Raw genomic sequence first — 114,518 nt, 5'->3', positions numbered from 1 at the left:
TCGTCGGCGTCGAGCAGGGCCTGGTCCAGACCCGTCTTGAGCACGAAGGGGCGCACCAGCTCTGCCAGGGCCGCGTCGTCCAGCGCCTTCAGGTGCTGGGCATTGACCCAGCGCAGCTTGGCCTCGTCGAACTGGCCAGCGCTGCGACCCAGGTGGTCGAGGTTGAACCACTCCAGGAACTGGGCGCGGCTGAAGATTTCGTCGTCGCCATGGCTCCAGCCCAGGCGGGCCAGGTAGTTGACCATGGCGTCGGGCAGGTAGCCTTCGTCGCGGTACTGGGTGACGGCCTTGGCGCCGTTGCGCTTGCTCATCTTCTCGCCCTGCTCGTTGAGCACGGTGGGCAGGTGGGCGAACACAGGCACGCTGGCGCCCAGCGCCTCGAAGATGTGGATCTGGCGCGGCGTGTTGTTGACGTGGTCGTCGCCACGGATGACATGGGTGATGGCCATGTCCATATCGTCCACGCAGACGCAGAAGTTGTAGGTAGGCGTGCCATCGGGGCGCGCGATCACCAGGTCGTCCAGCTCGCTGTTCTGGAACTCGATGCGGCCCTTGCACTTGTCTTCCCAGGCCACGACGCCGCCCTGAGGCGTCTTGAAGCGCAGCACGGGGCGCACGCCTTCGGGCACGGGCGGCAGCACCTTGCCTTCTTCAGGGCGCCACGTGCCGTCATAGCGCGGCTTTTCCTTGTTGGCCATCTGGCGCTCGCGCAGGGCGTCGAGTTCTTCCACGCTCATGTAGCAGGGGTAGACATGGCCCGAGGCCTGCAGGCCGGCCAGTACCTCCTTGTAGCGGTCCATGCGCTGCATTTGATAGAACGGACCTTCGTCATGGTCCAGCTGCAGCCAGGCCATGCCTTCGATGATCACGTCCACCGAGGCCTGGGTGGAACGCTCCACGTCGGTGTCTTCGATGCGCAGGATGAAATCACCACCCGTGGCGCGCGCGAAGGCCCAGGGATACAGGGCCGAGCGGATGTTGCCCAGGTGGATGAAGCCCGTGGGAGACGGGGCAAAACGGGTTCGTACTTTTTGTGTCATTGCAGGGTATCCAGTCCGCGGGACAGATCGTTCTTGATGTCGCCCAGGTATTCCAGTCCGACGGAGATGCGCAGCAGGCCCTGGCCGATGCCGGCGACGCGGCGCTGCTCTTCGCTCAGGCGGCCATGCGAGGTGCTGGCCGGGTGGGTGATGGTGGTCTTGACGTCGCCCAGGTTGGCCGTGATCGAGCACACCAGGGTGCTGTCGGCCACATGGAAGGCATTGGCGCGCAGTTGCTCTGCGCCCTCGCCCACCACGTCGAAGGACAGCACGCCGCCGCCCATGCCGTTTTGCTGGCGCATGGCCAGCTCGTGCTGCGGGTGGCTGGCCAGGCCCGGGTAGTAGACACGGGCGACCTTGGGATGGGCCTCCAGCCAGGTGGCCAGCTCCAGCGCGGCGGCGCTTTGCGCCTTGACGCGCAGGGACAGCGTCTCCAGACCCTTGAGCACCACCCAGGCGTTGAACGGCGCCAGGTTCAGGCCGCCGCTGCGCAGGAAGGTGCCCATGACCTTGTCCACCAGCGCCGTCGTGCCACAGACCGCGCCCGACATGACGCGGCCCTGGCCGTCCAGCAGCTTGGTGCCGGAGTGCACGACCAGGTCGGCACCGAACTGGGCGGGCCGCTGCAGCGCGGGCGAGGCAAAGCTGTTGTCCACCGCCAGCAGCGCGCCATGGGCGTGCGCCAGTTCGGCCAGCGCGGCGATGTCGCACAGGTCGGTCAGCGGATTGGTCGGCGTCTCGGCGAACAGCAATCGCGTGTTGGGACGGATGGCGGCCTTCCAGGCCTGCACATCGGTCTGCGAGACAAAGCTGGTCTCGATGCCGAAGCGCGCCATCTCGCCGCCCAGCAGCTTGATGGTGGAGCCGAACATGGACTGCGAGCAGATCACATGGTCGCCCGCCTTGAGCGTGGTCAGCGCCACCAGCAAGATGGCCGACATGCCGGTGGACGTGGCCACGGCGCATTCCGTGCCTTCCATGGCGGCCAGGCGCTGCTCGAAGCTGGTCACCGTGGGATTGGAGGTGCGGCTGTAGGTGTAGCCAGGCTCTTCGTTGGCGAAGCGGCGCGCTGCCGTTGCGCAGTCGGGCTGCACGAAGCTGCTGGTCATGTACAGGGCTTCGCTGTGCTCGCCCCACTGGCTTCGTTCCACGGCCACGCGCAGGGCCAGCGTATCGGGATGCAGGCCTTCGGGAAGTGTCTTGTTCGTCACGTTGATGGTCCTTGGGGTCGGGCGCGGCCCGCCGATGGCGGCGGTGCCCGGAAAAAAGGAGCTAGAAACACTTGTCACCTGGGGACTTCCGGGGCGTTGCAGCCTGCAGTCCTCCAGCACCAGCGCTTTTAGCTCATTTGTCAAAAAAGGGCGGGCCTCAGGCCCGCCCCCGTATTGTCACTGAAGCCTAATCGCTCGGACTCAGGCTCGGGCTCAGGCTTCCTGGGCGTTGGGCAGGGACAGGCGCGAGGCGTCGCTGGACTCTTCCTCGCCGCCGCGGTTGCGGCCTTCATTGAGTGCCGTGACTTCGTCCTCGGAGATGTCGCCCGTGATGTAGACGCCATCGAAGCACGAGGCCTCGAAGCCCTGCACCTGCGGGTTGATCTTGCCCACGGTCTGCTTCATGGCGGCCACGTCCTGGTAGATCAGCGCGTCGGCACCGATGACCTGGCGGATTTCCTCGACCGTGCGGCCATGCGCCACCAGTTCGGCGCGCGTGGGCATGTCGATGCCGTAGACGTTGGGATGGCGCACCGGAGGCGCTGCCGAGGCCAGGTAGACCTTGACGGCACCGGCATCACGCGCCATCTGCACGATTTCCTTGGAGGTGGTGCCGCGCACGATGGAGTCATCCACCAGCAGCACCTTGCGGCCCTTGAACTCGCTGCCGATGGCGTTGAGCTTCTGGCGCACCGATTTCTTGCGCGAGGACTGGCCCGGCATGATGAAGGTCCGGCCCACGTAGCGGTTCTTGACGAAGCCTTCGCGGTACGGAATGCCCAGCAGCTGGGCCAGCTGCATGGCGCTGGGGCGGCTGGATTCGGGAATCGGGATGATGGCGTCGATCTCGTTGGGGGGCACGGTGGAGACCACGCGCTTGGCCAGCGTCTCGCCCATGTTCAGGCGGGCCTGGTAGACGGAGATGCCATCCAGCACGGAGTCCGGGCGGGCCAGGTACACGTACTCGAACACGCAGGGGTGCAGCTCGCTCTTTTCAGCGCACTGGCGGGTTTCGACCTGGCCGTCGCTGTGCACGAACACCGCCTCGCCCGGGGCGACATCGCGCTCGAGCTGGTGCAGCGTGCCTTCCAGGGCCACGGACTCGCTGGCCAGCATCACCGAGCCGTCGGCACCGCGGCCCATGCACAGGGGGCGGATGCCGAACGGGTCGCGGAAGGCCAGCAGGCCGTAGCCGGCGATCAGCGCGATCACCGCATACGAGCCCTTGATGCGCTTGTGCACGGCGCTGACGGCCTGGAACACGTCTTCGCTCTTGAGCGGCGCGCCACTGCTGGCGCGGGCCAGCTCGTGGGCCAGCACGTTGAGCAGGACTTCGGAGTCGCTCTCGGTGTTGGTGTGGCGGTGGTCGGTGTCCGACAGCTCCTCGCGCAGCTGCTTGGCATTGGTGAGGTTGCCGTTGTGCACCATGACGATGCCGAAGGGCGCGTTCACGTAGAAGGGCTGGGCCTCTTCCTCGCTGGTCGCGTTGCCGGCCGTCGGGTAGCGCACCTGACCCAGGCCCACCGTGCCCGGAAGGGCACGCATGTTGCGGGTGCGGAACACGTCGCGCACCATGCCCTTGGCCTTGTGCATGAAGAACTTGCGCTCCTGCTGGGTCACGATGCCTGCGGCATCCTGGCCACGGTGCTGCAGCAGCAGCAGGGCGTCATAGATCAGTTGATTCACGGGCGCGGTGCTGACTACACCAACGATTCCACACATAGTTGCGTTCCATCCGTTTGCGAAGGTCGCCCTTCGCTGTCTGGGCCGTAGCAGCCACCCATTGGCCACGCCTGCGCCCGATTTCTCTATCCAAACTGTTTCTGCCAGCCGACTCCTGCGCTGCAGCGCCTTGTCATGCAGCCGGCAGATAGCGTCCCCATTCCTGCGGCAGCTGTGGCAAAACCACAGCCAGCGCCTGCATCAGCCATGGCGCCAGGGCTGAATCCTGCCACCACTGCCCCTGGTGCAGCGGCGTGTAGCTGATCACCATCGTTGCCACCAGGGCCAGCAGCGCCCCGCGCAGCACGCCGAACAGCGCGCCCAGCGTGCGGTCCACGGGCCTCAGGCCCACCGCCTCGATCAGCCGGCGCGACAGCCAGGACACCAGGCCCCAGCCGAACAGCGCCAGCACGAACAACAGCACAAAGCCTGCGGCGTAGCGCAGCTGCATGTCCCAGTCCTGCATGGGCAGCCAAAGCGCCACGTCGGCCGCCCAGATGCGGGCCACGACAAAGGCCACCAGCCAGCCCAGCAGAGACAGCACCTCGTACACCAGCCCGCGCCAGGCGCCAAGCAGCATCGAGGCCAGCACGCAGGCCAGCAAAACCCAGTCCACCGTGGACATACGCTATTTCTGTGCGCCCGTGCTGCTTTGCAAGATGTACGTCACCGCGTCAGAGCTTGATCACCGACGCCGGCAGGCCCTGGCCCTTGACGCGCGCCGCCGCCTTGTCGGCTTCGGCACGGCCGTTGAACGGGCCCACACGCACCCGCGTGCGCTTGCCGTCCTTGGTGTCCACCACCTGCGTGAATGTCTTCAGGCCCGCCAGCTCCAGCTTGGCGCGAATTTCCTGGGCCTTGCCGGCGTCGGAGAAGGCACCGACCTGCACGATGAAGCGTTCGTCCGTCGCTGCGGCCGCCGTTGAAGCGGCGGGCGCGCTGCGTCCTTCCAGCAGGGCCCGGGCACGCGCGGCATCGTCGCTCCTGGACGGCTCGGGCTTGGGTTCGGGCTTTGGCTTGGGCTCGGGTTTCGGCTCGGGCTTGGGCTCCGGCTTGTGCTCGGGTTTGGCCGGCTCAGGCTTGGGCTTGGGTTCCGGCTTGGGCTCGGGTTTGGTCTCAGGCTTGGCGGCGGGCTTGGGCTCCGGCTTTGCCTCGGGCTTCGCTTCAGGCTTGACCGGAGCCACCTGGGAAACGGGAGGGGCCACAGGCACGGACGGCACGGACGGCGCCGAAGGCCTGCCCATGGGAACCTCTTCCTCATCGGCACCCAGCGAGGCCTGGGCCGACACGCGGCCCGTCGGCGCAGTCGCGCCATGCGAATGGGCGTCCACGGCATTGGCGCCGGGCACGACCAGGGGCGCAACCTTGTCGCGGTCAGGAATCTCGATGGGGATGTCTACGGGAATCGGACGCGGCTGGGTGTCGAACAGCAGGGGGAAACCCACCACGCCCGCCAGGACCAGCACGGCAGCGCCGATGAGGCGGTGGCGCGCCCGACGGCGCATGACATCGACGCTTTCCGCCTGTCCCAGCCGTGTGGGCCGCCTCGATGCGGACGACGAATCACCGTCGTCTTTTTTGCCGGGCCAACGAAAATTGAAAAATGCCATGGAGTGCGGACTCGTTCAGATCGGCCACCACAGCGGCCACGATGGCCGCCTGCGGTGCGGATCACTGGATTCAGGTGCCCAGATGCTTGGCGTTCAGCCGGGGCGGGCCGTCCTGCAGCACGCCGCCCACCGTGAAGAACGAGCCAAAGACCACGATTCTATCAGTGGGACCTGCGGCCAGAACCGCTGCATCCAGCGCCAGCTGCGGGTTTGCGAAGGTGGCCACCGACAGCTCGCGGGGCACGCCGGGTGCGGGCGGCAAGGCTTCGATCTTCTGGCGCAGCACTTCGGCGCTTTCGGCACGCGGCGTGGGCAGGTCGGTCAGGTACCAGCGGTCGATCAGCGGTGCGATCCTGCCCAGCATGGGCGCCAGGTCCTTGTCGTGCATGGCGCCGAACACCGCATGCGTGCAGGGAAAGTAGCCCATTGCGTCGAGGTTGGCCGTCAGCGCCGCCACCGAATGCGGGTTGTGCGCCACGTCCAGCACCAGCGTTGGCTGGCCCGGAATGATCTGGAAACGCCCCGGCAGCTCGACCATGGCCAGCCCCGTGCGCACGGCCTGGGCCGTGACCGGAAGGCGGCTGCGGATGGCTTCGAGCGCGGCCAGCGCACCCGATGCATTGACCAGCTGGTTGGCGCCGCGCAGCGCCGGATAGGCCAGGCCCGCATAGCGCCGCCCGCGCCCGGCCCAGCCCCACTGCTGCTTGTCGCCCGAGAAATTGAAGTCCTGGCCCAGGCGCCAAAGATCGGCGCCAATGGCCTGTGCATGGTCCAGCACGCTTTGCGGCGGCATGGGATCGCTGACCACCACCGGCCGGCCGGCGCGCATGATGCCGGCCTTCTCGCGGCCGATGCTCTCGCGGTCCGGGCCCAGGAATTCCACATGGTCGATGTCGATGCTGGTGATGACGGCGCAATCGGCGTCGATCACATTGGTCGCATCCAGCCGTCCGCCCAGCCCCACTTCGAGAATCGCCACATCCAGCCTGGACTGGCTCATCAGCCGCAGGATGGCCAGCGTGGTGAATTCGAAATAGGTGAGCGCCACTTCCGTGCCCTGCACGCGCGCCTGCTCCACGGCCTCGAACTGCGGCAGCAGTTCGGCAGCCTTCACGATCTCGCCGCCCACGCGGCAGCGTTCCTCGAAATGCACCAGATGCGGCGATGTGTAGACGCCGGGACGAAAGCCCGACTGCAGCGCCACGGCCTCCAGCATGGCGCAGGTCGAGCCCTTGCCATTGGTGCCTGCCACCGTGATCACGGGGCAGTCGAAACGCAGGTCCAGGCGCTGGGCGACTTCGCGCACGCGATCCAGGCCCAGCGCGATATTCTTGGGGTGCAGGCGCTCGCAATATGCGAGCCATGCATCCAATGTGGGAAATGAGGTGTGCATACTGCGCGCTATTGTTACCCAGGGACAGTGTCCTTATGGGGTCCTCGCCATCCGCGGACTGCGGCAACTGCAACCAATCATGACCACCTCAAACACTGTGACGCTCTACGGCATTCCCAACTGCGACACCGTCAAGAAGGCCCGCGCCTGGCTTGCCGACCAGGGCATCGCCTACGAATTCCACGACTTCAAGAAACAGGGCGTCCCTGCCGCACAACTGCCTGCCTGGATGCAGGCCGTGGGCTGGGAAAAGCTGCTCAACCGCCAGGGCACGACCTGGCGCAAGCTCGACGCCGACACCCAGGCCGGCGCCCAGGATGCGGCCGGTGCCGCAGCCCTCATGCAGCAGCAGCCCAGCGTCATCAAGCGCCCGGTCGTCCAATGGCCGCAGGGACGCATCACCGTGGGTTTTGCGCCCGACGCCTGGGCAGAGCTGGCCCACGAGGGCAAGCGCTAACACTGCCGTCAAGCCTGGAACAGCTTATTACGTGGATTTACGCGGCCGCAAACTGCTTTTCGGGCCCGAGGAATACACTTGCATGGAGCCTGGCAGGAAATACCGCCAGCGCAACAGGAGTGCAATCATGAAATCCCTGGTTCTTTTGACGCTGGCGGCCACGACCGCCACCGTAGCCCTGGCCCAGGAGCAAGGCCGGGTACTTTCCGTGACCCCGGTGACGCAACAGGTGGCCGTGCCCCAGCAGGTCTGCCGCGATGAGAACGTCTACTCGGGGCAGCGCAGCACCTCGGGCGCGGGCGCCGTGCTGGGTGCGCTGGCGGGCGGCGTGGTGGGCAACGCCATTGGCCACGGCGGCGGACGCGCTGCGGCCACGGCAGCCGGCGTGATTGGCGGCGCCATGCTGGGCAACCAGGCTGAAGCCTCGGGACAGCAGCCCCAATACCAGACGGTGCGCAACTGCACCACCCAGACCTACTACCAGAACCGCGCCGTGGCCTACGACGTGGTCTATGAGTACGCGGGCCGCAACTACACGACGCGGACCGCCACGCCGCCTGGCGACTGGATCGCACTGAGCGTGCAGCCCGCAGCCAACAGCGGCGCCTATGGCAGCAATGGTTACTACAGCACCAACCAGCCGCCCCAGGCCGCGTACTCCACCACGCCCGTGCCGCCGCCCGTGGTCTATGAAAACAATTACTACGACGGTGGTTACTACCCGGCCCAGCCGGTGCAACCGGTGTATTCGGCCGGTGACTATGTGGCGCCCGTGGTGATTGGTGCAGCCCTTGCTGCCGGCGTGTACTACGCCTCGCGCCCCAGCTATCACGGCTGGCGCGGCGGCTACCGCCATGGCTGGCGCCGCTGAGGCCGCCATGCGCTCGCCCCGCAAGCCCCGACAAGGGGCTTTTTGCATGGCGGCGGCCAGCACGTACGGGCAGCGGCCGGGTGCTGGCCTAAAATGGGCGGTTTAGTCCACCCTCTGCCCAGCTTCCATGACCACCGAAACCATCTCTGGCATCACCCTGACCACCAAGGCCAATGTCTATTTCGACGGCAAATGCATCAGCCACGGCTTCACGCTGGCCGATGGCACGAAGAAGTCTGCCGGCGTGGTGCTGCCCAGCCAGCTGACTTTCGGCACGGCCGCTGCCGAGATCATGGAATGCGTGGCCGGCTCCTGCGAGTACAAACTCGACGGCTCGGACCAGTGGCTGACCTCCAAGGCCGGCGAGTCCTTCCAGGTGCCTGCGAACTCCAAGTTCGACATCCGCGTGACCGAGGCCTACCACTACATCTGCCACTACGCCTAAGCGCCTGAGCGCCTGAGCAGACCGACGCATTCGACCTGACGGCGCCCAGGCGCCTTCCGTGTTTTCCGGCAGCCGCGTCCCGCACGCCAGCCGCCATCGTTATTGAGAGAAGCATCGTATGGAAACCATCCTGCAAAACGTTCCCGTCGGCCAGAAGGTCGGCATCGCCTTCTCGGGCGGCCTGGACACCAGCGCTGCCCTGCGCTGGATGAAGAACAAGGGCGCCCTGCCCTACGCCTACACGGCCAACCTGGGCCAGCCCGACGAGGCCGACTACGACGAAATCCCCCGCAAGGCCATGGAGTACGGCGCCGAGCAGGCCCGCCTGATCGACTGCCGCTCGCAGCTGGCCGGCGAAGGCATTGCCGCCATCCAGGCCGGCGCCTTCCACATCTCCACGGGCGGCATCACCTACTTCAACACCACGCCCCTGGGCCGTGCCGTGACCGGCACCATGCTGGTGGCCGCCATGAAGGAAGACGACGTCAACATCTGGGGTGACGGCTCGACCTTCAAGGGCAACGACATCGAGCGCTTCTACCGCTACGGCCTGCTGACCAACCCCGCGCTGAAGATCTACAAGCCCTGGCTGGACCAGACCTTCATCGACGAGCTGGGCGGTCGCGCCGAGATGTCGGCCTTCATGACCAAGGAAGGCTTCGGCTACAAGATGAGCGCCGAGAAGGCCTACTCCACCGACAGCAACATGCTGGGCGCCACGCACGAGGCCAAGGACCTGGAGTTCCTGAACAGCGGCATCCGCATCGTCAACCCCATCATGGGCGTGGCGTTCTGGAAGCCCGAAGTCGAGGTCAAGGCCGAGGAAGTGTCGGTGACCTTTGACGAAGGCCGCCCCGTGGCCATCAACGGCAAGGAAATCGCCGACCCCGTGGAGCTGTTCCTGGAAGCCAACCGCATCGGCGGCCGCCACGGCCTGGGCATGAGCGACCAGATCGAGAACCGCATCATCGAAGCCAAGAGCCGCGGCATCTACGAAGCCCCCGGCATGGCCCTGCTGCACATCGCCTACGAGCGCCTGGTGACCGGCATCCACAACGAGGACACCATCGAGCAGTACCGCATCAACGGCCTGCGCCTGGGCCGCCTGCTGTACCAGGGCCGCTGGTTCGACCCGCAGGCCATCATGCTGCGCGAAACCGCCCAGCGCTGGGTGGCCCGCGCCGTGACCGGCACCGTGACGCTGGAACTGCGCCGCGGCAACGACTACTCCATCCTGAACACCGAATCGCCCAACCTGACCTACGCTCCCGAGCGCCTGTCGATGGAAAAGGTCGAGGACGCGCCCTTCAGCCCCGCCGACCGCATTGGCCAGCTGACCATGCGCAACCTGGACCTGATGGACACGCGCGACAAGCTGGCCATCTACTCCAAGGCCGGCCTGCTGTCGCTGGGCACCAGCACCGCCCTGCCCCAATTGGGCGGCAAGGAATAAGCCACTCTGCGGCGCCCTGCCGCAGATTGCCAAGAGCCGCCGCAAGGCGGCTTTTTTTACGCCCCTGCTACCAGCGCGCGCCCTCGAAGCGCTGCACGAGAAAATCCAGCAGCGCGCGCACCGCCACCGGCAGGTGGCGGCGCGAGCTGTACAGCGCATGCACGGTCAGCGGCTGCGGGCGCCAGTCGGGCAGCACCAGCTCCAGCTGGCCGGCCTGCAGCATGGGCTGGACCAGGTAGGTGGGCTGGAAGGCGATGCCAGCACCCTCGACGGCAGCGGCGGCCAGCACGGTGGCTTCGTTGGCGTTGAACCAGGTGGTGACGGCGATCTGCTGCTCATCGCTTTCATCGTCACGCCGCGCCAATTGCCAGACACTGCGGCCCACGCGCATGTGGCCCAGGCAGCGGTGGGCCTGCAACTGGGCCGGTGTCTGCGGCCGCCCTGCCGCGTCCAGGTAGGCGGGCGAGGCCACCAGCACCGATTCGCACACGGCCAGCGGCCGGCCGATGAGTGCGGCGCCCGGATCGGCGCTGATGCGTATGGCCAGGTCGATGCGCTGCTGCACCAGGTCCAGCGCACCGTCGTCCACCAGCAGGTCGATCTTGAGGTGCGGGTGCAGCCGCATGAACTGCGCAATGGCCGGCGCCATCTGCGCATGGCCGAAGGACATGCTGCAGGTCACGCGCAGCAGGCCGCGCAACTGGCTGTCGCCCGTGCGCATTTCACTTTGCACCTCATCGGCCAGGGCCAGCATCTGCTGGCTGTAGCGCAGGCACTGTGCACCGGCATCGGTGAGCGAGACGCGGCGCGTGGTGCGGTGCAGCAGGCGTGCGCCCAGCCACTGCTCCAGCGACTCCACATGGCGCGTGGCCATGGCACGCGACAGGTCCAGCCGCTCGGCCGCCGCCGTGAAGCTGCCGCATTCGGCCACCGTCGCAAACACCTGCATCGCCAGCAATCGGTCCATGGATCTGCTCGATTTCTGCAACAAACAAGCGCATATTCTGCGGTTTATCTGCTCGATTTCAAAAACTAAAGTACGACACATGGCAGCACGGCGCTGCCACCCGTTTTCTGTCTTGTGCTTTTTTCAAAGGAAATCGACATGCTTCGCACCACCGTGCTTTCGCTCACCCTGGCCCTGTCGGCCGGCCTGTCCCATGCCCAGGCGCCCGCCCCGCTGCAGATGAAGGTCTACCAGGCAGACGAACACAGCTTTGCCGTGACCTCCACCCTGATCACCGGCGCCAAGGAGGCCGTGGTCGTGGACAGCGGCTTCACCCGCGCCGACGGCCTGCGCATTGCCGCCAATGTGCTGGACAGCGGCAAGCAGCTGACCACCATCCTCATCAGCAATGCCGATCCCGACTACTACTTCGGCGCCGAGGTGCTCAAGAACCTGTTCCCGCAGGCCAAGGTCGTGGCCACGCCCGCCGTGCGCGAGAAGATCGAGTCCAAGCTGCAGGGCAAGCTGGCCTTCTGGGGCCCCAAGATGGGCGCCAACGCCCCCAGCCATCCCGTGCTGCCCGAAGCCCTGCAGGGCAATACGGTGACCGTGGACGGCCAGACGCTGGAGCTGCGCGGCACCACCGGCCCGCTGGCTCACCGCCCCTATGTCTGGGTGCCTGCGCTGCAGGCCATCGTCGGCAACGTGGGCGTGTTCGGCAACCTGCATGTCTGGACGGCGGACACGCAAAAGAGCGCCGAGCGCAAGGCCTGGCTGGCGCAGCTGGACGAGATGCAGGCCCTCAAGCCCGCCGTCGTCGTGCCCGGCCACATGCAGGCCGGCACCGCCATGGACGCCAGCGCCATCGCCTATACACGCGACTATCTCCAGCGTTTCGAGGCCGCCGCCGCCAAGGCCGCAAACAGCGCCGAGCTGATCGGCGCCATGAAGCAGGCCTACCCGCAGGCCGGCATGGCGCTGTCGCTGGACATTGGCGCCAAGGTGAACAAGGGCGAGATGCCCTGGTAAGCAGGCACTTTCACAAAAATCCTCATGGAACCTGCATGCTGCAGCCTTGATCCAACGAGTTGCCGCCCTCATTCGTCGTGGCGGCAGGAGGTGCAGCCATGAAATACATGAAGCATTGGCAGGACCCGATCAATGTCCTGCTGGGAGCCTGGTTGGCGGTCTCGCCCTGGGTGCTCGGGTTCCAGGACCAGATGGCGCCCACGGCCAATGGCGTGGTCATCGGCCTGGCGCTGATTGCCGCTGCGCTGGGGGCCATCTTCATGCCCCGCGCGTGGGAGGAATGGACCGAAGGCCTGCTGGGGCTGTGGATGGTGATCTCGCCCTGGGCGTTGGGCTTTGCCGGCCAGATGGATGCCATGCGCAATGCCGTGGTGTCCGGCGTGGTGGTCATGGTGCTGGCGCTGTGGGTGCTGATGACCGACAAGGACTACATGAGCTGGCGCAGCAGCCACTCCGCCCACTGATGCGCTGAAGCACTGAAGCACTGATACAAGGCAAGCAAAGCGGCCCGCGGGCCTCCATGGTCTGCGGGCCGCTGTTTTCTTGAGGCCGTCGATCGATCAGACCACGACGGGCTCGGGCTCCAGGCGGATGCCGAATCGCTCGTAGACGCTGGTCTGTATCGCGCCGGCCAGCGTCATGACCTCGCCGCCGGTGACGCTGCGGTCCACGCTGTGCCGGTCGCCCCGGTTGACCAGCACCAGGGCCTGCTTGTCATACACCCCGGCGCGGCCCATGGATTTGCCCTTCCAGCCGCAGGCATCGATCAGCCAGCCGGCGGCCAGCTTGATGGAGCCGTCGTCCATGGGGTAGTGCACGATCTTGGGCTCGCGCGCAATGATGTCGGCGCACTGCTCGGGCGTCACCGTCGGGTTCTTGAAGAAGCTGCCGGCGTTGCCGATCTGATCCGGGTCCGGCAGCTTGGCGCGGCGGATCTCGCAGACCCAGTCGAAGATCTGGCGTGCCGTGGGCTCGGCCACGCCGGCCTCGGCCTGGCGGCGCTGCAGGTCCAGGTAGCCCAGGCCGGGCTTCCAGTCCTTGGGCAGGGCCAGGCGCACGCGCGTGATCACGGCGCGGCCCTTGAGGCCCATGCCGCGCGGCGGCACGCCGCTCATGCGCGCCCGCGCCACGGGCGTGGGTTCGGCCGGGGCGTGCTTGAACACCGAGTCGCGGTAGCCGAAGGCGCATTGCGCGGCATCCAGCGTGAAGGATTCACCCGTGGCCAGGTCGATGGCATCCAGCGACTCGAACCGGTCCTGCAGCTCCAGCCCGTAGGCGCCGATGTTCTGCACCGGCGATGCGCCCACGGTGCCGGGAATCAGCGCCATGTTCTCCAGGCCGCCATAGCCCTGCGACAGGGTCCAGGCCACCAGGTCGTGCCAGCGCTCGCCGGCTCCGGCCTCCACGATCCAGTGGCGATCGGTCTCGCGCAGCAGGCGCATGCCCGCTATCTCCATCTTGAGGACCACGGGATCGACATCGCCCGTGATCACCACGTTGCTGCCGCCGCCCAGCACGAACACGGGCTGGCGGCCCCACAGCGGATCGGCCAGGAAATGGCGAATATCCTCATCGCTGCGCACACGCACCAGGGTGTGGGCACGGGCGGCGATGCCGAAGCTGTTGCAATGCTGCAGCGGAACATTTTTCTCGACTAACATCAGCCGGATTGTCGCACCGCGTCCCCACGCCTTCGGCACCGTGCCCGCATCGCCCGGTCCCGCGCTGCGATACTTTTTCAGAACATTTACAGGAAATATTTGCCATGCCTTCTTTTGACACCGTGTGCGAAGCCGACTTCGTCGAAGTGAAGAACGCCGTGGAGAACACCGCCAAGGAAATCGGCACGCGCTTCGACTTCAAGGGCACCTCGGCCGCCATCGAACTCAAGGACAAGGAAATCACGCTGTTCGGCGATGCCGACTTCCAGCTGCAGCAGGTCGAGGACATCCTGCGCAACAAGCTGACCAAGCGCAGCGTGGACGTGCGCTTCCTGGACATCCAGAAGGCCCAGAAGATCGGCGGCGACAAGCTCAAGCAGACCATCAAGGTCAAGAACGGCATCGAGGCCGAGCTGGGCAAGAAGCTGCAAAAGCTGATCAAGGACAGCAAGCTCAAGGTGCAGGCCGCCATCCAGGGCGACGCCGTGCGCGTCACGGGCGCCAAGCGCGACGACCTGCAGGCGGCCATGGCCCTGATCCGCAAGGACCTGGCTGACCATCCCCTGTCATTCAACAACTTCCGCGACTGATCGGCTGACACTCGCCTCTGCGCCACAAGCCACCCCATGCGCCACATACGTGCCGTACTTCTGAGCCTGGCCGGCGTGGCCGTGCTGGCTCCGCCACCGGCGACAGCGCAGTCCGTGGCACTCCGCGGCGTGCTGGGCAGCAAGGCCCTGCTGGTCATCGACGGCGGCACGCCGCGCGCGCTGGCGGCCGGCGACAGCCTGCAGGACGTGCGCGTGCTGCAGGTATCGGGCGACACCGCCGAGGTGGAAATCAAGGGCCGCCGCCAGACATTGCGCCTGGGCGAGGCGCCCATCAGCCTGGGCGGCCGGGGCGCGGCAGCGGGCGATCCCGCGCTTGGCCGGCGCGTGGTGCTCAAGGCCGACAACCGGGGCCATTTCATCGAACGCGGCCAGATCAATGGCAAGACCATGGTCTACATGGTGGACACGGGCGCCAGCTCGGTCGCCATAGGCCGGTCCGACGCCGAACGCATGGGCCTGCCCTTTCTCAAGGGCCAGCCCGTGATGATGCGCACCGCCAACGGCGACGCCCAAGGCTGGAGCCTGCGGCTGGACTCGGTGCGCGTGGGCGATGTCGAGGTCTTTGGCGTGGACGCCGTGGTCGCCCCTCTTGCCATGCCCTATGTGCTGCTGGGAAACAGCTTTCTGGCCCACGTCCAGATGACCCGCCAGGGCAGCGAGATGGTGCTGGAGCGGCGCTGATGCGGCCTGCACTCGCCCCGCTTTCCGCACCCCGCCACCGATGAGCCGACGCCCCGACGATTCCTACGAAGACCTGCTGGGCCTGTGGTCCGACCTGGAGGCCGCGCTGTCCGTGCTGCTGTCCGCGCCGCTGCAGGTGCAGGGCTTCCTGGTCAAGCTGCAGCAGATCGACCTGTGGCTGCAGGAGTTGATCGCCCACGACAGCGATGCCGCGCTGTACCTGATGTTCCAGCGTGCCTGCTCCTCCACCGTGGGCTACAGCGCCTCCCATGCCCTGGTCTGCGCCTGCCTGTGCCATGTGCTGGCGCGCGAGCTGCGCCTGAACGAGACCGAGCACCGCACCCTGGTACGCGGCGCGCTGACCATGAACATTGGCATGAACGCGCTGCAGGACGAACTGGCGCTGCAGCGCGAGCCGCTGACCCCCGCCCAGCAGCAGGCCGTGCAGCGCCATCCGCTGCAAAGCCAGGCACTGCTGGCGCGTCTGTTCGTCAACGACGCGCTGTGGCTGGAACTGGTGGCCCGCCACCATGAAGCCGTACCCCAGCAGCCCTTGGCCACACTGCCCCCGGTGCAGCGCCTGGTGCGCATCCTGGGCACGGTGGACCGCTACGCGGCCCTGATCAGCCCGCGCAAGTCACGCGAAGGCCGCAGCGCCGCCGAGTCGCTGCGCGCACTCACCCAGCAGCAGCGCTACTCCGACGAGGTGGGCTTTGCGCTGGTGCGCGCCGTGGGCCTGTGCCCGCCGGGCACCTATGTGCGGCTGGACAACGGCGACATCGCCGTGGTGCTGCGCCGTGGCGAGCCGCCGCAGCCGCCGCTGGTGGCCAGCGTGATCGGCGCCGATGGCGCCAGCCTCTACCCGCCCGTCATCCATGAAGGCGAGGACGGCCCCCGCATCCGCTCGGCACTGGCGCGCGCCGCCATCACGCTGGAGCTGGACCCGCGCACGCTGGCGCAGCTGGGCGTGCTGGCCGCACGCGGCAGCCAGTCGCTGTACCGCATGGTGCAGGTGCCGGGTCCGCTGTAGCGCGTCCTGCCGACCGGCCATCGGCCTTAAATCGGTCGTCAATCGGCCTTGATGCCCGCCTGCCGGATCACGGCACTCCAGCGCTGTATCTCGTTCTGCACCCATCGCGTGGCCTGCTCGGGCGTGTTCGCCACCACGGACAGCCCCATCTCTGCCATCTTCCGGCTGGCCTGCGGCTGGGCAAGTGCCGCGTTGAATTCCTTGTTCAACCGGGCGACGGCGGCCGCAGGCGTGCCGGCCGGGGCACCTATGCCAATCCAGTAGTCGATGTCCATGGCGGGGATGCCGGCCTCTTTGGCACAAGGCACATCAGGCAGCGTTGCATTGCGCTCCGAGCCCGTCACCATCAGTGCCCTGAGCTTGCCGCTTCGGATGTAGGGCAGCGCCGTGGGGACCGAAGTGATCAGGGCCTGCACCTGGTTGCCCATCAGGTCGGCCAGCACGGCGCCCGCGCCCTTGTACGGCACATGGACCAGATCCGCGCCCGTTGCGCTTTTGAACAGCTCGCCGGCCAGGTGGGTGTTGGTGCCGTTGCCGCCAGAGCCGTAGTTGAGCTTGCCGGGCTGCGCCCTGGCCAGCGCAATGAACTCGCCCACGCTGCGCGCCTGCACCTGGGGGTTGACCACCAGCACATGGGGCACCTTCACCGCCGTGGTGACCTGGGTGAACGCCTTGCGCGGATCGAAGGGCAGGTTCGGCATCAGGCCGGCTGCAATGGCATAGGACAGCTCCACGGTCAGCAGCGTCTGGCCGTCGGGCGCGGCACGTGCGGCCGCGCTCCAGCCCACCACGCCGCCACCGCCGGTGCGGTTGTCCACCACCAAGGCAGAGCCCAGTCCCGGCGCGGCGAACTGCGCGATCACGCGCGTCACCAGATCGGCGCTGCCGCCCGGCGCATACGGCACGATGATGGTCACGGGCTTGCCCTGGGCCGCCGCCCAGGTGGGGCCGAGGCAGGCTGTGCCGGCCAGCGCCAGCATGGCGCGACGAGAGATGAGGGATGGCATGGCGGTCTCCTTGGAATGATGGCTTGGACGAATAAGTCGGGTGAATCGGGTGAGTCGGGTGAGATGGGATCGATGGGGCAGGCGAGGCAGATGGCTCCGGTGATGCAGCGTCATTCGGGCTGCGCCTGGCCCAGCCGGTACACGCGGCTTGCCGTTCCTTCGAAAAGGGCCTGGCGCTCGGCGGCACTTGCGCCCGCCGCCAGCCGCTTGAAGGCGTTCCAGCAGGTGGCGTAGCTGAAGGAGCCCTTGTCCACCGGGAAATTGCTCTCGAACATGCAGCGGTCGGCGCCGAATGCCTCGATGCAGGTCTCCATCCACGGTCTCCAGGCCGCAGCCAGTTGCTCCGAGGCCGCAGGCCTGTCAGCTTTCTCGAAGCCGAATCCGTTGATGCGCATGCCCAGCCCGCCGAGCTTCACGTACACATTGGGCAGCCGGGCCAGGGCCTGCATGGAGGCCTTCCAGCGCTCGAACACCTCGGCATGCCGGCCTTCATAGGCGCCGATGCGCGCCACGCCCCCGCAGTGGTTGATGATCACGGCCGTCTGCGGAAAGGCCAGTGCCAGGTCCAGCAGCTCCGGCAGCTGCGGAAAAAGCAGCCAGGCATCGAAGGAAAGCCCCAGCGGCGCCAACTGCGCCACGCCCTGCCGGTAGGCCTGGTCCAGCAGCAGGCCCTGCGGCGCGGCGGTCAGGGGATTGACCAGGGAACTGTCCGCGTCCCAGGTCGCCAGGTGCCGGATGCCGCGAAAGCGCCCCTTGCCGGCCTCCAGATGGGCCAGCAGCACCTCGCGCACCGCCGCACCGGCGCGCAGGTCCGCATATCCGACGATGCCCTGCGCCAGGACACAGGCCGCATGGCCTTGCCTGTGCTCTTGCACGTCCTGCACGCGCTCCGCCGCCTGCACCACGAACTCGGTCTCGCCCACCGGCTGCATCGCCTGCGGGCCGGTAGTGCGGTAGCGCGTCAGTGCCTGCATGTAGACCGAGGCACGGACCCTGTGGCCCGAGCCCGCGTCGGCCAGGTACTCGTCCGCCAGGTAGCGCCAGCCCGGTCGATCGTAGAAATGGTGGTGGGCATCGACGATGGCCAGCGATGGCTCAAGGATCTCCTCCTCGTGCAGGCCCAGCCAATCCGGCCTCACCGGTAGATAGTTGCCCATGTGCGTTTCGTAGCCTTTTTCAAAGTTCTATCTGACAGAATCAAGATCTATCAAATAGAACTATAGCCAGGCATCTACGGCACACGGACAAGGGCAAACCCGCTGGCGGACGCGGCCAGCGACGAACCGGCAGCAGCTTGCCCGGCGATCAGGAATCCACGAAAGAGGTCGGTATGGAGATCAGGCGCCGGCCCACAGGCCCGCATGGTGGCCGCGCGTGAAGGCCTCTTCCAGCACCGAGTAGCCGGCCCAGTCGGAATGCGCGAACCACAGGCGGCGCGTGCCCGGCGTGGGCAGCAGGGCCACGCGCTCGCCGGCGCACTGCGCGCTGCGGCCCCGGTGGTGCGACTGCAGCGCCACTTGGCTGAGCAGTTGCTGGTCGCCAGGCCGGGGAATGGCCATGGCGTGGCCGTAGCGCGTGATCTCCATGCGCGTGGCCTTGTGCAGCAGGTCGGGATGGGGGACGAGCAGGCTGCCGACGATGCGGTCCCGCCAGAAGCCGAAGGGCTGGCCCAGCAGTTGCGCGCGCCCGTCAGGCCAGTCGCCCAGCGCCTGGTAATAACTGAGCACCGTGGGCCGGGGCGTGAGCCGGTCCAGGCCCTGGTGGCCCGCGTCCACGTAACCCAGACCGCCCGCATTCGGATCGGCAAACAGCACGTTGTCCCAGGCAGGATCGGCGCCGGGCCGGTCGGCCAGCGGCCGCTGCAGATGGATGTTGGCCACCAGCCAGGGCGCCCAGTCCAGCCGGCCCGCCACCGCGCGCAGGAAATCCGGCGCATCGCGCACCACGCGTGCCGCGATGAAGCTGGGCAGGGCCACGACGCAGCGCGCGGCCAGCCAGCGCTCGTGCTGCTGGCGGCCATGGTGGTAGACGTCGATCTCCACACCGTCGGCACCTTCGGCGATGGATAGCACGCTGCAATCCGTCTGCAGGTCGGTGGAGCCCAGCCCTGCCACCAGCTGCTGTGACAGCCAGCCATTGCCCTGGGGCCAGGTCAGCACGGCGTCGCCGGCCTCTTCTGCCGTGCGCTCGTCCTGGCGGCGCGGGGCCGAGAAGCCATGGCGGCTGGCGAAATAGTGAATGCCTGCCCAGGCCGATACGCGCGCCAGGCCCGCGCCAAAGTCGTCGCGGCAGCAGTACTCCAGATACCAGATCAGCTGCGCATCATCGATGCCCTGGCTGGTCAGCCAGGCCTGCATGGTCTGGCTGTCCAGCGCGGCATGGGCGGCGGGCAGCCGGCCCTCGCGCTGCCAGACACGGATGGACGGCATGGCAAAGGCCGCCCTGTCCATCTCCTGGGCCACGCTGCGCGCAAAGAGTTCGTACTGCTCCAGCGTGCGCGACGCCACGCCATCGACGGGCAGCAGGCCCTCATGCCAGGCGCCCTGCCAGAACAGGCGCTCCTGCGGGCTGTGGCACAGATGGCGCTCGTCGTACTGCCAGCGGCCTGCGCGGCGCTGGCGCAAGCCCAGGGCCTCCAGCCAGTCCTGCACCTCGGCCGCATCGTCGCCGGGCAGGGGCAGATAGTGGGCACCCAGCGGACAGGGCAGGCCCGCAATGCTGCCGCCCTGGCTGTTGCCGCCCATGGCCTGCTGCGTGTCCAGCAGGGCCACGCCCTGCACTCCCGCCAGCTCCAGTGCGCGCGCGGCGGCCAGGCCTGCCATGCCGCCGCCGGCAATCACCACCTTGGCACGGTGCACCACGGCCGGTGCCGGCAGCGCCAGGCCCTGGGCCAGGCGCTGCCAGAACGCGCGCAAGGCATGGCCGCGCTCCAGCGCCACGCCGCTGAATCCGCCGGGCAGGTCTTCAAGCCGCGGTGGCGTTGGCGTACAGCCGGACAGGCCTAGGCCCAGGGCCGCGCCGCCGGCCAGGCCCTGCAGCCATTGGCGCCGGCTCCACAGGGGCAAGAGGCCGGTGCTCAACGCTCCACCCTGCCCCATTCGCGCTCGTAGGTGTTGACCAGCACCTGGTTGGACAGGCGGTTGACTTCGGCCGGCACGCGCGCCATGTCCAGCGGGAAGTCGAACATCAGCGCCATGGTCTGCGCGCTCAGAAAGCGCAGGCCCGCAGGCAGGGCATCGGGCTCGCGCCAAGGCCGGTGGCTGGCGATGACGAAGCCCCATTCGCCAAAGCTGGGCACATGCGCGTGGTAGGGCGTGGCCTGCAGGCCGATGGATTCGATGGTCTGCACCACGGTCCAGTAGCTCTTGCGTGCGATCAGGGGCGAGGTGGTCTGCACCACGGCGTAGCCGCTGGCCGCCAGGCGCTTGTCCAGCAAGGCATAGAAGCTGTTGGTGAACAGCTTGCCGATGGCGAAATTGGTCGGGTCGGGGAAATCGACGATGACCACGTCGAAGGTATCGCCGCCCTGCTGCAGCCAGTGGAAGGCGTCGGTATTGAGGATGTGCACGCGCGCATCGCTGAGCGCTTCGCCGTTGAGCCGGCGCAGCATGGCGTTGTCCTTGAACAGGTCGGTCATGGCCGGGTCCAGCTCCACCAGGGTGACCGACTCCACCGAGGGGTACTTGAGCACCTCGCGCACGGCCATGCCGTCGCCGCCGCCCAGCACGGCCACGCGCTTGGGCGCGCCATGCGCGGCCATCACGGGGTGGACCAGGGCCTCGTGGTAGCGGTACTCGTCGCTTTGGGCGAACTGCAGGTTGCCGTTGAGGTACAGCCGCGCGCCCTGGCGCCCCTGCGTCACCACGATGCGCTGGTAGGGCGAGCTGCTGGAGAGCACGATGCGGTCCTGGTAGAAATGGTCGTCGGCCAGGCGCGTCAGATGGTCGGCGCCCCAGATGCCCGTGCCCAGCAGGGCCAGCACGGCCGCGCAGGCCAGGGCATGGGCACGCGGGCGCCGCAGTTCATGGCGAAACAGCAGCAGTGCCCAGACCGCCACCGCCGCATTCATGAAGCCGAACAGCAGCCCTGTGCGCACCAGGCCCAGCTTGGGCACCAGCAGCAGCGGAAATGCCAGCGACACGGCCAGCGCGCCCAGGTAGTCGAAGGTCAGCACCTGGGACACCAGGTCCTTGAGCGTCACATTGCGCTTGAGGATGCGCATCACCAGCGGAATCTCCAGCCCCACCAGCGTGCCCACCACCAGCACCATGCCGTACAGCAGGAACCGGAACGCGCCGGGCGCGTAGGCGTTGGCAATGAACAGCGTGGCCGGCAGCGCGCCGCCGACCAGGGCCACCATCAGCTCGATGCGCAGAAAGTGCGCGGGCAGATGGTCCTCGAAATAGCGCGAAAGCCATGAGCCGATGCCCATGGCGAACAGATAGCTGCCGATGATGGTGGAGAACTGCAGGACCGAATCGCCCAGCAGATAGGAAGCCAGCGCACCCGCAGCCAGTTCGTAAAGCAGGCCGCAGGCCGCGATCACGAAGACGCTGACCAGCAGGGCGATGTCGATGGGACGCGCCGGCTGCGCGCCGGCAAGAGGGGCTGAGGTTTGCACGGCCGGTATTGTGCGCGATGCGCCCCTTCCCGCGTGCAACGGACACCGTGCAAAGCGGGAAGGAGCGCAGCGCCTCGGGCGCCGCCGTCAGAACTGGTAGTTGGCGCTGACCAGAACGCTGCGCGGTGCGCCTGGCATGGAGCTGGAGCGCCAGTACTGCTTGTCGAACAGGTTGGACAGCGCCACGGTCACGGTCCAGGCGTCCTGGCGCCAGCCCACCAGCGCATCCCAGCGCGTGTAGCCGGGCAGGAGAGCCGTGTTGGCGGCGTTGGTGAAGCGGCTGCCCGTGTAGGTCACGCCGACTTCGCCATACCAGGGGCCCTTGGGCGCATAGCGCAGGAACAGGTTGCCGTTGCGCTTGGCCGTGTCACGCAGGTACAGGCCCACGTTGGCGGGGTTTTGCGCGTCTTCAGCCACCTTGGCCTCCATGAAGGCCACGCCGCCTCGCACATACCAGGAACTGGCCACGCGGCCGGCCGCGCTGAACTCGATGCCGCGCGAACGGTCCTTGCCCCGGATGGCCCAGGTGTAGGGATCGTTCTCGGGATCGGGGCGGTAGCGGATGTTGTACTTCTCCAGCTGGTAGACGGAGACCTGGGTGGACAGCGCACCGCCCAGCCAGTCGCTCTTGACGCCGACCTCGGACTGGCGCGAGTACTGGGGCTCGTCGTCCGGCACCGCGCCCACGGCGGTTTCCACGGTCAGGATGCCGCGGCCGCCATAGGGCGAGTAGCTCTTGTTCCAGGACGCATAGAAGCTGTGCTCACGCACCGGCTGCCACACCACGCCCACGCGCGGGCTGAAGCCGTTGCCGTCGGTCTTGCGCGTGAGATTGGCGATCTTGTTGGTGCTCTGGAAGTCATAGCTGTCGTAGCGCAGGCCCAGCAGCAGCTTCCACTGCTCGGTCAGGCTGACCAGGTCCTGCATGTACAGCGCCTGGCCCTTGCCCTTGTGATAGTTGTCCTGGGTCGGCTTGCCCTGCACCGGACGGCTGGGCCAGACGATGGGCTGGAACGGATCGTAGGAGAAGGTGCTGCCGGGCTGGCCGACGCGCGGCGCGCGCTCTTCCTCGCTGGCCTCCAGGCCCACCAGCAGGTCGTGCTTGATGCTGCCCGTGCTGAACTTGCCCGTCAGGTCCAGCGTGTTGGACAGCGTGGTGTTGCGGGTCTGCTGCCAAGCGTAGTTGGGCGTGATCTTGCCGGTGGCGGCGCGGTAGGTACCGGCGAAATAGTGGTCGAAGTCCTGGCTGGCCTCGCGCTTGCTGGCCACCCAGCGCAGGTTCCAGCGGTTGTTGAAGTCATAGGACAGGTCGGAGCGCAGCACGCGCAGGCGATCTTCCACGTAGTCGCCCGGTGCCGCGAAGCCCTTGCGGATGGAAACGCCGGCTGGCAACTGGTCATAGACCGGACCGCGATCGGGCACGCGCCAGACGTTGTCATAGGTGTACTGGCCGGTCCAGCGCCATCCCGTGCGGGTGTCCACCAGGATGCTGGGCGAGACCATCTCGTTGCGGTTGCGTATGCCTTCGCGGAAGCTGTGGGCCTGCTCGCGGTCGGCCGTCAGGCGCACGGCCACGTTCTCGTTGAGCACGCGGTTGATGTCGATGGTGCCGCCCACGTTGTCCCAGGAGCCGCCGCGCAGCGTGATGCTGCTCTTGGCGTCGAAGCGCGCCTGCTTGCTCACCATGTTGACCACGCCGCCGCCCGCGCTGCGGCCGTAGAGCACGGAGGCCGGTCCCTTGAGGATCTCGATGCGCTCCACATTGGCCGTGCTGCGGCGCACCTGGCCGCTTTCTCGCACGCCGTCGCGGTAGATGTCGCTCTCGTCGGCCTTGAAGCCGCGGATGTACACGCCCTCGCCACGCATGTCGTAGGTGGTGTTCACGCCCGGCACGCCGTCCAGCATGGTGGCCAGGTCGTTGATGCCGTAGCTCTTGTATTTGTTGACCTCCAGCGTATCGATGGTCTGCGGGATGTCCTTGGGCGCCAGATAGGTCTTGGTCGCCGTGGTCACGCCTTCGGGGCGCACGTCGTCAGGGTCGTACTGGGAGGCGTTGACCTGCAGCGTGGGCAGGGTGTGCGCCTGTTGAGGCTGCGTCTGCGTCTGTGCCTGGGCCGGATCGGCTGGAACGGCTGGAGCGGCCTCCTGGGCATGGACCGCGCCCGCCAGCGCGGTGGTGATGATGCCAGCGGTCACACCCACTGAAAGCCTTGCCTTGCGGGCAGCTTGATGGTCTGTCATGGAAACCCTCTCTTCGAATGAAGGGGGCGATTCTATTTAGAATGCAAACGAATATCATTTGCAAACTCACTATCAACAAGGAATTTGTTGCCACGCAGCAACGCCGCCATGCGCAGCGCAGCCGCACCTTTTCAGGCGGGCTGCGTGTCGGCAGGAGATGGGGAGTGGGGGGGCCTGGCGGCCCCGTTCAGTGGATGGCGGCAGCGACGATGATGCTGATGCCCAGGCACATGGCGGCCACCACCATGGCCAGCGCCTTGTTGTGCTTCTCGACGATCTCGGCCCACATGTCCACGGGCGTGATCTTGTCGATGATGATGAAGCACAGCCAGAACACCACCACGCCCACCAGCGCATAGAGGATCGAGCCGAAGAAGGCGGCGGGGTTGAACCAGTCGAAGTTCATGATCAGTTTCTCCGTTGTTTACTTGTGGCTGCCGCCCGAGGTGTAGCCACCCCAGGAGCCGCCGCTGCTGCGGGTGTAGCTGTTGCAGTTGGGATCGGTGTTCGGGTTGCAGTTCGGGCGCGACATGCAGCCGCGCAGCATGACGAACACCAGCCACAGGATGACCACGCCGATGACGATGGTCCACAGGCCGAAGCGGCTGCCCGACATCACCCCGACCTGCGAGCGGTCCCGCAGCTGCTTGAGGCCGAAGGCCGTGGCCAGCGTGGTGGCCGAGACGGCGCTGCCATGCGACCAGGTGGTCTCGCCGTTCTCGGTCTCGCTGGCCAGAAAGGCCTTGTTCTGCGCGCCTGCGCTCACATAGTCCACATTGCGCGTTGTCTGGCCGCGCTGCACGGGCCAGTAGAACTCGCCCAGCGCATAGGTGGTCTCGGCCGTGTAGCGCGATTCAAGCTGGTACTGCCGGCCCATGTACTTGGCCGTGCTGCGGTTCTTGGAGAGCTTGGGCACGCCCGTGGTCACGCGGGCCATGCTCCAGCCATCGGAGGAATCGACCAGGAAGGCGAAGCCGGCCTTCTGGCTGAACAGCAGGTATTCCTCCCAGCCAAAGCTCTCGTCGTCGCCAGGCTCCTGGCCCATGCGGTGCTGAAAGCCCACCACCTGCCATTGCAGGCCTTCCAATGCGCCCTTGCTGCCCAGGGGGATGGCGGGGCGCACGGGCTCGTTCTGTTCGGCATAGGACAGTTCCTTGCCAATGCCCTGGCTCAGGTCCACCAGCGATCCGCAACTGGGGCAGCTCAGGCTCTTGGTGGTGGTGAAGCGCACGGGCACCACGGCGCCGCACTTGGGGCAGTTGAAGTGCCGGCCCTGTTCGCCCTTGAGCGAGGCGCCGTCGCGCAGGCCCTGCAGCCTGAGGTCGTCCAGTACCACGCGCTCGCCCAGGCTCAGCGCAGGCGGCTGGGCCGAGAAGTCCACGGACAGGACCTGGCCCTGCTCGCTGCGCAGCTCCACCAGCCAGTACGGCGTGCCGGGCTCGGGCAGCTGCGCCAGCTCGCCCTGGGCCGATACCAGCCGCGCGTTCTGCACGCTGCTGACCGTGAAGCTCTTGCCGCCGAGCACGCGCTGCGAGCCCAGCAGCCAGTCGGAGGCCTTGAACGGCCCGTTGCGCAGGGCCTCGGCCTCCCAGGGCCAGGACCAGACGAACTGGCCGTTGTCCTCGCTCAGAAAGCCCAGCGCACCATCGCTGAACGCGGCAACCCATTCGCTCCAGGCGCCCGCCTCACTCTTGAGCTGCAGCCGCCCGACCAGGGTGAAGTGCTCGGGCTTGCCGTTGCGCAGCATCTGGCCCGTGGCGCCGATGCGCAGGGGGCTGTAGTCCTCGAAGACCTCGGCCATGGAGCCGCGGCGCTGCAGCACATCGCCCTGGCGCACCACGGTGCTGCGGCAGAACTCGCAGACGGCGTAGCTGGCCTGGGCGCTGGAAAATTCCACGGGCGCGCCGCAGCCGGGGCAAGGTGCGCGGTAGACGCGCTGCGATGGACTCGATGCCATGTGAGAAGGTCGTCAGTGGTGAGAGGGCCTGAAGCGCGGCTGGCCGGCCACGCCCTGCACGCATGCTGCACCCGTGGTGCGCAGCGCGGCGGCGACGGTCAATGCGGCTTGCCTTTGGCCGTGCCGGGCTTGGCAGCGGCGGCTGCCGGGTCGGCCTTCTTGCTGCCCAGCCTGGATTCCTTGCCGGCCATCAGGCGCTGGATGTTCTCGCGGTGGCGCCAGATCAGCAGGGCCGCCATGGCGACGATGGCGGCGGCAATCGGCGTCTCGGCATACCAGACCACGCCACTGCACAGGAGGTAGTAGACGGGGGCGAACACGGAGGCCACCAGGGCCGCCAGCGAGGAATAGCGGAAGAACACGGCAATGATCAGCCAGGTCAGCGCCACCGCCAGGCCCAGCCAGACGCTGATGCCCAGCAGCACGCCCAGGGCCGTGGCCACGCCCTTGCCGCCCTTGAAGCGGAAGAACACCGGGTACAGGTGGCCCAGGAAGGCGGCCAGCGCCACCATGGCCACCGTGCCGTCGCCCAGGCCGAAGCGGCTGCCGAACCATTGCACCAGGGCCACGGGCAGCCAGCCCTTGGCGGCGTCCAGCAACAGGGTCACGGCTGCGGCCGCCTTGCTGCCGGAACGCAGCACATTGGTGGCGCCGGGGTTGCCGCTGCCGTAGGTGCGCGGATCGTTCAGGCCCATGGCCCGGCTGACGATGACGGCGAACGACAGCGAGCCGATCAGGTAGGCCGCCACGGTGGCGAGAAGGGGGTAGAGCGCGTTCAATTGAAGTCCTTGGCCGGTCTGTGGAGCGCCGGCGCGCGATCCGGCCGGCCATGATGGCCCGCCCTCCCTGATCGCCGACACATGTTTTTCATCAGGACCTGCGCGAACCCGTTGGAGGCGGTGGCCGCCTTCCCGTGTGCGCAAGTCATGTTCATTTCTTCAGGGCATCTATTCTGCCAGCGCGCAGTGCACGGGCCGTGCATCCAGCAGCTGCACGCAGACCTGCGGGTCCAGCTGCACCAGAAAGCCCCGGCGCCCGCCGTTGATGGCGATGCGCGGCAGCGCCAGGATGCTCTCTTCGATATAGACCGGCATGTCGCGGCGCGTGCCGAAGGGCGAGGTGCCGCCGACCAGGTAGCCGCTGTGGCGGTTGGCGACTTCGGGCTTGCAGGGCTCCACGCTCTTGGCGCCGATCTGCCGCGCCAGGTTCTTGGTGGAGACCTTGCAGTCGCCGTGCATGAGCACGATCAGCGGCCTGGCGTCCTGGTCCTGCATCACCAGGGTCTTGACCACCATGTGCTCGTCCAGGCCCAGGCTGGCCGCGCTGTGCTCGGTGCCGCCGTGTTCCAGGTACTCATAGGGGTGCTCGGTGAACTCCACCTTGTGGGCGCGCAGCAGCTGCGTGGCCGGTGTCTCGCTGACATGAGAGTTTTTCTTGGACATGAATTTTTTATCGTTTTACAATAATTTTTTATCGATTCATCAATACAAGGCTGTGCCATGAACTATACGCCCCACGCCGCGGGCAACGCCCTGAGGCGCCACTCCCAGGCCGCGCGCATCCTGATTGCGCTCGGTGCCGTCGCGCTGCTGGCCCTGCCGGCAGCCGCCCTGCTGTCGCCGCAAGATCTTTCGGGCCAGGCGGAAGGCCTGCTGGGCATGCCGCCCGGCCAGCCGCTGGACATGGCTGCGCGCTGGCGCACCGCACTGGTCAGCCTGCTGCCCGTGGGCTGCGGCCTGTATGCGCTGCGCCAGTTGTGGACACTGTTCGGCGAGTATCTGCAGGGCCGTGTCTTCGGCCAGCAGGCGCAGCACGCCCTGATGCGCTTTGCCTGGACGGTGCTGGCGGGCGCGCTGGCCCTGCCCTTCACGCGCGCGCTGATGTCGGTGGCGGCCAGCATGGGCAATCCGCCAGGGCAGCGCTTCGTCACGCTGGGCCTGTACTGGCACGATGGCCTGCTGGTCCTGCACGGCGTGGTGCTGGTCTCCATCGCCCATGTGATGCTGCAGGCGCGGCGCATCGCCGACGAGAACGCGGGGTTCGTCTGAGCATGCCCATCATCGTCCACCTCGATGTGATGCTGGCACGCCGCAAGATGCGCTCGCGCGAACTGGCCGAGATGGTCGGCATCACCGAACAGAACATTTCCCTGCTCAAGAGCGGCAAGGTGCGCGGCGTGCGCTTCGACACGCTGGAGCGCATCTGCGAGGCACTCCAGTGCCAGCCAGGCGACCTGCTGGAATGGGTGGCAGGGCCCGAGGCTTGAGCAGCGGACGGCTGCGGCTGATCGCGGGCCTGCTGCTGTCGCTGCTGCTGCACGGGGCGCTGCTGTGGCAGGGTCTGGCCCCGGACATTGCGCGGCCCGGCACCGGGCAGGCCGAGGCGCACCGCCTTCAGGTGGTCTGGGTCGAGACGCCGATGCCGATGCCGATGCCGACGCCGACGCCGGCCCCCTCTCCTGCTCCTGCTCCAGTGGCTGCCCGGCCCGGACCGGCGCCCGCGCCTACGCGGCGGCCGGACACCGCCGCCGTCGCACCGCCATTAAGGCAAAGCGCAGGGGCTGCAAAGGCAACGGAGCAGGCCGCGACAGCCGCCGCGCAGGCGCCTGTGCCCGCCGACACCGAGGCCGTCCCGGACACCGCGCGCAGCGCCAGGGCCATGGGCCGCCTGCTGGACTCGGCCGCAGGCCGCGAGGCCGTGCAGTCGGCGGCCCGGCAGGGCCTGGTCAGGCCCCAGATCCATGCGCAGCGCGAGGACCCGCTGGCCAGCGGCATGCGCCAGGCCGCCCAGGGCGACTGCATGAAGGGCGAGTTCAAGGGCGGCGGCATGGGCCTGCTGAGCCTGCCCATGCTGGCGGCCGCCGCGCTCAAGGGCGAGTGCAGCCGCTGAAGATGCAGTGGCGAGGCCTATTGCGCAGGGCCTAGGCCTATTGCGCAGGGTCGCGCACTTCCCAGCGGATGGCGTCGATGGCCGACAGCAATTCGGGCGACAGTTGCGTGCCCCAGGCGTTCAGGTCCTCATCGAGCTGGGCCACCGACGTCACGCCGATGATGGTGCTGGCCACCTGCCACTTGGTGTAGCAAAACGCCAGCGCCAGCTGCGTGGGCGTCATGCCATGCTCGCGCGCCAGCGCGTTGTAGCGGCGCGCGGCGGCCAGGGCTTCGGGCCGGCCCCAGCGCTGCTTGCGCACGGACTCGTAGCGCGCAATGCGTGCGGCCTGCGGCGCAGCGGAATCGGTGGGCGCATGCACGTCGAACTTGCCCGTGAGCAGGCCGAAGGCCAGCGGCGAATAGGCCAGCAGCGAGACACCCAGGCGGTGGCAGCTTTCGTCCATGCCGTTTTCCCAGCTGCGGTTGAGCAGGCAGTAGGCGTTCTGCACCGAGGCCACGCGCGGCAGGCCGTGCTGCTCGGCCAGGCGCACGAATTCGTGCACGCCCCAGGGCGTTTCGTTGGACAGGCCGATGTGGCGCACCTTGCCTTCCCGGACCAGGCGGCCCAGCGCCTCGAGCTGCTCGTGGATGCCGGTCTGCGAGCTTTCCTTGGACGGGTCGTAGTACAGCTGGCCGAAGGCCGGCACGTTGCGCTCGGGCCAGTGGATCTGGTAGAGGTCGATCACGTCCGTGCCCAGGCGGCGCAGGCTGCCTTCGCAGGAGGCGGCGATGTCGGCCGCCGTCATGCCCTTGCCCTCGCGCACCCAGGGCATGCCCCGCGAAGGACCGGCCACCTTGGTGGCCAGCACGACCTTGGCGCGCGCGCCGGGGCGCTGGGCGAACCAGCGGCCGATGATGGTTTCGGTGGCGCCGCAGGTTTCGGCGCGTGCGGGCACGGCATACATCTCGGCCGTGTCGAAGAAGTCCACGCCGCGCTCCAGCGCGCGGTCCATGATGGCAAAGGCCTCGGCCTCGCCGACCTGCTCGCCGAACGTCATGGTGCCCAGGCAGATGGGGCTGACTTGCAATGCGCTTTGACCGAGCGCCACCGGTTGCATCGAGGGGGAATTCATGGGCACCGAGTGTAGGGCCGCCCGTGTTTACCCTGACGACAGCGCGCCCACCCGGCCAGGGCCGGGCGGGCGCGCTGCGTCCGTCGGGATCAGGCGCCCTGCGGTGCCTCGGCCTGCAGCACGCCGCGGTTGATCTGGTCGCGCTCCATGGACTCGAACAGGGCCTTGAAATTGCCTTCGCCGAAGCCTTCGCGGTAGTTGCCCTTGCGCTCGATGAACTCGAAGAACACGGGGCCCAGCATGGGCTGGGAGAAGATCTGCAGCAGCAGGCGCGGCTGGCCGCCCTCGGTCGTGCCGTCCAGCAGGATGCCGCGTGCCTGCAGCTCGCCCACGGGCTGGCCGTGGCCGGGCAGGCGGCCTTCCAGGTTCTGGTAGTAGATGTCGTTGGGCGCGGTCAGCAGCGGAATGCCGGCCATCTGCAGCTGGTCGATGGAGTCCAGCAGATTGTCCGTCAGCAGCGCGATGTGCTGGATGCCCTCGCCGTTGAACTGCATGAGGAACTCCTCGATCTGGCCGCCGCCCTGGCGCGATTCCTCGTTCAGCGGAATGCGGATCAGGCCGTCGGGTGCGGTCATGGCCTTGGAGGCCAGGCCCGTGTACTCGCCCGAGATGTCGAAGTAGCGGATCTCGCGGAAATTGAACAGCTTGCTGTAGAAGTCCGCCCAGTAGGTCATGCGGCCGCGGTAGACGTTGTGCGTCAGGTGGTCCACCACATGGAAGCCGTGGCCCTTGGGGTTGCGGTCCACGCCGGGCAGGAACTCGAAGTCGATGTCGTAGATGGACTTGCCTTCGTCGAAGCGGTCGATCAGGTACAGCGGCGCGCCGCCGATGCCCTTGATGGCCGGCAGGCGCAGCTCCATGGGACCCGTGGGGATCTCCACCGGCTGAGCGCCCAGTTCCAGCGCGCGCTTGTAGGCCTGGTGCGCGTCCTTGACGCGGAAGGCCAGGCCGCAGGCCGAGGCGCCGTGCTCGGCCGCGAAATAGGCGGCCTGCCCCGGCTCATTGTTGATGATGAAGTTGATGCCTCCCTGGCGGTACAGCAGCACGTTCTTGGAACGGTGCTTGGCCACCAGGGTGAAGCCCAGCTTCTCGAACAGCGGCTCCAGCACGCCGGGCGCGGGCGACGCGAATTCCACGAATTCGAAGCCCATCAGGCCCATCGGGTTGTCGAACAGGTCTGCCATGGTTGGTTCTCCTTGAAGGTTTCAACGGGGGATGTGCGCGGGTTCCAGTACGGATTCCAGCACAGGCGTGGGACGTTGGCGGAACACGAGGCGATAGGCCCCGTAGACCACCAGGACCCAGATCGGAATGGCCAGCGCGGAGGACCGCACCGACGGTGTCAGCAGCATCACGCCCACCACCAGGGCCATGGCGGCTAGGCAGATGGCGTTGGTCAGCGGCGCGGCCGGTGCGGGAAAGCCCAGCACGGTCTTGCGCGCCACATGCGCCCGGCGAAAGCGCCAGTGCGCCACGATGATGATGGTCCAGGTAATCACCAGGGCCGCCACGATCAGCGACATCAGCAACTCGAGCACACCGGCCGGCGCCACATAGTTCAGCACGATGGCCAGCGCCGTGAAGATGGCCGGATAGACGATGGCCCGCACCGGCACGCCGCGGCGGTTGACCTGCATCAGCGAGCGCGGCGCATTGCCTTCGCTGGCCATGCCGTACAGCAGGCGGCTGTTGCTGTAGACCATGCTGTTGTAGACCGACAGCGTGGCCGTGAGGATCACGAAGTTCAGCAGGTGGGCGGCCGTGTTCTCGCCCAGGCCCGAGAACACCAGCACGAAGGGGCTGCTGCTGTAGGTGTCGCCGCCGGCCTTGAGCTGGCCCAGCAGGTCGGTCCAGGGCATCAGCGACATCAGCACGGCCATGGAGCCGATGTAGAACACCAGCACGCGGTAGATGAGCTGGTTCACGGCCTTGGGGATGACGGTGCGCGGCTGGTCGGTCTCGGCCGCCGCGAAGCCCAGCATCTCCACGCCGCCGAAGGCGAACATGATGAAGGCGAAGGCCATCACCAAGCCGGACAGGCCGTTGGGAAAGAAGCCGCCGTGCGTCCACAGGTTGCGCACGGTCTGCTCGGGCCGGTCGGCGTTGGCCAGCAGATACACGCCCGCAGCGATCATGGCCAGCACGGCCGCGATCTTGATCAGCGCGAACCAGAACTCGAACTCGCCATAGGCCTTGACGTTGATGAAGTTCACGCCGTTGATCAGCACGAAGAACACCGCCGCCGTCACCCAGGTGGGTATGCCGGGCCACCAGAACTGGATGAACTTGCCTGCGGCCGTCAGCTCCAGCATGCCCACGAGCACATACAGCGCCACACAGTTCCAGCCCGCCAGAAAGCCCGCGAAGCGGCCCAGGTAGCGGTTGGCGAAATAGCTGAACGAGCCCGCGTTGGGCTCCTCCACCAGCATCTCGCCCAGGAAACGCATGATGAAAAAGATGATCAGCCCGCCAATGGCGTAGCCGAGCAGCACGGACGGCCCGGCCAGCTCGATGATGCCGGCCGAGCCCAGGAACAGGCCCGTGCCGATGGTGCCGCCCAGCGCGATGAGCTGGATATGGCGGTTCTTGAGCCTGCGCTCCAGATGGCCCTGCGAAGAAGAACTGTGCATCAAGGGGGTGCTCCGGCTCTCAGCAAGGCGCGCGGCGGCGCAGGGGTTGGAACACTTCGGTGGTCTTCACGGCAATGTCTCCTCGTGGGGTGCCTGTTGGAATGCGGGGCCTTGTGCGCCCCTTGTTGATGGGTATCAACTATAAAAAACAATAAATTATTATTTCTTGTAATTTATCCCTATGGACAAGCCCAAAAAGAAGGAGTAGCGAAGGCGATCGACACATTGCCGCCCGCCATGCCGCACTCCGGCAACGGTTGAACGCCCGCAACAAACAAAAACAATCTACTATTATTTTTTTGCCCTCTGGAGCCCAGAACATGACGACGTCCGCCACGCAGCGGCGCGCACGCACGCCGCAGACCGAGCGTGTGGAGACAACGCAACGCAAGATCATCGACTCCGCCCTGGCGCTGCTGCGCGAGGGTGGCTTCAAGAGCGCCACGCTGCAGGCCATCGCGCGCGGCGCCGATGTGTCGCTGGGCGCGCTGCAGCACCACTTCGAGAGCCGTGATGCGCTGATGGAGCGGCTGGTCATCGAGGTCATGGAGCCGCTGAGCGACCAGGGCACAGTCTGGCCCGACAAGGCCCTGCCCCTGCGCGAGCGTGCCGAGGCCTTCGTCACCCTGGCCTGGGACAACATCTTCGGCGCGGCCAACTACCAGGCGGCCTGGAGCATGTTCTTCGGCTGCAAGGCCTCCCCCTCGCTGTTCGACCGCGTGGACGCGCGCCGCGTACATGTGGACAGCGTGTTCTACACCCGCTTCCTGGACGTCTTCCCCGAGATCGCGGCCCACCATCCCCGCCCCCAGGGCTTTGCGGCCATGGCCTTCGCCATCCTGCGCGGCACCGGCGTGCTGGAGCTGTTCGAGGTGGGCGAGCAGGAACGCCAGGGCAGCCTCGATGCGCTGGTCGAGGCCATCGTCCAGGCAGGCACCCCTCAGGCCGGCGGCGGCGCCGCCGCCTGAACCTCGGTCAGCCCCCAGACCCTGCGCAGTTGCGACAGCGTGGCCACCAGGGCCGGGTCGTGCTCGGCCTCGCGCGGGTGGATGAAGCCCAGCTGCGCCGCCACGCGCGCATGCGGCCAGATGGCCACGCAGCCATGCTCGGCCGCGGCCAGGGCGCGGTCCTCGCGCAGCAGCGCCAGGCCCAGGCCGGCGCGCACCAGGCTCTCGGGCGCGGCGGCGGCATCGCTTTCCACGATCTGATTGGGGCTCAGCCCCTGGCGGGCGAACAGCGCCAGCAGCAGGGCCTGCTCATGATGCTGCGCGGGCGCACCGATCCAGGGCAGTTGCGCCAGGTCCTTCCAGCCCGATTGCAGGACGCGCTCGCGCAGCGCGGGCGGCGCCGCCACGCGGTAGTGCAGTGTCTGCAGCACCAGCGCGCCCAGGTCGCGCGGCATGTGGGCGCCGATGTAGAACGCGCCCTGCAGGCCGCCGGCCGCGACCTGCGCGCGCAACTCCTCGGCCCAGCCCTGGCGTGTCTTGATGTCCAGCAGCGGCAGCGCCTCCACCAGGCCATGCAGCAGCGAGCCCAGGCGCAGCGCCTCGGGGTCGGCCACCGTGCCCAGCAGCAGCTGGCCGGTGATCTCGCCCTGCAGTTCGCGGGCCTGGCCCTGCAGGCGTCCTGCCGCATCCAGCACCTGCCGGGCGGGCTCCATCAGGGCCTCGCCAGCCCGCGTGAGGCTGATGCGGCCCGGGCGCCGGTCGAACAGCGCCACGCCCAACTCTTCCTCCAGCGCCTTGATCTGGGCCGTGATGGCGGGCTGCGTCAGGTGCAGGGCCTCGGCCGTGCGCGTGACGCTGCCCAGCGTGGCCGCCGTGACGTAGGCGCGCAGCTGATACATCTCCATGGGCGGCCAGCCTAGCGCAGGCGCCAGGGCCTGCGGCCCGGGCAGGCCCGGGTTTCAGGGAACATCCCTAGCCGTCTCATCGTTCACTCATCGAGGTAGCGCAGCTGCGTGGGCTCGATGCCCAGGCGCACCGGCATGCCCATGGGGAACATGGCAATGCCCGCGTAGTGCGCCTGGTCGGCGACCACGGCCACCTCGCCCACGCGCACGCGGTAGCGCGAGAACTCGCCCAGGAATTCGGCGCTCTCGATCTGCCCTTCCACCCACACACGCGAGGCATCGCCCGCGTCGTCGCGCACCGCAATCTGCACCTGGTGCGGCCGGAAGGCCAGCGCTGCGCGCCCCGGCACGGGCGGCTGGGCCGGGCGCGGCAGGGTCAGCGTGCCCAGGCCCGGCACCTTGAAGGCCAGCGACTCGCCTATCGTCGGCAGCACCTCGCCCTCCAGCACATTGGCCGTGCCGACAAAGCCCGCCACGAAGCGGTTGGCCGGATAGTCGTACAGCCCCGCCGCCGAGCCCACCTGCTGCAGCACGCCCTTGTCGAGCACGGCCATGCGGTCGGCCGTGGTCATGGCCTCTTCCTGATCGTGGGTGACGAAGATGGTGGTCAGGCCCAGCTTGCGCTGCAGGCTGCGCAGTTCCTCGCGCATCTGCACGCGCAGCTGCTTGTCGAGGTTGGACAGCGGCTCGTCCAGCAGCAGCAGCTTGGGTGCGATGACCACGGTGCGCGCCAGCGCCACGCGCTGCTGCTGCCCGCCCGACAGCTGGCCCGGGCGGCGCTGCGCGTACTGCGACAGGCCCACCAGCTCCAGCACCTCGCCCACCTTGCGGCGGATGGTGTCGCGGCTTTCGCGGCGCTCGACCAGGCCGAAGGCCACGTTGTCGTACACCGTCATGTGCGGCCACAGCGCATAGTTCTGGAACACCATGCCGATGTTGCGCGCATGCGGCGGCACGCCCGTAATGTCCTGCCCGCCCACCAGCAGCTCGCCGCGCTGGTGCCGGTTGAAACCCGCGATCAGCCGCAGCAGCGTGGACTTGCCCGAGCCCGAAGGCCCCAGCAGCGCGAAGAACTCGCCGGGCTCAATCTTGAGGTTGACGTCGCGCAGCACTTCGTTGCTGCCGTAGCTCAGGCTGATGTGCCTGCATTCGAGGGAGACAGGGTCCAGGTGCATGGCGGTTCACTCCGAAGTCGATTGCACGGTGGCGCGCGAGCGCTCCACGAAGCGGTGCGAGAAATACGTGCCCAGGCCGACCACGACCACGGCCAGCACGCCCAATGCCGCACCGGGTCCGCGCCCCGAAATGCTTTGCATGTACAGGTAGATGCCGTAGCTCATGGGTGCCTGGCTCTGGGCCGAGGCCAGCATGATGGTGGCCGACAGCTCCACGGCCGCCGTGATGAAGCTGGTGACGAAGCCGGCCAGGATGCCGCCGGCCATCAGCGGCACCATCACGCGCCGTATCACGCTGGTGCGGCCCGCGCCCAGGCTTTGCGCGGCCTCCTCCAGCGAGATGTGCACCTGCTGCAGCGCCGCCATGCACGAGCGCAGCGCATACGGCAGCCGCCGCACCGCATAGGCCAGCATGATCAGCACCCAGGTCGTGACGATGGGCGTATCGGTGAAGGGCAGGTTCACGCCCTTGAACAGCCGCAGGTAGCCGATGGCCAGCACCAGCCCCGGAATCGCCAGCGCCACCGAGGCCAGGTAGTCCAGCCACTGCCGGGCAGGCAGCTGGGTGCGCAGGATCAGGTAGGCGATGGCCGTTCCGATCACCACGTCGATGCCCGCCGCCATCAGGCAGTACAGCAGCGTGTTGCCGATCATGTAGCCCGAGTCGGTGAACACCGTGGCGTAGTGCTCCAGCGTGTAGCTGTCGGGCAGCACCGAGAAGCTCCAGACCTTGGAGAACGACATCAGCAAGATGCCGATGTGCGGCGCCAGCACCACCAGCAGCACCAGGGCGATCCAACCATAGGCCAGCAGCGCCTCCCAGGCCGACAGCCGGCGCTTTTGCAGCGCGCTGCCGCCCTTTTGCAGCGTGGCGTAGTCCTTGCCCTTCATCACCCGCGCGGCCAGCCACAGGGCGACGATGGAGAACGCGATCATGATCACGCTGATCACATAGCCCAGCGGATCATCGAGCCCCACCGAGGTGATGCGCAGATAGGCCTGGGGCGCCAGCATATTGGTCACGCCCATCACCAGCGGCGTGCCCAGGTCGTCGAACACTTTCACGAACACCAGGGCCGCGCCCGCCAGGTAGCCGGGCATGGCCAACGGAAAGATCACGCGCCGGAACAGCCGGAAACCGCGCGAGCCCAGGTTCAGCGCCGACTCCTCCATGGCCCCGTCGATATTGCGCATGGCCGCCACGAGGTTGAGCAAGATGAACGGGAAGTAGTGGATGCTCTCCACGAAGATCACGCCCGTCAGCCCCTCCATGATGGGCACGGTGAAGCCGAACCAGTCGTCCAGCAGCAGGTTGACCGAGCCGCTGCGCCCGAAGATCAGCTGCAGCGCCACCGCCCCCACGAAGGGCGGCATGATCAGCGGCAGCACGCCCAGCGTCTGTATCAGCAGCGCGCCCCGGAACTCGAAGCGCACCGTCAGGTAGGCCAGCGGCACGGCGATCAGGCTGGCGAAGAACACGCTGGCCAGGGACACGCCCAGGCTGTTGAAGAACGACTCGCGGAAGACGGTCTGGCCGAAGAAATTGCCGAAGTGCCCCAGCGTGAGCCCGCCGCCTTCATTGACGAAGGCGGTGTAGACCACCATGCCCACGGGCACGATGAGAAAGGCCAGCAAAAATGCCAGGATCAGCGCGAAGGCCAGCCACGGCCCCCAGCCCGACGGAATGCGCCGTGCGCGCGCAGCAAGGGGGGCGGCGCCGGGCGCCGCCATGGAATCGATGCTCATGCGAATGCTCCGCAGCGAAAGAGACTGTCAAGGGGAGTGCATGCAGGCGCCTGGTGCCGGGCCCCTGCGCCACCTACCACGCCACCTACCACGCCACCTACCGCGCCACCTACCGGGCCAGGCCGCGCGCCTCGGCGGCCAGCTTGCCTGCGCGCTCGTAGTTGGCACGCGCCTTGTCGGCCCACATCTGCTCCAGGCCCGTCAGCTCCTTGGACACGGCCACATCGCGCCGGCTCTTGCGGAACAGCTCCAGGAACTGCTCGTCCTTCACATTGGCTTCGCCCACCAGCGGCGAGTAGGCGATGTCGCGCGCCTGCGCCAGCAGCTCCTGGCCCCTGGCATTGGGCTTGGCCTGCAGGGCCTTGTGCGCCTCCTGGATGGCGCGCGTGGCCACCTGCAGCTCCTTGAGGCGGAAGGTCACCATCTGGTCGAACAGGCTGATCACCACGGCATAGCGCGACTCGGACAGGTTGGCGTCGAACTGCACCTTGGCGCGCTGCGCCACCTCCTGCGGCACGGGGTAGCCGGCCGGCGCCTTGAGCTGGCTGTAGGGCAGGATGGGCAGGCGGCTGATCTTGGGGTCGAACAGCAGCTGCTGGCCCGGCACCGACATGGTGAAGGCCATGAACTTGCGCGCCTCATCGGCATTCTTGGAGCCCGCGATCAGCGCGATATTGGCCGGCACCACGGCCGTCATCGCCGGATAGGCGAAATCCACCGGGAAGCCCGAATACTTGCCCGCCAGCCCGAAGAAATCGATCACGATGCCTATGCCGTACTGGCCGTTGTTCACGCCATCGGGCACGGCAAAGCTGCGGTCGGTCACGGCGGCGGCATTGCCCATCATGGACAGCAGCTGGCGCCAGCCCTTGTCCCAGCCCTCGCCCTGCAGGATGGTTTCCACCGTCAGCTGCGTGGTGCCCGAGCGCGAGGGCGAGGAGATGGCGATGTGGCCGAAGTACTCGGGCCGCGTCAGATCGCTCCACTCCTTGGGCGCCGCCAGCTTGTGCGCCTTCAGGTAGCGCGTGTTCCACATGATTCCGTAGCCGGCCAGCGCCTGACCGTAGTACAGGCCCTGCGGGTCGTTGAGCGGGTAGTTGCCGATCTTGGCGGGCGCGGCCGGATTGCGCGTCTCGGGCGCGGCGGTCAGCAGCTTGTTGCGCGCCAGCACCTCGAAGGCATCAGGGGCGCTGGCCCACATGATGTCGGGCCGCTGGCCCTCGGGCAGCTCGCGCACATAGGCCACGGCGGCCGTGGTGTTCTTGTTCAGGATCTCGATCTTGATCCCCGGATTAGCCGCCTCGAAGGCCTTCTGGTAGGCCGTGGTCAGCTCCTTGGGAAACGAGGTCAGCACCGTCACCGTGCCGGCCTGGGCCGCCATGGCGGCGCCCCACAATCCTGCGGCCATGGCGGCCGTCAGCCATCTGCGTTGCTGCATTGCTGTCTCCTTCGGGTTGTTGTGCGGTCAATCTGCAACCCACTGTAGGCAGCGCCGGCCCTGCCGGCCAATCATTGTTTCTGATGCCGTGCATCAGCGGCGGCGGCGCTCGGGTTAACCCGGCGCGAAAGCACAAGCACGGCAAAGAGCACAAAGACCATGCCGGCAGCCTCAGTCCCAATTTGGGACTAACATCCACCCATGCACATCGTGGCCCGTTCCACCCTCGTCAATTTCTACAGCAGGCCGGAGCATGCGGATGCCAAAGGGCCGCTTGAGGCGTGGTTCGACATGGCCACCCGCGCGCAGTGGACCTGCCCTCAGGACGTGAAGGACCAGATCGGCAATGCCAGCATCGTGGGCAACAACCGGGTCGTGTTCAACGTCAAAGGCAACGACTACCGCCTGATTGCCGCCATCGCCTACAGGCAGCAGTGGCTGTACATCAAGTTCATAGGCACGCACGCGCAGTACGACAAGGTGGATGCCGCCACAGTGGACCAGAGCCTGCAATGAAAGGAATGACCATGGAAATTCGCCCCATCCGGACCGAGCAGGATTACAGGACAGCACTGACCGAGATCTCGCAACTGATCGACAAGGACCCGGCCTCGGGAACGCCCGACGGCGACAGGCTGGACATTCTCGGAACACTGGTTGAGGCCTACGAGGCAAGGCATTACCCCATCGCTCCCCCCGACCCTATCGATGCGCTGCGCCTGCTCATGGAGTCCCGGGGCATGACGGTCAAGGACCTGGTGCCCTACATCGGGCAGACCAACCGCATCTACGAAATACTCAATCGCAGCCGCCCCCTGACGCTGAACATGCTCTACAGGCTTCATGACCTGGGCATACCGGCCGAGAGCCTGCTGTCCCGCCCGCGCACCGCCGCCTCGGAAAGCCACGGCTGATGCCCACCCCGGCCGGGAGCCGTGCTGGCGCACCGGGAAATCCCCAGCCACCGCTGTCCCGCCCCTGACTGCTGCACAGCAGCAAACCGGAATAATCGGCGGGATGCTGCAAGCCCCCTCTTCCCTCCCCGCCACGGCCGCTGAAGAAGCGCCCATCTACGCTCCCACACGCCCCTGGCGCTCGCGCATGGTGCCGGTGCGCACCATGGAGTACCACGTGCGCGAGTGGGGGCCCGTGGATGGAGATCCCGCGCTGGCGCCGCTAGTGCTGGTGCACGGCTGGATGGATGTGGCGGCCTCCTACCAGTTCGTGGTCGATGCCTTTGGCGAGGCCTTCATGGCGGGGCGCCGCATCATTGCGCCGGACTGGCGCGGCTTCGGCCTGAGCCGGCCGGTCTGGCCTGCCGACCGGCATGACTTTGCCGACTACCTGGGTGACCTGGACCATTTGCTGGACACCCTGGTGGGCGATACGCCCGTGGACCTGGTGGGCCACAGCATGGGCGGCAACGTGTCCATGATGTATGCGGGCGCGCGGCCTGCGCGCATACGCCGGCTGGCCAATCTGGAGGGCTTCGGCATGCCGGCCACCCGGCCCGACCAGGCGCCTGCGCGCTACGCGCAGTGGATGGACGAGCTGCGCCAGTTGCGCAGCGGCGGCATGGAGCTCAAGAGCTATGACAGCGTGCAGGACGTGGCGCGCAGGCTGATGAAAACCAACCGCCGCCTGCCCGGGGACAAGGCGCTGTGGCTGGCCCACCACTGGGCGGCGCCCAATGCGCAGGGCCGCTGGGAAATCCTGGGCGACACGGCGCACAAGCTCATCAGCGCCCAGCTGTTCCGCGTGGAAGAAATCCTGGCCCTGTACCGGGCCATCACGGCGCCGGTACTGGCCGTCGAGGCCAGCGACGACAGCCTGGGCATGTGGTGGAAGGACCGCTACACGCTGGCCGAGTACCACGAGCGCATCGGGCAGATTGCCGACTGCCGCACGGCCGTGGTCCAGGACGCCGGCCATATGCTGCACCACGACCAGCCGGCGGCCGTGGCCGGGCTGATCGAGCAATTCCTCAGCACCTGAGTTCTGCGCGCGCCGCTGCTGCAGCCTATTGCAACCTACTGGGGCCGCAGCATCATCGAATGGCGCCAGCGCGCGGGCGCCATCTGCAGCGGCCGGTAGCGGCCGTCGGCCCATTCGGCAGACATGTCCGCATAGCGGCTGGACAGGGCCACGCCGCTTTGGCCGGTCTGGTAGATGAACAGCGAGCGCTCGGGCTCGGCCAGGTCGTAGATGGCGCGCAGCGATGCCGCATGGCGGTTGGCGAACGGCGCCCTGGCATCGCCGGGCAGGTACTGGCCCACGTTGACGGTGTAGCTGTCGCCGCCCGAAGGCACGCTGACATTGAAGATGCCTGCCAGCAGCCCCACGCTGCCCAGCGGCCGGTGGCTGCTCAGGGCCGCATGCGCCGTGCCCCAGCGCCAGCGGCCCAGGTCGCTGCCCTGCATGGACTGCAGGCGCACCAGCGCCCGGTCCAGCGCCTGGCTGACCTGGGCACTGCAGCCTGCAGCAGCGCACCACCAGCCGTCGCGGCGTTCCAGCATGCCTTCGATGCCTGCGCGGTAGTCGCGCTTGCCATAGGTGGCCGCAAAGGTCTGTGCGCCAATGCGCGGGATCACCAGGCCGCGCGTGAGTTCGTCCACCCAGGCGGCAAAGATCAGGGGCGCGGCCTGCGCGGCATCCATGCGGCCGTCGAACTGCGCCATCACCCGGCGCGCCTGCGGGGCCAGCGGATGTGTGGCCGGCGCTTCGTCCAGGGCCTTGAGCATTTGCGGCAGCAGGGCGCGGGCGGCCAGCGAGGTCTGGTCGTTCTGGATGGAGGCCATGCTGACCATGTCGTGCCTGTCCTTCGCCTCGATGAGCTCGGAGATGCGGCGGTGCCGGTAGGGCAGGCTCCAGTCCTGGGTGAGGAAGTGGGCATAGCCCTCGCGCGTGATGCGCTGGTTGGCGGTGGCCAGATAGCCCTGCGCCGTTCCATCGTCCTGCGGAGCCTGGTCGTAGGGCAGCCAGCCCTGCCAGTCGTAGCGTGCCTCCCAGCCCGGCGCAGGCGCCACGCCGCGCAGGTCGTTGTCGGCCGCGCGCAGCGGCACCCGGCCTGCGGCCTTGAAGCCGATGGCGCCATGCACATCGGCCGCGACGATGCTCTGCATGGGCGAGTGGTAGTCGGCAAAGGCCTCGAACAGCTGGGCCACGCTGCGCGCCTCGTTGGCGCGCAGGCCCGCCTGCACGGTGAGGTTGTCGGTGTCCAGCGCCGCCCAGCGCAGGGCCACGGCGTAGCGGCGCTTGTCGAGCACGGCCTCGTACTGGGGCTGCACATCGCTGATCACGGGGCCGTGGCGCGTGCTGCGCAGCGTGAGCTGCACATCGGCCCGGCCCTTGACCCTGATGCGCTCGCTGCGCTCGGTGAAAGGCGCCCAGCCGTCCGGCGTGCGGTAACGGCCCGGGTTGCCTGGATCGATCTGCTCCAGGTACAGATCCTGCACATCGGGATTGGTGTTGGTGAAGCCCCAGGCCACCTCGCGCGTGCGCCCCAGCACCACGAAGGGCAGGCCCGGCAGGGTGGCCCCCACCACGTCGATGGGCGACAGCGGTGTGCCGTCCTGCGCCTGGCCGGCGGGCGACTGCAGGCGCGCGTAGTACCAGATGGCGGGCGCGCTCAGGCCCAGATGGGGATCGTTGGCCAGCAGCGGCTTGCCGCTGGCCGTGCGGCTGCCCGACAGCACCCAGTTGTTGCTGCCCTTGCCGTCGTTGGTGCCCGCATCGCGCACCATGTCGCGGGACCAGCGGGCCCAGGCATCGCTCGCCTCGCTGGCGGCAGCCACCTTGGGCGCAGACGCAGCCTGTGCCTCCTGGCGGTACACGCCCAGGCCCCGGTAGAGGGCCGCCAGGTCGGTGGAGGTGGCCGGCGCCTCGCCCGGATAAGGCGGCATCAGCTGCCACAGCTGCTGTGTGTCCAGTTGCGAGAGCGCGGCCAGCCGCGCGAATTCGTTGCCCCAGTTGCCGCCCAGGTCCAGCGCCATCATCAGCGCCCAGCCCACGCTGTCCTCGGGCGCCCAGGCCGAGTTGTCGCCACCACCCGGCGACGTGTCCAGCAGCATGAACTCGGGCACCTGCGGGTGCTGGCGCATGGGCAGCGCCGCGTAGAAGGCCGCAATGCCTTCGCTGTAGGCCTGCAGCGCCTCGCGCGCGTTGGCGGGCAGGGATGCGTACTGGCGCCGCGCCGCGCCGCGTATGTCCAGCGCGCGCATGAGCTTGTCGGTGTCCAGCGTGGCCGGGCCGAGGATCTCGGACAGCGTGCCATGCATCAGGCGGCGGTTGAACTCCAGCTGCCAGCCGCGCTCCTGCGCATGCACATGGCCCAGCGCGCGCCACAGGTCCTGCGGCGAGAAGGCGCTGATATGGGTGACGTCGGCATCATCGCGCCGCACGCGCACGGGCTGCTCCAGCCCGGCCAGCGTGAGCTGTCCGTCAAGCACCGGCTGCACGCGCACGGCATAGATGGCCAGCGCGCTGCCGGCCAGCAGGGCCGAGCCGACCACCGCCACGGCGCCCACACCCCACCACCGCGAGTTCATGATTCGCATGATTCCCATTCTTTTCCCCACCCTCTGCTTTTTTCGTATCGTAGTGTTGCAGTTTGTAGCATATGCGCGCGCGACATGCTCACATTGCTCACGACAGAAAGCCGCGCCTGCAGGGCGCAGGCTTCAGGCGACAATCACTGCCGGCCCTGCGCACATGGATGCAGGGCAACCGACAGAAACAGGAAGTACGTGGAATGTGGCCTTTCAGCCTCTTGAAGAAGCTCACCCAGGACCCGCCCGTGGGCCAGCCCCGTGGTGACTACATCGGCTGCTACCTGCTGGGCACCGAGGCGCCGGGCCAGGCCGGCGTCAGCTATGTCTCGCTGGCCACCACGCGCGAGCAGCTGGAGGCCGACGCCCGCGCCTACCTTGAAGGCTTCGTGCGCGATCATCCCGAAGCGGCCGACACCGACCTGTCCGCCATCCACTCCCTGCTGGAGAACCTGCCCCAGCGCCTGGACGCCCACCTGGCCGGCGACACGCGCGCGCCGCTGGCCGAGCAAGGCGGCACCGTGCTCTTCCTGCGCACCGGCATGCGCGCACGCCGCAAGGAAAACGGCCGCTACCTCGAATAGCAGTCAGCCCCCCGCCACCGGACAGAGCATCAAAAACTGGCGCAATCCAACATCAGGGACGCCGAGCAAGAGCCGCCTCGCGGTGGGGGCGCCTAGCCGAGGGCGTCGTCCCCCTCCCTTGCGAAGCAAGTAGAGAGGCGCCGTGCCACGGGGGGAAGGCGCGCAGCGCCTCAGGGGGAGCCCTTTTTATGCACGTCTTGCCAGCGCAGCATGTCGGTCACGCGCTCGGCCTTGTCGGCATCAAAGCCCAGGCGCTCCACCCGCTCGGCCGGATTGGCCCAGGTGCCGAACAGCAGGTCCCAGACGGGCAGGCCGTAGTTCTGCGCATGGTGGCCATACTGGTGGTGCACGGTGTGCATCTCGGGCCGCTGGACGATGTATCCCAGCCAGCGCGGCGTGCGGATGTCGGCATGCAGGAACAGATCGAACGCCCCCGTGAGGCCGATGGCGAAGGCGGCCGCCAGCGGGCTGGCCCCCAGCACCCAGTAGCTGGACAGCGCGCTCAGCAGCACGGCGGCCGCCGTGTCCATGGGGTGGGCGAAAAACGCCGTGAGCGCCTCCACGCGCGGCGCGCTGTGGTGCAGCTGGTGAAACAGGCGCCACAGCGTGTCCGAGCGGTGCGTGGCGCGGTGCCACCAGTAAAAGACAAAGCTGGTCAGCACAAAGCTAAGCGCGCCCACGGCCCAGGCCGGCCATTGCCGGCCCACGTCCAGCAACGCATGGCGGCGGATGCCGTCCGAGAACAGATGGCCTACCGCCAAGGTGGTGGCCAGCGTGCCCAGGCCCAGCAGCGTGGACAGGATCAGCCAGCGCCGGTCGCAATGATTGCGCGAGGCCGGCGCGATCACCTCGCGCGTGAAGATGCCGACGAACATCAGCGCCAGCAGCGGGTAGGCCGCGAACTCCCACATCTGCAGCATGCCGTCCGCTCCTTGCCGCTCAGTGCACGTGGCCCCAGTAGATCAGCGCATCGCGCCCTTCGACCGACAGCGACACGGGCGCGCCCACGGGCAGCATCACCTTGGTCGGCACATGGCCGTAGGGCAGGCCCTGCAGCACGGGGCACTTGACCTGGCTGCGCAGCCAGTCGATCACGGTCTGCAGCTTGAAGCCCTTGTCATGCGAGCTGAGCTTGAACTCGCTGAACTGGCCGAACACGATGGCCTTTTGCTGGGCCAGCACGCCGGCATGCAGCAGCTGGGTCAGCATGCGTTCCACGCGGTAGGGATGCTCGCCCACGTCTTCCAGGAACAGGATGCCGCCCTTGATCTGCGGGAAGTACGGCGTGCCCAGCAGGGAGACCAGCACGGCCAGGTTGCCGCCCCACAGCGTGGCGCCGCCGCTGATGTAGAAATCCTTGACGGCAGGCTTGCCGTCTTCGCGCAGGCCGATCTTCGGCATCTGCCAGCCCGCGCCCTCGCCCTGGCCGCTGAGCAGGTCGTTGAAGCAGTCCAGCATGATGTCGTCCACGCCGCCCTCATCGTCGGGGCGGCCGAAGTCGTGCACCAGCAGCGGGCCAGCCCAGGTGGTGGCGCCGGTCTTGGCCAGCAGAGCCAGCGACAGCGCCGTGAAGTCGCTCAGGCCCACGAAGCGCGTGCCGCCTGCGATGGCCTTGGCCACGGCCTTGTACTTGATGCCCGGCAGGATGCGCGTGAGGCCGTAGCCGCCGCGCGTGGGCAGCGCCAGGTCGGCACCGCTGGCCGCTGCGCGCTCGATGGCCGCCAGGCGCGTGGCGTCGTCGCCTGCAAAGCGCTGGTGGCTGCTCAACGCGTCGGCATCGATCTCCACCTGATGGCCCATGGCCTCCAGGCGGCGCACGCCGCGCTTGAAGCCGGCCTTGTCGCGCACGGCACCGGCAGGCGAGTAGATATAGATGTGGCGCGGACCCTGGTCATGCGCATGGCCGCAGTAGCTGCCGTCGGCGGCATGCACATGGCCGTGATCGTGATCGTGCTCGTGGCTGTGGGCAGCGCCATGGTCATGTGCCGCAGCATGCGAATGCGCCTGTGCACGTTCATGGCCATGTGGATGTTCGTGCCCGTGGGCACAGCAGGTGCCGTCGGCGGAATGCACATGTTCGTGCGCGTGATCAACGGGTGCAGGCGCGGCAGCGGCTGCCTTTTTGCGGGGTGTGCCGGATGTGCTGGGTGTGCCGGGCGTGCTGGAAGAGCGGGAACTGCGCGAAGTGGCCAAGGTGGTTCCATGCCGGCCCTGGCCGGCATGCTCCATATTGCAAGGGGAGTGAAGACGGGGCACTGCCGCTGCGCAGCCCCGGCAAGGGGCCGGCGGCGCAGGCCTACGGGCGGAAGTATTCCACAGCGTCGGCCACCATGCCGGCAGCGCACAGGGGAACCCAATGGCCGCACGGGGATAGGCGCAGCTGCGCTGGCGGCAGCTGTGGCAGCGCCTGCAGCCAGGCATGGCGCCATGCGGGCGCAGGCAGCAGCGCATCGTGCTCGCCGCCCTGCACCCACAGGCGATGCTGTTGGCTCCACTGCACCAGCAACTCCATCGGCAGGGCCGGCATTTCGGCCTGCACGCGGGGCCAGGCCTGCAGCGCGGCGCGGTGGCCGGGTTGGGAAAACGGCAGGTTCCAGGCCTGCGGCTGTGCGCCGGCCTCCTCACCCACCTCGTGCATGGCGCGGCCCACGGGCCATGATGGCTTGCGCGCTGCCTGCGCAAACCATTGCACGCAGGCATCGGGCGCCGGGCCCGCAGGCCAGGCATTCATGAGCCAGGCGCCGCAAAAACGGGCGGGCTCGGCCTGCGCCACGGCCAGGCCCAGGCGCGCGCCATCGTCATGGCCGACCAGCACGATGCTCCGCAGGTCCAGCGCCAGCACCAGCTCGCGCAGCACCTGCACATGCCAGGCCGCGCTGTGCGCCTTCTCCTTCTTGGGCTGGTCGCTGCGGCCAAAGCCCGGCAGGTCGGGGACCACCACGCGATGGCCGGCCGGGAGCCAGCCGGGCAGCATGGGCTGGAACAGCTGGCCCCATGAGGGGCTGCCGTGCAGGCACAGCCAGGTCAGCGGTGCATCGCGCGGGCCTTCGTCAAGCACGGCCAGGCGCAGGCCTGCCAGCGCCGGCAGGTCGCTGCGCCACTGCGGCTGGGCAAAGCCGCCGAAGGTGGAATCCGCATGGCGCAGCGCCGTGTCCTTGAGCGGATGCGGCTGGGCCGCGCGCTGCTCGGCGCGGCGCGTGCGAAAGAAGTCCGACATCAGGGCCGCGCATTCCCCGGCCAGCACGCCGCGCGTGACCTGCGTGTGGTGGTTGATCTGCGGCAGCGCAAACACATCCAGCACCGATCCGGCCGCGCCCGTGCGCGGCTCGGCCGCGCCATAGACCACGCGGCCCAGGCGCGCATGCAGCATGGCGCCGCTGCACATGGTGCAGGGCTCCAGGGTCACGTAGAGCGTGCAATCGTCCAGCCGGTAATTGCCCAGGCGCGCGGCCGCGTCGCGCAGCGCCAGCACCTCGGCATGGGCCGTGGGGTCGCCCTGGGCTACGGGCGCATTGCGGCCCCGGCCGACGATGGCGCCGTCCTTGACGATGACGGCGCCCACGGGCACCTCGCCCGCCTGGGCGGCGGCACGCGCCAGTTCCAGGGCGGCGCGCATCCAGGCCTCGTCGTCGGCCTGCGGCAGTGGACGGTGCTCGGCAGTCAAGGTGTCACAGTGTCCGGGCGACGGGGGTCAGGGCAGCGGCTTGCGCACGCCCTGCGCATAGTGGTAGAGCGTGACGACCGGCGCCTGCAGCTCGCCCTGGGGCGTGAAGGCAATCGGCGCCGTCACGCCGTCATGCCGGGTCTGGCGCAGATAGGGGATATAGGCATCGGGCCGGATGGAGTCGGCCCGCACCATGGCCTGGGCCAGCACCATGGTGGCGTCGTAGGCGTAGGGGCTGAAGACCTGGTACTGGTCGGGAAAGCGCTGGTCGTAGCGCTGCTTCCAGGCAGCGCCGCCCGGCATGCGCTCCAGCGGGCTGCCGCCCACGGCGCAGGTCACATTGCGCAGCGGGGACGTGTTGCCGGCCAGCTCGGGCAGGCGCAGCGTGCACAGGCCGTCGCCGCCCAGCAGGCGCACCTTGTCCATGGCCAGCTGGGCCATCTGCCTGAGCATGGGGCCGGCCTGGGCGTCCAGGCCGCCGAAGAAGATGGCGTCCGGCTTCTTGCCCTTGATGGCGGTGAGGATGGGCACGAAGTCGGTGGCCTTGTCGCCGGTGAACTGCTTGTCCACGATCTCGATGCCCTGCTCGCGCGCCTCGGCCTCGAACAGCGCCACGATGCCCTGGCCGTAGGCCGAGCGGTCATCGATGATGGCCGCGCGCTTGACGCCCAGCTTGCCCACGGCGTGCGCGACCAGCGCATCGACCATGGCGCGGTCGTCGGCGATCACGCGGTAGGTGGTGTCGTAGCCCGCCTGGGTGATGGCCGGGTTGCTGGCTGCGGGCGTGACCATGACGATGCCGCAGTCGTGGTAGATGGATGTGGCCGGCAGCGTGGTGCCAGACTGCAGGTGGCCGACCACGGCCGCCACCTTCTTGTCGCACAGGCGCCGGGCCAGGGCCACGGCCTGGCCGGGGTCGCCGCCATCGTCGCCGGCCTCCAGCTTCCAGCGCAGCTTGCGCCCGCCGATCTCCAGCCCCTTGGCGTTGAGATCGTCCAGGGCCATGCGCACGCCGTTTTCCTCATCCTTGCCCAGGCTGGCGATGGGGCCGGACACCGGCCCCGCATGGGCAATGCGCACCACCAGGGGCGCATCGGCTGTACCGGGAGCAGCAGGCGCAGCGGGTGCAGCGGGTGCAGCGGGTGCAGCGGGTGCAGCAGGTGCAGCGGCCGTACCGGGTGCAGCCGCCGCAGCGGAAGCCCCTGCCGACTGCCCGTTGGCCGGGCCGCTTCCCGGCAGCGCCCAGGCCAGGCCGCCGCTGCCCAGCAGGGTGCACAGCAGGGCCGGGCCGGCCCACGGGAAATGGCGAATCGAGGCGTGCATGGCAACTCCTGGAAAAAACGGTCAATCTGTGAAACAGGCGCCCTGGCAAACGAAATCCGCTGCGGCGTGGCCCACTCGGGCGCTGCCCGGCCGGGCAAGGCCTGGCGCAGAAAGCGCGCATCAGGCCCGGGGCGGGGCAGGCACGGGCCGGGGTATCCGGCATGGCGGCCCGGCCCGTGCAGTGCGCATCCTAAAGGATAGGCAAAAACCGGCGCCGCCCGCCAGGGCATCGGGCGCATACCCCCTGGCGCGCGTTTTTTCGGTGCTGCGGCGATAATGCTGCGCCTCACCGCAAGCGGGTTGCTAGGTTTTCGTCGCCGGACCGCCCCAAGAGTGGGGGCCTTTTTTTGTCGCCGGGCCGCCCCAAGACAAAAAGCGGCCCCCTTGGGGGGGCAGCGGACCTTGCGCAGCAAGGGTAGCGTGGGGGCCAGTTTCCCCCGCATTGCGCCCGACGCCCGGCCCCCATGCCGGTGCGGGTACGAACACAGAACACCACAAAGCCCCATGTCCCTCCTGCCCCACCAGCTCGAACTCCTGTCACCCGCGCGCGATGCCGACATCGGCATCGAGGCCGTGAACCATGGCGCCGACGCCGTCTACATCGGCGGCCCGGCCTTCGGCGCACGCGCCACGGCAGGCAACGACATCCGCGACCTGCAGCGGCTGATCAACCACGCGCACCGCTTCGGCAGCCGCATCTTCATCACGCTCAACACCATCCTGCGCGACGATGAACTCGAGGCCGCGCGCAAGATGGCCTGGCAGATCTACGAGGCCGGTGCCGACGCGCTGATCATCCAGGACATGGGCCTGCTGGAGCTGGACCTGCCGCCCATCCAGCTGCACGCCAGCACCCAGACCGACATCCGCACGCCCGAGAAGGCGCGCTTCCTGCAGGACGCCGGCCTGTCGCAGATCGTCGTTGCGCGCGAGCTGGACCTGCAGCAGATCGCCGCCGTGCGCGCGGCCACCGACCCGGCGCGCACCACCATCGAATTCTTCGTGCACGGCGCGCTGTGCGTGGCCTACTCTGGCCAGTGCTACATCACCCACGCCCACACGGGCCGCAGCGCCAACCGCGGCGACTGCAACCAGGCCTGCCGCCTGCCCTACGAGGTGCTGGACGCGAGCGGCCGCATCATCGCCCACGAAAAGCACGTGCTGTCCATGAAGGACAACAACCAGAGCGACAACCTGCGCGCCCTGATCGACGCCGGCGTGCGCAGCTTCAAGATCGAGGGCCGCTACAAGGACATGGGCTACGTGAAGAACATCACGGCCCACTACCGCAAGCTGCTGGACGAAATCATCGAGGAGCGCGAGTTCTCCGACACGCCCCTGGCGCGCTCATCCTCGGGCAGCACCACGTTCAGCTTCACGCCCGACCCCGACCAGAACTTCAACCGCGAGTTCACCGACTACTTCGTCAACGGCCGCAAGGACGACATCGGCGCCTTCGACACGCCCAAGACACCGGGCCGCGCCATCGGCTGGGTCACCAAGGTGGGCGAGAACTTCGTGGAGATCGAGACATCGAGCCGCGACACCGAACTGCACAACGGCGACGGCCTGTGCTACTACGACCTGCAAAAGGAACTGGTGGGCCTGCAGATCAACCGCGCCGAGTCGGTGGATGCGAAGAAGTCGCTGTGGCGCCTGTTCCCCAAGGACCCCATCGCCGGCTTCAAGGACCTGCGCAAGGGCCTGGAGGTCAACCGCAACCGCGACATGGCCTGGGTGCGCACGCTGGACAAGAAGTCCAGCGACCGCCGCATCGGCCTGTGGGCCGAACTCAAGGAAACGCCCGACGGCTTTGCGCTCACGCTGACCGACGAGGACGGCTTCACCGCCACCGCCGCCATCGCGCAGGAACACCAGGCCGCCACCGACGCAGCCCGTGCCGAGGCCACGCTGCGCGAGCAGCTGGGCCGCTTCGGCGCCACCATCTTCTCCGTGCATGACATCGGCCTGCAGCTGAGCCAGCCCTGGTTCGTGCCGGCCTCGGCCCTGAACCAGCTGCGCCGCGACGCCGTCGCCGCGCTGGAGGCCGCGCGCCAGGCCGGCTTCGTGCGCCTGCCACGCGCCCTGCCCGTGGAGCCGCCCGTGCCCTTCCCCGAGGACACGCTGACCTATCTGGCCAACGTCTACAACCAGAAGGCACACGACTTCTACATCAAGCACGGCGTCAAGGTCATGGACGCGGCCTACGAGAGCAAGGAAGAAGAAGGCGAAGTCAGCCTGATGATCACCAAGCATTGCGTGCGCTTTTCCATGAGCCTGTGCCCCAAGCAGGCCAAGGGCGTCATCGGCGTCAAGGGCACCATCAAGGCCGAGCCGCTGCAGCTGATCAACGGCAAGGAAAAACTCACGCTGCGCTTCGACTGCAAGCCCTGCGAGATGCACGTGGTCGGCAAGATGAAGCGCGCGGTGATCAACCAGCACGCCAAGGAAATGCAGGAGTTTCCGATGCAGTTCTACCGCACGCGGCCCGTGCCCTCGGCCAGCGCCTGACAGGCCTCGGCCTCCACCCACAAGCGCCCGCGCTCCGTCAGGGCCGCCAGCCACCGCCCCTCTTCCTGCTCCAGCCTGACCCAGCCCGGCCCCGGTGTGCCGGCAATGGGCGCATCGCCCATCAGCGCCAGGCAGCGCATGAGCACGCTGGCGCCCTGCCCCAGTCGCTTGCCCAGCCTGGGCAGGGACATGGGTGCGGGCTCGGTGGCCAATTCGCGCAGGATGGCGGCGGCCAGTTCTTCCATGCCTTGCACTTCAGGCCGCCATTTCTTCCAGCGCGGGAGACGGCACGGCAGGCAGCCTGTGCGCCACCAGCTGCACGGGAATGGACTTGGAGCTGGGCGTGCCCGCCACGATGGCCGTGGCCGACAGCGGCACCAGCGGATTGGTCTCTGGATAGTAGGCAGCGATGCAGCCGCGCGGAATGTCGTAGGCCACGAGCCTGAAGCGCTCGGCGCTGCGCTGCTGGCCGTCATCCCACACCGTCTGCAGGTCCACCCAGTCGCCATTCTTCATGCCCAGGGCGCGGATGTCCTCGGCATGGATGAAGACCACGCGGCGCTGTCCGAAGACGCCGCGGTAGCGGTCGTCCATGCCGTAGATGGTGGTGTTGTACTGGTCGTGCGAGCGCGTGGTGAACAGCGTGAACACCGGCGATGCGCCGGGGCTGCGCGCGGCGCGTGCGCGGTGCACGGGCGTGTCGCGCGGCACGCCGTGCACGAAGAAGCCGGCCTTGCCCCGGGGCGTCTCCCAGATGCGCTCGCTCGCCGCATTGCGCAGCTTGAAGCCGCCCGGCACGGCCACGCGCGCGTTGAAGTCGTGGAAGTCGTCGAAGACCTGCTCGATCAGCTCGCGTATGCGTGCATAGTCGCCAGCCAGCTCCAGCCAGGGCACGGGCCGCTGCGCGCCCAGCGTGGCGGCGGCCAGGCGCGCGACGATGGCGATCTCGCTGAGCAGGTGCTCCGACGCAGGCGGGTTGATGCCGCTGGAGATATGGACCATGCCCATGGAGTCCTCCACCGTCACGCCCTGCGGGCCGGTGGCCTGCATGTCGATCTCGGTGCGGCCCAGGCAGGGCAGGATCAGCGCCTCGCGGCCGTGCACCAGGTGGCTGCGGTTGAGCTTGGTGGTCACATGCACGGTCAGGTCGCAGCGGCGCAGCGCCTGCCAGGTGGCATGCGTGTCGGGCGTGGCCGCCGCGAAGTTGCCGCCCAGCGCGAAGAAGACCTTGCCCCGGCCCTCGAGCATGAGGCGGATGGACTCGACCACGTCCACGCCGTGGGCGCGCGGCGGCTCGAAGCCGAAGACCTGCTGCAGCCGGTCCAGCAGCGCGGCCGGCGGCTTCTCCCAGATGCCCATGCTGCGGTCGCCCTGCACATTGCTGTGGCCGCGCACCGGGCAGGCGCCCGCACCCGGGCGGCCGATGTTGCCGCGCAGCAGCAGCAGGTTGACCAGCATCTGCACGGCGGCCACCGAATGCATGTGCTGCGTGATGCCCATGCCCCAGCAGACGATGGTGCTGCGGGCGGCGATGTAGACCTCGGCCGCCGTCTGCATCTGCGCACGGCTCAGGCCGGACTCGGCCTCCAGCAGGCCCCAGTCCTCGGCCCGCAGGTCCTCGGCCAGGGCCTCGAAGCCGGTCGTGTGTTCGGCGATGAAGGCATGGTCCAGCACGCCGCCGCACCCGTGCCCCAGTGCATCGTCCTGCGCGATCACATGCTTCATGATGCCCTTGACGGCCGCGATGTCGCCGCCCACGCGCAGCTGAAAGTAGTGCGTGCTGATGGGCGTGGCGCCCAGGGTGGCCATCTCCAGCTTGCTTTGCGGGTCCTGGAAGCGCTCCAGCCCACGCTCGCGCAGCGGGTTGAAGCTCAGGATGCGCGCGCCGCGCTTGTGGGCTGCGCGCAGCTCGCCCAGCATGCGCGGGTGGTTGGTGCCGGGGTTCTGGCCGAAGATGAAGATGGCATCGGCCTGCTCGAAATCGGACAGCTGCACCGTGCCCTTGCCCACGCCGATCTGCGGCTTCATGCCGCTGCCGCTGGGCTCGTGGCACATGTTGGAGCAGTCGGGGAAATTGTTCGTGCCGTAGGCGCGCACGAACAGCTGGTAGAGAAAAGCCGCTTCGTTGCTGGCGCGGCCCGAGGTGTAGAAGATGGCCTGGTCAGGGTCGGGCAGCGCGTTCAGGTGGCGGGCAATCAGCGCAAAGGCGTCGTCCCAGGCGATGGGCCGGTAGCGGTCGCTGGCCGCGTCGTACACCATGGGCTCGGTGAGCCGGCCTTGGTCTTCCAGCCAGAAATCGCTTTGCGCCATGAGTTCGGCCACCGTGTGCCGGGCAAAGAATTCGGGCGTCACGCGCCGCGCCGTGGCCTCGGCCGCCACGGCCTTGGCACCGTTCTCGCAGAACTCGAAGGTGGAATGGTGGTTGCGGTCGGGCCAGGCGCAGCCCGGGCAGTCGAAGCCGTCGGGCTGGTTGGCCGACAGCAGCGTCTTGGCGCCCTTGACGGCGATATCCTGGCGCATCAGGGCCTGGCTCACGCTGCGCAATGCGCCCCAGCCGCCAGCGGCCCCCTTGTAGAACTCGATCTTTTGTTCGGACATGGGCCGGAAGTGTTCCGCCTGTCCATGATCCAGGTCAAATCACATCTCCAAATGGAGAGATTCAGCAAAGATATGAGCACGGCATCATTGCCCTGCGCCATGCTGGCAACCTCAGCCCCGGACCACCGATGAACTCAACAGCCATACACACCGCCATCCCCGAAGACGCCGCGCTGATCGCGCCGCTGTTCGACGCCTACCGCCAGTTCTACGAGCAACCTGCGGATGCTGACGCGGCGCTGGCCTTCATCACGGCGCGGCTGGAGCGCGGCGAATCCGTGATCCTGCTGGCCCGCCGACCGGACGGCAGCGCCCTGGGCTTTTGCCAGCTCTATCCCTCGTTCTGCTCGGTGCTGGCCGCGCCCATCTACGTGCTCTACGACCTCTTCGTGGTGCCCGATGCGCGCCGCCTGGGCGTGGGCCGCGCCCTGCTGCTGGCGGCCGAAGCCCATGCCCGCGCCACGGGCCATGCACGCACGGACCTGACCACGGCCCGCAACAACCTGCGCGCCCAGGCGCTGTACGAGTCGCTGGGCTGGGTGCGTGATGAAGTGTTCCTGACCTATGCGCGCCATCTGCAGGCTTGAGCCGCCAGCGGCCTAGCGCAGAACCCGCAGCTCCCGCGCCAGCGCCACGGCCTGGGTGCGGCTGCGCGCGCCCAGCTTGAGGTTGATGCTGCGCAGGTGGGTGCGCACCGTGCTGTCGGAGACGAAGAGCTTCTCGGCCATGGCCGCATTGGAGTAGCCCGAGGCCAGCAGTTCCAGCACGCGCAGCTCCTTGCGGGTCAGGGGCTCGGCAAGCACGGTGGCCGGCGCCGGGCCCTGGGGCGCATCCGCTGCCTGCAGCTCGGGGGGATCGGCGGGCTCGGCAGGCTCGCCCAGGGCAGACAGCAGCCGCTGCGCATGGGCGGCCGCCTCCGGCTCCGCCGGTTCCGTGCGGCGCGTCAGTGAAGGCGTCTGTGAAAGCGACAGTGAGGACGACAGCACGCGCTGCAGCACGGGCGCGAGCAGCGGCCCCTCATCGAGCATCAGGCGCACAAAGCCTTCGCTGGCACCGTGGCGCAGCGGCTGGGCCAGCATGGCGGCTGCGGCGTCCAAGTCGCCGCAGCCCGCCTCGGCCAGCGCGCACAGCACCTGCAGCTTGAGGCTGCGGTGGCGGCGCCCGCGCAGTTGCGCATCGGCCAGCAAGGGGGCGATGGCATCGCGCACAGCACGGCAGTCGCCAAAGTGCAGCCCCCAGCGCAGCCGGGCGATGGCGATGTCCTCCACCTCGTGCGGGGGCAGGCGCAGGCGTTCCACGCGCGGCCATACGCCGGGATCGTCGGCACGCTCCAGCGCCTCGGACGCGGCGGCCCGGTTGCCCTGCAGCACGAAGATGCGCGCATGCTCCAGCCGCGCGCTGGCCGTCACGCGGGGCAGCTGGCGTTCATGCCCCAGGTACTCCAGTTCGGTCAGCAGGCCGAAGGCCGCATCCACATCGCCACGCACGAAGGCAATGCGCGCACGCATGCGGTAGCTGGAGATCACATGGTCGGGCAGGCCCACGTCGCGGGCCAGCGGCAGGTAGACGTTGAGCAGGTGGTCGGCGCCATCGAGGTCGTTGGTCTCGTAGAGCACGCCGGCATGCAGCACGCCGGCCCAGGCATTGCCGTTGGTGGGGTTGTAGGAGGCGCTGCGCGGCGTGGCGGCCAGCGCCACGCGAAAGCGCGACGCCGCCTGCCGCAGGCGCCCGCCCGACAGGTCCAGCACGCCCTCCATGGCCTCGGTGTACATGCGGCTGAACAGGCTGCCGGCCTGGGTGCTGCGCGCCGCGTCCAGCAGGCGGTGGGCCTCCTCGGCATCGCCCAGCACCGACACCACGTAGGCCATGGCATTGGTGAGCGAGCTGTCCGCGAACGGCCGGCAGCTGGGCAGGCAGGCCAGCGCCTGGCGGCCCAGGGGCGCCGCCTCTTCCACGCGGTCCATCATGGCCAGCAGCAGCGGCTGCAGGGCCATGACCAGCGCCTGCGCGGCGGGGTCTGCGGCCATGCGGGGCCGCAAGGCGTCCAGCCGCTGCTGCGCCTGCCAGGGGCCGCGCGTGAAGCAGTCGGCATAGGCGGCCACGGCCTGCAGCAGCGGCTCGCGCGCCATCAGCGGCGCCGGCATGGCCGAGAACCAGCGCGACAGCAGGCGCATGCGGCCCTGCTCCATCAGCGCCTCGGCATGGCGCGCCAGCAGGGACAGGGCATGCGGCAGGTCGCCGCCTTCCAGCGCATGCTCGATGGCAGGCACGGGCCGGCCGCAGGATTCGTACCAGCCGCTGGCCGCCAGGTGAAGGCGCGTCAATTCACCGGGCTGCTCGCGCAGCAGCTGCGCGCGCAGGAAGTCGGCAAACATGCTGTGGTAGCGCCAGCTGTGCCCGCCCTGGCCACCCTGCGCCTCGTCGGCCAGCGGCACGAGGAACAGGTGGGCCTGCTCCAGCGCCTGCAGCATGGCGGCGCCGTCGGCGCGCGGCACCAGGGCCTGGCAGACCTGGGCATCCAGCGTGCGCAGGATGCTGGTGCGCAGCAGGAAGTCGCGCACGGACGCGGGCTGCTGGGCCAGCACATCCTCGGCCAGGTAGTCGGCCACGGCGCGCTCCGAGCCCGAGAAGCGCTCGATGAAATCGCTGTGCGGGCCATGGCGCTCCAGCGCAAGCGAGGCCAGCCACAGCGCGCCTATCCAGCCTTCGGTCTTGTCCAGCAGCCGCGCCAGGGCCTCGCGCGGCAGCGGGCAGCCGCGCAGGCGAAAGAACTCCTCGGCCTCGCCCACGGAAAAGCGCAGCAGCGCCGCATCGATCTCCAGCAACTGGCCACTGGTGCGCAGCCGCCCCAGTCCCAGGGCCGGCAGCGCGCGCGAGCCTATGACCAGGCGCCCGCGCTCGGGCAGCTGCTCCATGAGCTGGCGCACCAGGCCGAGCACGGCATCGTTGTGCAGCACCTCGAAATCATCGATGAACAGCGCAAAGGAGCGGCCCTCGCCGGCCAGCGCATGCAGGGCCTGGGACAACTCGCCGGCGCCTTGCGACGGCCCCACCCCCAGGGTGCGCACGGCCGCGCCCAGGCACTGCAGAAAGCGCGAGACATCGTTGTCGGCGGCATCCAGCGTCAGCCACGCCGTGGCCTGGCCCTCCGCCTGCAGGCGCTCGCGCATCTGGCGCATGGCCGTGGTCTTGCCGAAGCCGGCAGGGGCGCGCACCAGCACCACGCGGGCGCGCAAGGCCTCGGGCCAGCGCGCGGCAACGGCCAGCCGGGCCACCTGGGCGGCAGCGGCGCGCGGCGGGCTCAGCTTGGCCTGCGGCACGTAGCCGGAACCCGGACCGGGGCCGGAGGAATGGGTGGGCGCTGGGGGCTGCATGCAGGCAGGGGGCACTGTGAAGGGGTGAGGCACCGGGCACTTTCGTCGGTTTCGACGATGGCGGCAAGACGGGGCGATTCCTAGACTTGGAGGCAGATCATAGGTGGCGGCCTGCCGCCTGTCCCGATCCAAGGCGACAGGCAACGGCGTGCCGCCAACGCACCAACCAAGGAGACCTTCACATGCAGCTTGACGCAAGCATCAGCGCCGTCGTCACGGGCGGGGCATCGGGCCTGGGCGCGGCCACCGCGCGCCGCCTGGCCGCCAAAGGCGTGCGCGTCGCCCTGTTCGACCTCAACGAGACGGCCGGGCAGGCGCTGGCGCGCGAGACAGGCGGCCTGTTCTGCCGCGTGGACGTGACCGACGAGGCCAGCGTGGACGCCGGCTTTGCCCAGGCGCGTGCGGCCCATGGGCAGGAGCGCATCCTGGTCAACTGCGCGGGCACGGGCAATGCCGTCAAGACGGCCAGCCGCGACAAGGCCACGGGCGAGATCCGGCACCTGCCCGTGGCCAATTTCGACCGCATCATCCAGATCAACCTGGTGGGCACCTTCCGCTGCATCGCCAAGTCGGCGGCAGGCATGCTCACACTGGAGCCGCTGGCCGACGGCGAGCGCGGCGCCATCGTCAACACGGCCTCGGTGGCGGCGCAGGACGGGCAGATGGGCCAGGCCAGCTACTCGGCCAGCAAGGCCGGCATCACGGGCATGACCCTGCCCATCGCGCGCGACCTCATGGGCGAGGGCATCCGCGTGAACACCATCCTGCCCGGCATCTTCGACACGCCGCTGCTGCAGGGTGCGCCCGACAACGTGAAGGCGGCGCTGGCCGCCTCCGTGCCCTTCCCCAAGCGGCTGGGCCAGCCCGACGAATACGCCCACCTGGCCGAGACCATGATCACCAACGGCTACTTCAACGGCGAGTGCGTGCGCCTGGACGGCGCCATCCGCATGGCGCCGCGTTAGGCGTACAGCCCAGGCCTCACGGCAGGCACCGTCCCCGCGTTTTCCCTGGCCGGAATCGTCGCTTGCGACGATGCCCGGCCCGCGCCGGCCGGGCCACCATCCCCCCAGGAATACAGGAACAGGAGACATATCCATGGCACAGGCATACATCGTTGCCGCCACGCGCACGGCGGGCGGCAAGCGCGGCGGAAAGCTCTCGGGCTGGCATCCGGCCGATCTCGCGGCCCAGGTGCTGGACGAGCTGGTGCGCCGCAGCCAGGCCGACCCGGCCCAGGTCGAGGACGTGATCATGGGCTGCGTCAGCCAGGTCGGCCAGCAGGCGACGAACGTGGCGCGCAACGCGGTGCTGGCCTCGTCCCTGCCCGAGTCCGTGCCGGGCACCACGGTGGACCGGCAGTGCGGGTCGTCCCAGCAAGCACTGCATTTCGCGGCCCAGGCCGTGATGTCGGGCAGCATGGACATGGTGATCGCCGCTGGCGTGGAGAGCATGTCGCGCGTGCCCATGGGCACGCCCAACGCCCTGCCCGCCAAGGCCGGCCTGGGCGTCTACATGAGCCCGGCCATGCAGCAGCGCTACCCGGGCGTGGAGTTCAGCCAGTTCATGGGGGCCGAGATGATGGCCGGCAAGTACGGCCTGGCCAAGGACCAGCTGGACGCCTATGCGCTGCAAAGCCATGAGCGCGCCGTGCAGGCCGCGCGCGAGGGCCGCTTCGACCGAGAGATCCTGGCCGTGCAGGCGCGCAGCGCCGAAGGCGGTGCCGAGGGCGAAGGCCAGCCGCACACGGTGGATGAAGGCATACGCTTCAACGCCACGCTGGAAGGCATTGCCGGCGTCAAGACCATCCGCGAAGGCGGCTGCGTGACGGCGGCCACGGCCAGCCAGATCTGCGATGGCGCCAGCGGCGTCATGGTGGTCAGCGAGCGCGGCCTCAAGGCCCTGGGCGTGCAGCCGCTGGCGCGCATCCACCACATGAGCCTGCTCGGGCATGACCCGGTGATCATGCTGGAGGCCCCCATCCCCGCCACCCAGGCCGCGCTGAAGAAGGTCGGCATGCGCATCTCCGACATCGACCTGTACGAAGTCAACGAGGCCTTTGCCCCCGTGCCCCTGGCCTGGCTGCAGGCCACGGGCGCCGATCCGGCGCGGCTCAACGTCAACGGCGGCGCCATTGCGCTGGGCCATCCGCTGGGCGCCTCGGGCACCAAGCTCATGGCCACGCTGATCCACGCCCTGCACGCACGCGGCGGGCGCTACGGCCTGCAGACCATGTGCGAGGGCGGCGGCATGGCCAACGTCACCATCATCGAGCGCCTGTAGGCGCCGCCATGCCACCGTGCGGCCGGCGCGGCCCGCGCCGGCCGCCCACCATCGGGGGGAGGGAAAGCCATGAGCCAGGACTCGCAGCCCCTGCTGCGCATCGAAGGCGTTTCTCTGCGCTTCGGCGGCATCGTCGCGCTGGACGGCGTGAGTTTCGATGTTGCGGCAGGCCAGATCTGCGGCCTCATCGGCCCCAACGGCGCAGGCAAGAGCAGCCTGTTCAACTGCCTGTCGCGGCTGTATGCCTGGCAGGCCGGCCACATCCGCTTTCGCGGCCAGCCGCTGGCCACGCTGGCGCGCCACCGCATGGCCGCGCTGGGCATGGGCCGCACCTTCCAGAACCTGGCCCTGTTTTCCAGCATGACGGTGGCCGACAACGTGCGCCTGGGCACGCACAGCCACCAGCACGCCGGCTTTGTGCGCGATGCCCTGCGCCTGCCCGGCGTGCGCCGGCGCGAGGAAGAAGCCCGCGCCCAGGCGCAGTCGCTGATGGCCCTGCTGGACCTGACGGGCGTGGCAGAGCGCCGCGTGGCCGACCTGCCCTTCGGCACGCAAAAGCGCGTGGAGCTGGCGCGCGCCCTGGCCTGCCGCCCGCAGTTGCTGCTGCTGGACGAGCCGGCCTGCGGCCTCAACCATGAGGAGCTGGCCGGCCTGGGCGACCTGATCCTGTCGCTGCGCGACCGGCTGGGGCTGACCGTGCTGCTGGTGGAGCACCACATGGGCTTGGTCATGCGCGTGAGCGACAAGGTCGTGGCGCTGAACTTCGGCCGCAAGATCGCCGAAGGCACGCCGGGCGAGGTTCGCGCCCATGCCGAAGTCATCCGTGCCTACCTGGGTTCGGACATGCAGCCGCAGGATCAGGACAGGGAGGTGGCGCATGCCGGCACTGCTTGAAATCCGCGGACTGCATGCGGCCTACGGGTCGGTGCGCGTGCTGGACGGCATCGACATGGACCTGGCCGAAGGCCGCGTCACGGCCCTGCTGGGCGCCAATGGCGCGGGCAAGACCACCACGCTGCGCGCCATCTGCCGCCACCTGGTGGACACGCGCGGCGAGGTGCGCTTGGCCGGCGAACGCATAGACCGGCACAGCACCGAGCGCATCGCGCGCCAGGGCGTGGGCCATGTGCCCGACGGGCGCGGCACCTTCGCCCAGCTCAGCGCCGAGGACAACCTGCGCCTGGGCGCACAGGCCCGTCCCACGCGGGCGGCCCGCGCCGACGTGGCCGGCGATATGGAGCGCATGTTCGGCTACTTCCCCCGCCTGCGCGAGCGCCGCACCCAGCAGGCCGGGACGCTGTCGGGCGGCGAGCAGCAGATGCTGGCCATTGCCCGCGCCCTCATGGGCCGCCCGCGCCTGCTGCTGCTGGACGAGCCCTCCTTTGGGCTGGCGCCGCTGGTGGTGCGCGACATCTTCGGCATCCTGCGGCGCATCAACGCCGAGCAGGGCACGACCATCCTGCTGGTGGAGCAGAACGCGCGCCTGGCGCTGGAGCTGGCGCACAGCGCCTACCTGCTGGAGACCGGCCGCATCGTGCTGCACGGTCCCAGCGAAGCCATGCGCCGCAACGACGCGGTGCGCCAGGCCTATCTCGGGGAGTAGCGGCCATGGACGCCTTCATCCACCAGTTGCTGGCCGGCCTGGCCACGGGCGGCATCTACGCCACCGTGGCGCTGGCCCTGGTCATGATCTACCAGGCCACGCACCACATCAATTTCGCGCAGGGCGAGATGGCCATGTTCTCCACCTTCATCGCCTGGGCGCTGCTGCAGGCGGGGCTGCCGTACTGGTGGGCCTTCCTGGCCACGGTGGCGCTGTCCTTCGTGCTGGGCGCGGCCGTGGAGTTCGCCATCATCCGCCCCATGCACAAGGCGGCGGACCTGGCCCAGGTGGTGGTCTTCATCGGCCTGCTGATCGTCTTCCACAGCCTGGCCGGCTGGATCTTCGGCTACACCATCAAGGAGTTTCCCAGCCCGTTCCCGGCCGACGCCTGGTATGGCAGTGCCCTGATGTCGGCCCATGAGGTGGGCACCATCTTCGTGGCCCTGGCCATCGTGGCCCTGCTGTTTGCCTTCTTCCGGCTCACGCCGCTGGGGCTGGCCATGCGCGCGGCCGCGCAGAACCCGGCCTCCTCGCGCCTGGTGGGCATCTCCGTGGGGCGCATGCTGATGCTGGGCTGGGGCCTGGCCGGCGCCATCGGCGCGGTGGCCGGGATGATGGTGGCGCCCGTGGTTTTCCTCGATCCGCACATGATGAGCGGCGTGCTGCTGTATGCCTTTGCGGGCGCGCTGCTGGGCGGCATCGACAGCCCCGCGGGCGCCGTGCTGGGCGGCTTCATCGTGGGCGTGCTCGAAAACCTGGTGGGCAGCTACGTGGTCGGCACCGAACTCAAGCTTTCTGTGGCCCTGGTGCTGATCGTGGGCGTTCTCATCGTGCGGCCGGCCGGGCTGATGGGCCGCAAAGTCGTCAGGAGGGTTTGAACAATGCCCTCCCTGAGCGGCGGACGCCGCTTCCCGTTGCACGGCGCCCCCTCTCTCGCTACGCGGGAGGGGGAAGACACCCTCGCGGCGGGGCGGCGCGGCCGGCGTAGGCCCTTGCTCGGTGCCCCTCGCTTTTGGGCCACGCCAGTTTTGTGCCAAGCGCCCTGGAGACAATGATGTCCACACGATCCGCCTCCTCGTCTGACGCACTGGTCGCCGCCACCAGCGCGCGCCGCCCCCTGCCCCTGGGCACGGTCCTGATCGCGACGCTGGCGCTGGCGGCCTGCTCGCTGGTCTTCGTGGCCAAGGGCTACCAGCTGTTCCAGGCCACCATGGTGCTGGCCTATGCCGTGGCCCTGGTGGGGCTGAACATCCTCACGGGCTACAGCGGCCAGATCTCGCTGGGCCATGGCGCCTTCTTCGCCATAGGCGCCTATGCGGCCGGCATCCTGATGGACCGCGCGGGCCTGGCCTACTGGCTGGCCGTGCCTGCGGCCGGCCTGGTGAGCCTGGCGGCGGGCTACCTGTTCGGGCGGCCCGCGCTCAGGCTGGAAGGGCTGTACCTGGCGCTGGCCACCTTTGCGCTGGGCGTGGCCATGCCCCAGCTGCTCAAGTACCGCCACCTGGAGGCCTGGACCGGCGGCGTGGGCGGCATCGTGCTGACCAAGCCCGAGGCGCCCTGGGGCCTGCCGCTGGATGCCGACCAGTGGTTCTACCTCTATGCATTGGCCGTGGCGGCCCTGCTGTTCTGGATGGCACGCAACCTCATAGACAGCGGCAGCGGCCTGGCGCTGCGCGCCATCCGCGACCACGCCATGGCGGCCGAGGCCATGGGCGTGGACAACGCGCACTGCAAGTCCATGGCCTTTGCGATTTCAGCCGGCTACACGGGCGCGGGCGGCGCGCTGTCGGCCATTGCCGTGCAGTTCGTGGCGCCCGACTCCTTCACCATGTTCCTGTCGATCTCGCTGCTGGTGGGCGTGGTGGTGGGTGGCGTGGGAACGCTGTGGGGCGCGCTGTTCGGCGCCCTGTTCATCATGTTCATCCCGGGGCTGGCCGAGCAGGTGTCCAAGGCCGCGCCCTGGGCCGTCTACGGCACCGTGCTCATCGTCTTCATGTTCGCCATGCCCGGCGGCGTGATGGGCCTGCTGCACCGGCTGGGCCGGCCGGGCCGGCGCCTGCCGCGGCAGCGGCCGCGTGCCTGACTTTCCATCCCCACCCACAGGAGTCCCCCATGAATTCCAGTCCGGCCGTCCGCATGGAACGCCACGGCAACAACGGCGACAACGGCGACAGCGGCGAGATCGCCCTCATCGTCCTCCAGGACAGCGCCCGCATGAATCCGCTGGGCAGGCCCTTGCAGCTGCGGCTGCGCGAACTGCTGGCCGAGGTGCGCGAGGACACCTCCCTCCGCGCCCTGGTGCTCACCGCCGAGGGCCGGGGCTTTTGCGTGGGCGCGGACCTGTCGTCCATGGGCGGCGCACAAGGCGAGGCCCAGGCCGATGGTCGCACGCTGGGCGCGCAGACGGCCGACAACATGCACCAGCTGTCCAACCGCCTCATCCTGGACCTGCAGCAGCTGCCCGTGCCCGTGGTCTGCGCCATCAACGGCGCGGCAGCCGGTGCCGGCGTGGGCCTGGCCCTGGCTGGCGACGTGGCGCTGGCGGCGCGCTCGGCCTACTTCTACCTGCCTTTCCTGCCGCGTCTGGGCATCGTGCCGGACCTGGGCACCACCTGGTTCATCGAGCGCCGGCTGGGCCGTGCGCGCGCCCTGGGCCTGTCCCTGCTGGGCGACAGGCTGGGCGCGCAGCAGGCTGCCGACTGGGGCCTGGTCTGGGCCTGCGTGGACGACGAGGCCCTGCGCGAGCAGGCCCTGGCCACGGCAGCACGCCTGGCGCGGCTGCCGGCCGGCGCCGTGCTGGAAGCCCGCCGCGCGCTGGACCACGCAGCCGCTTCCACGCTGGAGCAGCAGCTTCACTACGAGGCCGAACGCCAGCGCGAGTTGGTGGGCGCGCCGGCCTTCATGGAAGGCGTGCAGGCCTTCATGCAAAAGCGCGAACCCGTGTTCGCGCCACGCCAGCCGGGCTGACCGCCAAGCCTTCCCGCCGCACCTTGCTGCGCCCGCACATGCATTCGTCGGAATCGACGATGGGCGCGCGCCGGGCCGGTTCCTACCATGGACCGGCCACCACAAGAAAAGCGGGCACGGCGCCCGCAAGCCAGGAGACAACCATGCGCAACACCATCGCCCGGGGCCCCTGGGCCCTGATCGCCTGCCTGGCGCTGGCCCTGCCGGCCATCACCCAGGCGCCAGCCCAGGCCCAGAAGAAGTACGACACCGGCGCCAGCGACACCGAGATCCGCATCGGCAACTTCGTGCCCTACTCGGGCCCGGTGTCGGCCTACGGCACCATCGGCAAGGCCCATGCGGCCTACTTCGCCAAGATCAATGCCGAGGGCGGCATCAACGGCCGCAAGATCACCTACCTCTCCGCCGACGACGCCTACAACCCCGCCCAGAGCGTGGAGCAGACGCGCAAGCTGGTCGAGCGCGACGGCGTGCTGCTGATGTTCGGCGCGCTGGGCACCTCGCACAACCAGGCCGTGCATCGCTACATGAACCAGCGCAAGGTGCCCCAGCTGTTCGTCTCCACGGGTGCCACGCGCTGGGGCGATCCGAAGAACTTCCCCTGGACCATGGGCTGGCAGCCCACCTACCAGCTCGAAGGCCGCACCTTCGCCCAGCACATCCTGGCCACGCGGCCCCAGGCCAAGGTGGCCGTCCTGATGCAGAACGACGACTTCGGCAAGGACTACCTCAAGGGCGTGCTCGACGGATTCGGCGAGCAGGCCAAGCAGCGCATCGTCGTGCAGCAGACCTACGAGGTCGGCGACCCCACGGTGGACAGCCAGATGGTGGCGCTCAAGGGCTCGGGGGCGGACACCTTCATCAACATCAGCACGCCCAAGTTCGCGGCCCAGTCCATACGCAAGGCCGCCGACATCGGCTGGAAGCCTGCGCACTACCTGGTCAGCGTCTCGCTGTCCATCAGCTCGGTGCTCAAGCCCGCGGGCCTGGACAACGCGCGCGGCGTGATGACGGCCAGCTACCTGCGCGAGCCCTCGGACCCCACCAACCAGGGCACGCCCGAGCTGGCCGGCTACCTGGCCTTCATGAAGCAGTTCTACCCGGCGGGCGACCCCAACGATTCGCTCAACGTCATCGGCTACTCCCAGGCCCAGACCCTGGTGCAGGTGCTCAGGCAGGCCGGCGACGAACTCACGCGCGCCAACATCATGAAGCAGGCCGCCAGCCTGAAGATGGACCTGCCCATGCTCTACCCGGGCATCAGCCTGCAGACCGGTGGGGACGATTTCTTCCCCATCAAGAAGATGCAGCTCGTGCGCTTCGACGGCAGCCGCTATGCGCCCGTGCAATGACCCCGGCCTTCAGGACAACGACAGGAGACACCCCATGCCCGCCTTGCAAGGACTGATGCAGGACCGCCCGCTCATGATCTCGTCGCTGATCGAGCATGCGGCGCGCTTTCACCCGCACACCGAGATCGTCTCGCGCCTGCCGGAAACCCGGGACGGTGGCCTGCACCGCACCGACTGGGCCGGCATGCGCCGCGCCTCCTGCCAGGTGGCCAACGCCCTGCAGTTGCTGGGCGTGCAGCCCGGCGAACGCGTGGGCACGCTGGCCTGGAACAGCTGGCGCCACCTGGCGCTGTACTTCGGCGTCTCGGGCAGCGGCGCGGTGCTGCACACCATCAACCCGCGCCTGTTTCCCGAGCAGATCGAATACATCGCCAACCATGCCGAGGACCGGGTGCTGTTCTTCGACGTGCCCTTCGCGCCGCTGGTGGAAAAGCTCGCACCGCATCTGAAGACCGTCACCACCTATGTCTGCATGAGTTCGCGCGAGCACATGCCCGCGCTGGACCTGCCCGACCTGCGCTGCTGGGACGAGCTGGTGGGCAACCAGAGCGAGGACTTCGAGTGGCCCGAGTTCGACGAGCGCACGGCCTCGTCGCTGTGCTACACCTCGGGCACCACGGGCCACCCCAAGGGCGTGCTGTACTCGCACCGCTCCACCGTGCTGCACACGCTGATGGAGCTGGCGCCCGACACCTTCGGCCTGAACGCGAGCGAGACCGTGATGCTCATCGTGCCCATGTTCCATGCCAATGCCTGGGGCACGCCCTATGCGGCGGCCATGGCCGGCGCACGGCTGGTGCTGCCCGGCCCCCACCTGGACGGCCAGAGCGTCTACGAGCTCATGCGCGACGAGAAGGTCACCTTCTCGCAGGGCGTGCCCACCGTGTGGCTGATGCTGTTCCAGTACCTGGATGCGCATCCCGACATCGACCCGCGCGCGCTGGGCGTCAAGAGCATAGGCATCGGCGGCGCGGCCGTGCCGCGCGCCATGCTGGAGCGCTTCGAGAACCAGTTCGGCGCCCAGGTCGTGCAGGGCTGGGGCATGACCGAGACCAGCCCCATCGGCGTGGTCAGCAAACTGCTGCCCCGGCACGATCCGCTGTCGGGCGAGGAACTGGTCAAGGTCAAGCTCAAGCAGGGGCGCGGCGTCTGGGGGGTGGACCTCAAGATCGTGGACGACGACGGCCGGCCCCAGCCCTGGGACGGCCAGGCCCGGGGACACCTGCGCGTGCGCGGCCCCTGGATCGCCAGCGGCTACTTCAAGGGCGAAGGCGGCTCTCCCGTCGATGAGGAAGGCTTCTTCACCACGGGCGACGTGGCCACCATCGATGCCGACGGCTTCCTGCAGCTGGTGGACCGCGCCAAGGACGTGATCAAGTCGGGCGGCGAGTGGATTTCCTCCATCGACGTGGAGAACGCCGCCATGGGCCATCCCGGCGTGGCCGAGGCCGCCATCATCGGCGTGGCCCATCCCAAGTGGCAGGAGCGGCCGCTGCTGCTGGTGGTGCCGCGCGCAGGCCACAGCGTCAGCCGCGAGTCCATGCTCGACTTCCTGTCCACGCGCATCGCCAAATGGTGGCTGCCCGACGACGTGCTGCAGGTGGCCGAGCTGCCGCACACGGCCACGGGAAAACTGCTAAAGACCAAGCTGCGCGAGCAGTACAAGAACCATCCACTGCCCACGGCCTGAAAGGAGACCTCCATGCCAGGACCGCTTGAAGGCGTGCGCGTGGTCGAGTTCGCGGGCCTGGGCCCGGGGCCGTTCTGCGCCATGCTGCTGGCCGACATGGGTGCCGAGGTGCTGCGCATCGCGCGGCCCGGCACGCCGGTCGATGCGCAGGACATCACCACGCGCAGCCGCAGCCAGGTCGAGATCGACCTGCGCGGCGAGGAAGGCCAGGCCTCGGCCCTGGCGCTGATCGCACGCGCCGATCTGCTGATCGAGGGCTTTCGGCCCGGCGTGATGGAGCGCCTAGGCCTGGGCCCCGAGCCCTGTTTGGCGCGCAACCCGCGCCTGGTCTACGGCCGCATGACGGGCTGGGGCCAGCACGGGCCGCTGGCGCATGCGGCGGGGCATGACATCAACTACATCGCCATCTCCGGCGCGCTGCACGCCATCGGCCGCGCGGGCGAGGCGCCCGTGCCGCCGCTCAACTACGTGGGCGACTTCGGCGGCGGCGGCATGCTGCTGGCCGTGGGCCTGCTGGCCGCCCTGCACGAGGCCGGGCGCAGCGGCCGGGGCCAGGTCATCGACGCGGCCATGACCGATGGCACGGCCCTGCTGTCGGCCTTCATGTACGGCTTCAAGGCCAAGGGCCAGTGGAGCAACCAGCGCGGCGAGAACCTGCTGGACGGCGGCGCGCACTTCTATGACACCTATGCCTGCGCCGACGGCAAATACATCGCCATAGGCGCCATCGAGCCGCAGTTCTACGCTGAGCTGCGCCAGCGCTGCGGCATACAGGACCCGCTGTTCGACGCGCAACTGGACGCCGCACGCTGGCCCCTGCTCAAGCTGCGCCTGGCCGACGTGTTCCGCACGCGCACGCGCCAGCAGTGGTGCGAGCTGCTGGAAGGCAGCGATGCCTGCTTCGCCCCCGTGCTCGATTGGGACGAGGCGCCCCAGCATGCCCACAACCGCGCGCGCGCCACGTTCACCGAGGCCGGCGGCGTGCTCCAGCCCGCGCCGGCGCCGCGCTTTTCGCGCAGCGTGCCCGAGCAGCCCCTCCCCCCGCGCGCCGCCAGCCTGCAAGACACGCTGGCCGCGTGGAACGCCCGCTCCTGAGGAAACCCCATGCCCATGTATCTCACCCAGGCCATCCACAAGGGCCGCCGCGAAAGGGCCGGCGCCACGGCAGCCATCTGCGGCGCAGAGCAGGCCAGCTGGTCGCAGCTTGCGCAGCGCATCGAACGCTGTGCCGGCCTGCTGCGGGCGCTGGACGTGGCGCCCGGCGACCGCGTCGGCATGATGGGCCTGAACTCCATCCGCTACCTTGAATACTTCTATGGCTGCTGGTGGGCAGGCGCCGCGGTCAACCCCGTCAACATCCGCTGGAGCGCGCACGAGGTGGCCTACTCGCTGGACGACTGCGACACGCGCGTGCTCTTCGTGGACGATGCCTTCGCGCCCCTGGTGCCCCGGCTGCGCGAGCTGTCCTCCAGCCTGCGCACCGTGGTGTTCTGCGGCACGGGCGCCGCGCCCGAAGGCGCGCTGCACTACGAACAATTGCTGGCCGCCGCCACGCCCTGCGCCGACGCGCTGCGCAGCGGCAACGACCTGGCTGCCGTCATGTACACAGGCGGCACCACGGGCCGGCCCAAGGGGGTGATGCTCAGCCACGACAACCTGTTCATCAACGCCCTGTCCAATGCCAGCAACGTGCCGCGCCAGCATGTGAAGGTAGGCATGGTGGTCACGCCCATGTTCCATGTGGCCGGCTGCGGCCTGGCCCTGCTCATGGCCCAGCGCCTGGTGCCCCAGGTCATCGTGCCGGCCTTCGACGAGCTGGCCATCCTCGCCGGCATCCAGCAGCACGGCGTGAACGAGCTGTTTCTGGTGCCCACCATGATCCGCCGGCTGATCGAGCATCCGCGCCTGGCGGAGTTCGACCTGTCCAGCCTGCGCCTCATGCTCTATGGCGCGGCGCCGATAGACGCCAGCCTGCTGGAGCGCGCCATGCAGGCGCTGCCCGGCGCCGACTTCGCCCAGGCCTACGGCATGACCGAGCTGTCGCCCACCATCGTGTCCATGGGCCCGGCCGAGCACCGTCCCGGCCCGCAGCGCGAGCGCCTGCTGCGCGCGGCCGGCCGGCCCGTGACCATTGCCGAGGTGCGCATCGTCGATGGCGAGGGCCGCGAGCTGCCGCCCGGCGAGGTGGGCGAGATCACGGCGCGCGGCCCCATGGTCATGCAGGGCTACTGGAACAGGCCCGCCGAGACAGCCGCCGCGCTCAAGGACGGCTGGATGCACACGGGCGACATGGGCCGGCTGGATGCCGACGGCTACCTCTTCGTCGTGGACCGGCTCAAGGACATGATCGTCAGCGGCGGCGAGAACGTGTACTCGGCCGAGGTCGAGAACGCCATCGCCCAGCTGTCCCAGGTCGCCATGTGCGCCGTCATCGGCGTGCCCGACGAACGCTGGGGCGAGCGCGTGCACGCCGTGATCGTCGCGCGCGAGGGCCAGCCGCTGACCGAGGCCGAGGTCATCGCCCACTGCCGCGAACGCATCGCGGGCTACAAGTGCCCGCGCTCGGTGGAGTTCCGCGCCGAACTGCCACTGTCGGCCGCCGGCAAGCTGCAGAAATTCCAGCTGCGCGAACCCTATTGGCAGGGCCGCGAACGCCGCATCAACTGACCCCCACGAACCACCAGGCCACGCCATGCCACTGCAACTGACACGCTCCTGGAGCACCCCCGAGCTGGAAAGCCTGCGCGCCACCGCCGTGCGCTTTCTGGAAACCGAAATGCAGCCCCAGGACGAGGCCGCGCGCCAGCGCGGCAACGTGGGCCATGCCATCTGGCGCCGCGCCGGCGAGCTGGGCCTGCTGTGCACCGACATCCCCGAGGACTACGGCGGCGGCGGCGGCGACTTCCGCCACGAGGCTGTGATCCACGAGGAGATGGCGCGCCGCGCCCTCTCGGGCATGAGCAACTCCGTGCACTCCATCGTGGCCCACTACCTGCTCAACCACGGCACCGAGGCGCAAAAGCGCAAGTACCTGCCCGCCATGGCGCGCGGCGAGCTGGTGGGCGCCATCGCCATGACCGAGCCCGGCGCAGGCTCGGACCTGCAGGGCGTGCGCACGCGCGCAGAACTCAGGGACGGCCGCTACCGCATCAACGGCAGCAAGACCTTCATCACCAACGGCCTGCTGGCCGGCCTGATCCTCGTGGTCTGCAAGACCGACCCGGCCCAGGGCGCGCGCGGCACCTCCATCCTCATCGTGGAGACCCGGGACTGCGCGGGCTTTCGCGTGGGCCGCGTGCTCGACAAGATGGGCATGAAGGCCCAGGACACCTCGGAGCTTTTCTTTGATGACGTGACCGTGCCGCAGGACGCGCTGCTGGGCGGGCGCGAAGGCCAGGGCTTCTACCAGCTCATGGGCGACCTGCCCTACGAACGCCTGATCATCGGCCTGGCCGCCCTGGCCTGCATGGAAGGCGCCTACGAGGCCACGCTGGCCTACGTGCGCGAGCGCCGCGCCTTCGGCCAGGCCATTGCCGACATGCAGAACACCCGGTTCAAGCTCGCCGAGGTGGCAACCACGCTGACCGTGGGCCGCGCCTTCATCGACCGCTGCGTGGAGCAGCTGGTGGCCGGCACGCTGGACACGGCCACGGCCTCCATGGCCAAGCTGTGGGGCTCGGAAGCGCAGGGCTGCGTGCTCGACGAACTCGTGCAACTGCATGGCGGCTACGGCTACATGAACGAATACATGGTCACCCGCATGTACGCCGATGCGCGCGTGCAGCGCATCTACGGCGGCACCAGCGAAATCATGAAGGAAGTGATCTCGCGCGCGCTCTGACGCTCTGATCCCCTGGCGGCGCCAAGCGCTGCCGCAGTCCCCCTATCCCTTCCCCGGCAGCACAGGAGACAGCAGCCATGACCCTCGACGACCTCATCTACAAGCCCGGCCTGCTCAAGGGCGAACGCATCCTCGTCACTGGCGGCGGCACCGGCCTGGGCCGTGTCATGGCCGAGGCCTTTCTCATGATGGGCGCCGACATCTACCTGTGCGGCCGGCGCGGCGCCGTGGTCGAGCAGACAGCGCAGGAGCTGGTGCAGCAGCACGGCGGCCGGGCCACGGGCCATGCCTGCGACGTGCGCCAGCCCGAGGCCGTGGAGCAGATGATCGAGGCCATCTGGGCCGACGGCGGCGCGCTCACGGGCCTGGTCAACAACGCGGCCGGCAACTTCGTCAGCCGCACCGAGGACCTGTCCATGCGCGCCTTCGACGCCGTGGCCAACATCGTCATGCGCGGCAGCTTCAACCTCACGCTGGAGTGCGGCCGCCGCTGGCTGGCCGAGGGCCGCAAGGCCAGCGTGCTGTCCATCCTCACCACCTGGGTCTGGAACGGCTCGGCCTTCACCGTGCCCTCGGCCATGGCCAAGTCGGGCGTGCATGCCATGACGCAATCGCTGGCCGTGGAATGGGGCAACCGGGGCATACGCTTCAACGCCATCGCGCCGGGCCTGTTCCCCACCGAAGGCATGAGCGCGCGGCTGAACCCGCAGGGCGGCGAGCATGTGCGCGCCGACAACCCCATGGGCCGCAACGGCCGCATGCCCGAGCTGGCCAACCTGGCCGTCTTCCTCATGAGCACCCAGGCCGAGTACCTGACGGGACAGACCATCGCCATAGACGGCGGACAATACCAGGCGACGGGCGGCAACTTCGCCGGGCTGGCCAGCTGGAGCGACCAGGACTGGGCGAATGCGCGCAGCGCCATCGAATCGCGCAACGCGGCCGACCGCCAGCAAAGAACCGCATAGACACAAGGAGACAAGCCATGAGCCAAGAACGCGTGCGCATATCGGTGGACCACGGCGTGGCCGAGGTGACCCTGGCCCGGCCCGACAAGATGAATGCGCTGGACCCCGCCATGTTCGACGCCCTGATCGACGCATTGGCGCGGCTGCGGGACACGCCCGGGTTGCGCGCCGTGGTGCTGCATGGCGAAGGGCGCGCCTTCTGCGCGGGCCTGGACATGGGCAGCATGGCCGGCATTGCCGACGGCCAGCAGACGGCGGACATGACGGACCTGGCCGCGCGCACGCACGGCATGGCCAACCGCTTCCAGCAGATCTGCTGGGGCTGGCGCGAACTGCCCGTGCCCGTGATCGCCGCCGTGCATGGCGTGGCCTACGGCGGCGGCCTGCAGCTGGCCCTGGGCGCGGACATCCGCCTGGTGGCCGATGATGCGCGGCTGTCCATCATGGAAATCAAGTGGGGACTGGTGCCCGACATGGCCGGCTGCGCGCTGGCCGCGCCGCTGGTGCGCGGCGATGTGCTGCGCGAACTGGTCTACACCGGCCGCATCGTGCCCGGCCCCGAGGCCGTGGCCCTGGGCCTGGCCACGCGCGTGAGCGCTGCGCCGCTGGAGGAAGCGCGCCACCTGGCCCGCCAGATCGCGGCCAGCAGCCCGCACGCCATACGCGCTTCCAAGCGCCTGATGCAGCTCAGCGAAACCGCTTCTCCCGCAGACATCCTGCTGGCCGAGGCGCAGGAGCAGCAGGCCCTGCTGGGCAGCCCCAACCAAGCCGAGGCCGTGCGCGCCGGCCTGGAAAAGCGGGTGCCGGTCTTCAACGATCAAGGCCTTTAGACACCTTTTGAAACAGCCGCCGGACCCTGCATCGGGGTCCGGCGCAGCCATCCGCAAATACCCTTATTCGACGCCCTTTCGCCACTGCGCTGATTTTTTAGGCATTCCGTGGAAAGCCTTGCAGGGCGCGGATTCGGCAAGTTACACCCGGAGTTTTCCACAACTCCGTCCACACGCACCGGGGATAAAAACCCGGTGCCTGAGGGGCATGCAAGTGCAGGCATACTTGACGGCTTGCCTCGGCTTCCCCCTCTTTTCCCATGCCCCGCCTGCACGCTCCCAGCAAGGATGACAGCCGCCTGCTGCCGCCTTTTGCCGCCCTGCCGGAACGCTGCATCCACGTGCCCGCCACCGACGCCGAATTCGCGGCCGCACGCGCCGCGCTGATGGCGGCTCCCGTGCTCGGTTTCGATACCGAGAGCAAGCCGCTGTTCCACGCCCACCAGACCGACACCGGCCCCCATGTGGTGCAGTTGGCCACCTGCGACCAGGCCTGGCTGCTGCAGTTGCACCATGCGCAGGCACGCGCGCTTGCGGCCGACGTGCTGGCCAGCGAGTCCATCTGCAAGGCCGGTTTCGGCCTGGACCATGACCGCAGCGCGCTGCCCGCGCGCCTGGGCGTTGCGCTGCACAACGTGATCGACCTGGACCGCGTGTTCAAGCGCCACGGCTATGCCAGCTCGGTGGGCGTGCGCGCGGCCGTGGCCCTGGTGCTGGGGCAGAACTTCCACAAGTCCAAGAAGATCTCCACCTCCAACTGGGCTGCACCGCAGCTGAGCCTGGCCCAGCGCCACTACGCGGCCAACGACGCCCACGGCGCCGCCATGGTGCATGCCGCCCTGCCCGCCTGGGAACAGCGCCAGCCGGCCGTGGCCCAGCCGCCCGCCAGGTCCGGCAGGCCTGCGCCTGAACCCCGCGGCCCCGGCAGCTCCAGCGGCCCGCGGGGACCACGCAGGCCCCACGCGCCACGCGAGCAGGACGCACCGCGCGAGCCGCATGTGTCGCACGAGCAGCATGTGTCGCACAAGCCGCACGAGCCGCATGAGCCACATGCACCGCGCGAGTCCAGCGCCCCACGCTCATCGCCACGCCCTTCCCGCACCCCACGCCTGCTGCAGGCGCCGGTCACACCGGGCAAGCCAAGCCCTGGCTAGGCCTCTTCCTCTTGCGGCACCAGCCGCACCCGGTCGCGGCCTGCGCGCTTGGCCTCGTAGAGCATGGCGTCGGCACGCGCCAGCGCCTGCTCCAGCGTCTGGCCCTGGGTCATCCAGGCCACGCCAAAGCTGGCCGTGATGCGCATCTCGTCGGGCAGCGCGCTGAAGCCCATCAGGCGCAGCTGGGTCTGGATGCGCCGGGTGATCCATTGCGCGGCCAGCGGGTCGGCGTGCGGCAGCAGGGCCACGAACTCCTCCCCGCCAAAGCGTGCAACCAAGTCCTGCTGGCGTGTGCTGCGCAGCAGCAGGCGCGCAAAGCGCTGCAGCACCTCGTCGCCCGCCGCATGGCCCCAGCCGTCGTTGACCCGCTTGAAATGGTCCAGGTCGCACACCAGTACGGCGGCCGACAGCTGCGGCTGCTCGGCCAGCCGGCGCTGCACGGCCTCCTTGAAGGCGCGCCGGTTCAGCAGCCCGGTCAGCGGATCGCGGTCGCGCTCCTCGTGCAGCTCCTGCACGGTGTCGCGCACCGCTGCGGCCAGGAATAGCATGGCAAACAGCAGGCCGAACACCAGCAGGCTCAACTGCAGCGCCATCCACGAGGAAGAAATGCCCAGCCATTCCCCGGCCGCGCTGGCCGATACCGAAGCAGCACGCGGCGTCACCCACAGCGTCCGGACGAAAAAGCTCAGCGCAAAAACCACGAACACCCACAGCAGCAGCCGGTCCCAGCCTGTGCAGGGATGCCTGCGTGGCAGCCGCCACAGCGGCAGGGCCAGCTGCAGGCCCAGGCCGAAATTGAGCACATGCTGGCGCGCCTGGGCATCGGGCACGGCCCAGGCGTAGTAGCCCAGCACCACCAGCACCGCGCCGCCAAAGCCGGCCGCCAGCGGTGCATCCGGGCGCACGCCCTGGCGTATGGCCATGGCCTCGGTGATGAACCAGGCCGCGCACAGTTGCAGCGCGGCCGTCGTCAACGCATTGACGGGAACGGCCGCAGGCCGCTCCAGGATCTGCAGCAGCAGCGCCAGGCTGAAGCCGGTGAAGGCGAAGGACATGCTGCGCAACTCGCGCCGGGCACGCAGATGCCGCCAGCAGACATAGAAACAGCCGGCCAGCAGCAAGGTGCACAGGGGCACCGCCAGCGCCAGAAGATGTCTTGCTGTCAACGTCACCATCAACTCCCTGATGGAGTCTAGCGATCAGGTCACGTTACAACACATCGTTAACAAAAATACACATTCACTCACGGTCCTGGGAATGTCAGGCTGGGCCTATCTGCGCGTGGCAGGGGAGCAACCGGGCTGCGGCGTATATGTTCGTAACCAACGCATCGTTGGGCACCGGAGGCCGGCACGCCACAATGCCAACCGTCCTCCGCTAGTAAAACCTCAGGACTTACGCAAACAGGATGCGGGAACGCGCCGCTCCCCATGGCAAATGGCCCGCCCGTGCCCTTCTTGCGTAAGCCGTCACCAGAAAGGCAATCTTCCATGCGCATCGAAACCCTGGCCGTCCACGCCGGCTACTCGCCCGACCCCACCACCAAGTCGGCCGCCGTGCCCATCTACCAGACCGTGGCCTACGCCTTCGACAGTGCCCAGCATGGCGCCGACCTGTTCGACCTCAAGGTGGCCGGCAACATCTACACGCGCATCATGAACCCCACCACCGACGTGCTGGAAAAGCGCGTCGCGGCGCTGGAAGGCGGCATTGCCGCCGTGGCCGTGGCCTCGGGCATGGCCGCCATCACCTATGCCATCCAGGCGATTGCCGAGGCCGGCGACAACATCGTCTCGGCCAGCACGCTCTACGGCGGCACCTACAACCTGTTCGCCCACACCTTCCCGCAGCAGGGCATCACCGTGCGCTTTGCCGATCCGCGCGACCCGGCCAGCTTTGCCCAGCACATCGATGAGAAGACCAAGGCCATCTTCATCGAGTCCATCGGCAACCCGCTGGGCAATGTCACCGACATCCGCGCGCTGGCCGACGTGGCCCACGCCCATGGCGTGCCGCTGATCGTGGACAACACGGTGCCCAGCCCCTATCTGCTGCGCCCCATCGAGCACGGCGCCGACATCGTCGTGCACTCGCTGACCAAGTACCTGGGCGGCCACGGCAACAGCGTGGGCGGCGCCGTCGTGGACAGCGGCAAGTTCCCCTGGGCCGAGCACAAGACACGCTTCAAGCGCCTGAACGAGCCCGATGTCAGCTACCACGGCGTGGTCTACACCGAGGCCCTGGGCGAGGCCGCCTACATCGGCCGCGTGCGCGTGGTGCCGCTGCGCAATACCGGCGCCGCACTGTCGCCGCACAACGCCTTCCTCATCCTGCAGGGCATCGAGACGCTGGCCCTGCGCATGGACCGCATCTGCGAGAACACCCAGAAGATCGCCGAGACGCTGCAAAAGCATCCCAAGATCGAATGGGTGCGCTACGCCGGCCTGCAGGACCACCCCGACCACGCCCTGGTGAAGAAGCAGCTGGGCGGCCGCGCCTCGGGCATCCTCTCCTTCAGCCTCAAGAACGGCAGCGGCGACAGCGACACGCGCGCCGCCGGTGCGCGCTTCCTGGATGCGCTGCAGCTGTTCACGCGCCTGGTCAACATCGGCGACGCCAAGTCCCTGGCCACGCACCCGGCATCGACCACGCACCGCCAGCTGGACGCCGAGGAGCTTGCCAAGGCCGGTGTGACCGAAGGCATGGTGCGCCTGTCCGTGGGCATCGAGCACATCAGCGACCTGCTGGCCGACCTGGAGCAGGCGCTGGCCAAGGTCTGATTCCCGCGCAAGGGCGGGCCGGACTGCGCGGCGGCCCGGCCCTTGCAGGCAGGCCCTGGCCTGTCAGCGCCGCTTGGCGCGCTCTCGCACTTGCTGCGAGGAGTAGAAGATCAGCGGATCGGGCGTGCGTTGCGGGTTGGCGCAGGGCTCGATGGCATGGCCCTTGGGCGGGGCGCAGCGGGCCAGGTCGCGCAGCTGGGCCTGGGTGCGTTCGGCGTGGCGCGCGGCAGTCTCGCCTTCGGACGGGCGGCTGCCGGGCACGATGAGGCGCAGCTCCATCTTGCGGATGGCAGGCTCCACGGCATAGGTGCCCTGGTACTGCATCACCACGCGGCGCTCGGCCAGGTCCACCGTGGCCAGCACGGCGCGCATGGGCACGGGAATCATGGCGCCCGACTGGTAGCGCACCAGCACGAAGGGCGCGAAGGGCTTGGGAATCTTCAGCTCCAGTGTCTGGCCCTTGCCGCCGCGCGCATCGGCGCGCACGCGCAGCTGCCCGCCGTCGGGCAGGTAGCGGTCCAGCCGCCAGCCCGTGGATACACGCTGCGCACCCACGCAGGGCGCGTAGTAGTACTCGGTGGCATCAGCATCCTTGCCGGTGTAGAGCATCTGGGCACCTTCATGCTCGGTGAGCGCCTTGGCGGCCACGTCCGCACCGTCGGCCCTGGCGCCAACCAGCGTGCCGCCCCGCACGAACACGCCCGTGTACGGGAACCAGGTGGTGCGCTGGTTGGCGACGGCGCCATAGGGCTTGCATTCGGTGGACATGCTCTGGTCCTGCATGTCGGCCTGGGGTGCCATGGGCTCGCCGCCGTGGCCGCCTCCCTGGTCGGCCAGGCTCAGGCGGCCATCGGCCTCGATGGTGAACGTGGCCTTGGCCACCATGGAGTAGTAGCGGCCGGCAGCGTCTTCGCCGATCAGCAGCAGGCTGGGCAGGGGCGTTAGGTTGGCCACCTCGGGTTCGGCGTGCGGCGCATCGGCCGGGGCCTTGGCGGGCACCTCGGGCCGGGGCTGGTCCTGTGGCTGGCTGGGCGCCGGTGCCTGGGGCGGCGCAGTGGCGCAGCCGGCAAGGACCAGGGACAGCGGCATGGCAAGAACAAGCGAACGCAACAACATGGAACTCCCTCGGATCATTGAGGCCGACGATGCTACTGCATGCGCCGGCGCGCGATGCAATGCCAGGCAACGCGGCACGGGCAGGCTCAGGCCAGATCCCTTGCCAGCCGCAGGCCGGTCATCTGCCAGCGCGCCTGGGTGGGGAAGAAATTGCGGTAGCTGGCGCGCGCATGGCCGGGCGGCGTGAGGCAGGAGCCGCCACGCAGCACGTACTGGTTGACCATGAACTTGCCGTTGTACTCACCCACCGCGCCCTCGGCCACCACAAAGCCCGGGTAGGCGGTGTAGGCCGACTGGGTCCACTCCCAGACCTCGCCCAGCGCATGGCTGCCGGGCTGCATGGCGCGCGGGTGCACGGGGCCGGGCGGCTCGCCGTGCTGCGGGCGCTGCGCCATCTGCGCGGCAAGGGCCGCCTCCCATTCCGCCTCGGTGGGCAGGCGCGCGCCGGCCCAGCGCGCATAGGCATCGGCCTCGAAGTAAGAGAGGTGGCAGACGGGCCTGCGCCCGTCCAGCGCCAGCGCGCCATGCAGGCTGAATTCCTGCCACATGCCGTCCATCACGCCACCGGCCTGGCGCCGCCAGTACCACGGGTGCTCCAGCTGCTGCGCGCAGCGCCAGTCCCAGCCTTCAGCCAGCCACCACTGCGGCTGGGCATAGCCGCCATCCTTGACGAAGCGCAGGAACTCGGCATTGCTCACGGGCCGCTGCGCCATCTCGCAGCCCTGCAGGAACACCTCGTGGCGCGGGCGCTCGTTGTCGAAGGCAAAGCCATCGCCCGCATGGCCCACGGCATACATGCCGCGCGGCACGGTCAGCCACTGCAGCGGCGGGGGCAATCCATCGGGCTCTTGCGGCGCAGGCACGCCCTCTTCCTGCGCGCGGTACGCAGGCCACAGCGGGTGGCAGGACAGCAGGTGCTTGATGTCGGTCAGCAGCAGCTCCTGGTGCTGCTGCTCATGCTGCAGGCCCAGCTCCAGCAGCGCGGCCAGCCGTGCAGGCGGCTGCGTGCCCCAGTCCTCGAACATCTGCAGCATGCGCTGGTCCACGGCCTCGCGGTAGGCCAGCACCCGCGCCAGCGAGGGGCGCGTCAGCAGCCCGCGCTGCGCACGCGGATGCCGCTCTCCCACCTGCTGGTAGTAGGAGTTGAACAGCACGCGAAAGTCGGCATCGAAGGGCGGCACGCCGGGCGCGTGCTCGGCCAGCACAAAAGTCTCGAAGAACCAGGTGGTATGCGCCAGATGCCATTTGGCCGGGCTGGCGTCTGGCATGGACTGCACGCAGGCATCCTCGGCCGACAGGGGCGCGGCCAGCAGCACGGTGCTCTGGCGCACGGCCTCGTAGCGCTGCACCCAGCGGAAGACGGCGGGCATTTCACGCATGGGCATGGATCACGGCAAACCACTGGCGCTCATCCGTCCAGACCTGGCAGGGCCCGAAGCCCGCGCAGGCCAGCATGCCCAGGAATTCGGGCAGCGGGTACTTGTAGCTGTTTTCGGTGTGGATGGTCTCGCCGGCCGAGAAATGCCGCAGCCCCTGCGGCCAGCCCACGATCAGCGGGCGGCGCGCGCGCAGGTGCATCTCAATGCGCGAATGCTCGGCGTTGAAGAAGGCCACATGCTCCCAGTCGTCCGGGTTGAAGTCGCTGCCCAGCAGGCTGTTGACGTGGCTGAGCAGGTTCAGGTTGAAGCGCGCCGTCACGCCCTGTGCATCGTCATAGGCGGGCTCCAGCCATTGCGTGGACTTGGGCAGGTCTATGCCGATCAGCAGGCCGCCGTCGTCGTTGACCATGGCTCGCATCTGGCCCAGCATGCGCTGGGCCTGTACCGGGTCGAAATTGCCGATGGACGAGCCCGGATAGAACAGCAGCCGCCCGGCCTGCGGGATATGGGGCGGCAGGGTCAGCGGCTCGGTGATGTCGGCCGTGACGGCATGGGCCTGCAGTTGCGGAAATTCCTCGGCCAGCCGCCGCACGGACTGGCGCAGGAATGCGCCCGCAATGTCCACGCCCACGAAATGCCGTGGCCGCAGGCTGCGGCACAGGCCGCGCACCTTCTCGCAATTGCCGGCGCCCAGCTCGATCAGCACCTCGCTGCCGCGCAGGGCCTCGGCCATGGCGGCGCCAGAGTCGGCCAGGATGGCGGCCTCGGTGCGCGTGGGGTAGTACTCGGGCAGCCGCGTGATCTGCTCGAACAGGTCGCAGCCGCGCGCGTCGTAGAGGTATTTGGGAGAGACCTGGGCCTGGGGCTGCATCAGCCCGTGCTGCAGTTCGGCGCGGGTCGCGCGCAGTGCGTGGTCCGCCCATTCCGGGGCCGCCTCGCGCCTGCTGCCCTGGGCGGGCGCACGCGGCGCCGAAGGCAAAGGCAGCGGCACGCGCTGGGCGCGCGATGCCAGGGCAGAGGAAGACACGGTCGAGTCGTGGGCAGACAGCATGGTGGGGGCCTCGCGTTGTGAGCCGCCCGCCGCAGCGTGGTGAATGCCGCATCCCGGCTTGCAGCAGGGCGCGGTCGCCAAGGGGCGGACAGCCAATGGTGACTGACGCCTGCAAACGGCAAGCGAGCCTCGCAAGACTCGCACCGGCAGGCCGAGGCACCAGCCTAGGCGCCTGCCCATGGCATGCGGGTAGGACAGTTTCCACCGCGCGTGATTTTTTCGTGACCTGTCCGGTGGTGCGCCGCAGCATGTCCGCAGCAGACGAAAGCGCCGGTTCGGACGAAAAAAATCCGGTATGCCGCGAACGGCATACCGGACCAAGTACCCATCCTTGCCTCACTACGCGCTGCCGGATGAAGCAGCGCGTGCCTCACTCATGATCCGGAGATCAGAAGCGATAGCCCAGTCCCACACCGACCAGCACCGGGTTCACCTTGAAGGTGCCCACCTTGGTGCCGGCGGAGCTCACGTCCGTTTCAATGAAGACCTTCTTCACGTCGAAATTCAGCGACCAGTTCTTGTCCAGCGCATAGTCGAAACCGATCTGCAGCGCGCCGCCGAAACTGTTCTTCTTGATCGAGGGGTTCAGCGCGGCCTGCACGGCAGGGTTGAAGCTCACGCTCGAAAAGCGGGTGTAGTTCACACCGGCGCCGACGTAGGGCTTGAAGGCGCCGAAATTGGTGAAGTGGTATTGCGCCAGCAGCGTGGGCGGCAGGTGCTTGAGGCTGCCGATCTGGCCCAGGCCGTTGGCACGCAGGTCGTGCTTTTGCGGGTAGGTCAGCACCAGCTCGGCCGCGATGTTGGGCGTGAAGAAGTAGGACACGTCCAGTTCGGGCATCCACTTGTTGTTGATCGACAGACCCAGACCCGTGCTGTCCTTGTTGGCGCTGTCCAGATTCACGGCGCGCACGCGCACCATCCAGGGGCCTTCGGCCTGCTGCGCAAACGCGGCACCCGACGACAGGGCGCAAACGGCAGCAACGGCGAGCAGAGTTCTTTTCATGATGGAGAGTCTTGGAGTAGCCCGGGGCAAATCCCGTAGCTGTATTGCATCAGGGGCGGACGTGGCCGATCTTGTCCTAGCTCAAACCCGAAGGTGCGCAGCCCCGCATGGCCGGATCGCGTTGGATGCATGCAACGCATTGCGCGGCGGGCCAGTTGCGGGCAGGCTGCAGCCATTGCTCAAATAGAATGCGAATCATTATCAAATCCGCATTCCCAGGAACCCGCCCCATGGCCGCCGCGCCTTCGCACCCCGACATCGCCCTGCTCTACAGCGACCACCACGGCTGGCTGGTGGGCTGGCTCAGGCGCCGGCTGGGCAATCCCTGCGATGCGGCCGACCTGGCCCAGGACACCTTCGTTCGCGTGCTGGGCAAGCCCCAGTCCCTGCATGGCGTGCGCGAGCCGCGCGCCTGGCTCACCACCATCGCCCACGGCCTGGTCGTGGACCACACCCGCCGCGCCGCCCTGGAGCGCGCCTGCCTGGACGCCATCGCCAGCCTGCCCGAGCCGCTGGCGCCCTCGGCCGAGGAGCGCCATCTGCTGATCGAATCCCTGGTGCGCATGGACAACCTGCTGGCCGGCCTGCCGCCCAAGGCCCGCAGCGCCTTTCTGCTCTCTCGCCTGGAAGGCCTGAGCTACCCGGAAATCGCCCTGCAGCTGGGCGTGTGCCTGAGCTCCGTCGAGAAGTACATGGCCACCGCCATACGCCACTGCCTTGCCCTGCGCAAGGAACTGACGGCGTGAGCACAGACCAGGCCCCCCAGGCGCTGGAACAGGCCATTGCCTGGGCCGTGCGGCTGGCCTCCGGCACGGCCACCGATGCCGACCGCGCCGCCTGCCAGGCATGGCGCAGCAGCCACGCCGCGCACGAACAGGCCTGGCAACAGGTCCAGGCGGTGGAGGCCCAGTTCGCCCTGCCCGCCGGCCAGGCGGGACTGGTCCACGGCGTCCTGCGGTCCGCTGGACCAGGGCCGGCGCGAGGCCGGCGCGCAAGCCTGCAGCGGCTGCTGTTCCTGGGCCCCGCTGCCCTGCTGCTGGGATCCATGGCATGGCGTTGGGCTGCACCGCGCGAGCAGATCGCGCTGGACACGGCCATCGGTGAGCGCCGCAGCACCCTGCTGGCCGACGGCAGCCGCCTGCACCTGGCACCGGACACGCTGGTGCAGGTGGATTTCACCTTGCTGCGCCGCGTGGTCCGCCTGGCACGCGGCGAGATCTTCATCGACACCGGCAGCGACCCGCGCTCCCTCGCGGGCCGACGCTCCTTCTGGATGGAAACGCCGCTGGCCCGCTTCGAGGCCCTGGGCACCAGCTTCGGCGTGCGCCACGAAAAACACCCGGACACGGCCACGCGCCTGTACGTCACCGAGGGCCGCGTGGCCATCCATGTCAGAGCGCTGGACGGCACTGCGCCAGACCCCCTGGACGCCATCGTCGCCACCTCCGGTGAGACCCATGTGCTGCACGCCGGCCAGCACCGCCCTGTGCGCCTGCCCGACGAAGGCCTGGTGCCCGACGCATGGACCGACGGCGTACTGGTCGCCCGCCGCATGCGCCTGGACGCCTTCATGACCGAGCTGTCACGCCAGACCGGCATGCCCATGGAATGCACCGACGACGTGGCTGCCCTGCATGTTTCAGGCGTATTCCAGCTGGACGGGCCGGATCCGGCGGGTCGTGCGCTGGCCGCCATTGCCCGCACGCTGCCTGTGCGTGTGGAGCGCGGACAAGGTGCGGCCAGCGGTGCCCACAGCGCCATGCGCCTGGTCAAAGCCTGAGCCGGAATTTTTTTCAGGCAGTCATTACGGGTTTCACACCGCCCGTTCGGCATAGGAGCAAAGACATCGCTTTTTCCTTTGCCGCTTCTCAAGGACTGCCTCCATGCCCAGCCTGCCCAGCACCCGCCACGCTGCCCATCCGCCCTCCTGCACACGCCCCACGGCCCTGGCCACGCAGGCCTTGGCGCTGGGCCTGTTGATCACGCTGGGCCTGCCAGCGACCGCTCTGGCCCAGAGCCCGAGCTCCGCCCCGGATGCCAGGTCCATCCGGTTCGACCTGCCGGCCGGTGATCTGGAGACCAGCCTGCACAGCCTTGCGCGCCAGGCAGGCATCACCCTCTCGTTCGATCCAGCCCTGGTCCAGGGCCGACAGTCGGCGGCGCTGAGCGGTACGCGCGGCTTGCAAGAAGGGCTTGCCGCCCTGCTCGCCCCGCACCAGCTGCAGGCCACGCGCACGGCCGAAGGCGGCTGGGCCGTGCACCGTGCGCGGCCCGGGGCCGCGGCCGAGCATGCACTGCCCACCGTGAACGTGCTGGCCGATGCCGAGCATGAAAGCGCCTGGGGCGCCGTGCCCGGCTACGCGCCGCAGCGCCTCGGCCATGAAGATGGATGTGCCGCTGCTGGAGACGCCGCAGCAGGTCAGCATCATCGGCGAGGCCCAGATCCGCGACCAGGCCATCTCCAGCGTGGCCGAGGCCGTGCGCTACAGCGCGGGCGTGCGTCCCATGGACTACGGCGTCACCGATGACGACGTGGCCGTGCGCGGTTTCTATCTGACCGGCACGGGCCTGTACCGCGACGGCATGCGCATGGTCCACAACGGCTTCATGACCAACCTGGAGCCATATGGGCTGGAGCGGCTGGAAGTCGTGCACGGCCCGGCCTCGGTGCTGTACGGCCAGTCCGCGCCCGGTGGCCTGATCAATGCCGTCACCAAGCGCCCGCGCGCAGGCATGCAGCGCGAAGTGGGCGTGGAATTCGGCAGCCACGACCGGCGCCAGCTCACGGCCGACATCGGTGGCGCCATCAATGAACAGGGCACGGCACTGGCCCGACTGACCGTGCTCAAGCGCGAATCGGGCACGCAGTGGAATGGCCTGCGCGCCGATCGCAGCTACATCGCCCCCTCCTTCACGCTGCTGGGCGAGCGCACCAGCCTCACCCTGCTGGCGCAGTACCAGGAGGACGAAACCGGCTTCGTCATCCCCTACTACCGCCAGACGCCTGCGGGCTGGTCGGCCACGGACATCAACGTCAGCGGACCGGGATCTGGCCACCACAAGCGCAATGCCAGCGTGGGCTGGCTGCTGGAGCACCGCCTGAACGACCAGCTCACGCTGCGCAACAACCTGCGCTACCTGGACGGCCGCAACGACCGGCGCGAGATGCGCAACCGGGGCCTGACGGCCGACCAGCGCGGCATGGCACGCCTGGCCATGGTGCGGCCCGACGCCGAACAGACCTGGGTCATGGACACGCAGATCGAAGGCCGCCACCGGACGGGGGCCGTCTCGCACCAGTGGGCCGTGGGCTTCGACTACTACCGCTCCAGGCTCGACTGGCGCATCTACTCGCTCAACGGCGCCGTGGCGCCGCTGGACCTGGTCAACCCCATCCACATCGCGCCGAACTGGAATGACAACTACCTCAGCGACCGCGCGCTGGCCCGCACGCACCAGGCGGGTCTGTACGTGCAGGACCAGATCAAGTTCGGCGAGCGCTGGGTGCTCAGCGCCGGCCTGCGCCGCGACAGCGCACGCATAGACACCGACTACGACGCGCGCGCCGCAGCCAACGCGCCCTTCGCCATCACCACCGTGCGCCGCACCGACAGCGCCGTCACCGGGCGGCTGGGCCTGATCTACCTGGCGCCCAGCGGCCTGGCTCCCTATGTGTCCTTCAACAACTCCTTCCAGCCGCCGCTGACCACGGTCACGGCCACCGACGCCAACGGCAGGCCCTACGAGCCCGAGACTGCGCGCCAGTTCGAGGCCGGCCTGCGCTACGCGCCTCCATCGGCCGGCTACACGCTCAGCGCCGCCGTGTTCGACCTGCGCAAGCGCAATGTGCGCACGCCATCCACACTCAACCCTCGCTTCGACGTGCAGACCGGCGAAGTGCGCAACCGGGGGCTGGAGCTGCAGGCCCAGGGCGAGATCGGCGGAGGCTTCTCGGCCATTGCGGCCTATACCTACCTCGACTCCAGGGTCACGCGCAGCAACAACGCCATCGAGATCGGCGCGCGCCCCGGCGCCACGCCGCGCCATGCCGCATCGCTGTGGGGCAAGTACCAGCGCGGCGCCCTGGAGCTGGGCCTGGGCCTGCGCCACATCAGCGCCACGCCTGGCGAGCTGCCCATGGACGGCGTGAAGACCCCCATGAACGACGCCTACACGCTGTGGGACGCCATGGCCGCCTACACCACCGGCCCGTGGCGCTTCTCGGTCAACCTCAGCAACCTCACCGACAGGCAGTACCGCACGCAATGCAACACCTTCCGTGGCGGCGCGCAATTTTGCGCGCTGGGCTTCGGGCGTGAGGTGCGTGTGGCTGCGGCCTATCGGTTCTGAGTGCCGCCATTGCTGCCCGCCAGGGCGGGAGCAATGCAGGCCCCGCTCTTGGAACAACGCCTGGCGGACAGCAACAGACAGCCCACTCGGCATGCATCTGCAGCACGCTCGGTGCAGCTTCCATCCGGCACAGCGCATCGAGGACCTGCTCGTCTGGATCGGATGGCGTTGCGCCGCCGCAGCTGCATTGGTTCAGGCGCGCACGACGCCATCGACTTGACATTTCGCCCAGTCCACACCGCGCTCTGCTGGCGACAATCAGGTCTTTGAAAGGCGCGCATGCACTACGGCAAATCCCAGGCCATTGGAGACAAGAGCATCTTCATCATCGACACCGCCATGAGCGTGGTCGATGGCCGGCTCTACTACGAGTACTGCAACAAGGGGGACAGCACAACGTCCTTTCTGCGCGCCGTTGATGTGGCCACCGGCAACGTGCTCTGGGACCACCGCATGCGCGAGAGCGAGGGCATGTCGTGGTTCGTGGACGAGCGGCATCTGATGCTCTGCGACCAGGTGCTTGATGCCCGCACCGGCGAATGCCTGTTCGACTTCCATGCCGTGCCGGGCATGCAGGCCAGGCATTGGCCCGTTCCCGTGGAGCTGGACGCGCATCGCTGGCTCGTCGCGATGGAGGAGAGCAGTCCCGAGGGCCGCTATCTGCTGCTGGACCGTCGCAACTGGCAGGGCAGCACGCTGGCGCTGGGCCTGCAGGGTGCGTTTGTGCTGGAGGGGGCGGTCTACGGCTGGATCGTCCACCCTGAGCGCTCGGAGCTGCGGCGCTGGCATGAAACCGACGGGCACACCGAGCATGTGCTGTGGGTGGACAGTGCGCGCAACCTGTACTCGCCCGCCATTTCAGGCGCGTGGGCCGTGTTCGGCCCCGGCAGCAGAGACCACGTGGACATCGATGCACCCTGGCTTCGCATCCATCCTTGCAGCGGCGAAGTCCTGGCCATCACACCTCCCGTTCAACCTGACGATGAGCGCCGGCATGTGCATGCCCAGCGGGCAGCGCATCGTGACGGCGTGGTCTATTTCTGCTTTGCACGCCAGGGCATGTATGGCTATGACATTCGCAGCAACCGTTTCGGACCGTGCCTGTCGCCTACCCATGTCAGCGCGCCGCAATGCCATGCCGGCGTCCTCTATGGAATACAGGACAGGCACGAGGACGGCATGGAGCGGGCCTATCTTGTCGCCGTGGACCAGGACACCGGCACCCCGCTTTGGGAAACCCCGTGCAGCAGCCGCAACTACAGGCATCTGAGCGTGAGCGAATGCGGTGTCTTTCTGGGCATTGCGGGCGGCAAAATCCAGCACCTTCCGCCAGCGGGCCGCAGGCGCAGCACCCAAACGGCAGAGCCTGCCAAACGCGCCAAAAGCGCCAAGGCCGCCACCCAGCCGGTGCGCACCGTGCCACCCGAGTCTCCCTACGCAAAAATGCTGGACGACATGCCCACGCTGCTCGATGCCCTGCAGTCACGCGCCTGCGCGCAGAGCCCGGATAGCACCCTCACGGCCGTGGCCGTCTCCAGACCCTGGGCCATGGTGGCCTGCGTCGAATATGGCGAGGACCCCGACTTCCCCAATCTGCGCCTGCTGGATCTGCAGACCGATGCCTGGATCGCGCTCGACTGCAACGACCTGATCGACGCACCCATGATTGAAGGCATCACGTTCGTGGATGGCCAGGACGGGAAGCTGGACCTGCTACTGCATGACGGCGGCCGCCACACCATCCACATTGACCTGCCCGCACGCACCGTGCATTGGAATGCCGAGCAGGCATAAGCAAAGACGCAGATGCCGCTTGCACGCCCATGCAATACGCACTAATTTGGAGGGCCGGCCCGGCCATCGGCGCCGACGGCAGAATCTGCACGTATCCCATCCCTACCCGTCTCTTTCATGACCACCCTCAAGCTCTACTACGCGCCCGGCACCTGCGCCCTGGCCACCCGCATCGCCCTGATCGAAGCCAATGCGCCGCACGAAGTCATCAAGCTCGACTTCCCCAAGGGCGAGCAGCGCAGCCCCGAATACCTGGCCATCAATCCCAAGGGCCGCGTGCCCGCCCTGGTGACCGAGCGCGGTGTGCTCACCGAAACGCCGGCCCTGCTGGCCTACGTTGCGCGCCGCTTCCCCGAGGCCCGGCTCGCCCCGCTCGACGATGCGTATGCCTTTGCCCACATGCAGGATTTCCACAGCTACCTGTCCTCCACCGTGCACGTGGCCCACGCCCACGGGCGCCGCGCAGGCCGCTGGGCCGATGACGAAGCGGCCATTGCCTCCATGCAGCGCAAGGTGGCAGCCAACATGGCCGAATGCTTTGGCGTGATCGAGCGCCATTACCTGGGCGATGCCCCCTGGGTGCTGGGTTCGGACTATTCCGTGGCCGACGCCTATCTGTTCACCATTGCCGGCTGGCTGGAAGGCGACGGCGTGGACATCGCCGGCTTCCCCAAGGTGCAGGCGCATTTCAAGCGCATGGGAGAGCGCGCTGCCGTGCGCGGGGCACTGGGGAGCTGAGAGGCGGAGGCTGCCCGCGGCCTGCGATGGCCGCGCTCAGCCAAACAGATCGCTGTGGGTTCCAAGGCGCTTGAAGATGACGATCTCCATGTCCTTGGCTTCGGGATGCGGATCAATGCGATAGATCAGCAGGAAGTCCCCTCCCAGATGGATGTCCCGGTCGCCCGCGTCCCATTCATCGTCGGCGATCAAGGCGTGATCGCTCCACTGCGCCGCCAGCACCTGCTGTGCCGTGTGGGCAATGAGCAGGCCGCCGACCTGGTTCACCAGTGTCATGTCGTAGCGGCCCGATGCCGCCATGCGCTGGTAGTCCTTCTTGAAGGTCTTGGTGTACGCGATGGTGCGCAGCCTGTAGCCCTTCTTGCCGGCCATCAGGCTTCATCCTTTTCCATGGCCTGCAGCATGGCTTCAACAGAGGCATGTCCAGGTTCACCGCATCTGGCGATTTCTCTCGCCTCCAAAGTGGCCTGCCGGTTTGTCTCGCGACGCAGCCGCATCGCCTGCACCTGCTCCGCCGTCAGCCGCAGGTCAAAGGGAATCCCGTTGTGCAGCACAACGCCCTGCAGAAACATGCGCACGGCGGCGTTCACATCCATGCCCAGCGTAGAAAGTATGTCGGCAGCGCTGTCGTAGATCTTGTCATCCACGGTAGTACGGATGATGGTCATTTTTTGCTCCTTTGAGGTCACTTGCCGACACATTGTAGGCAATCTCAAATCAACTGTTGCTGCAATCTTCCACACACATTCACTAGCAAAAACAAAAAACCAGACAGACATTCGTAAATTTCCCTTGGCAGTCCACCAAGCCCCCGGCCTCTACCGCCGTCCCCAAGCCTTGCCTACAGTCGCCAGGACAGGCAGGGGCGTTGCACCAGGCGGCGCCTTTTCGCCATTCCAGAAACGACGGATTCAGACGACAGGGTGGAGCATGCAAAGACAAGCCAGGGTGATTGCCATCAACAACCAGACGGGGCTCATCGGCCTGCAGCCGGCGGGAGAGGACAGCTGCGTGCTGGCGCAGCAGCTCGATACCCGCCCCGTGAATACGGGCCAGATGCTGTCAGGGGAGATGGACAGCGTGGGCATGGAGACGTTTGTGAACGCGCAGACGCAGGACCGCATCGAGGTCTTCGTGGAGGCCTACGGGCTGTCTGCGGAAGCCGTGGAGCTCGCCCTGCGCTGAGCGGGCTGCAGGGCGGGTGAAGGTGCAGGTGCCAGCCTCAGGGCCGCGCCCACTGCGCCAGCGTGTGCCGTGCCAGGGCCTCGACATCCAGCGGAGACTGCGGGTCTACCGCAAGCTCTCCCAGCATCACCATGGCCTCGGGGATCTGGTTGCGTTCGCGCAGCACCATGGCCTTGTTCAGGAGCAGAAAGCCGCGGGTCTCGGCATCGGGGTCGGCCTTCAGGCCGCTGTCCAGCAGGGCCAGGCGCTTGTCCGGGTCATCCTCCAGATGGGCGGCCGTCTTCCAGGCGGGAGCGAAGCCAGGCGTCTCGCGGGTCATGGCCAAGGCCGCCTGGCGCGCCTTGTCGCGGTCGGTTTCCCATTCCAGGGCAAGGTAGCGCAGGTAGGTGCCTTGGGGGAGCTTGCCGTCACGCTCCATGCGCAGGCTGTGCACGGCCGTCTTGGCGGTGAAGAAGCCCCTGGGCGCCAGTGCATCCACGCGCCGGTAACGCCGATAGGCCGCATCAAAGTCCTTTTGCAGCAGGTAGGTGAATGCAGCGTCGTAGATGGGATAGGGCCAGCGGGGCGCCAGCTTCGAGGCAGTCTCGAAATGTGCCAGGGCGGCGCGGTAATCGCCGTTCTGCCCTGCAGCGCGGCCCAAGGCATGGGCATCGCGCGCGGCCTGGCTGACGGGTGTGGCGGAGGGCAGCTCCCAGCTGAAGCGGCCATCGGCCTTGTCCAGGTCGCTGCGCCTGAGCACGCGGCCGGCGCTGTCCTTGAACACGATGTCGTCGGCCGCCAGGGCAGGCGCCGGCGCCAGCAGTTGCAATGCCACAGCCGCGGCAGCAAGCAAGGAGAACTTCATGGTGTATCGGGCCTTGTTGGGAAGCCCCGATATTAGGGCGCAGCCCCTGTGGTGCTGACGGCAGGCAGGGATTCCACTGCGCAGGCAGCCGGGGCAGGCCGGCTCCTGGCCCGGCCGCGCTTGCGGGCAAGGTGATTCATTTGCCATTCCAGCGATTCGGTGTCGAAGTCGAAGGCGTCGAGCAAGGCAATGGCTTTTCGGGCCTCCCTGAAGTCGATATCCGTGATGGGCGGGCTATGCCTCAGCGACAGGTCATGCTTGAGCAGCCACTCCTGCAGATCGGCCAGGGCGATGATGGAGACGCCCTGGTTGATGAGCTGAGACGCGCTGACCTGCGCGAGCACGGCCGGCGTCAGCTGCCTGGACGAGCGCAGGCCCAGCACCTGCTTGAGCTTGGCCACCAGCGGCGTGCGCAGCTCGAACTGGGGCAGGCTCTCGAAGTGGGCCAGGGATTCGAGGTACAGCTGCGGCTCCGCGTGGATGGCGGCCAGGTCGTTGGGCAGATGCAGCAGCTCGCAGATGCGGTTGAGCGCCGTGCGCGCGCGCTCGGTGCTGAGTTTCTCGGCCCTGCCCGCTTGCGCGAGCGTGCAGCCGGCGATGACGGACCGCAGCACGCTGGCCTTGGTGAGGTTGGAAATCATGAAGTCCCCCTGATGAACACCCAGGGACCGGTGCGGATGCGAATTCAGCCGCCCGGTCCCGACAACGGCTCCGCTGCGGCAATGGGCCGTTCCCGGAGCCTCGGCGGCCGGCAGGCGCAAACGCATTGCGCCGCCGCCAAGGGACAGGAGGACGCCTGGCCTTGCGGAGTTCCAGGGGGAATGCATGTGCTTGCGCCCACAGTCAAATGCGATGCGCCGAAGCGAAAATTCCATGCAAACGGGGGCCGTCCGGCCCCCGTGGCGTGCCTTGCCGGCTGCAGGGCCGGCCGGCGATGTTTGCCGCGACTCAGCGGCGGCGCAGACGCTTGATGCCTTCGACAGCCGCCAGCACGATGGCACCGGCCACGATGCCGGCCACCGCGTTGAGCACATTGACGGCCAGCACGCGCCACAGGCCGCCCAGCGCGCCCTGGGCCACGGCCTCGCCCAGGCCTTCCACGGCGTGGTGCAGCGCAGGCACGCCATGCACGAGGATGCCGCCACCCACCAGGAACATGGCGGCCGTGCCCGCAACGGACAGCCCCTTCATCAGCCAGGGCGCGGCGGCGACGATGCCCCGCCCCAGCGCGCGGGCCGCGGCGCTGGCACGCTGGCCCAGCCACAGTCCCAGGTCATCGAGCTTGACGATGCCGGCCACCAGGCCATAGACGCCCACGGTCATGATGAGGGCAATGCCCGCCAGCACGGCCACCTGCTGCCCAAACGGGGCGGCGGCCACGGTGCCCAGCGTGATGGCGATGATCTCGGCCGAGAGGATGAAGTCGGTGCGCACGGCGCCCTTGATCTTGTCCTTTTCCATGGCGACGAGATCGACGCCCGCATCGGCATTGGCCTGGGTCAGGCGCTCGCGCTCCACGGCATCTTCCTCGGGCGAATGCAGGAATTTGTGGGCCAGCTTCTCGCAACCCTCAAAGCACAGAAAGGCGCCGCCGACCATGAGCAGCGGCGTGACAGCCCAGGGAATGAAGGCGCTGATGAGCAGCGCCGTCGGCACGAGGATGACCTTGTTGACCAGCGAGCCCTTGGCCACGGCCCAGACCACGGGAATCTCGCGCTCGGCGCGCACGCCCGTGACCTGCTGGGCGTTCAGGGCCAGGTCATCACCCAGCACGCCGGCCGTCTTCTGTGCAGCCACCTTGGTCATGACGGACACATCGTCGGCCATGGCCACGCTCTTGCGGGCCGCGACCTTGGTCATGAGGGCCACGTCGTCCAGGATCGCTGCAATATCGTCCAGCAGCATCAGCAAACCAGCACCAGCCATCGCATTACTCCAGTGAATTGTTCGGGGAACTTCTTTTTGCCTGGGCGCCATCATGGGGCCTGGGCATGCCCTGCCCATGTAGGAGATGCCCGGCGGCCAGCCCGGTCACGGGGCCGACCGGCCATCCGCTACTTGCTTGTCTTGAAGCCCTGCCCTGCCGCCCAGGCCGCCACGTCATCGCGGCGGATGGCGGCGGCCATAAGCTGCGGAAAGGCATCCGGCGTGCAGGCAAACGAGGGCACGCCCAGCGCGGCCAGCTTGGCGGCCAATTGTGCATCGTAGGCAGGCGCGCCTTCGTCGCTGAGCGCCAGCAGCGTGATGAACTGCACGCCCGACTCCACCAGTTCGGAGGCGCGGCGCAGCAGGCCGCTTTCCACGCCGCCTTCGTAGAGGTCGGAGATGAGCACGACGATGGCATTGCGCGGCTCGCTGATCAGGCCCTGGCAGTAGCCCACGGCACGGTTGATGTCGGTGCCGCCGCCCAGCTGCACGCCAAAGAGCACGTCCACGGGGTCGGAGAGCTTGTCGGTCAGGTCCACCACCGCCGTGTCGAAGACCACCAGACGGGTAGCGACGGCCGGCAGGCTGGCCATGACGGCACCGAAGATGCTGGAGTAGACGACGGAGTTGGCCATGGAGCCGCTCTGGTCTATGCACAGGATGACTTCGCGCTGCGGGCGGCGGACCTTGCGGCCGTAGCCGACCAGGGTCTCGGGCACGATGGTGCGGTAGTCGGGCTGCCAGTGGCGCAGGTTGGCGCGGATGGTGCGGTTCCAGTCGATCTCGGAGTGGCGCGGACGGCGGTTGCGCTGGCTGCGGTCCAGCGCGCCCGAGACGGCGCTGCGCATGGGCTCTTCCAGGCGGCGCATGAGGTCGTCCACCACCTTGCGCACGACGATGCGCGCGGTCTCCTTGGTGTTCTGCGGGATGACGGAGCCCAGGGAGATGAGGTCGGCCACCATGTGCACGTCGGGCTGCACATGCTCCAGCATTTCGGGCTGGAGCATGAGTTCGCGCAGGTTCAGGCGCTCCATGGCGTCGCGCTGCATGACCTGCACGACCTGGCTGGGAAAGTACTTGCGGATGTCGCCCAGCCAGCGCGCCACGCTGGGCGAGGAGTTGCCCCGCCCGCCGCGGCGCGAAAGGCCGCCGTCCTTGTTGTCCTCTTCGTAGAGCGCGGCCAGGGCCTTGTCCATCTCGTCGATGGAGCTGCCCTTGGGGCCCAGCCCGCCGCAGCTGGCCTCGGACGGCTGGCCCAGCACCAGGCGCCAGCGTTGCAGGCGGGTGGTGGGCTGCGGGGCGGTCTCCTGCGGGTCGGCGCCGGAAAGGGATGCATCGTTCACGGTGGCAGCGGTGTTCATGGCTGGGCCTCCTGCAGGCGGGTCAGCGGTTGCGCGGGCATGTTCAGGCCCAGCAGTTGATCGAGTACGGGAATGGCGAGAATGGCACGCGCCTCGTTCCAGGCACCGTCGTTCCCATCGCCTGCCGCACCTGCGGCACCCGCGGCACTTGCGGATGCAGCCGCCACGGCCGCACTGCCCTGGCCGCGCCGGGCCTTTTCGCCCAGGCTCTGGCGGTCATGGTTGGAGAAGGCCGAGAAGCTGCGGCGCACCAGGGGCAGGATCTGGGTGAACTGGGTCTCGCCCAGCTGCGCCAGCCAGGCATCGACGGCGCCCCAGATGGCGTCGTCGTGCAGCAGCACCAGGGCCTGGCGGTTGAGAAAACCGTCCAGCCAGGCGGCAGCGTCCAGCGGCGGCACGCCCAGCGAGAGATTGCGGCCCAGTTGCGTGGCCACGGCCTCGCTGTCCAGGCGGTGGGCATCGAGCAGCAGGCGGCAGGCCGCGCCGCGCAGCAAGGCGGCGCCCGCGTCGCCCATGGCAATGCTGCGCAGGGCGCCGAACCAGGCTTCGCGCGGCTCCTCGGCATCGCGCAGGCGCAGGGCCTCGTGGGCCTGCAGCACCGTGGCCTGCATGTGTCTTGCAGCGTCTTCATCCAGCGCCATGCAGGCCAGGGGCAGGCCGATGGCGGCGCGCAGCGCCATGCTGTCGATCACCGTGGCCAGGGCCTGGGTGTCGGTCTGGCGCACGCTGCCGTAGCGCAGCACATTGGCCAGCGGCGGCAGCGCCTGCATGAGCTGGGAAACATCGCCGGTGCTGGCCGAGCGGTCGGCCAGGTCGTGCATGAGGGCATCGACCAGGTGCGGCAGGTCGGCCAGCAGGGCGTCGTCGATGGTCTTGGCCAGCTCGGGCAGCGGGGTCTCGGGCGTCAGCGCCTGGCGCACCTTGGCGGCGGCGGCCTGCACCAGGGTGCCGCCGTAGCGGCTGGCCTCGATGATGCGCACGGCCAGCTCGGGCTCCCACTGCAGTTGCCAGCTTTCGCGGAAGGTGCCCCGGTTGCGCTGCTGGTCGGTGGTGACGCTGCCCCACTCTATGCCCAGCAGGCGCAGGCGGTGCAGGAAGTGGCTGCGTTCGCGGTCCGTGTCCTTGCGCAGGTCCAGGGCCAGGACCTTGGCGGCCGCCTCGGGCTTGAGGCGCAGGCTTTTTTGCTGCTGCTCGATGTCGCGCTGCAGCGGCACCTGGGGCACGTCGGCGGGCACGCCGCCGATGCGGTCGCCCACGCTGAGTTCGCGCTCGATCAGGCGCAGCGGCGTGCGCTCGCCCATGCTGATGACGGTGACGATGGCCTCGTCCAGCTCGGGCAGGCCGGGGCTGGCATGGCCGCGCAGGGCCGCCAGGCTTTCGGCCAGGCGCGTGGCCTCGATGATGTGGGCGCTGGAGCAGTCCAGGTCCTTGGAGCGCAGCAGATGGGCCACGCGCGCCAGCCAGCCGACGGTGCGCTGGGTGCTGGCGCGTGCCGGGTCGGCAGCAGGTGCGGACTGAGACAAGGACTCGGGCACAGGCTCGGAGCAGCGCCACAGATGTTCATACCAGCCCGGCGAATCCACGCCCGCGCCATAGCCGCTGGACGAGCACAGGTTGCGGTAGGTCCAGGGTGCCCAGGTGGCCTGGACTTTGGCCTTGGGCAGGCCCTTGAGCGTGGCGGCATCGGCCTTGGCGGTGACCTGGGCCTGCAGGGCCGGCACATGCCATGCGCCGCAGACCACGGCAATGCGCTGGTGGCCGGCTTTGACGGCCTCGCGCATGCACTGGCGCATCCAGGCTTCGCGCAGCGCCTCGCGCTGGGCGTGGCGTTCTCCGCGCACTTCGTTTGGCAGCTCGGCGCGCACCACGGTCATGGCTTCGGCAATGCCCTCGAACAGGGTGGCGCCGTCGCCGCGTTCCTCGACCATGCGGTTCCACCAGCTTTCGCCGTCGGGGTAGCCAGCGGCCTCGGCCAGCAGGTCCAGCGGATCGTGCCAGTCCTGCGGGGACGGTGCCGAGGGATCGACGGCAAGGTCGGCAGCCGGCACGGACTGCGTGGTGTCGTCGCGGTCCAGGGCCTCGGCGGCATTGCTCTGGAGCTGGCTGCCGTCTGCCGCAGCGGCGACCGAGTCGGAGTCGGAGTCGGAGTCGGAGTCGGAGTCGGAGTCGGAGTCGGAATCGGAGCCGGTGTCGGCATCTGCATCTGCATCTGCATCCTGGCCTCCATCGGCCGCATCCGCGCCTGCATCAGCTGCATCTGCTGCCGCCGCCTCGGCCCGGCGCCGCTCCTGCTCGGCCATGTCCAGCGCCATGCGGTGGGTCTGGGGCAGGTCGATGAAACGCGTGGCCACGCCCTGGCGCGCCGCCCATTGCAGGGCCTGCCATTCGGGCGAGAACTCGGCATAGGGATAGAAGGCGGCATGGGCCGGACTGTCCTGCACATAGACCAGCATGGCCACGGGCGGCTGCAGGTCGGCATGCTGCAGCATGGGCAGCAGGGACTCGCCCTCGGGCGGGCCCTCCACCAGCAGGCAGTCGGGCTGCAGCTGCACCAGGGCCTGCAGCAGGCTGCGCGCGCAGCCCGGGCCATGGTGGCGGATGCCGAAGAAATGAAGCGGATTGGCAGAGGTGGCCATACAGGGGATGCGCAGAGGGTGCGGTCGGTCAGCGGTGCGGGACTGGGGGCTTCAGAGCTGCTCGCGGCAGGCGCGGTACAGGTCCTTCCAGTCGCTGCGCTCCTTGACCACGGTCTCCAGGTATTCCTTCCAGACCACGCTGTCCTGCACCGGGTCCTTGATCACGGCGCCCAGCAGGCCCGAGGCCACATCGCCCGCGCGCAGCACGCCGTCGCCGAAATGCCCGGCCAGCGCCATGCCGCTGTTGATGACCGAGATGGCCTCGGCCGTGGACAGCGTGCTGCTGGGCGACTTGACGCGCACGGTCTTGCCGTCTTCGGTCTGGCCGTTGCGCAGCTCGCGGAAGATCTGCACCACGCGGCGCACTTCCTGCAGGGCCGGCGGCTCGGCGGGCAGGGCCAGGGCGCGGCCCTGCTCGGCCACGCGCTTGGTGACGATCTGCACCTCTTCGTCCTGCGATGCCGGCACGGGCAGGATGACGGTGTTGAAGCGGCGCTTGAGCGCGCTGGACAGCTCGTTCACGCCCTTGTCGCGGTTGTTGGCCGTGGCGATGACCGAGAAGCCCTGCACGGCCTGCACTTCGCTGCCCAGCTCGGGCACGGGCAGGGTCTTTTCGGACAGCACGGTGATCAGCGTGTCCTGCACGTCGGCCGGGATGCGGGTCAGCTCTTCGATGCGGGCGATCTTGCCCAGCTTCATGGCATTGACCAGGGGACTGGGGATCAGCGCCTTCTCGGACGGGCCGTGGGCCAGCAGCTGGGCGTAGTTCCAGCCGTAGCGCAGCTGCTCCTCGCTGGTGCCGGCCGTGCCCTGCACCAGCATGGTGGAGTCGCCGCTGACGGCGGCCGACAGGTGCTCGGACACCCAGGACTTGGCCGTGCCGGGCACGCCGTACAGCAGCAGGGCGCGGTCGGTGGCCAGGGTGGAGACGGCGATTTCCATCAGGCGCGGATTGCCGATGTACTTGGGGCTGACCTCGAAGCCGTTGCCGAGCTTGCCGCCCATCAGGTACTGGAGCACGGCCCAGGGCGAGAGCTTCCAGTTGGGCGGACGCGGACGGTCGTCCACCTTGCGCAGGGCTTCGAGTTCTTCGGCGAATTGCTGTTCGGCATGCTGGCGCAGGACTTGGCTCATGGTGTGCTTCCGGGAAGGGGTAAGGGTTGGATTCGGTTCGGTTCGGGGTATGCGGCAGGACGGGCGCGGCTCAGGCCGGGCCGCGCAGGGCAACAAAGGCCTGGTGCAGGCCCAGGCGCAGATCGACGATGCGCTCCAGATGGCCGCGCATGCGCTCCTCATCCCAGGGCCGCACGCGGCTGCGTTCGAGGCGCGCCTGCTGCTGGGGCGTGAGGGGAATGCTTGCCGGTGCGGCAACTGCAGCGGCTGTGGCGGTAGCGGTGGCCGTGAATGCTGCCGCAGCAGCAGCAGGTTCGGTTTGCGGCTCGGGCTCAGGCTCGGGTTGCGCATCCAGCACCGAGGGCTTGCGCCACAGGTCGGCAAAGCGCTCCAGCGCGGTCACGTCCAGCATGCGCGCACAGGACAGCAGGGCCTGGTCAGCGCGGTAGCTGTGCCAGTTGCCCGTGATCTGCTTGCCGCCCACGGCCAGGTGCAGTGCCTCGGTCAGCCGCGCCGACAGCGCGGGCGAGAGCAGTTCGGCGCCGCCCAGCGACTGGGACATGCCCTCGATGGCATCGATGAGCTTGTGCCTGTCGCGCTCGAACTGGGCAATCCAGCGGGACTCGCGTTCCTCGCGGGACAACCGGGCCATGAGGGCGGGCAGGAGCGCGTCGTGGCGCATGTCGCGGCCCATGGTCTGGGCGGCATCGATCCATTCCACGTCCAACTGGTATTGCAGGGCCCGCACCCAGCCCTGGCGCAGTGAGGATTTCCAGTCGCTGCGCCGGCTCCACTCCATCACTTCCAGGGGCGTCAGGCCCAGGGCGCGGGTCCAGAAGGACACGGGCGTGAGCTGCACCATCTGCTCCAGCAGCCAGGCCTTCTTGCCGCCACGGTGGTAGGCGTCGGGCTTGAGCGTGATGCCGTCGCGCTCCCATTCCTTGAGGCCTTCTTCGGGAGGCTCCACGATCCACTGGCCCTTGTCGTCCTGCTGCAGCATGGACTGCATCCAGCCCATGACGCGCTGGCTGTGCGCGCTGTCCGGCAGACACGAGAGCATTTGCGCGGCGTTCTCGCGGATCTCCTTGCTGCGGTCGGACAGCAGTTTTTCGAGCAGCGGCTCATCGTCCATGCCCAGCCCGACGGCCAGGGCCTGGACCAGGGGCAGGCGCTCCTTGGCGCCCAGCTCCTTCAGACTGCCTTCCAGCCGCGTGCGGGCCTTGGCGGCATCGGTTGCGCGCTCGCTGCGCAGCAGGGCCACGCGCTGCTCCACCGAGCCCTCCTGCCAGACCAGTTCGGGGTCGGCGGTTTCCTCCACGCCGCTGGCATAGCTCCATTGCGGGTTGAGCGCGCCCAGCCAGCGTCCGCGCTCGCCCAGCACGGGGGCCAGCCACTGGCGCAGTTCCACGGACTGGCGGCCCTGCTCCAGCGCAGGCACCAGCAGATCGTGGGGCAGGCGCTGGCCGGCCTGGTCCAGGGTGCGCAGCATGGAGGCCTGCAGCTCGAACGGGCCGTCCTTGAGCACGTCGCCCATCAGGGTGTGCAGGCGCGCATCGGCAGGCGCGGTGCGCGACTCCGCAGGCGCGGCGGCCGGCACGGCCAGCGGTGCCGTCAGGCGCACCTGCGCGCCAGGCTGCCAGCCGGCCCGCTCGAACACGGCCGCCACGGCGCTGGCGCGCAGCAGTTGCTGGGCGGGCGAGTCACCGGCCACATCAGCGCGGGGCAGCAGCGCGGCCTGCACGGCCTGCTGCGACCCGCTTGCGGACGGGTCCACGCCCGAAGCCAGCGCAGGCGGCACGGCCAGCCGGTCCGAGCCGACCATGGCCGATTGCTGCAGCGCAGCCCAAAGTTGTGCGTTGCTCATACCGGATCACCCTGGTTCTGCCAGATACATTGCTGGGCGGTTTCACCCTCGCGGGCCTGCCAGGCGCTCAGCAGCCGCCAGCGGCCCACGGCCGGGCCGGGCTCCCATTCGCCAAACAGCTGCATGGGCGCACCGCCGCTGAGCGCCAGCAGGCGCCAGGCCTCGGCATCGTCAATCGCCACGGGAACGGGCTGCACTGGCGCCGCCGTGCCAGGGGTGACCGGCGATGCATCCAGCGCTTGGGGCCAGGCCGCGAACCACTGGCCCTGGGCGGGCACCAGCCGCAGCCGGTCCTGGCACAGCGGCTGCGTGGCCTGCAGCGGGTTGGCGGCAATGCGCTGGCCCAGCCGTTGCAGGACGTCTCCCCCGGCCGAGGTGGCCAGCGGGCTGGCGCCATCGGCAGGCAGCGCAGGCCCGTTGCCATTGGCCGCAATGGCGCGCAGCGGCGCATGGCCCGGATAGAAATTCAGCGCGCAGCCGTAGCGATGGCCCGGCACCCAGGCCGATTCAAAGCCGCGCCCGCCCTGCGCATAGTCCAGCACCAGGGCCATGCGCCCCGTGCGCTGGCCCTGCAGCCAGACGCGCCGCTCCATGAGCCGGCCTTCGCGCTCGATCATGCGCAGGCCGGCCACCAGCCATTCGTCCTCGACCAGTTGGCCCCTGGCCTGCACCTCGGCCTTGTCCATGGGCCAGCCCAGCGCGGCCATCACGTCGGCCTTGACCTCGGGGCTGAGCGATTCGCGGCGGCGAACGGCGTCGATGATCAACTGCCAGTGGCCCAGCTGCACCAGCATGTCGCGCGGCCAGTCTCGGTGGCTGTCCACCAGATCCCGGCAATCCTTGATGCGCGCCGCCATGCCCGTGGCCTGCGCATCGACCATGCGCGCGGCCATGTTGTTCCAGCGCTGGCGCATCTGCGTGTCGCTGGCCTGGTTGGCCAGGCCCGCACGCACCATGTCCTGCATCCACAGCGACAGTTCCTGCAGGCCGGCTTCGACCTTGTCCCAGCGCTTGTCTTCGCGCCTGGCCTGCTGTTTGGCCGCGACCTCGGGATCGGGTGGCGGCTCGGCCGCTGCGGCGGCAGCCTTGGCCTCTTTCTTCTCGGCCTTTTCCTGGCGGCTGTCCAGCCAGGTCTGCACCCAGGCGGGCGGATCAACGCCTTCGGGGACTTGCCCGCCGGCACGCATCAGCATCAGCGCCAGCCCGTGCTTGCAGGGGAATTTGCGGCTGGGGCAAGAGCATTTGAAGGAAGGCCCCGACAGGTCCACCTGGGTCTGGTAGGGCTTGCTGCCGCTGCCCTGGCATTCACCCCAGACCGCCACATCATTGGCGCCCATGGCGGGCCATTTGGCGGGCGATTGCAGGCCCTTGGCAGCCTTGCTGGATGAGGCGTCCGGCGACAGCGCCAGCACTTCGCTCTCTGTTCCTAATACACGCGACACCGAAGCTCCCTCTCCAAGTGTTTGTCATCGCCGGGCGCATTGAATGAAACGGCACTGCCCGGCAAACCCGAAAGCCTATCAGCAATAGTTATCGGCAATTTGAAACAATTCACAACAACACCCAACCTCTCCCCCATGAATGGGAAACCCCCATGGCGCGCAGCCAGCTGCGCTATATCAGCGCGTGCATTGATGGCACCAAGCCATGCCAGCCTTCAGGCATTGCGAAAGACGCAGAAAACACGCATTCATCATTTCCAGCGATGCACATCGCAACCCATTGAAAGCAAGTACTCAGTCCGCACTGAAAACGGTTTCATTCCATTGCACTGGCAACCATTGCAATCCGCTGGCCATTGCGATAGCGCGACAGTGCGCTCGACCCGCAGCCAGGCAAGGCCGGACCAGACCCTGGCTGAGGGATGGGCTCTCAGGAAACCGGACGTGCCAAGCAAATATACTGTATATTTATACAGTCATGGAGCTGCAACGCAAACTTTTCATCCTCGCCGACGCCGCCAAGTACGACGCCAGCTGCGCCTCCAGCGGATCGCAGGGGCGCGACTCGCTGGACGGCAAGGGCATGGGCTCGGTCACCGGCATGGGCATCTGCCACAGCTATTCGCCCGACGGGCGCTGCATCTCGCTGCTCAAGATCCTGCTGACCAATGTCTGCATCTTCGACTGCCGCTACTGCATCAACCGCAAGAGCTCCAACGTGCAGCGCGCCCGCTTCACGGTGGCCGAGGTGGTGCAGCTGACGCTGGACTTCTACCGGCGCAACTGCATCGAGGGGCTGTTCCTGTCCAGCGGCATCATCCGTTCCAGCGACTACACCATGGAGCAACTGGTGGAAGTGGCGCGCCGCCTGCGCGAGGAGCATGACTTTCGCGGCTACATCCACCTCAAGACCATCCCGGATGCCGCCCCCGAATTGCTGGCCCAGGCAGGCCGCCATGCCGACCGCCTGAGCATCAATGTGGAACTGCCCACGGCCAGCGGCCTGGCGCAGTTCGCGCCTGAAAAGGATGGACAGCGCATACGCCAGGCCATGCAGGGCGTGGACCGGCATGTGCAGGCCTGGCGCGCGGCCACGCGCGAGCAGCGCCAGGCGCAGTCCCTGCCCGGCGCACCCGCGCAGCGCGCCGCCGTGCCGCGCTTTGCGCCGGGCGGGCAGAGCACGCAGATGATCGTGGGCGCCGACCGCGCAACCGATGCCGACATCCTCGAATCCAGCCACACGCTGTATGCGGGCTACGGCCTGCGCCGCGTGTACTACTCGGCCTTCAGCCCCATTCCCGATGCCTCGCGCGATCTGCCGCCGCAGGCGCCGCCCCTCATGCGCGAGCACCGGCTCTACCAGGCCGACTGGCTGATGCGCTTTTACGGCTACGGGGCGGGCGAGATCGCGGCGGCCAGCCGCCACGGCATGCTGGACCTGGAGATCGACCCCAAGCTGGCCTGGGCACTGGCCAACCGCCAGCAGTTCCCCGTGGACCTCAACCGTGCGCCGCGCAGCCTGCTGCTGCGCGTGCCGGGCCTGGGCACGCAGACGGTGGACCGCCTGCTGGCGGCGCGCCGCGTGCGCAGGCTGCGGCTGGACGATCTGCTGCGGCTGCGCGCGCCCGTGCAAAAGGCCCTGCCCTTCGTGCTGATCGACGGCCACCGGCCCCTGCTGGGCGAGACCGACTCGGCCGCGCTGCGCACCCGGCTGATCGCGCAGTCGCAGGCCAGCCAGGCCCAGGCACGGCACAGCGGCATGCGCGTGCAAAACGCGGTGCAGGCCAGCCTGTTCTAGAACCTGGAGCACGCCATGCAAGCACAGGCTCTCACCATCGAACTCGACAGCCCCGACGACTGGCCCGGCTTTCGCGCAGCCTGCCGGGCGCTGCTGGCCCATGGCGCCGACCCCGCTGTGGTGCAATGGCGGTGGCCCGACACGCGGGGGGCGCAGCAACTCGGCGCGGGGGTGGACCTGTTTTCCAGCGCGCCGGAGCAGGCCATGCCCGCCTCGGCACTCGCCGGGCTGGCCGGCCCCGGCGAGGCAGGGCTGTCCTTGTCGGACACCCAGATGTCCGCGCTGCGCCATGCCTGCATGCACCGCGCGGCGGGCCGCTTCGAGCTATGCCACCGCTGGCTGGCGCGCATGCAGGCCCGGCCCGAACTGCGGCTGGATGCGCTGGATGCGGACTGGCGCGCCATCGAGGCCCTGGCCCGCCCCGTCTCGCGCGAGATCCACAAGATGCACGCCTTTGTGCGCTTTCGGACCACGCAGCGACCGGACCAGCCCGATCTGCACATTGCCTGGTTCGAGCACGAGCACCACATCGTGCGCGCGGCAGCGCCCTTCTTCTGCAAGCGCTTTGCCAACATGCACTGGGCCATCCTCACGCCGCAATGCAGCGCGCACTGGGACGGCCATGCGCTGCGCCTGGCGCCCGGCGCGCGCCGCAGCGATGCCCCGCCAGCCGACGCGGGCGAGGCCCTGTGGCTGACCTACTACGCCAGCACCTTCAACCCGGCGCGCCTGAAGGAGCAGGCCATGCTGCGCGAGATGCCGCGCCGCTACTGGCACAACCTGCCCGAGACGGTGCTGATCTCCACCCTGGTCCAGCAGGCCCGCGCGCGCACGGCGCAGATGCTGGCGCCGTAACGGCAGCCGCCAAAAAGAAACAGAAAAAGAAAAGGCCCCGAAGGGCCTTTGTCTGCTTTGCAGCGTCGCTCAGTGCATCAACCCAGCCACTTGCGGGCGTTGCGCCACACGCGCATCCAGGGGCTGAATTCCGACTTGTCGCCGTTGGTCCAGCTCATCTGCACGTTGCGGAACACGCGCTCGGGGTGCGGCATCATGGCCGTGAAGCGGCCATCGGCCGTGGTCACTGCCGTCAGGCCGCCGGCCGATCCGTTGGGGTTGAACGGGTACTGCTCGGTGGCCTTGCCATGGTTGTCCACATAGCGCATGGAGGCGATGGCCTTGTCCGCATTGCCGCGGTAGCGGAAGTTGGCAAAGCCTTCGCCGTGGGCCACGGCGATGGGCAGGCGGCTGCCGGCCATGCCCTGCAGGAACAGGCTGGGCGACTCCAGCACTTCCACCATGGACAGGCGCGCCTCGAAGCGGTTGCTCTGGTTCTGCGTGAAACGCGGCCAGTCCTGGGCACCGGGAATGATGTCGGCCAGCTCGGCAAACATCTGGCAGCCATTGCATACGCCCAGGCCGAAGGTGTCGCTGCGGCCGAAGAACTGCTGGAACTGCGCGGACAGGCTGTCGTTGAAGGTGATGGAGCGCGCCCAGCCGATGCCGGCGCCCAGCGTGTCGCCGTAGCTGAAGCCGCCGCAGGCCACAACGCCGGCGAAGTCCTGCAGCTGCGCGCGGCCGCTTTGCAGGTCGGTCATGTGCACGTCCACCGCGTCGAAGCCGGCTTCGGTGAAGGCGTAGGCCATTTCCACATGGGAGTTCACGCCCTGCTCGCGCAGCACGGCCACGCGGGGGCGCGCACCCAGGTTCAGGAAGGGTGCGGCGGGGTTCTCGGCCGGGTCGAACGTCAGGTGCAGGTGCATGCCCGGGTCGGCAGGCTCGCCGGCTGCGGCGTGCTCGCTGTCGGCGCAGGCCGGGTTGTCGCGCTGCTGGGCAATCTTCCAGCTGACGGCATCCCAGACCTGGTGCAGGTCGCTGAGCGAGGCGCCGAAGACGGACTTGGCATCGCGCCAGACCTGCAGTTCGCCCTTGCCCGCATCGACCTTGGACGAGACGGGGCGCGTCTTGCCGATGATGTGGCTGCAGGTGGACAGGCCATGCTCGCGCAGGGTCTGCAGCACGGCGGCGCGGTCGGCCGTGCGGATCTGCAGCACGGCGCCCAGCTCTTCGTTGAACAGTGCGCGCAGCGTCATGTCGTCGCGGCGGCCGCTGATCTGGGAGGCCCAGTTCTTGCCTTCGCCCGAGTCCATGCGGCTGTCGCTGATGCCGTCGCCTTCGGTGACCAGCATGTCCACGTTGATGGCCACGCCCACATGGCCGGCGAAGGCCATCTCGGCCACGGTGGCCAGCAGGCCGCCGTCGCCCTTGTCGTGGTAGGCCAGGATCTGGCCCTTGGCGCGCAGGTCATTGACGGCATCGACCAGGGCAATCAGGTCCTTGGCGTCATCGAGGTCAGGCGTTTCATTGCCGGACTGGCCCAGCACCTGGCCCAGGATGGAGCCGCCCATGCGCATCTTGCCGCGGCCCAGGTCCACCAGGACCAGGGTGCTGTCGTCTTCCGTGGCGTCCAGCTGGGGCGTGAGCGTGCCGCGCACATCGTCGATGGAGGCGAAGCCCGTGATGATCAGGCTGACGGGCGAGGTCACCTTCTTGACCTGGCCGCCCTCGTTCCACTGGGTGCGCATGGACAGGCTGTCCTTGCCCACGGGGATAGAGATATCCAGCTGCGGGCACAGCTCCATGCCCACGGCCTTGACGGTGGCGTAGAGCGCCGCGTCTTCGCCGGGCTCGCCGCAGGCCGCCATCCAGTTGGCCGACATCTTGACCTTGGACAGCTCGATGGGCGCGGCCAGCATGTTGGTGATGGCCTCGGCCACGGCCATGCGTCCCGACGCCGGGGCGTTGATGGAGGCCAGCGGCGTGCGCTCACCCATGGCCATGGCCTCGCCCTTGAAGCCACGGTAGTCGGCCAGGGTCACGGCCACGTCGGCCACGGGCACCTGCCAGGGGCCGACCATCTGGTCGCGGTGCGTGAGACCGCCCACGGCGCGGTCGCCAATGGTGATCAGGAAGCGCTTGGAGGCCACGGTGGGGTGGGCCAGCACGTCGATCACGGCCTTTTCCAGGGGCACGCCGGTCAGGTCCATGGGCGGCAGCTCGCGCTGCACGGTGGCCACGTCCCGGTGCATCTTGGGCGGCTTGCCCAGCAGCACGTTCATGGGCATGTCCACGGGGAACTTCTGGTCGCCCGAGGCCACCGCCGTGTCCTCCAGCACCAGCTGGCGTTCTTCCGTGGCCGTGCCGATCACGGCAAACGGGCAGCGCTCGCGCTCGCAGAAGGCCGTGAACTCGGCCAGCGATTCGGGAGCGATGGCCATCACATAGCGTTCCTGGCTTTCGTTGGACCAGATTTCCTTGGGCGCCAGGCCGGATTCCTCCAGGTTGACGGCGCGCAGGTCAAAGCGCGCGCCACGGCCCGCATCGTTGGTCAGCTCGGGGAAGGCATTGGACAGGCCGCCGGCACCCACGTCGTGGATGGCCAGGATGGGGTTCTTGTCGCCCTGGGCCCAGCAGTGGTTGATGACTTCCTGGGCGCGGCGCTCGATCTCGGGATTGCCGCGCTGCACGGAGTCGAAGTCCAGCTCGGCCGCGTTCGTGCCACTGGCCATGGAGCTGGCAGCGCCGCCGCCCATGCCGATGCGCATGCCGGGGCCGCCCAGCTGGATCAGCAGGGTGCCGGCGGGGAACTCGATCTTCTGAGTCAGTTCGGAATCGATCACGCCCAGGCCGCCCGCGATCATGATGGGCTTGTGGTAGCCGCGCATCACGGCATCGGCACCCACGCCGACCTGCTGCTCGTACTCGCGGAAATAGCCGGTCAGGTTGGGACGGCCGAATTCGTTGTTGAAGGCCGCGCCACCCAGCGGGCCCTCGATCATGATCTGCAGCGGACTGGCGATGTGCTCGGGCTTGCCCACTTCGCTGCCCCACAGCTTGGAGACCGTGAAGCCCGACAGGCCGGCCTTGGGCTTGGAGCCGCGGCCCGTGGCGCCCTCGTCGCGGATCTCGCCGCCCGCGCCGGTCGATGCGCCGGGGAAGGGGGAGATGGCCGTGGGGTGGTTGTGCGTCTCCACCTTCATCAGCACGTGGTTGACGGCCTGCTTCTTCTGGTAGCTGGGCGCCTTGATCTTGTCCAGGGCCGCCTCGAAGGTGGCGACGAAGCGCTCGACCTCATGGCCTTCCATGATGGAAGCGTTGTCCGAGTAAGCCACCACCGTGTGCTGGGGCGAGACCTGGTGCGTGTTGCGGATCATGCCGAACAGGCTCTTGTCCTGGGCCACGCCGTCGATGGTGAACTGGGCGTTGAAGATCTTGTGGCGGCAGTGCTCGCTGTTGGCCTGCGCGAACATCATCAGTTCCACGTCCGTGGGATTGCGTTGGAGGCCCTTGAAGGCATCGACCAGGTAGTCGATCTCGTCGTCGGCCAGGGCCAGGCCCCATTGGCGGTTGGCGGTCTCCAGCGCGGCGCGGCCGCCGCCCAGCACATCGACGAACTCCATGGGAGCGGCGTCCAGGGCGGAGAACAGTTGCTCGGCCTCGGCGCGTGTGGCGAAGACCGACTCGGTCATGCGGTCGTGCAGCAAGGCGGCGATCTGTGCAGTCTGCTCGGCCGAAAGCTCAGGCGCGCTGCCCAGCACATTGCTCAGCAGGCCGGTCTTGAAGGCGATGCGGTATTCGGTGATGCGCTCCACGCGGAACACGCCCAGGCCGCAGTTGCGGGCAATGTCCGTGGCCTTGGAGGCCCAGGGGGAGATCGTTCCCAGGCGCGGCGTGACCACCAGGGCGGCACCGTCGGCCGGGCCTTCATAGGGGTCTCCATAGGTCAAGAGCGCCTGGAGGCGCTCTTGCAATGCGGGCGTGGGTGCGGCGTCCGTGGCCACCAGATGCACGAAGCGCGCGGCAATGCCGGTGATTTTGGGATGGATGGAGACCAGTTCGGTCAGGAGCTGCTGGGCGCGGAACGAGCTGAGAGCGTTTCCACCCTCCAACTGTGTCAGATGCAAGGTCACGTGGCGGCCTGTTGGGTGAGGAGGCTTGTGAAAAGCGCCCTGCGGCCCCGCCCTCCGGGGGCTGGCTGCAAGGCGCTGAATCGGTGAGGCCGCTATTTTACCGGGCTGAGCCGTCCCGATGGCGACAGCCGCCCCTTACCCCTGCACGCCCGAAGGCGCAATGGGATAATTGCGGGCATGAGCATCACCATCAAGAGCGCTGAAGACATCGCAGCCATGCGCGTGGCCTGCCGCCTGGCTTCGGAAGTGCTGGACTACATCACCCCCCACATCAAGCCCGGCATCACCACGGCCGAGATCGACCGCCTGGGCGCCGAATGCATGGCGCAGCAGGGCACGGTCTCCGCCACCATCGGCTACCAGCCGCCCGGCTACCCTCCCTACCCCGGACACCTGTGCACCTCGGTCAACCATGTGGTCTGCCACGGCATTCCCAATGACAAGCCGCTCAAGAAGGGCGACATCGTCAATGTGGACGTCACGGTCATCACCAAGGACGGCTGGTACGGCGACAACAGCCGCATGTTCATGATCGGAGAGTGCTCCATCGCGGCCAAGCGCCTGTCGGCACTGACCTTCGACGCCATGTGGCTGGGCATCCAGCAGGTCAGGCCCGGCGCCACGCTGGGCGACATCGGCAACGCCATCCAGACCTTTGCCGAAGGCCACGGCCTGTCGGTGGTGCGCGAGTTCTGCGGCCACGGCATCGGCCAGAAGTTCCACGAAGAGCCCCAGATCCTGCACTACGGCCGCCCTGGAACGGGCACCGTGCTGGAAGAAGGCATGGTCTTCACCGTCGAGCCCATGCTCAACCTGGGCAAGCGCGAGATCAAGGAGCTGGGCAAGGACGGCTGGACCATCGTGACCAAAGACCACAGCCTCTCGGCCCAGTGGGAACACACCCTGGTGGTGACCAAGACCGGCTACGAAGTCATGACCCTGTCGGCCGGCTCGCCCGCGCTGCCCCCATTCGTTACCACCACGAGCTGCTGAGGCTCGGCATGTTTCTTGCGTGATGCGCAGGCAAAATGGCAGGGCGTCCGGGGCAACCGCTCCCGGCGCCTTCCCTGCCCTCGCCGCGCATGAAACAGACCACTGACCACACTCCTTCCCACGCTGCGCCCTCTGCCCCGGACTCGCTGGAGCAGTTGCGCGCGCAGTACGCCCGGGATCGCGGGCGCTGGATAGGCTCGCTGCTGGCGCCCACCATGGGCCGGCGCGGCGTGCGCCTGGTGCTGCAGCACCTGAGCGATCTGGCCGACACGCTGCTGCGCGCGCTGTGGCATCGTGCCGGCATGCCGCCCGAGGCCTGCCTGGCCGCCGTGGGCGGCTTCGGGCGCGCCCAGCTGTTTCCCTATTCCGACATCGACGTGCTGGTGCTGCTGCCAGCCGCTGGCACGGCAGACGCCGAGCTGGCCTCGCGCATCGAGAAATTCATCGGCAGTTGCTGGGACGCGGGCCTGGAGATCGGCTCCAGCGTGCGCACGCTGGCCGAATGCCTGGAGGAATCCGAGCGCGACCTGACAGTGCAGACCGCCCTGCTGGAATCACGCCTCATCTGCGGCAGCGAGCCGCTGTTCGCCGAGTTCCAGACGCGCTACCAGGCCCAGATGAATGCGCACGCCTTTCTGTCCGGCAAGCTGCTGGAAATGCGCCAGCGCCACAACAAGTACGAGAGCACGCCCTACTCGCTGGAGCCCAACTGCAAGGAATCGCCCGGCGGCCTGCGCGATCTGCACACCATGATCTGGCTGGCCCGTGCCGCAGGCCTGGGCAGCAGCTGGCAGGCCCTGGCCGGCAAGGGGTTGATCACCGATTTCGAGCGCCGGCAGCTCGAAGACAACGAAGCCCTGCTGAGCCTGATACGGGCTCGCCTGCATGCGGTGGCGGGCCGGCATGAGGACCGCCTGGTCTTCGACCAGCAGACCGCCGTGGCCGAGGCCTTTGGCTACCGCTCCACCTCGGCCGAGGGGCGCAAGCTGGCCATGCGCGCCAGCGAGACGCTGATGCGCCACTACTACTGGGCGGCCAAGGCCGTAACCCAGCTGTGCCAGATCCTGCGGCTGAACATCGAGGAGCGGCTGAACCCGCGACCCACGCCGCGCATCCGGCTGAACTCGCGCTTCTACGAGAAGGCCGGCACCATCGAGGTGGCCAGCGACGATCTCTACGAGCGCGAGCCGCACGCCATCCTCGAAACCTTTCTGATGTACGAGACCCATGTGGGCCTCACCGACCTGTCGGCGCGCACGCTGCGCGCGCTGTACGGCGCGCGTGACCTGATGGACGCGGCCTTCCGGCGCGACCCGGTCAACCGCGCCACCTTCATGAAGATCCTGCAGCAGCCCAGCGGCATCACGCACGCCATGCGGCTGATGAACCAGACCTCGGTACTGGGGCGCTACCTGTGGCCGTTCCGGCGCATCGTGGGCCAGATGCAGCATGACCTGTTCCACGTCTACACGGTGGACCAGCACATCCTCATGGTGCTGCGCAATGTGCGGCGCTTTTTCATGGCCGAGCATGCGCATGAGTACCCGTTCTGCTCGCAGCTGGCCAGCGGCTGGGACAAGCCCTGGCTGCTGTACGTGGCCGCGCTGTTCCACGACATCGGCAAGGGCCGGGGCGGTGACCACTCCATCATCGGCGCCGTGGAGGCCAAGCGCTTTTGCCGCGCCCACGGCATTGCGCGCGCCGACGCCGAGCTGATCGAATTCCTCGTGCGCGAGCACCTGACCATGAGCCAGGTTGCGCAAAAGCAGGACCTGTCGGACCCCGAGGTGATCCAGGCCTTTGCCGAGCGCGTGGGCAACGAGCGCAACCTCACGGCCCTGTACCTGCTGACCGTGGCCGACATCCGCGGCACCAGCCCCAAGGTCTGGAGCGCCTGGAAGGGCAAGCTGCTGGAGGACACCTATCGCCTGACCTTGCGCGTCATGGGCGGACGCGCGCCCGATGCAGCCGCCGAAATCGAGGCCCGCCGCCGCGAGGCCCTGGTGCAGCTGGCACTGACAGCCCAGCCCTTCGAATCACACAAGAAGCTCTGGGACACGCTGGGCGTGGACTATTTCATGCGCCACGAGGCGGCCGACATCGCCTGGCACACGCGCCACCTGTCGCGCCACGTGGGCACCACCCGCCCCGTGGTGCGCGCGCGCCGCTCCCTGGCCGGCGAGGGGCTGCAGGTGCTGGTCTACGCGCCTGACCAGCCCGATCTGTTCGCGCGCATCTGCGGCTACTTCGACCGGGCGGCCTTCTCCATTCTGGATGCGCGCGTACACACGGCCCACAACAGCTATGCGCTGGACACCTTCCAGGTGGTCGCGCCCGCCATGCAGGAGCAGTACCGCGAGCTGATGCACATGGTCGAGAACGACCTGGTCGCCGCGCTGATGCAGGGCGGGCCGCTGCGCGAGCCATCCCCCCGGCGCCTGTCGCGCCGCGTCAAAAGCTTTCCCTTTGCGCCGCGCGTCACGCTGCAGCCCGACGAAAAAGCCCAGCACTGGCTGCTGTCCATCTCGGCCACGGACCGCGCCGGCCTGCTCTACACCGTGGCGCGCATCCTGGCGCAGCACCACCTGAGCGTGCAATTGGCCAAGGTCAGCACGCTGGGCGAGCGCGTGGAAGACAGCTTTCTGATCGAGGGCGCCGAACTGCAGAACAACCAGCGCCAGCTGCTCATAGAAACCGAGCTGCTGCAGGCCTTGGCGGTCTGAGCTTGCAGCGAAAAAAGGCCCGCCCTGTCAACCAAGGCGGGCCTTTTGCATCCAGGCGCGGGCGCGGGTGCGGCTGTCAGTGCATGGCAGCCGCAGGCGCCGACACCGTGGCCACTTCCTTGCCCTCGCGGTCATAGAGCTTGCCGTCGACCACCCGGTCGCCATCGGCCAGGGCAGACAGCACGGCCTCGCTGAGCACGCGCTCAGAACCTGCGCCGAACACCGATGGCTCTTCGGGGTTGCCCTGCTTGAAGTGGTTGAAGACCAGGTTCAGCAGCAGCACGGTCACCGCCGTGGAGCTGATTCCCGAATGGAACATGGTGGCGAACCAGTCCGGGAAGTGGTGATAGAAGTCCGGCTTGACCATGGGCAGCACGCCCATGCCGATGGACGCCGCCACGATGATCAGGTTCATGTTGTTGTGATAGTCCACCTTGGCCAGCGTGCGGATGCCGCTGGCCGCCACCGTGCCAAAGAGCACCAGGCCCGCGCCGCCCAGCACCGAGGGCGGCACGCAGGCCACGATGCGCCCCATGATGGGCAGCAGTCCGAAGGCGATCAGGATCAGCCCGCTGAAGGCCACGACATAGCGGCTCTTGATGCCCGTGACCGCGACCAGGCCCACGTTCTGGGCAAAGGCGCTCTGCGTGAACGAGCCGAAGAACGGCGCCACCACGCTGGACAGCATGTCGGCGCGCAGGCCGTCGGCCAGGCGGCGCGAATCCACGCGGGTGCCCACGATGTCGCCCACGGCCAGGATGTCGGCCGAGGTTTCCACCAGGGTCACCAGGATCACGATGGACATGGAAAGGGTCGCCGCCAGGCTGAAGGTCGGCCAGCCGAAGTGCAGCGGCATGGGCACGGCGAACCAGGCGCCGCTGCCCACCTCGGAAAAGTCGGACTTGCCGATCATGGCCGCAACCGCAGTGCCGATGACGATGGCCAGCAGGATGGACAGGCGCGAGATCATGGCGTTGCCCAGCTTGCTCAGTGCCAGCACGATGACCAGCGACAGGCCCGCCAGCCCGATGTTGCCCATGCTGCCGTAGTCGGCCGCCTGGGGATTGCCGCCCATGGCCCAGTGAGCCGCCACCGGCATCAGCGACAGGCCGATGATGGTGATCACGCAGCCATTGACCAGCGGCGGGAAAAACCGGGTGAGCTTGGAAAAAATGGGCGCAATGATCAGGCCGAATACCGAGGCAAAGAGCACGGCGCCCAGCACGCCCTGCATGCCGCCGCCCGTGTGCAGGATGCTGACCATGGTGGCCACGCCCGAGAAGGACACGCCCTGCACCAGCGGCAGGCGCGAGCCGAAGAACGGAATGCCCAGCGTCTGCAGCAGCGTGGCCAGCCCGCCCATGAAAAGGCAGGCCGTGATCAGCAGGCCCGTGTCGGCCGCCGACATGCCGGCCGCATTGGCCATGACCAGGGGCACGGCCACGATGCCTCCGTACATGGTCAGCACATGCTGCAAACCATAGAGGGTGTTGGCCGTGAGGCCGAGTTGCTCGTCCTCCGGGCGGATGTCTGCACCCAGGGCCGGCGCATTGCCAGAACTTTTTTCCATCGCTGTCTCCTTGTCCTCTTGTTCACAGAACGCCGGACAAGTACGCGGCAGCCGGATGGCGGCAGGCGCGCCCCCGCGCACCCTTTGCCGCCGCCCCGATAGGCCGCGCTCTCCTGCATCCTGCATCGCGAAGCCCGGTGGCTGCTTGGCAGCTCTTGGCGGGCGAACGCACACAATCCCCGCCTTGGCGGGAAGTGCCAATGTACGGCGCCAGCATGGAAAAATTGTCTACCGATTTGTATACAAAGACCTGACCGAAGATCCTTGAATACGGGCAGCGCCCGCCCGCTCAATCGTCCTCGGCCGCGCTGATGCCGGGGAACAGCACATCGGTGAAACCGAACTGGCTGAAGTCACGCATGCGCATGGGATAGAGCTTTCCCCAGAGGTGATCGCACTCATGCTGGACCACGCGCGCATGAAAGCCATCCACCGTGCGGTCGATGGCATCGCCAAACACATCGAAGCCCGTGTAGCGGATATGGTTCCAGCGCGGCACCATGCCGCGCATTCCGGGCACGGACAGGCAGCCCTCCCAGTCCAGTTGCTCGTCCTCGCCCATGGGAGTGATGACCGGGTTGATGAGCACGGTGCGCGGCACCACGGGCGCATCGGGGTAGCGCGGATTGGGCAGGCCGGAGCCGAACACCACCATCTGCAGGTCCACGCCAATCTGCGGCGCGGCCAGCCCCGCGCCGTTGGCTGCATGCATGGTGTCCAGCAAATCGCTGAGCAGCAGGTGCAGTTCGTCGGTGTCGAATTCGGTCACGGGCTGGGCGACGCGCAGCAGGCGCGGATCGCCCATCTTCAAAATGGTGCGGACAGTCATGGCAGTGCAAGGCTATGCATGTAAATGTGGGTTGCAAAGCATAGCGGCCGCCCGGCTCCCGGCCGCCCCCTGGCCACCTCTTGGCCGTCATGGCCACAGCGCGCTGGCACAATCGCAGCATGCCCAGCACCGCCAGAGAGTCATCCACCGCGTCCCCAGAGGACCGTGAGGCAGGCGCGCAGCGAATACCCACGGCACAGCCCCTGGAGCCAGAGGCCACTGCGCAGGCAGGCACGGCGCCGGCCTTCCATGATGACGATCCCCCTCCCCTGCACCGCATGCCGGCCGCCCCGTTGCGCTGGGCGCTGCAGCTGTTTGCCTGCCTGAGCCTGGCCACGGGCATTGCCGGCATCTTCATTCCAGGATTGCCCACCACGGTGTTCGTGCTCATGGCCGGATGGGCCGCGGCGCGCAGCTCACAGCGCATGCACACCTGGCTGTGGAGCCATCGCCTGTTCGGCGCCATGCTGCGCAACTGGGCACGGGGCGGCTGCGTGAGCCGGCGCGCCAAATGGAGCGCCAGCGCCATGATGAGCCTGTGCGCCGTCATACTGCTGTGGACACGCCCGCCCGCCTGGGTGCAGGCCGTGGCGCTGACCTCCATGGGCTGCGTGCTAGTGTGGCTGTGGTTCAGGCCCGAGCCGTGAGAATGAAGGCCTGCAGCCGGCCTTCCTGAAAAAATTCCCCCGAGTTTTCTGTGACGTGTTTTTTACGTCATATAATCTAGGTCTTGTTCCTCAATAGCTCAGTTGGTAGAGCGCCGGACTGTTAATCCGTAGGTCCCTGGTTCGAGCCCAGGTTGAGGAGCCAAAAGAATTTCAAGATCTTGCAACCGCACAAGATCTCTGCCGATAGACGTGTATTCCTCAATAGCTCAGTTGGTAGAGCGCCGGACTGTTAATCCGTAGGTCCCTGGTTCGAGCCCAGGTTGAGGAGC

The 114,518-nt window shown here is 68.3% G+C and carries 97 protein-coding genes and 2 tRNA genes (1 of these 99 running past the window's edge); 49 read left to right on the top strand and 50 right to left on the bottom strand.

The window, feature by feature from the left end; translation table 11 throughout:
• From gltX to folC, 6 genes are all read right to left on the bottom strand, one after another.
• Window positions 1–1,040: the 5' portion of a glutamate--tRNA ligase gene (gltX, locus tag LGR64_RS06545; RefSeq protein ID WP_065347882.1), read on the bottom strand. Its footprint begins 367 nt before the window's first position; 1,040 of the gene's 1,407 nt are visible here — the first part of the coding sequence; the start codon lies at window positions 1,038–1,040; its stop codon lies off the left edge, out of view.
• The gene (locus tag LGR64_RS06540) at window positions 1,037–2,251 is read right to left on the bottom strand and encodes an O-succinylhomoserine sulfhydrylase (protein WP_063325851.1); all 1,215 of its coding nucleotides are present in this window, start codon (window positions 2,249–2,251) and stop codon (window positions 1,037–1,039) included. The genes gltX and LGR64_RS06540 overlap by 4 nt, the downstream gene beginning before the upstream one ends.
• Window positions 2,252–2,464: 213 nt before the next feature.
• Window positions 2,465–3,973 (bottom strand): amidophosphoribosyltransferase, encoded by a 1,509-nt coding sequence (gene purF / locus LGR64_RS06535; protein ID WP_034395856.1) that lies wholly within the window; start codon window positions 3,971–3,973, stop codon window positions 2,465–2,467.
• 133 nt (window positions 3,974–4,106) lie between these two features.
• Window positions 4,107–4,598, bottom strand: a complete 492-nt coding sequence (locus tag LGR64_RS06530; RefSeq protein WP_012206569.1) for a CvpA family protein — start codon at window positions 4,596–4,598, stop codon at window positions 4,107–4,109.
• Window positions 4,599–4,647: 49 nt separating this feature from the next.
• Entirely contained in the window at window positions 4,648–5,583 is a 936-nt protein-coding gene (locus tag LGR64_RS06525; RefSeq protein ID WP_141834755.1) for an SPOR domain-containing protein, read from the bottom strand.
• Between the two features lie 70 nt (window positions 5,584–5,653).
• Window positions 5,654–6,976 (bottom strand): bifunctional tetrahydrofolate synthase/dihydrofolate synthase, encoded by a 1,323-nt coding sequence (folC, locus tag LGR64_RS06520; RefSeq protein ID WP_013801586.1) that lies wholly within the window; start codon window positions 6,974–6,976, stop codon window positions 5,654–5,656.
• 79 nt (window positions 6,977–7,055) lie between these two features.
• On the opposite strand from folC, the gene LGR64_RS06515 reads away from it, so the two are divergent.
• From LGR64_RS06515 to argG, 4 genes are all read left to right on the top strand, one after another.
• The gene (locus LGR64_RS06515) at window positions 7,056–7,433 is read left to right on the top strand and encodes an ArsC family reductase (RefSeq protein ID WP_013801585.1); all 378 of its coding nucleotides are present in this window, start codon (window positions 7,056–7,058) and stop codon (window positions 7,431–7,433) included.
• 127 nt (window positions 7,434–7,560) lie between these two features.
• Complete coding sequence (locus LGR64_RS06510) at window positions 7,561–8,304, top strand: glycine zipper 2TM domain-containing protein (RefSeq protein ID WP_013801584.1); 744 nt, start codon at window positions 7,561–7,563, stop codon at window positions 8,302–8,304.
• Window positions 8,305–8,431: 127 nt separating this feature from the next.
• The gene (gene ppnP / locus LGR64_RS06505) at window positions 8,432–8,749 is read left to right on the top strand and encodes a pyrimidine/purine nucleoside phosphorylase (RefSeq protein WP_012206574.1); all 318 of its coding nucleotides are present in this window, start codon (window positions 8,432–8,434) and stop codon (window positions 8,747–8,749) included.
• 118 nt (window positions 8,750–8,867) lie between these two features.
• Window positions 8,868–10,202 (top strand): argininosuccinate synthase, encoded by a 1,335-nt coding sequence (argG, locus tag LGR64_RS06500; protein WP_013801583.1) that lies wholly within the window; start codon window positions 8,868–8,870, stop codon window positions 10,200–10,202.
• Between the two features lie 67 nt (window positions 10,203–10,269).
• Here the strand turns inward: argG and LGR64_RS06495 are convergent, their stop codons facing one another.
• On the bottom strand, window positions 10,270–11,169 hold the full coding sequence (locus tag LGR64_RS06495; RefSeq protein ID WP_197943896.1) for a LysR family transcriptional regulator: 900 nt from the start codon (window positions 11,167–11,169) through the stop codon (window positions 10,270–10,272).
• A 138-nt stretch (window positions 11,170–11,307) separates the two neighbouring features.
• Here LGR64_RS06495 and LGR64_RS06490 point away from each other — a divergent pair, with 138 nt between their 5' ends.
• Both LGR64_RS06490 and LGR64_RS06485 read left to right on the top strand, forming a co-directional pair.
• On the top strand, window positions 11,308–12,177 hold the full coding sequence (locus tag LGR64_RS06490) for an MBL fold metallo-hydrolase (protein WP_012206577.1): 870 nt from the start codon (window positions 11,308–11,310) through the stop codon (window positions 12,175–12,177).
• Between the two features lie 98 nt (window positions 12,178–12,275).
• Complete coding sequence (locus tag LGR64_RS06485) at window positions 12,276–12,641, top strand: SPW repeat protein (RefSeq protein ID WP_043819628.1); 366 nt, start codon at window positions 12,276–12,278, stop codon at window positions 12,639–12,641.
• 96 nt (window positions 12,642–12,737) lie between these two features.
• Here LGR64_RS06485 and murB read toward each other — a convergent pair whose 3' ends face one another.
• On the bottom strand, window positions 12,738–13,838 hold the full coding sequence (murB, locus tag LGR64_RS06480; RefSeq protein ID WP_013801580.1) for a UDP-N-acetylmuramate dehydrogenase: 1,101 nt from the start codon (window positions 13,836–13,838) through the stop codon (window positions 12,738–12,740).
• A gap of 104 nt (window positions 13,839–13,942) precedes the next feature.
• On the opposite strand from murB, the gene LGR64_RS06475 reads away from it, so the two are divergent.
• Genes LGR64_RS06475 through LGR64_RS06465 form a run of 3 tightly spaced genes read left to right on the top strand, consistent with a single transcriptional unit; the run spans window position 13,943 to window position 16,160 of the window.
• On the top strand, window positions 13,943–14,428 hold the full coding sequence (locus tag LGR64_RS06475; protein WP_012206580.1) for a YajQ family cyclic di-GMP-binding protein: 486 nt from the start codon (window positions 13,943–13,945) through the stop codon (window positions 14,426–14,428).
• Between the two features lie 36 nt (window positions 14,429–14,464).
• On the top strand, window positions 14,465–15,130 hold the full coding sequence (locus LGR64_RS06470; protein WP_230355096.1) for a retropepsin-like aspartic protease family protein: 666 nt from the start codon (window positions 14,465–14,467) through the stop codon (window positions 15,128–15,130).
• Between the two features lie 40 nt (window positions 15,131–15,170).
• The gene (locus LGR64_RS06465; protein WP_034395880.1) at window positions 15,171–16,160 is read left to right on the top strand and encodes an HD-GYP domain-containing protein; all 990 of its coding nucleotides are present in this window, start codon (window positions 15,171–15,173) and stop codon (window positions 16,158–16,160) included.
• 38 nt (window positions 16,161–16,198) lie between these two features.
• Here LGR64_RS06465 and LGR64_RS06460 read toward each other — a convergent pair whose 3' ends face one another.
• From LGR64_RS06460 to ybaK, 9 genes are all read right to left on the bottom strand, one after another.
• Window positions 16,199–17,167 (bottom strand): Bug family tripartite tricarboxylate transporter substrate binding protein, encoded by a 969-nt coding sequence (locus tag LGR64_RS06460; protein WP_230355095.1) that lies wholly within the window; start codon window positions 17,165–17,167, stop codon window positions 16,199–16,201.
• Window positions 17,168–17,277: 110 nt separating this feature from the next.
• Window positions 17,278–18,324 carry an amidohydrolase family protein gene (locus tag LGR64_RS06455; protein WP_230355094.1) on the bottom strand — a complete coding sequence of 349 codons (1,047 nt, stop codon included), beginning with the start codon at window positions 18,322–18,324 and terminating at the stop codon, window positions 17,278–17,280.
• A gap of 180 nt (window positions 18,325–18,504) precedes the next feature.
• Window positions 18,505–20,265 (bottom strand): FAD-dependent oxidoreductase, encoded by a 1,761-nt coding sequence (locus LGR64_RS06450; protein WP_230355093.1) that lies wholly within the window; start codon window positions 20,263–20,265, stop codon window positions 18,505–18,507.
• On the bottom strand, window positions 20,244–21,788 hold the full coding sequence (locus tag LGR64_RS06445) for a polyamine aminopropyltransferase (RefSeq protein ID WP_034395892.1): 1,545 nt from the start codon (window positions 21,786–21,788) through the stop codon (window positions 20,244–20,246). The genes LGR64_RS06450 and LGR64_RS06445 overlap by 22 nt, the downstream gene beginning before the upstream one ends.
• A gap of 87 nt (window positions 21,789–21,875) precedes the next feature.
• The gene (locus LGR64_RS06440; protein WP_230355092.1) at window positions 21,876–24,029 is read right to left on the bottom strand and encodes a TonB-dependent receptor; all 2,154 of its coding nucleotides are present in this window, start codon (window positions 24,027–24,029) and stop codon (window positions 21,876–21,878) included.
• 187 nt (window positions 24,030–24,216) lie between these two features.
• Window positions 24,217–24,435, bottom strand: coding sequence for a DUF350 domain-containing protein (locus tag LGR64_RS06435; RefSeq protein ID WP_013801574.1), 219 nt, complete (start codon window positions 24,433–24,435; stop codon window positions 24,217–24,219).
• A gap of 18 nt (window positions 24,436–24,453) precedes the next feature.
• Window positions 24,454–25,986 (bottom strand): DUF4178 domain-containing protein, encoded by a 1,533-nt coding sequence (locus LGR64_RS06430; RefSeq protein ID WP_088164171.1) that lies wholly within the window; start codon window positions 25,984–25,986, stop codon window positions 24,454–24,456.
• Window positions 25,987–26,084: 98 nt separating this feature from the next.
• Window positions 26,085–26,765 carry a glycerol-3-phosphate 1-O-acyltransferase PlsY gene (plsY, locus tag LGR64_RS06425; protein ID WP_013801572.1) on the bottom strand — a complete coding sequence of 227 codons (681 nt, stop codon included), beginning with the start codon at window positions 26,763–26,765 and terminating at the stop codon, window positions 26,085–26,087.
• Window positions 26,766–26,933: 168 nt separating this feature from the next.
• A complete protein-coding gene (ybaK, locus tag LGR64_RS06420) occupies window positions 26,934–27,428 on the bottom strand; it encodes a Cys-tRNA(Pro) deacylase (protein WP_012206589.1) in 495 nt (164 codons plus the stop codon).
• Between the two features lie 57 nt (window positions 27,429–27,485).
• Here ybaK and LGR64_RS06415 point away from each other — a divergent pair, with 57 nt between their 5' ends.
• From LGR64_RS06415 to LGR64_RS06405, 3 genes are read left to right on the top strand one after another with little or no spacing between them, the layout of a single operon-like run.
• A complete protein-coding gene (locus LGR64_RS06415; protein ID WP_141834737.1) occupies window positions 27,486–28,034 on the top strand; it encodes a DUF2975 domain-containing protein in 549 nt (182 codons plus the stop codon).
• Window positions 28,035–28,036: 2 nt separating this feature from the next.
• Window positions 28,037–28,252: a helix-turn-helix domain-containing protein gene (locus LGR64_RS06410; protein WP_013801570.1), complete on the top strand. Its 216-nt coding sequence runs from the start codon at window positions 28,037–28,039 to the stop codon at window positions 28,250–28,252.
• Window positions 28,249–28,875 (top strand): hypothetical protein, encoded by a 627-nt coding sequence (locus tag LGR64_RS06405; protein WP_230355091.1) that lies wholly within the window; start codon window positions 28,249–28,251, stop codon window positions 28,873–28,875. Before LGR64_RS06410 ends, LGR64_RS06405 begins: the two co-directional genes overlap by 4 nt.
• 37 nt (window positions 28,876–28,912) lie before the next feature.
• Here the strand turns inward: LGR64_RS06405 and LGR64_RS06400 are convergent, their stop codons facing one another.
• The 3 genes from LGR64_RS06400 to LGR64_RS06390 all read right to left on the bottom strand — a co-directional run bounded on the left by LGR64_RS06400 (window position 28,913) and on the right by LGR64_RS06390 (window position 32,619).
• Window positions 28,913–29,974: an aldo/keto reductase gene (locus LGR64_RS06400; protein ID WP_141834800.1), complete on the bottom strand. Its 1,062-nt coding sequence runs from the start codon at window positions 29,972–29,974 to the stop codon at window positions 28,913–28,915.
• Between the two features lie 104 nt (window positions 29,975–30,078).
• Complete coding sequence (hppD, locus tag LGR64_RS06395) at window positions 30,079–31,173, bottom strand: 4-hydroxyphenylpyruvate dioxygenase (RefSeq protein ID WP_063325866.1); 1,095 nt, start codon at window positions 31,171–31,173, stop codon at window positions 30,079–30,081.
• Between the two features lie 21 nt (window positions 31,174–31,194).
• Entirely contained in the window at window positions 31,195–32,619 is a 1,425-nt protein-coding gene (locus tag LGR64_RS06390; RefSeq protein ID WP_065348041.1) for an amino acid permease, read from the bottom strand.
• Window positions 32,620–32,939: 320 nt separating this feature from the next.
• Between LGR64_RS06390 and LGR64_RS06385 the strand changes: the two genes are divergently transcribed.
• Window positions 32,940–33,587, top strand: a complete 648-nt coding sequence (locus LGR64_RS06385) for a TetR/AcrR family transcriptional regulator (RefSeq protein ID WP_016449233.1) — start codon at window positions 32,940–32,942, stop codon at window positions 33,585–33,587.
• Here LGR64_RS06385 and LGR64_RS06380 read toward each other — a convergent pair.
• The 4 genes from LGR64_RS06380 to LGR64_RS06365 all read right to left on the bottom strand — a co-directional run bounded on the left by LGR64_RS06380 (window position 33,560) and on the right by LGR64_RS06365 (window position 38,830).
• Window positions 33,560–34,471, bottom strand: coding sequence for a LysR family transcriptional regulator (locus LGR64_RS06380; RefSeq protein ID WP_141834731.1), 912 nt, complete (start codon window positions 34,469–34,471; stop codon window positions 33,560–33,562). The two genes, LGR64_RS06385 and LGR64_RS06380, sit on opposite strands and share 28 nt — an antisense overlap.
• Window positions 34,472–34,554: 83 nt before the next feature.
• On the bottom strand, window positions 34,555–35,646 hold the full coding sequence (locus tag LGR64_RS06375; RefSeq protein ID WP_141834729.1) for an ABC transporter ATP-binding protein: 1,092 nt from the start codon (window positions 35,644–35,646) through the stop codon (window positions 34,555–34,557).
• A gap of 6 nt (window positions 35,647–35,652) precedes the next feature.
• A complete protein-coding gene (locus LGR64_RS06370; protein WP_141834726.1) occupies window positions 35,653–37,392 on the bottom strand; it encodes an ABC transporter permease in 1,740 nt (579 codons plus the stop codon).
• A gap of 109 nt (window positions 37,393–37,501) precedes the next feature.
• Window positions 37,502–38,830 (bottom strand): ABC transporter substrate-binding protein, encoded by a 1,329-nt coding sequence (locus tag LGR64_RS06365; protein ID WP_141834723.1) that lies wholly within the window; start codon window positions 38,828–38,830, stop codon window positions 37,502–37,504.
• 201 nt (window positions 38,831–39,031) lie between these two features.
• Here LGR64_RS06365 and LGR64_RS06360 point away from each other — a divergent pair, with 201 nt between their 5' ends.
• From LGR64_RS06360 to LGR64_RS06350, 3 genes are all read left to right on the top strand, one after another.
• Window positions 39,032–39,346, top strand: coding sequence for a type II toxin-antitoxin system HigB family toxin (locus LGR64_RS06360; protein WP_013801561.1), 315 nt, complete (start codon window positions 39,032–39,034; stop codon window positions 39,344–39,346).
• 5 nt (window positions 39,347–39,351) lie between these two features.
• The gene (locus LGR64_RS06355) at window positions 39,352–39,744 is read left to right on the top strand and encodes a helix-turn-helix domain-containing protein (protein WP_172642952.1); all 393 of its coding nucleotides are present in this window, start codon (window positions 39,352–39,354) and stop codon (window positions 39,742–39,744) included.
• A 103-nt stretch (window positions 39,745–39,847) separates the two neighbouring features.
• Window positions 39,848–40,825, top strand: a complete 978-nt coding sequence (locus LGR64_RS06350) for an alpha/beta fold hydrolase (RefSeq protein WP_141834720.1) — start codon at window positions 39,848–39,850, stop codon at window positions 40,823–40,825.
• A 35-nt stretch (window positions 40,826–40,860) separates the two neighbouring features.
• Here LGR64_RS06350 and LGR64_RS06345 read toward each other — a convergent pair whose 3' ends face one another.
• Window positions 40,861–43,395, bottom strand: a complete 2,535-nt coding sequence (locus LGR64_RS06345; protein WP_141834717.1) for a penicillin acylase family protein — start codon at window positions 43,393–43,395, stop codon at window positions 40,861–40,863.
• 185 nt (window positions 43,396–43,580) lie between these two features.
• Between LGR64_RS06345 and LGR64_RS06340 the strand changes: the two genes are divergently transcribed.
• Window positions 43,581–43,961, top strand: a complete 381-nt coding sequence (locus LGR64_RS06340; RefSeq protein WP_141834714.1) for a hypothetical protein — start codon at window positions 43,581–43,583, stop codon at window positions 43,959–43,961.
• A gap of 170 nt (window positions 43,962–44,131) precedes the next feature.
• Here the strand turns inward: LGR64_RS06340 and LGR64_RS06335 are convergent, their stop codons facing one another.
• The 4 genes from LGR64_RS06335 to LGR64_RS06320 form a co-directional block, all read right to left on the bottom strand.
• The gene (locus LGR64_RS06335) at window positions 44,132–44,881 is read right to left on the bottom strand and encodes a sterol desaturase family protein (RefSeq protein WP_230355090.1); all 750 of its coding nucleotides are present in this window, start codon (window positions 44,879–44,881) and stop codon (window positions 44,132–44,134) included.
• 19 nt (window positions 44,882–44,900) lie between these two features.
• Window positions 44,901–45,893 (bottom strand): LD-carboxypeptidase, encoded by a 993-nt coding sequence (locus tag LGR64_RS06330; RefSeq protein ID WP_230355089.1) that lies wholly within the window; start codon window positions 45,891–45,893, stop codon window positions 44,901–44,903.
• Window positions 45,894–46,257: 364 nt separating this feature from the next.
• Complete coding sequence (tadA, locus tag LGR64_RS06325) at window positions 46,258–47,577, bottom strand: tRNA adenosine(34) deaminase TadA (RefSeq protein WP_230356161.1); 1,320 nt, start codon at window positions 47,575–47,577, stop codon at window positions 46,258–46,260.
• A gap of 75 nt (window positions 47,578–47,652) precedes the next feature.
• A complete protein-coding gene (locus LGR64_RS06320; RefSeq protein ID WP_230355088.1) occupies window positions 47,653–48,948 on the bottom strand; it encodes a branched-chain amino acid ABC transporter substrate-binding protein in 1,296 nt (431 codons plus the stop codon).
• Between the two features lie 504 nt (window positions 48,949–49,452).
• On the opposite strand from LGR64_RS06320, the gene LGR64_RS06315 reads away from it, so the two are divergent.
• A complete protein-coding gene (locus LGR64_RS06315; protein WP_013801553.1) occupies window positions 49,453–51,459 on the top strand; it encodes a peptidase U32 family protein in 2,007 nt (668 codons plus the stop codon).
• Here LGR64_RS06315 and LGR64_RS06310 read toward each other — a convergent pair.
• Complete coding sequence (locus LGR64_RS06310) at window positions 51,423–51,704, bottom strand: hypothetical protein (RefSeq protein WP_012206611.1); 282 nt, start codon at window positions 51,702–51,704, stop codon at window positions 51,423–51,425. The two genes, LGR64_RS06315 and LGR64_RS06310, sit on opposite strands and share 37 nt — an antisense overlap.
• Window positions 51,705–51,714: 10 nt before the next feature.
• A complete protein-coding gene (locus LGR64_RS06305; protein ID WP_230355087.1) occupies window positions 51,715–54,057 on the bottom strand; it encodes an FdhF/YdeP family oxidoreductase in 2,343 nt (780 codons plus the stop codon).
• A gap of 128 nt (window positions 54,058–54,185) precedes the next feature.
• Here LGR64_RS06305 and LGR64_RS06300 point away from each other — a divergent pair, with 128 nt between their 5' ends.
• Window positions 54,186–54,644, top strand: coding sequence for a GNAT family N-acetyltransferase (locus LGR64_RS06300; protein ID WP_230355086.1), 459 nt, complete (start codon window positions 54,186–54,188; stop codon window positions 54,642–54,644).
• Between the two features lie 12 nt (window positions 54,645–54,656).
• On the opposite strand, the gene LGR64_RS06295 is transcribed toward LGR64_RS06300, so the two are convergent.
• Window positions 54,657–57,431, bottom strand: coding sequence for a LuxR C-terminal-related transcriptional regulator (locus LGR64_RS06295; protein ID WP_230355085.1), 2,775 nt, complete (start codon window positions 57,429–57,431; stop codon window positions 54,657–54,659).
• 182 nt (window positions 57,432–57,613) lie between these two features.
• Here LGR64_RS06295 and LGR64_RS06290 point away from each other — a divergent pair, with 182 nt between their 5' ends.
• From LGR64_RS06290 to LGR64_RS06220, 15 genes are all read left to right on the top strand, one after another.
• Window positions 57,614–58,396, top strand: coding sequence for an SDR family NAD(P)-dependent oxidoreductase (locus tag LGR64_RS06290; protein WP_034395951.1), 783 nt, complete (start codon window positions 57,614–57,616; stop codon window positions 58,394–58,396).
• 133 nt (window positions 58,397–58,529) lie between these two features.
• On the top strand, window positions 58,530–59,714 hold the full coding sequence (locus tag LGR64_RS06285) for an acetyl-CoA C-acetyltransferase (RefSeq protein ID WP_230355084.1): 1,185 nt from the start codon (window positions 58,530–58,532) through the stop codon (window positions 59,712–59,714).
• A gap of 69 nt (window positions 59,715–59,783) precedes the next feature.
• The gene (locus LGR64_RS06280) at window positions 59,784–60,608 is read left to right on the top strand and encodes an ABC transporter ATP-binding protein (RefSeq protein ID WP_063325876.1); all 825 of its coding nucleotides are present in this window, start codon (window positions 59,784–59,786) and stop codon (window positions 60,606–60,608) included.
• Window positions 60,592–61,317, top strand: coding sequence for an ABC transporter ATP-binding protein (locus LGR64_RS06275; RefSeq protein ID WP_047326796.1), 726 nt, complete (start codon window positions 60,592–60,594; stop codon window positions 61,315–61,317). Before LGR64_RS06280 ends, LGR64_RS06275 begins: the two co-directional genes overlap by 17 nt.
• Before the next feature lie 5 nt (window positions 61,318–61,322).
• Window positions 61,323–62,195, top strand: coding sequence for a branched-chain amino acid ABC transporter permease (locus LGR64_RS06270; RefSeq protein WP_012206619.1), 873 nt, complete (start codon window positions 61,323–61,325; stop codon window positions 62,193–62,195).
• 176 nt (window positions 62,196–62,371) lie between these two features.
• Entirely contained in the window at window positions 62,372–63,400 is a 1,029-nt protein-coding gene (locus LGR64_RS06265; RefSeq protein ID WP_230355083.1) for a branched-chain amino acid ABC transporter permease, read from the top strand.
• A 29-nt stretch (window positions 63,401–63,429) separates the two neighbouring features.
• Complete coding sequence (locus tag LGR64_RS06260) at window positions 63,430–64,284, top strand: enoyl-CoA hydratase-related protein (RefSeq protein WP_230355082.1); 855 nt, start codon at window positions 63,430–63,432, stop codon at window positions 64,282–64,284.
• A gap of 143 nt (window positions 64,285–64,427) precedes the next feature.
• Complete coding sequence (locus LGR64_RS06255) at window positions 64,428–65,636, top strand: ABC transporter substrate-binding protein (RefSeq protein ID WP_043819687.1); 1,209 nt, start codon at window positions 64,428–64,430, stop codon at window positions 65,634–65,636.
• A gap of 34 nt (window positions 65,637–65,670) precedes the next feature.
• Window positions 65,671–67,326 carry a long-chain-fatty-acid--CoA ligase gene (locus LGR64_RS06250; RefSeq protein WP_230355081.1) on the top strand — a complete coding sequence of 552 codons (1,656 nt, stop codon included), beginning with the start codon at window positions 65,671–65,673 and terminating at the stop codon, window positions 67,324–67,326.
• A gap of 12 nt (window positions 67,327–67,338) precedes the next feature.
• Entirely contained in the window at window positions 67,339–68,421 is a 1,083-nt protein-coding gene (locus LGR64_RS06245) for a CaiB/BaiF CoA transferase family protein (RefSeq protein ID WP_230355080.1), read from the top strand.
• A gap of 9 nt (window positions 68,422–68,430) precedes the next feature.
• Complete coding sequence (locus tag LGR64_RS06240; RefSeq protein WP_230355079.1) at window positions 68,431–69,993, top strand: long-chain-fatty-acid--CoA ligase; 1,563 nt, start codon at window positions 68,431–68,433, stop codon at window positions 69,991–69,993.
• A gap of 25 nt (window positions 69,994–70,018) precedes the next feature.
• On the top strand, window positions 70,019–71,167 hold the full coding sequence (locus LGR64_RS06235; RefSeq protein ID WP_230355078.1) for an acyl-CoA dehydrogenase family protein: 1,149 nt from the start codon (window positions 70,019–70,021) through the stop codon (window positions 71,165–71,167).
• Window positions 71,168–71,244: 77 nt separating this feature from the next.
• A complete protein-coding gene (locus LGR64_RS06230; protein ID WP_198821210.1) occupies window positions 71,245–72,135 on the top strand; it encodes an SDR family oxidoreductase in 891 nt (296 codons plus the stop codon).
• 17 nt (window positions 72,136–72,152) lie between these two features.
• Window positions 72,153–72,965, top strand: coding sequence for a crotonase/enoyl-CoA hydratase family protein (locus LGR64_RS06225; protein ID WP_199135194.1), 813 nt, complete (start codon window positions 72,153–72,155; stop codon window positions 72,963–72,965).
• 260 nt (window positions 72,966–73,225) lie between these two features.
• Window positions 73,226–74,119 (top strand): 3'-5' exonuclease, encoded by an 894-nt coding sequence (locus tag LGR64_RS06220; protein WP_230355077.1) that lies wholly within the window; start codon window positions 73,226–73,228, stop codon window positions 74,117–74,119.
• On the opposite strand, the gene LGR64_RS06215 is transcribed toward LGR64_RS06220, so the two are convergent.
• Window positions 74,116–75,294, bottom strand: a complete 1,179-nt coding sequence (locus tag LGR64_RS06215; protein ID WP_088164151.1) for a GGDEF domain-containing protein — start codon at window positions 75,292–75,294, stop codon at window positions 74,116–74,118. The genes LGR64_RS06220 and LGR64_RS06215 overlap by 4 nt on opposite strands.
• Before the next feature lie 315 nt (window positions 75,295–75,609).
• On the opposite strand from LGR64_RS06215, the gene LGR64_RS06210 reads away from it, so the two are divergent.
• Window positions 75,610–76,899 carry an O-acetylhomoserine aminocarboxypropyltransferase/cysteine synthase family protein gene (locus LGR64_RS06210; RefSeq protein WP_034395982.1) on the top strand — a complete coding sequence of 430 codons (1,290 nt, stop codon included), beginning with the start codon at window positions 75,610–75,612 and terminating at the stop codon, window positions 76,897–76,899.
• A gap of 63 nt (window positions 76,900–76,962) precedes the next feature.
• On the opposite strand, the gene LGR64_RS06205 is transcribed toward LGR64_RS06210, so the two are convergent.
• The 4 genes from LGR64_RS06205 to LGR64_RS06190 all read right to left on the bottom strand — a co-directional run bounded on the left by LGR64_RS06205 (window position 76,963) and on the right by LGR64_RS06190 (window position 81,448).
• Complete coding sequence (locus tag LGR64_RS06205; protein WP_034395985.1) at window positions 76,963–78,015, bottom strand: hypothetical protein; 1,053 nt, start codon at window positions 78,013–78,015, stop codon at window positions 76,963–76,965.
• 86 nt (window positions 78,016–78,101) lie between these two features.
• Window positions 78,102–79,400, bottom strand: a complete 1,299-nt coding sequence (gene egtB / locus LGR64_RS06200) for an ergothioneine biosynthesis protein EgtB (protein WP_230355076.1) — start codon at window positions 79,398–79,400, stop codon at window positions 78,102–78,104.
• Window positions 79,387–80,445, bottom strand: coding sequence for an L-histidine N(alpha)-methyltransferase (gene egtD, locus LGR64_RS06195; RefSeq protein WP_216295574.1), 1,059 nt, complete (start codon window positions 80,443–80,445; stop codon window positions 79,387–79,389). The genes egtB and egtD overlap by 14 nt, the downstream gene beginning before the upstream one ends.
• A 388-nt stretch (window positions 80,446–80,833) precedes the next feature.
• Window positions 80,834–81,448 (bottom strand): OmpW/AlkL family protein, encoded by a 615-nt coding sequence (locus tag LGR64_RS06190; RefSeq protein ID WP_013801530.1) that lies wholly within the window; start codon window positions 81,446–81,448, stop codon window positions 80,834–80,836.
• 230 nt (window positions 81,449–81,678) lie between these two features.
• On the opposite strand from LGR64_RS06190, the gene LGR64_RS06185 reads away from it, so the two are divergent.
• The 6 genes from LGR64_RS06185 (at window position 81,679) to LGR64_RS06160 (ending at window position 88,330) form a co-directional block, all read left to right on the top strand.
• Complete coding sequence (locus LGR64_RS06185; protein WP_013801529.1) at window positions 81,679–82,194, top strand: sigma-70 family RNA polymerase sigma factor; 516 nt, start codon at window positions 81,679–81,681, stop codon at window positions 82,192–82,194.
• Complete coding sequence (locus LGR64_RS06180) at window positions 82,191–83,228, top strand: FecR family protein (protein ID WP_230355075.1); 1,038 nt, start codon at window positions 82,191–82,193, stop codon at window positions 83,226–83,228. The genes LGR64_RS06185 and LGR64_RS06180 overlap by 4 nt, the downstream gene beginning before the upstream one ends.
• Window positions 83,229–83,331: 103 nt before the next feature.
• The gene (locus LGR64_RS28610) at window positions 83,332–83,976 is read left to right on the top strand and encodes an STN domain-containing protein (protein ID WP_230355074.1); all 645 of its coding nucleotides are present in this window, start codon (window positions 83,332–83,334) and stop codon (window positions 83,974–83,976) included.
• The gene (locus LGR64_RS06170; RefSeq protein ID WP_230356159.1) at window positions 83,873–85,798 is read left to right on the top strand and encodes a TonB-dependent receptor; all 1,926 of its coding nucleotides are present in this window, start codon (window positions 83,873–83,875) and stop codon (window positions 85,796–85,798) included. Before LGR64_RS28610 ends, LGR64_RS06170 begins: the two co-directional genes overlap by 104 nt.
• A gap of 279 nt (window positions 85,799–86,077) precedes the next feature.
• Window positions 86,078–87,592: a hypothetical protein gene (locus LGR64_RS06165; RefSeq protein ID WP_230355073.1), complete on the top strand. Its 1,515-nt coding sequence runs from the start codon at window positions 86,078–86,080 to the stop codon at window positions 87,590–87,592.
• Window positions 87,593–87,709: 117 nt separating this feature from the next.
• Window positions 87,710–88,330, top strand: a complete 621-nt coding sequence (locus tag LGR64_RS06160) for a glutathione S-transferase family protein (protein WP_034396003.1) — start codon at window positions 87,710–87,712, stop codon at window positions 88,328–88,330.
• A 36-nt stretch (window positions 88,331–88,366) separates the two neighbouring features.
• Here the strand turns inward: LGR64_RS06160 and LGR64_RS06155 are convergent, their stop codons facing one another.
• Together LGR64_RS06155 and LGR64_RS06150 are read right to left on the bottom strand one after the other, a co-directional pair.
• Entirely contained in the window at window positions 88,367–88,702 is a 336-nt protein-coding gene (locus tag LGR64_RS06155; RefSeq protein ID WP_141834648.1) for a type II toxin-antitoxin system YafQ family toxin, read from the bottom strand.
• Entirely contained in the window at window positions 88,702–88,998 is a 297-nt protein-coding gene (locus tag LGR64_RS06150; protein WP_141834645.1) for a type II toxin-antitoxin system RelB/DinJ family antitoxin, read from the bottom strand. Before LGR64_RS06150 ends, LGR64_RS06155 begins: the two co-directional genes overlap by 1 nt.
• A 262-nt stretch (window positions 88,999–89,260) precedes the next feature.
• Here LGR64_RS06150 and LGR64_RS06145 point away from each other — a divergent pair, with 262 nt between their 5' ends.
• Complete coding sequence (locus LGR64_RS06145) at window positions 89,261–89,515, top strand: hypothetical protein (RefSeq protein ID WP_230355072.1); 255 nt, start codon at window positions 89,261–89,263, stop codon at window positions 89,513–89,515.
• Window positions 89,516–89,552: 37 nt separating this feature from the next.
• On the opposite strand, the gene LGR64_RS06140 is transcribed toward LGR64_RS06145, so the two are convergent.
• The 8 genes from LGR64_RS06140 to LGR64_RS06105 form a co-directional block, all read right to left on the bottom strand.
• Window positions 89,553–90,359 carry a tetratricopeptide repeat protein gene (locus LGR64_RS06140; RefSeq protein WP_230355071.1) on the bottom strand — a complete coding sequence of 269 codons (807 nt, stop codon included), beginning with the start codon at window positions 90,357–90,359 and terminating at the stop codon, window positions 89,553–89,555.
• Window positions 90,360–90,391: 32 nt separating this feature from the next.
• Window positions 90,392–91,000 carry a hypothetical protein gene (locus LGR64_RS06135; RefSeq protein ID WP_230355070.1) on the bottom strand — a complete coding sequence of 203 codons (609 nt, stop codon included), beginning with the start codon at window positions 90,998–91,000 and terminating at the stop codon, window positions 90,392–90,394.
• Between the two features lie 307 nt (window positions 91,001–91,307).
• Complete coding sequence (locus tag LGR64_RS06130) at window positions 91,308–92,285, bottom strand: DUF808 domain-containing protein (protein WP_198821188.1); 978 nt, start codon at window positions 92,283–92,285, stop codon at window positions 91,308–91,310.
• Between the two features lie 128 nt (window positions 92,286–92,413).
• Window positions 92,414–93,646, bottom strand: a complete 1,233-nt coding sequence (locus LGR64_RS06125) for a VWA domain-containing protein (RefSeq protein WP_141834636.1) — start codon at window positions 93,644–93,646, stop codon at window positions 92,414–92,416.
• Window positions 93,643–96,282 carry a DUF5682 family protein gene (locus LGR64_RS06120; protein ID WP_230355069.1) on the bottom strand — a complete coding sequence of 880 codons (2,640 nt, stop codon included), beginning with the start codon at window positions 96,280–96,282 and terminating at the stop codon, window positions 93,643–93,645. The genes LGR64_RS06125 and LGR64_RS06120 overlap by 4 nt, the downstream gene beginning before the upstream one ends.
• A gap of 51 nt (window positions 96,283–96,333) precedes the next feature.
• Window positions 96,334–97,416, bottom strand: coding sequence for an AAA family ATPase (locus LGR64_RS06115; protein WP_012206645.1), 1,083 nt, complete (start codon window positions 97,414–97,416; stop codon window positions 96,334–96,336).
• A 70-nt stretch (window positions 97,417–97,486) separates the two neighbouring features.
• Complete coding sequence (locus tag LGR64_RS06110; protein ID WP_230355068.1) at window positions 97,487–99,259, bottom strand: DUF5691 domain-containing protein; 1,773 nt, start codon at window positions 99,257–99,259, stop codon at window positions 97,487–97,489.
• Window positions 99,256–100,701, bottom strand: coding sequence for an SWIM zinc finger family protein (locus LGR64_RS06105; protein WP_141834627.1), 1,446 nt, complete (start codon window positions 100,699–100,701; stop codon window positions 99,256–99,258). The genes LGR64_RS06110 and LGR64_RS06105 overlap by 4 nt, the downstream gene beginning before the upstream one ends.
• Before the next feature lie 478 nt (window positions 100,702–101,179).
• On the opposite strand from LGR64_RS06105, the gene LGR64_RS06100 reads away from it, so the two are divergent.
• Complete coding sequence (locus LGR64_RS06100; protein ID WP_141834625.1) at window positions 101,180–102,499, top strand: putative DNA modification/repair radical SAM protein; 1,320 nt, start codon at window positions 101,180–101,182, stop codon at window positions 102,497–102,499.
• A 15-nt stretch (window positions 102,500–102,514) separates the two neighbouring features.
• Window positions 102,515–103,354 (top strand): TIGR03915 family putative DNA repair protein, encoded by an 840-nt coding sequence (locus LGR64_RS06095; RefSeq protein WP_141834622.1) that lies wholly within the window; start codon window positions 102,515–102,517, stop codon window positions 103,352–103,354.
• Window positions 103,355–103,431: 77 nt separating this feature from the next.
• Here the strand turns inward: LGR64_RS06095 and purL are convergent, their stop codons facing one another.
• Window positions 103,432–107,466, bottom strand: coding sequence for a phosphoribosylformylglycinamidine synthase (gene purL, locus LGR64_RS06090; RefSeq protein ID WP_141834619.1), 4,035 nt, complete (start codon window positions 107,464–107,466; stop codon window positions 103,432–103,434).
• 177 nt (window positions 107,467–107,643) lie between these two features.
• On the opposite strand from purL, the gene map reads away from it, so the two are divergent.
• Window positions 107,644–108,459: a type I methionyl aminopeptidase gene (gene map, locus LGR64_RS06085; protein WP_034396030.1), complete on the top strand. Its 816-nt coding sequence runs from the start codon at window positions 107,644–107,646 to the stop codon at window positions 108,457–108,459.
• Window positions 108,460–108,548: 89 nt separating this feature from the next.
• Window positions 108,549–111,182: a [protein-PII] uridylyltransferase gene (locus LGR64_RS06080; protein WP_185750999.1), complete on the top strand. Its 2,634-nt coding sequence runs from the start codon at window positions 108,549–108,551 to the stop codon at window positions 111,180–111,182.
• A gap of 76 nt (window positions 111,183–111,258) precedes the next feature.
• On the opposite strand, the gene LGR64_RS06075 is transcribed toward LGR64_RS06080, so the two are convergent.
• Window positions 111,259–112,752 (bottom strand): nucleobase:cation symporter-2 family protein, encoded by a 1,494-nt coding sequence (locus tag LGR64_RS06075; RefSeq protein WP_088164137.1) that lies wholly within the window; start codon window positions 112,750–112,752, stop codon window positions 111,259–111,261.
• 289 nt (window positions 112,753–113,041) lie between these two features.
• Window positions 113,042–113,581 carry a peptide deformylase gene (gene def / locus LGR64_RS06070; protein WP_013801513.1) on the bottom strand — a complete coding sequence of 180 codons (540 nt, stop codon included), beginning with the start codon at window positions 113,579–113,581 and terminating at the stop codon, window positions 113,042–113,044.
• A 278-nt stretch (window positions 113,582–113,859) separates the two neighbouring features.
• On the opposite strand from def, the gene LGR64_RS06065 reads away from it, so the two are divergent.
• The 3 genes from LGR64_RS06065 to LGR64_RS06055 all read left to right on the top strand — a co-directional run bounded on the left by LGR64_RS06065 (window position 113,860) and on the right by LGR64_RS06055 (window position 114,517).
• A complete protein-coding gene (locus LGR64_RS06065; protein ID WP_230356157.1) occupies window positions 113,860–114,228 on the top strand; it encodes a YbaN family protein in 369 nt (122 codons plus the stop codon).
• 87 nt (window positions 114,229–114,315) lie between these two features.
• Window positions 114,316–114,391: transfer RNA gene (locus LGR64_RS06060), tRNA-Asn, on the top strand.
• A gap of 53 nt (window positions 114,392–114,444) precedes the next feature.
• Window positions 114,445–114,517 (top strand) — tRNA-Asn (locus LGR64_RS06055).
• Window position 114,518 lies beyond the last annotated feature (1 nt).

The organism is Delftia sp. Lp-1, from assembly GCF_020523835.1.
In the GTDB taxonomy this organism is placed as follows: domain Bacteria; phylum Pseudomonadota; class Gammaproteobacteria; order Burkholderiales; family Burkholderiaceae_C; genus Comamonas; species Comamonas acidovorans.
The sequence above is the reverse complement of the archived record's forward strand: the minus strand, read 5'-3'. Positions and strand labels throughout refer to the sequence as shown.

Coding starts and splice junctions, on each gene's coding strand:
- LGR64_RS06360 (WP_013801561.1), top strand. CDS start 39,032: ATGCACATCGTGGCCCGTTCCACCCTCGTCAATTTCTACAGCAGGCCG.
- LGR64_RS06310 (WP_012206611.1), bottom strand. CDS start 51,704: ATGGAAGAACTGGCCGCCGCCATCCTGCGCGAATTGGCCACCGAGCCC.
- LGR64_RS06250 (WP_230355081.1), top strand. CDS start 65,671: ATGCCCGCCTTGCAAGGACTGATGCAGGACCGCCCGCTCATGATCTCG.
- LGR64_RS06370 (WP_141834726.1), bottom strand. CDS start 37,392: ATGAGCATCGATTCCATGGCGGCGCCCGGCGCCGCCCCCCTTGCTGCG.
- LGR64_RS06525 (WP_141834755.1), bottom strand. CDS start 5,583: ATGGCATTTTTCAATTTTCGTTGGCCCGGCAAAAAAGACGACGGTGAT.
- LGR64_RS06235 (WP_230355078.1), top strand. CDS start 70,019: ATGCCACTGCAACTGACACGCTCCTGGAGCACCCCCGAGCTGGAAAGC.
- LGR64_RS28610 (WP_230355074.1), top strand. CDS start 83,332: ATGCCCAGCCTGCCCAGCACCCGCCACGCTGCCCATCCGCCCTCCTGC.
- egtB (WP_230355076.1), bottom strand. CDS start 79,400: ATGCCCATGCGTGAAATGCCCGCCGTCTTCCGCTGGGTGCAGCGCTAC.
- LGR64_RS06490 (WP_012206577.1), top strand. CDS start 11,308: ATGCTTCGCACCACCGTGCTTTCGCTCACCCTGGCCCTGTCGGCCGGC.
- murB (WP_013801580.1), bottom strand. CDS start 13,838: ATGTTAGTCGAGAAAAATGTTCCGCTGCAGCATTGCAACAGCTTCGGC.
- LGR64_RS06215 (WP_088164151.1), bottom strand. CDS start 75,294: ATGGTGACGTTGACAGCAAGACATCTTCTGGCGCTGGCGGTGCCCCTG.
- LGR64_RS06245 (WP_230355080.1), top strand. CDS start 67,339: ATGCCAGGACCGCTTGAAGGCGTGCGCGTGGTCGAGTTCGCGGGCCTG.
- LGR64_RS06120 (WP_230355069.1), bottom strand. CDS start 96,282: ATGGCCACCTCTGCCAATCCGCTTCATTTCTTCGGCATCCGCCACCAT.
- LGR64_RS06510 (WP_013801584.1), top strand. CDS start 7,561: ATGAAATCCCTGGTTCTTTTGACGCTGGCGGCCACGACCGCCACCGTA.
- LGR64_RS06155 (WP_141834648.1), bottom strand. CDS start 88,702: ATGGCCGGCAAGAAGGGCTACAGGCTGCGCACCATCGCGTACACCAAG.
- LGR64_RS06135 (WP_230355070.1), bottom strand. CDS start 91,000: ATGATTTCCAACCTCACCAAGGCCAGCGTGCTGCGGTCCGTCATCGCC.
- ppnP (WP_012206574.1), top strand. CDS start 8,432: ATGACCACCGAAACCATCTCTGGCATCACCCTGACCACCAAGGCCAAT.
- LGR64_RS06280 (WP_063325876.1), top strand. CDS start 59,784: ATGAGCCAGGACTCGCAGCCCCTGCTGCGCATCGAAGGCGTTTCTCTG.
- LGR64_RS06345 (WP_141834717.1), bottom strand. CDS start 43,395: ATGGGAATCATGCGAATCATGAACTCGCGGTGGTGGGGTGTGGGCGCC.
- LGR64_RS06140 (WP_230355071.1), bottom strand. CDS start 90,359: ATGAAGTTCTCCTTGCTTGCTGCCGCGGCTGTGGCATTGCAACTGCTG.
- def (WP_013801513.1), bottom strand. CDS start 113,581: ATGACTGTCCGCACCATTTTGAAGATGGGCGATCCGCGCCTGCTGCGC.
- LGR64_RS06285 (WP_230355084.1), top strand. CDS start 58,530: ATGGCACAGGCATACATCGTTGCCGCCACGCGCACGGCGGGCGGCAAG.
- LGR64_RS06315 (WP_013801553.1), top strand. CDS start 49,453: ATGTCCCTCCTGCCCCACCAGCTCGAACTCCTGTCACCCGCGCGCGAT.
- LGR64_RS06275 (WP_047326796.1), top strand. CDS start 60,592: ATGCCGGCACTGCTTGAAATCCGCGGACTGCATGCGGCCTACGGGTCG.
- LGR64_RS06220 (WP_230355077.1), top strand. CDS start 73,226: ATGCCCCGCCTGCACGCTCCCAGCAAGGATGACAGCCGCCTGCTGCCG.
- LGR64_RS06255 (WP_043819687.1), top strand. CDS start 64,428: ATGCGCAACACCATCGCCCGGGGCCCCTGGGCCCTGATCGCCTGCCTG.
- LGR64_RS06385 (WP_016449233.1), top strand. CDS start 32,940: ATGACGACGTCCGCCACGCAGCGGCGCGCACGCACGCCGCAGACCGAG.
- LGR64_RS06355 (WP_172642952.1), top strand. CDS start 39,352: ATGACCATGGAAATTCGCCCCATCCGGACCGAGCAGGATTACAGGACA.
- LGR64_RS06390 (WP_065348041.1), bottom strand. CDS start 32,619: ATGCACAGTTCTTCTTCGCAGGGCCATCTGGAGCGCAGGCTCAAGAAC.
- LGR64_RS06270 (WP_012206619.1), top strand. CDS start 61,323: ATGGACGCCTTCATCCACCAGTTGCTGGCCGGCCTGGCCACGGGCGGC.
- LGR64_RS06440 (WP_230355092.1), bottom strand. CDS start 24,029: ATGACAGACCATCAAGCTGCCCGCAAGGCAAGGCTTTCAGTGGGTGTG.
- argG (WP_013801583.1), top strand. CDS start 8,868: ATGGAAACCATCCTGCAAAACGTTCCCGTCGGCCAGAAGGTCGGCATC.
- LGR64_RS06375 (WP_141834729.1), bottom strand. CDS start 35,646: ATGCACCTGGACCCTGTCTCCCTCGAATGCAGGCACATCAGCCTGAGC.
- LGR64_RS06365 (WP_141834723.1), bottom strand. CDS start 38,830: ATGCAGCAACGCAGATGGCTGACGGCCGCCATGGCCGCAGGATTGTGG.
- LGR64_RS06095 (WP_141834622.1), top strand. CDS start 102,515: ATGCAAGCACAGGCTCTCACCATCGAACTCGACAGCCCCGACGACTGG.
- LGR64_RS06415 (WP_141834737.1), top strand. CDS start 27,486: ATGAACTATACGCCCCACGCCGCGGGCAACGCCCTGAGGCGCCACTCC.
- LGR64_RS06410 (WP_013801570.1), top strand. CDS start 28,037: ATGCCCATCATCGTCCACCTCGATGTGATGCTGGCACGCCGCAAGATG.
- LGR64_RS06205 (WP_034395985.1), bottom strand. CDS start 78,015: ATGTTGTTGCGTTCGCTTGTTCTTGCCATGCCGCTGTCCCTGGTCCTT.
- LGR64_RS06165 (WP_230355073.1), top strand. CDS start 86,078: ATGCACTACGGCAAATCCCAGGCCATTGGAGACAAGAGCATCTTCATC.
- LGR64_RS06380 (WP_141834731.1), bottom strand. CDS start 34,471: ATGGAGATGTATCAGCTGCGCGCCTACGTCACGGCGGCCACGCTGGGC.
- LGR64_RS06075 (WP_088164137.1), bottom strand. CDS start 112,752: ATGGAAAAAAGTTCTGGCAATGCGCCGGCCCTGGGTGCAGACATCCGC.
- map (WP_034396030.1), top strand. CDS start 107,644: ATGAGCATCACCATCAAGAGCGCTGAAGACATCGCAGCCATGCGCGTG.
- tadA (WP_230356161.1), bottom strand. CDS start 47,577: ATGCGCGCCGCCCTGGAACTGGCGCGTGCCGCCGCCCAGGCGGGCGAG.
- LGR64_RS06340 (WP_141834714.1), top strand. CDS start 43,581: ATGTGGCCTTTCAGCCTCTTGAAGAAGCTCACCCAGGACCCGCCCGTG.
- LGR64_RS06100 (WP_141834625.1), top strand. CDS start 101,180: ATGGAGCTGCAACGCAAACTTTTCATCCTCGCCGACGCCGCCAAGTAC.
- LGR64_RS06515 (WP_013801585.1), top strand. CDS start 7,056: ATGACCACCTCAAACACTGTGACGCTCTACGGCATTCCCAACTGCGAC.
- LGR64_RS06125 (WP_141834636.1), bottom strand. CDS start 93,646: ATGAACACCGCTGCCACCGTGAACGATGCATCCCTTTCCGGCGCCGAC.
- LGR64_RS06190 (WP_013801530.1), bottom strand. CDS start 81,448: ATGAAAAGAACTCTGCTCGCCGTTGCTGCCGTTTGCGCCCTGTCGTCG.
- LGR64_RS06530 (WP_012206569.1), bottom strand. CDS start 4,598: ATGTCCACGGTGGACTGGGTTTTGCTGGCCTGCGTGCTGGCCTCGATG.
- ybaK (WP_012206589.1), bottom strand. CDS start 27,428: ATGTCCAAGAAAAACTCTCATGTCAGCGAGACACCGGCCACGCAGCTG.
- LGR64_RS06150 (WP_141834645.1), bottom strand. CDS start 88,998: ATGACCATCATCCGTACTACCGTGGATGACAAGATCTACGACAGCGCT.
- LGR64_RS06455 (WP_230355094.1), bottom strand. CDS start 18,324: ATGGGCAACTATCTACCGGTGAGGCCGGATTGGCTGGGCCTGCACGAG.
- LGR64_RS06260 (WP_230355082.1), top strand. CDS start 63,430: ATGAATTCCAGTCCGGCCGTCCGCATGGAACGCCACGGCAACAACGGC.
- LGR64_RS06400 (WP_141834800.1), bottom strand. CDS start 29,974: ATGCAACCGGTGGCGCTCGGTCAAAGCGCATTGCAAGTCAGCCCCATC.
- LGR64_RS06130 (WP_198821188.1), bottom strand. CDS start 92,285: ATGGCTGGTGCTGGTTTGCTGATGCTGCTGGACGATATTGCAGCGATC.
- LGR64_RS06320 (WP_230355088.1), bottom strand. CDS start 48,948: ATGCACGCCTCGATTCGCCATTTCCCGTGGGCCGGCCCGGCCCTGCTG.
- LGR64_RS06160 (WP_034396003.1), top strand. CDS start 87,710: ATGACCACCCTCAAGCTCTACTACGCGCCCGGCACCTGCGCCCTGGCC.
- LGR64_RS06460 (WP_230355095.1), bottom strand. CDS start 17,167: ATGCCATCCCTCATCTCTCGTCGCGCCATGCTGGCGCTGGCCGGCACA.
- LGR64_RS06115 (WP_012206645.1), bottom strand. CDS start 97,416: ATGAGCCAAGTCCTGCGCCAGCATGCCGAACAGCAATTCGCCGAAGAA.
- purF (WP_034395856.1), bottom strand. CDS start 3,973: ATGTGTGGAATCGTTGGTGTAGTCAGCACCGCGCCCGTGAATCAACTG.
- LGR64_RS06230 (WP_198821210.1), top strand. CDS start 71,245: ATGACCCTCGACGACCTCATCTACAAGCCCGGCCTGCTCAAGGGCGAA.
- LGR64_RS06470 (WP_230355096.1), top strand. CDS start 14,465: ATGCGCCACATACGTGCCGTACTTCTGAGCCTGGCCGGCGTGGCCGTG.
- LGR64_RS06295 (WP_230355085.1), bottom strand. CDS start 57,431: ATGCAGCCCCCAGCGCCCACCCATTCCTCCGGCCCCGGTCCGGGTTCC.
- LGR64_RS06290 (WP_034395951.1), top strand. CDS start 57,614: ATGCAGCTTGACGCAAGCATCAGCGCCGTCGTCACGGGCGGGGCATCG.
- LGR64_RS06225 (WP_199135194.1), top strand. CDS start 72,153: ATGAGCCAAGAACGCGTGCGCATATCGGTGGACCACGGCGTGGCCGAG.
- egtD (WP_216295574.1), bottom strand. CDS start 80,445: ATGCTGTCTGCCCACGACTCGACCGTGTCTTCCTCTGCCCTGGCATCG.
- LGR64_RS06495 (WP_197943896.1), bottom strand. CDS start 11,169: ATGGACCGATTGCTGGCGATGCAGGTGTTTGCGACGGTGGCCGAATGC.
- LGR64_RS06305 (WP_230355087.1), bottom strand. CDS start 54,057: ATGTCCGAACAAAAGATCGAGTTCTACAAGGGGGCCGCTGGCGGCTGG.
- hppD (WP_063325866.1), bottom strand. CDS start 31,173: ATGGCAGACCTGTTCGACAACCCGATGGGCCTGATGGGCTTCGAATTC.
- LGR64_RS06080 (WP_185750999.1), top strand. CDS start 108,549: ATGAAACAGACCACTGACCACACTCCTTCCCACGCTGCGCCCTCTGCC.
- LGR64_RS06110 (WP_230355068.1), bottom strand. CDS start 99,259: ATGAGCAACGCACAACTTTGGGCTGCGCTGCAGCAATCGGCCATGGTC.
- folC (WP_013801586.1), bottom strand. CDS start 6,976: ATGCACACCTCATTTCCCACATTGGATGCATGGCTCGCATATTGCGAG.
- LGR64_RS06435 (WP_013801574.1), bottom strand. CDS start 24,435: ATGAACTTCGACTGGTTCAACCCCGCCGCCTTCTTCGGCTCGATCCTC.
- LGR64_RS06475 (WP_012206580.1), top strand. CDS start 13,943: ATGCCTTCTTTTGACACCGTGTGCGAAGCCGACTTCGTCGAAGTGAAG.
- LGR64_RS06465 (WP_034395880.1), top strand. CDS start 15,171: ATGAGCCGACGCCCCGACGATTCCTACGAAGACCTGCTGGGCCTGTGG.
- LGR64_RS06485 (WP_043819628.1), top strand. CDS start 12,276: ATGAAATACATGAAGCATTGGCAGGACCCGATCAATGTCCTGCTGGGA.
- LGR64_RS06065 (WP_230356157.1), top strand. CDS start 113,860: ATGCCGGCCGCCCCGTTGCGCTGGGCGCTGCAGCTGTTTGCCTGCCTG.
- LGR64_RS06210 (WP_034395982.1), top strand. CDS start 75,610: ATGCGCATCGAAACCCTGGCCGTCCACGCCGGCTACTCGCCCGACCCC.
- LGR64_RS06185 (WP_013801529.1), top strand. CDS start 81,679: ATGGCCGCCGCGCCTTCGCACCCCGACATCGCCCTGCTCTACAGCGAC.
- LGR64_RS06450 (WP_230355093.1), bottom strand. CDS start 20,265: ATGGGGCAGGGTGGAGCGTTGAGCACCGGCCTCTTGCCCCTGTGGAGC.
- LGR64_RS06265 (WP_230355083.1), top strand. CDS start 62,372: ATGTCCACACGATCCGCCTCCTCGTCTGACGCACTGGTCGCCGCCACC.
- LGR64_RS06300 (WP_230355086.1), top strand. CDS start 54,186: ATGAACTCAACAGCCATACACACCGCCATCCCCGAAGACGCCGCGCTG.
- LGR64_RS06350 (WP_141834720.1), top strand. CDS start 39,848: ATGCTGCAAGCCCCCTCTTCCCTCCCCGCCACGGCCGCTGAAGAAGCG.
- LGR64_RS06145 (WP_230355072.1), top strand. CDS start 89,261: ATGCAAAGACAAGCCAGGGTGATTGCCATCAACAACCAGACGGGGCTC.
- LGR64_RS06335 (WP_230355090.1), bottom strand. CDS start 44,881: ATGCTGCAGATGTGGGAGTTCGCGGCCTACCCGCTGCTGGCGCTGATG.
- LGR64_RS06430 (WP_088164171.1), bottom strand. CDS start 25,986: ATGGCATCGAGTCCATCGCAGCGCGTCTACCGCGCACCTTGCCCCGGC.
- LGR64_RS06240 (WP_230355079.1), top strand. CDS start 68,431: ATGCCCATGTATCTCACCCAGGCCATCCACAAGGGCCGCCGCGAAAGG.